The sequence below is a fragment of the Gottfriedia acidiceleris genome (assembly GCF_004138285.1).
GTDB classification, from domain to species: Bacteria; Bacillota; Bacilli; order Bacillales; family Bacillaceae_G; genus Gottfriedia; species Gottfriedia acidiceleris_A.
Map to the genome: position 1 here is coordinate 173,015 of NZ_SCFN01000008.1, position 115,343 is coordinate 288,357.

The window sequence follows — 115,343 nt, forward strand, 5'->3', positions numbered from 1 at the left end:
CGAGTTTTTTGTGTTTTCTTGGATTGTGGTTGTGTTGTTAAATTAGGTTTAGGATTAATAGAGTCGGTTTTAGATTATTGAATAAAAATTACTGCTTTATTAACAAAGTTCACAATTTTATCAACAAAGTGCTTATTTAGTTAATATTTTTTTGATTTTGAAGAGGAGAATGGCTACTTATCCACTGTTTTCTGATGACCCTATTACTGTTTTCAACTGATCCTGCATTAAATATCAACAATTGTTCGCAGGTACTTGTTAATAACCTATCAGTCATTCAATACAGAAAGGAAGGGGGGAGTTACTTATCCACAATTTTACTGTTATTGCTATGCATTCTTTAAAACTAAAAGGGATGAGTTATACACATAAAAAAGAACTGTCCCAAAAGTACATAGACTTATGAGACAGCTACATTTTTATTGCTTATTTATTTTTTTCAGACTCTGCACTTGTTACAGTGATGTCTTGTAAGTGACCTTGGAAGCCTTGACCAGCTGTTAAGTCGTAGCCTTTAACGCGCTTATTAACTCCATCTAAACCGAAGCGGAATAGAGTAGGGATAACTGGCACTTCATCATTTACAAGCTCTTGCCACTTATCGTATACTTCTTGACGGTATTTTTCATCAAATGCTTTTGCTGAAATACCTTCTTTTAACAGTTTATCATTGTCGTCATTTACCCAGCGAACGTAGTTGAATGGTGCATTTTTCGCCCAAATTCCAGATGGATCTGGGTCAGAACCTGTTCCCCAAGCAGCTGCGAAAATATCGATTTTTGGATTATCTTTTTCTACCATATCGTAGAATGAGTTGAACTCATGTAAACGTCCATCTAATAATTGAACATCTAAGCCAACTTCTTTCCAAGATTGTAAGTAGAATTGTGCTAATGGTTCAGCGATATCGCCACCACTCATAGAAGCGAAGTTGATTTTAAATGGTTTTCCGTTTGGATCTTCACGTAATCCATCTCCAGTTACATCTTTGTAACCAGCATCGTCTAGTAATTTTTTAGCTTTTTCAGGATCATGAGTATATCCTTTTAATGCTTTATCAAAGTATTTAGGGAATGATGGTGGAATTACAGAAGTTGCAGGCACTCGTAATCCTTTGTATAATTTTTCCCCAACTGCTTTATTATCAAGGGCAAAAGCCATTGCTTGACGTACACGCTTATCTTGGAATTTTGGATTATCCATTACGTTTACACCATTTTTCGCATCGTAATGACCTAATTTAAATCCGATATAAGAGTAAGCTAACTCTGTTTTACCGATTAATTGAATATTTTTTAACTTTTTAGCTTGATCATACTGGTCAGCTGAAACAGAAGCGATATCGATATCTCCATTTGCTAGAGAAGATGTAGCAATAGTTGGATTAACAACTTTTAAAAGTACACCGTCAAGTTTTGGAGCACCGTTCCAGTAATCTTTATTCGCTTCAAACTCTACAGCTTCACCTGGAGTGATCTTTTTAATTTTAAATGGTCCAAAGCCGATAGGAGCTTTACGAATTTGGTCAGATGATGCTAATTTATCGACTGGAACATTGCCTAAATATTTTTTAGGTAGTGGGTTAGTCCATAATCCAGTAAGTACTGATGGATTTGCTTCTTTAAACGTAATTGAAATGTTGTGATCATCAATTACTTTAACACCTGAAATATTCTTTGCCTTACCGTTATGGTAATCTTCCATACCTTCAATCATAGACATTTGTGAATCATAGCGTACACCAGTGTATTTTGGACTTCCAATTACAAGGTATGAGTATTCTAAGTCTGACGCTGTAACAGGATCACCATTATGCCATTTTACATTATCGCGAATTGTTAAAGTGATTGTCTTTTTATCATCGCTTAATTTGTATGTAGCAGCACCATCTTGGTCATAAATATAGTTTTCATCTGTTGAAAGAAGTGCTTCATCAAAGAATTGTAAAACTTGTGAATCCGGGTCGCCTTCATAAAATACTGTATTTAAGATACCTTCAAATGGCGTATCAGAAACTAGACCATATTTTAAAACGCCACCTGAGATTGATTTTTTGTTATTTGTTACTTTGATCGGAAAAGCAGCTTGATCGATTTGCTTAGTAGTAGTCGTAGTCTTTGTGTCGCCGCCTTTACATGCTGAAAGAATCATCATAGATACTGCCATTGCGCTTAATACTTTAGTAAAGCTTTTTGCATTTTTCATATTTCCACTCTCCTTAAAGGTTAATTATCCTCTTCTTTGTCTAGCATCAGCTGCACGCTTTAGCGCTTCACCGATGAAATTTATACTCAGCATGAGCACTAAAATCATGCACGATGCAGGTAACCATATCCACAGCTTATTTTGTAAAACATCAGGATTTGTTGCATAACTAACTAGTGTTCCTAAACTTGGTGTACTTTCTGGTAAACCAAATCCAAGGAAGGTTAGACCAGATTCAATTCCAATATTTCCTGCTAGGTTTAAAGTGAATGCAACGATAATTAATGAGCTTACATTTGGTAAAACGTGTGAGATAATGATTTTCCAATTCGGCGTGCCAATTGCTTTAGCTGCAGCCACATAATCTAATTCGCTCTCAGATAACACTTTTGAACGAATTAACCTTGCTTTACCTGTCCATAAGAAAAGACTCATAATAAGGACAAAATTTATAATTGAAAATTTAGGTACAACTGTTACGAATACAATAATTAGCATTAATGTTGGTAAAGATAGGAAAAAGTCAATAATACGCATAACGACACTGTCTACCCAACCACCGAAATAGCCAGCTATTAAACCTAGTGCTAGTCCCAGTAGATTTGTAATAATTGTGATAAAAAATCCAATAGTAAAAGAATTTCTAGTCCCAATTATTAATTGCCCAAATATATCGCGTCCCCCGTAGTCAGTACCTAACCAATGAGTAGAGGAAGGTGGCTGATAGATCGATAGAAAGTCGACTTTAACAATTTGATCTTGATCTAGAACAAGCGAAGTACCATACACACTTATTATTATTAGGCCAAGCACGATAAGAGAACCTAAAGCTAACTTATCTCGTCTAAATTCTGCCCAAATGACACTAAATCCAGATGGAGTTTTTCGTTGCTCTGTAATATGAGTTTGATTTTCGATTTTTAATTCCATAAATTTCACCTACCCTATTCAATCCGTATACGTGGATCTACGATGCTTAGAATAATATCTGAGATTAATGTTCCGAAAAGAGTTGCAAGACATGTCATTAAAACAAGCGCATTTACAACGGTAAAATCACGTAACATAACGGATTTGACGAACAGTTGCCCAATTCCTGGATATCCAAAAATTGATTCTAAAAATACTGAACCAGCTATTAAACCAGTAATCTCATAACCTAAAAATGCAGCGATTGGTAAAAATGAATTTCGTAAAATATGTCTAGAATAAACCTTTGATTCAGGAACACCTTTTGATCTAGCTGTTCTTACAAAATCTTTTAATTTTGTATCTATAATTTCACTGCGTAAATATTGAGAAATTCCAACAGTTGAAATAAGTGCACCTGATAAAGTTGGTAAAACCAGATGATCTAATTTGCTTACGTAATAAGCAAAAGTTCCGTCAGCAATCTGAGGGTCTACGCTACCACCCGTAGGAAAAAGATCAAAATAAAATCCAAAAACAAACAACATAACAATTCCAAAAATAAATAAAGGGGTAGCAAAACCTAAATAGTTATAACCGGTTATTAGCTTATCCGCCCACGTGTCGTTATAACGCCCACTTATAATACCAAGTGGAATTGCTAGTAAATAAGTCACAATAAACACGAAAAGGGCAAGTAATACAGTATTTCCAATACGGTCACCAATTACATCAACTACATTGATTTTGTGTGTATAGGAAACACCAAAATCTCCTTTTGCAACATTTTTAATCCAATGATAATACTGAACATAAGCTGGATCATTTAAACCCATTTCTTCACGAATTTTTTCAATTTCTTGTGGATTAGCTTTTGGGTTAATCGATCGTCCAGTTAGTGCATCACCAGGCATTGCTTTAGCTAGTGCAAAGATTAGTATACTCAAGATAAGAAGCTGAGGAATCATGATGAGTATACGGCGAATGACAAATTTTAACATATTCGTTACTCCTTTCTAAGGTAATGCTACTCGATGAGTATCTGAGATTGGTTTTAAATCAAAAGGTCGACCATTTGCATCAAAGTAAGAAGAAGCATTTTGTTGATATTCTTTTCTAACTTCTTGTCTTTCTTTAATTTTTTCTTCTCGAACTTCTGGACGAATATCAGGTATTGCCGCAATTAAGCGTTTAGTGTATATATGTTGTGGGTTGTTTAAGATATCTTCAGTAGTACCTTCTTCAACAAGTCTCCCTCTATACATAACACCAATTCGATCACATAAATGGCGAATAACGCCTAAGTCATGGCCGATAAATAAATAAGTTAGTTTGAATTCTTCTTGTAAATCTTGTAAGAAATTAAGTACTTGTGCTTGTACTGAAACATCCAATGCAGAAACAGGCTCATCTGCAACAATTAACTTAGGTTGTAATGTTAAAGCTCTTGCAATCCCAATTCGTTGACGTTGCCCACCAGAAAATTCATGTGGATATTTATATAGTGATTCTGGAGATAATCCAACTTTATTAAGGTAGTAAAGTACCCTTTCACGTTCTTCTTCAGCAGTTAAAGTTTCAAAGTTTCTTAGAGGTTCTGCAACTAAATCTATAATTCTCTTTTTAGGATTTAAAGAAGAGTATGGGTCTTGAAATATCATTTGAATCTCTTGTCGAAATGCTCGCAATTGCTTTTTATTTAACGTTATTAAGTCATTGTCTAAAAACTTAATACTTCCATTAGTAGCCTTTGTTAATTGAAGAATTGCCTTACCTGCAGTAGATTTTCCACTACCTGATTCTCCGATTAGGCCATATGTTTCGCCTTCGTTTAGTTCAAATGAAATTCCATCAACAGCTCGAACATGATCTACAACTGTTCGAAAAATACCACCACGAATAGGGTAATGTACTTTTAAGTTATCAACCTTTAGTAGAGACATTTACGATCGGTGCTCCTTTCTCGTTCTTGAAATGGAAATGCTTATAACAAGAACAACGTACATAATGTTTTGGTGTAACTTCGTGCAAGATAGGTTGATTTTCATGAGCGTAATTTTGAATCCAAGGAATACGGTGGCTGAATCGGCAGCCTGTTCTAGGTAGTTTGTCTAGTGGTGGTACTGTACCTTCAATAATATGAAGTCTTTGATTTTTTGAATGAGTAGTAGGAATAGAGTTTAATAGTGAGCGCGTATATGGGTGTAATGGATTATTTAGTATTTCTTCTACTGAACCAGTCTCAATAATTTGTCCAGCATACATAACAGCAACACGGTCTGCTACTTCCGCAACAACACTTAAGTCATGCGTAATTAAAATGATACCTAGCTTCGTTTTCTTTTGTATTTCTTTTAGTAAGTCTAATATTTGAGCTTGTATCGTTACATCTAAAGCAGTAGTTGGCTCGTCTGCAATAATGAAAGAAGGGTTACATGCAATGGCAATCGAAATCATAGCACGTTGTCTCATACCACCAGATAATTCATGTGGGTACTGTTTATAAGTAACCTCTGGTTTTGGAATTCCAACTTGATTTAGTAATTCTAATGCACGCTCCTTTTTTTGTGAGCGTGAAAGATCAGTATGGAAATCTAAATTTTCTTCAATTTGTTTACCAATCGTCATCAACGGATTTAGAGCAGTAAGAGGTTCTTGGAAAATCATTCCGATTTCCTTCCCTCGAATTTTATTCAATTTACTATCATTTAGCGTTAGTAAATTTGTACCCTTGTAAGAGATTGATCCATTCATTTTTGTACGATTATTTGAATGTAGTCCTAGGATTGATAGGGCTAGTGCACTTTTACCGCAGCCTGATTCACCCACAATTGCAAGAACTTCATTTTCATGGACAGTCAGTGATACATCATCCACAGCAGGATAGTATTGGTTATTTATACGAAACGATGTCGTTAAATGTTCGATTTCCAAAAGAGGTTTTGACATTTCGTGTCTCCTTTCGAGATTTTATGAGCAGAATTGTTTATATATTTAGAATTTTCATAAGTATAATATTATTACGCGAATGTTTCAATATGAAAACATTTTCTGTAATATATAGTCCTTTTTAACTATAATTCATTCAAAATTCGGCTTAACTAGTAAATTAATAGGGAAAAAATGTCATTATGATTCGAAGGAAAGGTTGATAGATTAAATAAAATAAGGGAGAGTAAGGAAAACACAGAATGAAAACGTTTCCAAAATGGTTATTAGAATAGATAAAAAGATGTGTTTGAAAATAAAGGGGAATAAAAGAGGTTTTTGTCGGAAATTGAAATAATTTAGTGGAAAATATAAGTTGGATGAGCAATTTGTAGTTTGAAATTCCTAGTTCATATTACCTGTTTTTACACAGAAAAATAAGAAATACATTAAAAATATAAGTCTACTAAACCTCATTTTAGATAAATTAGGAAAGAAAAAAGCAGTGTAACGATAAAAGGATGATTAATCCATTTTATTTTACACTGCTTTTCTTAATTTAATCTTAAGTTTTAACTTAATTTAAGTAGGCTGTTAACATCCATACATGCTTTGCAAGCTGTTCTCGAATGGCTAATAGTAAATCATGAGTAACTGAATCATTTTCAGATTCTGCAATTTCCATACCATCTTTTAATTCTTCAATTAAATAAGTATAGTCTTTCGTAATGTCCTGGACCATTTCATCAGCAGTAATATTCTTATTTGCTTCTTTAAGGCTTGAAGTATCAAGATACTCTCTCATTGTAGCTAGTGGTTTTCCACCAATAATTAACACTCGCTCTGCTAGCTCATCAATATGTAAACTTGCCTCATTGTAAAATTCCTCAAATTTAGTGTGTAGAGTGAAAAAATTTGAACCTTTTACATACCAATGATAGTTATGTAACTTTACAAATAGAATATTCCAGTCTGCTATTTGCTTATTTAGCACATCAACAGTCGTTTTTGAGATGGATGATGTATCCATTAAAATCCCTCCTCTAAATGATGTAAAAGATTAAAAACCATATAAACCATCTTAACTGATATTGAGTAAGAATAGTCATGGTAATATTTGATAGCTAAGACAACAATTAGTAAATTTAACGTTAAATTGTAAAATCCATTATATTGAAATAGAAAAGATCTATCATTTAATTTATACCTGGTCTATTATTTCATGACCTTTCAGGAATTAAACTCATAATAATTATTTAGCTACTCTTGAAAGATGTGTAATTGTTTTTGTTAATTTAGTTTTTGCAGAGTCAGAATATTCATAGGATACAGCTTTACCATAGTAATACATAGAATCTTTTGCTTGGTATATCTTTGTTGTGTAATATTTTATAGCTGTACCTTTATATAAAGCATTAAGTGTAGCTGTTGCTGCAGCTATAGACCATGGTGTTTTTAGAAATTTTTCTGGGATGTAAGCCGATGCAAACCTGTATGTCCAATCACTTAAACTACTTATAACTTTTGAAGAGCTAGTAAACGTATCAATTAATTTATAATTATACTAACTCCTTCATTAACCACTACCCGTGATTGAAATGACGGGAGCATTGGCTTACCCTCTTCAATAATTGTTTTGGCTACAAACTGTTGATTTTCGTCATATTCAACAATCTCTGTCACACTAGAAATAATAACTTGTTCTTGAGCTTCTCCAATAACGCTTTCCGAGTTTTCTATTGTTGTATTTTCTTCTGTTTTGGTTATTTCTTCTGCCTCTACCGTAAAAGGTAATGTTCCCGTAAGTAAAAGTGTTGTAGTCATTGCAGTTAATTGTTTCTTCATTTTTTTATCTCCTTCCTTTTAATAAAAAATATAATGTATAATTTATAAAACAATTTTTAAATAAAGGTGGTAAGAATCTTGAAAAAATATAAGGTAATGATTATAGCCTTGTTTTTATTGATTTTATTATTTTTAATAATCAATACATTTAAAGTGCTTAATGATCCAACTCTTATTAGACAAATAGGTTTCGTATTTTTTACAATGCTTTGGATATTTGGAATCTATCAAAATAGGAAATCATTATTGAGAGTAAGTGCTATGGTATTCTTTTATTTTTTAATAATGTATTGGGGCAATATTATGTAATAACTATAGGAATAATATTCCATGTTCAAAAGTGGTACTATATTTTGGCATCGTTTCATTGATTTACTGATTAAAATATACAATAAAATTGTTGGACAAAGAGTCTATTGTTTTACCGGAGATATTGATAAAAAATGAAATCATCTGTGAATATTTTCACAATACTTAGATCAGGGGACGTTTGCAATTACTACAGACCTAGTACAATAACCTCAACAACATTTGACGATCTATTAAAATCTAGGTTCTGTTAAATTTATATGTTGATTTTTGAACTAAAAAAAGGTTGTCTAATTAGACAACCTTTAGGAACTCTTAATCAACCAAAGCATGCATTAGTTACATTAGATATTGACTATAAAAAAGTGAACAATGTTTTTATTTCCTTTTGACCTTTTTTCTTTTTTTCTTGAGTTTTCTTTTTGACTTTCGCTTTGGCTTAATCCAGAAAAAAAAGCGATCATAAGATTTTTTTTGAAGGATGAGTATCCAAATAAAAGCGAATAGTTCCCACAGAATAAAAGCAAAGCCACTGGTAACACAAATGTATGCCAACCAAAGAAAATATTTTTCTTCAATTGGAACATCGCTAAATACAAGCCATCCAAAAATCAAAACAAATAACGGAAGGATTATCTTTTTGTATCTCACAGAGATTTTCTCCTATTTATTTCTTCTCTACTTAAACATTCTATTTTTTACATCTCATAACCTTTTCTTATTCCACTAAACTGCCATTTAGTAGCATAAGAAAATCAACAATCTACTTTAACAGAGCCAAAATTTAAAAAATGTAGACCATTCTATTTATTTTCACAGAAAAAAGCGCCTACTTGTCAAATATCCTGACAGACGAGGCACCTGATTTATGTTTAGATTGATTGAATGCACATTTCAACAGACTTAAATCATTTATTAGGATAAATACCTTAAAGTTGTAAATGTTCGTTTACTTTAGAATGCTGAAGTTTAGGATCAATTCTAATGGCATCATCTTCATTAAATGCATTTTTTAATACTAGGAAAAATGAACCAATCATACCTAAAAGAATGATCAAGTAAAAGAAAAAGATGAGTACATCATATGCCAATATTTTTACCCCCTTCGAAAATTTTCTGTATTCATATATATGATTGAAGAAAGGGACAGATAACTAAAATTCACAAAGTGTTCAAAATTTAAATGCATATTTAAAATGTGGATAAAATATTTTTACTATTTGGTTGGATGGATTTAACTAAAAGCAAGTGACATCACCATTTGTAGTAGTTACACCTAAAATATTAAGAAGAACTACCAAAACAAAAAACAAGTTAAAACTCAAAGATATTACCGTTGACATAGGTAAAAAATGTCGTTGAACTATCGAATATAATCATGTTACATTTTTCACATATTTAACTGTGAGTTCAACAAAGATTCAAAGTTGGAGGTTTTGATGTGATTTTCAAAAAAAGGCAACTAGATTTGTGTATTGCAAATAAATCGAATAAAGAAACTAAATAACAGTAACCTATTCTGCATGAAATTTTTTAGTCAATACAAAAAAAGGAGCTATCTATGAATGTACTAAAAAAATTTATTATTATTTTATTTCTAATTAATATTAATAATTTTCATGCAAGTGCAGCTGAGATGAATTTTGAGGTATCGGCTGTTATCCCGACTAATCAAATTGATCAGAACAAAACTTATTTTGATTTGAGAATGAAACCAGGTCAAAAACAAATCTTAAAAGTTCAAATAAAAAATGATACTGATAAAAATATAGTTGTTGAAACAAAAGCTAATTTAGCGATTACAAATAGTAGTGGAATTGCGGATTACAGTATTTCAAATCCAAAAGTAGACGATACGTTAGAAATTCCTTTCAATAATATAGCTAAGGTAAAAAAAGAGACGAAAATTCCAGCAAAAAGTGAAGCAACAGTAGAGATTACGATTGAGATGCCAAAGCAACAATTCGATGGTGTTATATTGGGTGGACTCCATTTTAGTGAGAAAGAAGACGAAGGACAAGCGAAAGAAGAAGACGAGAGCGTTCAAATAAAAAATAAATATGCGTATGTTATTGGTGTTTTATTAAGAGAAACCGATAAAGTAATCAAGCCAGATTTAAAATTAAATGAAGTTAAACCATCACAAATCAATGCACGAAATGTTGTTACGGCTAACTTGCAAAATATAAAGCCGGCTATGTTAAAGAATTTAAGTATAGATGCAAAAGTTTTTTCGGAAACAGGAAAAAAAGCCCTTCGTGAATCTAAAAAAGAGAATTTAAGAATGGCTCCTAATTCGAACTTTGATTATGCAATTAGTTGGGATCACCAAGCGTTTGAACCAGGTAAGTACCGTTTAGAAATGAAAGCTACAGACGGAGACCAAGCTTGGGAATGGACAAGAACCTTTATCATCAAGGACCATACAGCCAAGAAATTTAACACCTCTGCAGTGGAGGTACAAAAAGATTATACGACGTGGTATATCATTGGCAGTATTCTATTCATTTTATTACTAATTCTAATCGTCTTCTATTTATATAGACGTTCAAAGATAGATAATCAAGTTAAAAAATAGTTTAAAATTGGAGAGGAAGAAATCGATTGGTTAACAAAAGAAAACGACTTTTTAAAGCAACTGTTTTTGCTTCCATTTTTGGAGTGATGGTGAGTGGAATTCTACCGAGATCAATTGAATTGCAAGGACCGTTTAAAAATAATATTGCGGAAGCAGCAACGCTTCCAAATTTGGTCGAAAACCCTACATTTCATTTAGATAATCAAACAACTACTATACCAAATTGGTCGTTTACAGGGTATTTAAATAAGAATCAGCCTGCTGAACCGTATAGCCCTAATTTAATAGAAGAAAACGGTTGGTTTAAAGTAGATGGAAGCCCTAATTCAAAAGCTTATGTTCGACCTGATTCTGGGGGAATTTTATTAAAACTAATAAACACTGAAGTTTCTCAAGAATATATAGCCATGAGACACATAGTTAAAACAATTCCAGGAAAAACCTATACTGTAAAGTTCTCTTTTAATATGATAGAAAATACCAATGATATGCAAAGGTATTCTTGGTTTGTAGCTGACATGGCAACAAAAACTACATTAGCTTTGAGCAGAGAGTTTAGAGACTACACAGGGCCTCAAACAGCAACTACTACTTTCACTGCAATGGGGACTGAATCATATTTTGTAGTTGCCTTTGAAGATGCTGTACAAGGTCCTATAGATGGTTATTCAATTTTTAAAGTTCATGATGTATCTATAACGTTATTAGATACGGAGTCACCAAAAATAACAGTTGCGAATGTGACCACTCCAGAAGGGTATACTGGTGTCACAACATGGACTAATAAAAATACGTCGATTCATTTTACAGCAACTGACGATAATGGAATCGATCCAACGACATACGAAGTTTCAACAGATAATGGTAACACATGGAGCACAAATGGTTTAAGCAATGGTACTACAACCGGAGTAGACTACACGGTTTCAAACGAAGGCACAACTAATATTCAAGTGCGTGTAAAAGATGATTCAGGCAACCAAAGTAATCCAGGAACAGATTCGGGTTCTAAATTTACAGTAAGAATTGATAAAGAGGTTCCAATGAGCAACTATGTCGAGGGGCAATTATATAACAGAAATACTGCAGAAAATATTACGTTTAGTGATGCTTTAAGTGGAATCGATACAGCATTATTAGATGGAATAAGTATTACTTCTGGGGTAGTCAATCCAGCAGATGGCACACATAACTTAGTAATTACTGACCATGCTGGTAATAAAAAGGATATTAAGTTTACAGTCGACAAAACTATTTTACCTCCAGAAGTGAGCCCAATTTCAGATGTTAGCACAAGGATAACTGGAACTGCAGAGGCGAATAGTACTGTAAACATAAAATTACAGGACAATACAATTTTAACTACAACAGCTGGAGCAGATGGTTCATACTCGGTAGACGTAATACCGAAGACATTGTATGCGGGCGATGTTGTGAGTGTAACAGCAACCGATGTGGCAGGGAATACGAGTACAGAAACAAATGTAACGGTTACAGCAGAGTCAAAAAAGCCAGTCGATCCAACGGACCCAACAAATCCGGTAGGGCCAGTCAATCCAACCGATCCTGAAGATCCACATGAGCAAGGAACTAAGACTGCATTAAGTATCGATTATGTATCAAACTTCCGTTTTGGTGAGCAGGAAATTTCGGGTCATAACAAAGTGTATACTGCACAATTAGATACAGTAAAGCAAGCTTCAAATAATTCGATCATTCAAGTACCAAATTTTATTCAAGTAACTGACCAGCGTAGAACGAACACAGGATGGAAATTAACAGTTCAACAAAATGGGCAGTTCAAGAGTGGTAATAATGAGATAACAGGTGCCGAACTAAAATTAAATAATCCGTTTTTAAACTCATCTACTGCCGAGCAGTTTAAACCAGAAGCAAATACTGTTACATTAGATCCAAATGGAGCTCCTCAAGATGTAGCTTTTGCAGACCAGGGGAAAGGGCTCGGTACATGGACAATTGCATATGGACAAAATCGTACAGAAGGTTCAACTAGTGTTACACTTTTCGTACCAGGAGCAGCTAATAAAGTAGCGGGTGCACAATATAAAACGTCACTAACATGGACATTATCAGATACACCACTTTAATATAAGACAACACTTCAGAGAAAAAAGAGAACCCCTTAGAGTATTGAATAAATTCTACTCTAAGGGATTTGTTTTTTGATTAAGCTGCTTGATTTCGGTTCTTTTTAACATGAACAAGAGCTGGCGCAGAAGAAAGTAAAATGATTAATAGAACTGCACTAATAATAAAAGAAGGAACCATATACCAAGCATTATATACTAATGAATAAAGAGAAACTGGTGTACCTTTTGGAGCGTAGGAACCGTAGAAAACGATCCCAGCAATAAAGTGACAGATGAATCGAGCTAGTGAGCCGATAAAAGTTCCTAAAATTATATAGGTTGCTGCACTTTTTTTATTGCCATTTGCTAAACTATTTTTTACTTGTTTATATACAAGACCAGCCAAACCGAGACTTGTAAATGCTGCAATATAGTCTAAGAATACTTGGATTGGATGAACAAAATATAGCTTTGTAACGATTTGTAGTGCTGCTAATAATAGACCAGTAATTAATCCTTGTTTTAATCCCCAACGAAAAGCAATTAGAAAAACTGGAATCATTGATAATGATACAGAGCCACCTTGAGGTGCAGTAAACAATGGTAAGAAATCAAAAACGATTGCTAGTGCTGCACACATTGCTATTTCTGCCATTAATTGAATCTTTGATGTCTTCATATATATATTTCCCCCTTTATCTAGTGGACAACTTATGTAGTGAAACACTTTGTAAGTAATGATGCTTGAGCGAATAGTAGCACACATTTTGTAATGTCTAGTTCCAGCGCCTTGCCCATTGTGGTGTCGGGGCAAAAGCGAGCCACTTCCACATTTCCTAATAGGGAGATTTCAGTAGGAATAAATAAAAAAAGCAATACTGGGTAGCATGATGATCCCGGCGTTGCTTTTTCATCGTGCCACATCCCTACGTTAGTACTAACTAACAGGTTCAGAGGGTAAGAATAGCTAATCTATTCACTCTCAGCCAAATGGCTCCCCTTGTGGTTTTAGCTTACATTTAGTTGTCTTTACTAAATATAGTCAAGGTCATTTAAAAATACAATTAATTTATCCGTAAAAATTAAAAAAATTTGGCCACTGTTAATGGAATCTGTGTAAGAATCGCGAAAAACATTAACAGAGTTAACTTTTTAGATAGTCATTAAAATTATTTTTAAAAAATGAGTGTAATCATAGCTATTATGTAAAAAATAAGCATTATAACTTTTATCTTATTTATACTGGCCATAAATTATTCACAATGGCTTGCTTTTCATTTTAAAATTTACCGTGTAGAATGAATACGAAAGAAACAGCTAAATTTTGGCAGAAAGTGTAAATAATTTGAAGGAGACATTGAGATGATTCAAGTATTATTTGTCTGTTTAGGTAACATTTGTCGATCGCCAATGGCTGAGGCTGTTTTTCGTCATTTAGTGACAGAAAAAGGGTTAGATAAACAATTTATGATAGACTCAGCTGGTACTGGAGATTGGCATTTAGGTCACCCTCCACATAAGGGAACACAAGGTTTATTGAGTGAAAAAGGTATTAATTACGAAGGTATGAAAGCTCGAAAAGTGACAGATAATGACTTTAAATATTTTAGTTATATTGTTGCTATGGATGCACAGAATAAAGAGGATTTAATGAATTTAGCAAGAAATAATTGTATAGGAGAGATTTCACTACTTTCAGATTATGTTCCAGCATCAATGTGGAAGGAAGTGCCTGATCCATATTATACGGGTAATTTTAATGAAGTATATGACATCATTACAGAAGGATGCTCACATTTACTTCAGCATATTTTAAAGCAACACCAATTAACAGTTTAGAGGAGGATGTAGAATGTCAAAACGTAACAAAGCTTTACGCAATATTCTAGTCGGAGTCGCAATTGGTGCAGGGGTTACTCTACTTAACAAGGAAAATCGTGAGAAAATCTCACGTAAAGGAAGAAGCGTAACAAACAAATTAAATCAAATTAAGGAAGATCCAGAAATCGTAAAAGGTGCTGTTAGAAATCAGTTGAGAGTAGTACAAAGCTCAGTGGAGAAATTAGAAGGTAATGTGCAGCTTGTAAAAGATAAATGGATCGAAATTAAAGATTCAACATTAAATAAGTTTGATAAAGGCTCTTCTAAAGTAACAGAAAAAGCAGTTGAAGCTGTAGAAGAGAAAATTGAAGATTCAATCGATCTAGAAGAAGGTAAATCGCAAATTTCAGCGACTTCACTAGAAGTGAATCATGAAACTTCTGAAACTGACGAGCAGTTAGAAGCTACTCTTGAAGGTATTGAAGATTTAACTGATGAAAATGCAGATGAAGTACAAGAGAAAGTAGAATCAATTTTATTGGCAGGTAATACATCTAAAGAATAACAATTGAAGGTGTCAATTTGATTAAGAAAAAGAATTCTATTGTAGCATTTGTTTGGGATTTAGTGAAAAAGTGTATGGAAGACGAAATAGTATCTCGTTCAGCAGAGCTAGCATATTACTTAATGCTATCTCTTTTTCCATTTCTACTTGTTCTAACTCAAGTCGTAACCTATTTACCACTTTCTACTGATCAAATATTGTCATTCTTGAGTCAATATGCTCCGCCAGATGCAATGGCTATTATACGAAGTAACTTGCAGTTAATAATCGGGCAATCACATGGTGGAGTTTTATCAGTAGGGTTAATTGCGACTATTTGGGCTGCGTCCAATGGGATTAATGCAATCATCCGAGCACTAAATGATGCGTATGATGTAGAGGATAAACGAAATTACTTTGTCACAAGAGGAGTTTCAATTCTTTTAACAATTATTATGATTTTTGTGATTGTGTTTGCATTATTAATACCAGTGTTCGGGAAAGTAATTGCTAAATCTGTATTTCAATTTTTCGATATATCTCAGGATTTTTTGTATACTTGGAGCTTAATTCGCTGGTCTCTAAGCTTTGTGATCCTAATGATTGTATTTACTGTTCTATATTCAATTGGACCGAGTAAAGTTGTTCACATTAAAAAGGTATTCTTTGGTTCGCTATTTGCAACATTTGGATGGATTATTTCATCATTTGGATTTGCTTTTTACGTTGATAATTTTGGTAATTATACAAGTCATTATGGTAGTTTAGGTGGAATTATTGTCTTGATGATTTGGTTTTTTATTTCGGCAATGGTTGTGATTATTGGTGGAGAGCTTAATGCATTAATAAAGCAAAGACAATATGGTAAGCACAAAGCTAAACCAAAATTAATTGACCCTAATAATCCAAATCCAAAATAATTTCTTATATCATATAATGGAGTTTTCTTCCATGAGTAGTCTTATTTTAGAGAGGTAAACTAAAAAAGACTTCAAAAAGGGAGGAACTTCAAAATGAGTAATAATAAGAAAAACCATAATGATAAATCAAATAAGAAACAAAAAAGTAGCTCTCACCCAAAGGGCAAAACTAGCGGTTCTGCAAACGGACATAATGATTATCATTAATTTTTAGACTGATTAGAATACTCGCTTTTCCTGCTAAAAGGCTCATTACTAGTTCAGTTTAGAAGAAAAAAGCATCGTACAAATTTGTACGATGCTTTTTTTAATCTCTTAATAATCTTAATGAGTTAAGAATAACTAAAATTGTACTTCCTTCATGACCGATTACTCCATAAGGTAAATCAATGATTTGCAGGAAATTCGAGCAGATTAGGAATGCGATTACGCTTAGTGAAAAGATAATATTTTGTTTTACAATCTTATTCATGCGTTTAGATAGAGTGATTGCTTTTGATATTTTTGTTAAGTCATTTTTCATCAAAACGACATCTGCAGTTTCTAAAGCAACTCCAGTTCCGCCACCCATTGCAATTCCTACGTTTGCAGTCGCTAGGGCAGGGGCATCGTTTATACCATCACCAACCATTGCAACTTGACCATAGTTGTCTTTAAGCTTTTTAACAATCGAAACTTTTTCATCCGGTAAGCATGATGCAAAGTATTCATTGATTTCACTTTCGGCAGCAATTGCTTTCGCCGTTTGTTCTGAGTCACCTGTAATCATGACTGTTCGAACACCTAATTTATTTAAAGTAGATAAAGCTTGCTTAGATTCGTTACGAACTAAATCTTTTAATGAGAAAATCGCAACAACTTTATCTTGAGTACCTACATAAACGATTGTATTACCTTCTTGTTCCCATTGTTGTTCAAAATGAATGAGAGGATTATGTTTCATCGTTACGAATTCTTTTTTACCTACTCTGTACTCAGAACCATTTAAAATCGCTGAGACACCGAAACCAGGGTGGTCATCAATTTGTTCAAATGACGAAGAGACTATGATTCCTTGTTTCGTTGTGTATTCAACAATTGCTGCAGCCAACGGGTGAGTTGAGTATCTTTCAATTGAAGCAACGATTGATAGTAACTCAGTACGATCAAAATCTTCTATTTTCTCAAAACCAGTTACCTCTGGCTTACCAATCGTTAAAGTACCAGTTTTATCGAATGCGATTGCTTTTAATACACCTAATCGCTCTAAATGAATACCACCTTTAACTAGAATTCCCGACTTTGCTCCATTCGAGATTGCAGCTAAAACGGCTGGTGTAATCGATGCTACTAATGCACAAGGTGATGCTACAACTAGTAAAATCATTGCTCGATAAAATGTTGTTGTCCATGACCAATCTAATGCAAAATGCGGTAAAAACATCATGAATAATACGGCAATTAATACTCCTTTAACATAAATACCTTCAAATTTTTCAATGAATTGTTGAGAAGGAGTTTGTTCACTTTGCGCTGTTTGTACAAGATTAATGATTTTTTGGAAAAGAGTCTCATCACTATGTTTTGTAATTTCAACTACAAGCGTTCCTTTAATGTTGATTGTTCCTGCAAATACTTCATCATTTAAGTTTTTAACAACAGGAACTGATTCACCTGTAAGTGCAGCTTCATCTACTAATGTTTCTCCTTTAACGATTTGACCATCAGCAGGAATACGTTCTCCAGCTTTAATTAAAATATAATCACCAATGTTTAAACTTTTAATGCTGACAACTTCTTCAACTTCATCGACTAATCGAATGGCCGTTTGTGGCTGAAGAGATAATAGTGAAGAAATTTCTTTATTTGTTTTATTTAACGTATATGTTTCAAGTGCGCCACTTAAAGCAAATATGAAAATCAGTACTGCACCTTCAGTCCAATATCCAATTGCAGCTGAACCAACCGCCGCAATAATCATTAGCATTTCAACATTTAGTTCCTTTTCAGCAATCGTATCTTCAATACCTTCCTTTGCCTTTGCGTATCCTCCAATACAAAATGCTAAAACATATAAAATAATCGACATGATTGAATTATCGTTTTTAACGAATGAAGCAATTAGAATTAATACACCAGAAACTAAAGCGGCAATTAATTCTCCATGTTTTGAAAGAAATGATGTAGATTCCACATGGTCGGCTTCATATGTAGCATGAATCGTAGTAACTTTTGGACTTGCTTCCATAATAAATACCCCTTTCTTATTTTCAATTGAGAAAAATAATCAAATTCACTATCCTTATAAAACGACGAAAGCTGCCGTCCAAGGACAGCAGCGTACATTTTATAAGACCTTACTATTTATTTAATCTCTTAGTTGTGTAGTTCACAGATTTCTTAATTAAAATAATTCTTATTAAATATATATTACCACATTACTTTATATGTGAAGAAAAAAATTTACTTTTAAATTAAAAATTTTTTAATGAATGTGATGGAGTTGTGAAATTAAAGGTAGGTTTGGGGTAGACAGCACTTCAGTCTGCCTATTTAATTTGAACAGATCTTTCTAATAATAAAATTTTTGAAGTTCATTAAAGAATTTTAAGCATCCAACCGATATTTATACAGTAAGCACATTAAATACATATTTGTTACTACATTAAAAAGCTAGTTCATCTATTTCAAATTCAAAAGGGTATAGCAAATATAAATAAAATAAAAAGTGGTGGAGATTTTGAAGAAAAAATTTATACAATCAATTGCAATCATAGGATCTGTTTCATGTATTAATTCTATAGATCTATTAGAAGGGGATGCAGAAAGTACAAACACAAATCAACCTGAAGTATTGATCTCATACGTGGATCACTATATCTCAACAGGGAACGGAGTACGTATTCGTTCAGGGGCAGGAACGAATTATAGTATTTTAGGAAGTGTAAATAAGAATGCTAAATTAAATGTCATATCTTACTCAAATGGCTGGTATAAGATTAATTATCAGGGGAAAATTGGATACATCATTGGTACTTATGTAAAGAAACAAAATAGTAATGTTGAAAATGAAAAAATAGAAAGCAATACCTTCAATTACATCTCAACAGGTAACGGAATACGTATTCGATCTGGAGCAGGAACGAATTACAGTATTTTAGGAAGTGTAAATAAGAATGCTAAATTAGATGTCAAATCTTCCTTAAATGGTTGGTACAAGATTATTTATCAAGGAAGAATTGGCTATATAAGCGGCAATTATGTTCAGAAACAAAAGAAAATTGAAGATGAAAAACCAGTATACAATACGATTAAATATACTGTAACTGGGGAAAGAGTAAATATTCGCTCAGGTGCGGGAACGAATTACAATATAATAGGTAGTGCAACAAAAAATCAGAAGTTAGACGTTATTTCAACTTCAAATGGTTGGCGCAAGATAAACTATCAAGGAAAAACCGGTTATATAAGCGCAGGATATACTGAAAAAGAAATTGATCATTCAAATGGTTCGACTAGTGAGGAGCAAAATATGATTTCTTTTGCAAAACAATTTTTAGGAGTTCCTTACAAGTGGGCAGGAGTATCTCCTACAGGTTTTGATTGCAGTGGTTTTATTTATTATGTCCTTAAGGAAAATGGTAAGCCGTTTGGAAGAACAAATGTATCAGGATATTGGCACAATAATACTTCATTCCAAAAAGTGACAACTTCACAGCCGGGTGATTTGATATTTTTTCAAAATACATACACGTATGGACCATCACACATGGGGATTATGTTAAATAAAAATGAGTTTATTCAAGCAGGTAGTAGTACTGGCGTTACAATTTCAAATATAAATGATTCATATTGGAAAAAGCACTTTTTAGGGTATAAGCGAATAAAATCATAAAAAATTTTAACTTAACATCCTCATAAATTACTTTTTTAAAGTTTCCCAACAATTGTCTTTACTTTCAGGGCTTTTTGCAAAATCAAACGAATAGAAGGAATGCCCTATAGATGATAGAATAAACTGTATTCTATAGAGAGAAAAAGGCTTATGGAGGGAAACAATGTCTGCAAAGAGATTTTTTACACATCCTTTGGGAGTGGTTGCATCAGCGGTTATTACAACTTTTTTATGGGGAAGCGCATTTCCGTTTATTAAGCTAAGTTATGAGCACTTGCATATTGAGAAGAATGAGATTTGGAAACAAATGATTTTTGCGGGTTATCGTTTCTTTTTGGCCTCATTGTTAATTTTAATCTTTTTTACGATAATTGGTAAAAAGTTAACTTTTAAGCGAGATACTTTTTTTGTAGTAGGAAAAGTAGGTTTGTTTCAAACGTTTTTACAATATGTGTTGTTTTATATTGGATTGAGTTTTTCGACGGGAGTTCAAGGTTCGATTATTGCTGGGACTACTTCGTTTTTTCAACTTTTAGCAGCGCATTTTATGTATAAAAATGATCGTTTAAACATGCGTAAGATTCTTGGTGTAACGGTTGGGTTTGCGGGTGTAATTATCGTGAATATTACAAAGGGCACTCTTTCTTTACATTTAGGAATTGGCGAGATTTTATTATTGTTTGCAATGGCGTTTGGTGGCTATGGTAATGTACTTGCTAAGGAAGCTGCAAAGAAAGTGGATGTTGCCTATTTAACGGCATATCAAATGATGATTGGTTCGATTGGATTATTATTAATTGGTGGTTTAACGGCAGGATTTTTACCGTTCCACTTTGATTTAAAAACTTTTGGCATGCTAGTTTATTTATCGGTACTTTCATCTGTAGGTTTCATACTGTGGAACAATGTCATGAAATATAACCAAGTTGGAAAAGTATCAATGTACTTATTCTTAGTTCCTGTTTTTGGTGTAATTTTATCATCAATAATGCTGAATGAAGTGTTATCTTATCTTGTATTTATTGGTTTAATGATGGTTACATCAGGTATTATTATTGTGAATTATCAAAAGGATCAACGTAGCACTCATATGAAGAGTGCGTCTTAACTCGAATAGAATGTAAACCGAATAAAAGCAACTCTACTTTTTAATACTAAGGTGGAGTTGCTTTTTTTTGTAGACCGATATGAAGGGAGGTACATAGTTGTCAAAGTTTGATAAAGCAATGAATAAAGAAGTTGAAACAATTGTAGATGATGCTACTGACCTTAAGGTCTCGGGTCGAAAGAAACGTAGAAATAGTGGAAGTTTTATCGTATTTGTTGGTCCAGCCTTTCTAGTATTTGCAGCTTTAGTGCTTATTCCATTTTTAATGGGTCTTTATTATTCCTTTACAAATTGGAATGGGGTAGTCGGAAATATCCATTATGTCGGTTTTGATAATTATAAATACATATTTACACAAGATGCAGACTTTAAACAGTCTTTTATAATTACCACAAAGTATACGTTTTTTGCTGTGATTTTAACGAATTTAATTGGTTTTGGCTTAGCTTTATTAGTTACAAAGGGGCTTAAATCAAGAAATATTCTTAGGACAATTTTCTTTTTACCTAACTTAATAGGTGGTTTATTACTCGGTTTTATTTGGCAATTTATTTTTAATAAAGGTCTTACTTCATTAGGAGCTGCGCTAGGGATCGATTCTTTAATGCAATCATTGTTAGGTACTGCAAATGGAGCGTTTTGGGCAATTATTATTGTAGCAATCTGGCAAGGTGCAGGATATATCATGATTATTTATGTAGCAGCACTCCAAGGAGTACCTCAGGAATTGATTGAAGCAGCTCAAGTTGACGGCGCAGATCGTTTTACAACTTTAAGGAAAATCATCATTCCAATGGTAGCACCGGCTGTAACTGTTTGTTTATTTTTAACAATCTCATGGTCCTTTAAAGTATTTGATCAAAATTTATCACTTACTGGTGGTGGACCATTTAAATCGACAGAAATGCTTGCGTTAAACATTTATACAGAAGCATTTGTAAACAATCGATATGGATTAGGGGAAGCAAAAGCAATTGTCTTCTTCGTCGTTGTCGCAGCTATTTCAATTCTCCAAGTTTATTTAACGAAGAAAAGGGAGGTTGAAGCATAGTGGAAAATGAACGCTATACTGGACTGTCGTTTTTGCTTGAGCTATTTGGGATCATTTTAGCAATATTTTTCCTGGTTCCTTTTTACTATGTATTAGGTAACTCGTTTAAATCCTTTGCAGATATTTTACAAAATACATCAGCTCTACCTAAAACTTTCGATTTTACAAACTACTCACAAGCAATTGTCATTATGGATTTCTGGAGAGCACTTTTGAATTCTTTAATTATATCAATTGCGAGTAATGCTGTTATCGTTTTATTTTGCTCAATGGCAGCTTATAAACTAGTACGCACAAAGCATAAAATTTCAACGATTATTTTCTTTATTTTTGTTGCAACAATGGTAATTCCTTTTCAATCAATTATGATTCCACTTGTTAAAGTTGGAAGTACACTTCATTTAATGAATAGTCATTATGGACTTGTAGTTATGTATTTAGCGTTTGGCTCAGCACTTTCAATTTTTCTTTATCACGGTTTTATAAAAGGTATTCCAATTGAGCTTGAAGAAGCAGCGATTATTGATGGATGTTCACCGTTTATGGTTTTTTGGAAAGTAGTGTTTCCTTTATTAAAACCGATTACCGTAACAATTGTTATTTTAAATACTTTATGGATTTGGAATGATTTCTTGTTACCATCTCTAGTTTTACGTGATGAAGAGCTACGCACAATACCACTGGCTACTTTTTATTTTTTTGGTGCGTATACGAAACAATGGAATTTAGCACTTGCCGGATTAGTTTTAGGCATTATGCCGTTATTAATCTTTTTCTTCGCTGCCCAAAAGCAAATTATTCGTGGTATTACAAGTGGCTCAATAAAGTAAGTTAAGGAGGAGCATATGAATAAAAAATTATTTAAATCGATTGCCGTTTTATCAACTAGTATGTTGTTGTTTACTGGATGTAATAATAAAAAAGAAGAAACAAAAAAGCCTGGTGCTGGTGAAAAAATTACATTAAATATTTTTCAGTTTAAAGCTGAAATTGCAAAAGATCTAGAGGCTTTAACAAAGGAATATCAAAAAGAAAATAAAAATGTAACGGTAAAGGTTCAAACAGTAGGTGGAGGAGCAGATTATGGAGCAGCATTGAAAGCTCAATTTGCATCAGGAAATGAACCAGATATATTCAATAACGGTGGATACCAAGAGGCTGTTACTTGGAAGGACAAACTTGAGGATCTGTCAGATCAAGATTGGGTGAAGGATTTATATCCGGAAACCGAAAAACCAATGACTGTTGATGGCAAATTACTAGGAATGCCTATGAACACGGAAGGCTATGGATTCATTTATAATAAAGATTTATTTGATAAAGCTGGTATTACACAATTGCCAAAAACGTTAACTGAATTAGAGGCAACAGCAAAAAAATTAAAAGACGCTGGCATTACGCCGTTTTCAGTTGGATATGGTGAGTGGTGGATTTTAGGAATTCACTTATTAAATATTCCATTCGCGCAACAACCAGACCCAGATAAATTTATCGCCGATTTAAATGCAGGGAAAGTAAAAATCCCTGATAATGATAAATTTAAGGAGTTTATAAAATTATTTGATTTAACGATTAAATATGGAAATAAAAATCCATTAACAACAGATTACAATACACAAGTTACAAATTTTGCATCTGGAAAAACAGCAATGATGCAACAAGGAAACTGGACACAAGGTATGATTGATGGCATTACGCCAAATATGAAACTTGGTCTTTTACCAATTCCGATTAATGACGACAAAAACGCAATGGACAAAATCCCTGTCGGTGTACCAAATAACTGGGTAGTTAATAAAAATTCAAAAAACAAAGAAGAAGCGAAGAAGTTTTTAAATTGGATGGTTTCTTCTGATACAGGTAAAAAATATATAGTTGAAAAGTTTAAATTCATTCCAGCAGTTAAAACAATTGAAGGAAAAGGCTTAGGCCCAATTGCTGATGATATTCAAAAGTACTCAGCTGACGGCAAAGTACTTTCATGGAACTGGTTTAAATATCCAAACGGTGCAACAAACGAATTTGGTGCTTCAATGCAAGCTTATGTTGGAGGCCAAAAAAATCCACAGCAATTACTGCAATCGCTACAGGATACTTGGGATAAGTTAAAGAAACAATAGAGTAGGAAAAACTTAAGACAAACCTTATTTCGAAATAATTTCGAATGAGGTTCGTCTTTTTTTTGCAATTTTTTAAAAGTAGATTTTATTGAAGATTAACCGATTGGAAGATTTTATGTAATGAACTGAATTAATTATCGTGATATAGTAATTATCGTTATGAAAATAAATGAAATTCCTGAGTTTAACATAGATAAATAGATTAATAGTAAGGGAGAGTAATCAAATATGAAAAAATCGATTAAAAATGTTATTTTATCAACTGCGATTGTCTTTTCTTTAGGAACAGTAGTTGGACCAGCAAATGCTGCTACTGTTGTTTATAAAGTTAAAAAAGGGGACACGCTTTATAAAATCTCTAAAACATATAAAACATCTGTTACAGAACTTAAAAAGCAAAATAAATTAAAATCTAATACAATTTTAATTGGACAAAAATTAAATATTCCAGTCAAAAATAAAGTTGCGACAAAGAAGCCAGCAACACAAACGATTAGTCCTGTGAAGCTTCCAGCAAGTGAATCAGTTAAAAAAATGGCACTAGAAATCACATCATGGTATGAAACATCATCATCTGAAGCAGATGCATTTGGTGCAACAAGTGGTAATTTCGACGGTGCCGGTCTATCTTTTGGTGCGCTTCAAGAAAACTTTGGAACAGAAACTTTACAACCAATAATGAAAAATATGTTCGCAAATCATAATGATGTTGTCCTAAAAGCTTTCAATGGAGATACGGATTCTTATAATACATTTAAAGATGTAATTATGAACAAAACGACAAAAGAACAGGTAGCTTGGGGAGATTCAATCAGTGACCCTAATAATAAATACCAAGTTGTAGAGCCTTGGAAGACTTATTTTAAAAATCTAGGTACAAGTAAAGAATGTATTGATGAACAAATTAATGCTTCAAAAGGTTACTTCGATCAAGCAGAAAAGTATTACAAAACATTCGGATTATGGACAAAAAGAGGATATGCACTAATGTTTGATATATTTGTTCAAAGTGGTGCAATATCGGATAAAACGAAAAATTTAATATTAGATGACTTTAAAAAAATTGATACAAAAAACATGACAAAAGAACAAATTGAAACGAAAAAAATGAATATTATCGTAAATCGTCGTGCTGCAGATGTAAATGAACAATGGAGAGAATCATGGAAATCTAGAAAATCAGTAATTGCGAATGGCAGCGGAACAGTTGTTGGTTATGGAGACTTCTTTGATGTAACTCCGTATGGTGCTACGTTAACACATGTTAATAAATAAGTTATTTGATGAGGGAGTCCAGGATTTTGGACTTCCTTTTTTATTTGCACTAATATATTTCATTTCATTTTTTTTTTTTATAAAATATGTGATTTGATTTTCTTATGGGAATAGTAAAAAGGAAGTATAAACTAGCTTTTGGATAAAATAATTTCTTAGGAGAGATCAGTTGTGCAATGGTATTTTAAAGTATTAAAGAATTATGTAGGATTTCATGGTAGAGCGAGTCGAACTGAATATTGGATGTTCTTGTTGATTAATGCAATTATTACTTTTTTACTTAGTTTATTAGATAACTTTGCAAATACAGATAACATGATTTCAGGAATTTATGGTTTGCTTACCTTGCTGCCACTAATTGCAGTCGGTGTTCGCCGATTACATGATATTGGTAAAAGTGGTTGGTGGTATTTAATTAGTTTAATTCCGTTTATTGGATCAATTATTTTATTAATACTTGCTTGTTTTAAAAGTGAAGATCACGAGAATCGTTTTGGACCAGTTCCAAGATAATTTAAAATTACTTCCCGCCTAATAATTAGACGTTTTTTTGTGTTAATTCAAAATAGATGTCCTAAGATTTAAAAATAATAATGTTCATTGGGTATTAGGAAAAGACTTAAATGTACCATATTACTACTTAAACCATTTGATCATTGAAATCCTATACCCAATGTATGTCCCTATAGTATTTAATATAACATCATCAATATCTGAGCATCTAAAAGACATCATTAATTGGACAACTTCTATGCTTACCGATAAAAATAAGCCAATTAGTATAACTATTTTTGATCTCTTAATGGATGTCAAAATAAACCCAAATGGCACAAATAGAATGATATTTCCAAAAGTATTAACTATAAATTGTTTAATGTTGCTATACTCATTAAACATTTTGATTAATGGGATTAAATTTAATCCACCCTCAGAAACACCAATCCCTAAAGAAGCGACTGGAAAAAAAGTAAACCTAATAATAAACACAAGTGAAAAAATTAACAATATAAATTTTATGAAAATAGGTTTCAAAATAAATCTCCCAAAAAAATGTTTAGTTACAATAACTACTGCATCGTCATTTATTACTTAATGTCCGTAATGATATTGTGCAGTGTGCAGTAATCCGAAAACCATCACCATTAATTAATAATAAGGTTATTATACAATAATAATTTTAGTAATTCCTCAACAAACTTTGTATTAAATGATGATCGCTTTGACCAATACAGAGATAATCTAAAATTAAAAACCGCCTAATTTTAGGCGGTTTTTTGTGTTAATTTAAAATAAATTGTCCTAAGATTAAAAATTAATAATGTTAGATGGGTATTAGGAATAGACTTAAATGTACCATATTTACTACTTAGGAGGGATTCCATCGTGGAATGGTATTTAAAAGTATTAAAGAATTACGCAGTATTCAACGGAAGAGCTAGAAGAACAGAGTATTGGATGTTTTTCCTGTTTAATGCCATTATCACTATTATACTTTCATTTTTGGAGAACATAGGAGATATAACAAATGTATTAACTGGAATTTATGGTATTTTAACATTGCTACCATCATTAGCAGTAGGTGCACGCAGATTACATGATTCGGGTAAAAGTGGTTGGTGGTTATTAATTGGATTGATCCCGTTTATTGGTACGATCATTCTTTTGATTTTCTTCTGTTTGGATAGTGAAGAGGGAGATAATCGATTTGGGGCGAACCCTAAGTATTAAAGTGTAAAGATTAGTTTTATAGGATAAGATGTAAACCGCCTTATATGAGGGCGGTTTTTTGCGTTCAACAGATTGTTAAATATTGTACTTAATTTCGTCAAATGTAAAACAAAAATATGTTGGATAAATTTGCTAATCTGAACTTATTAGAAATTTTAACATTCTAATAAGAATTCAGAGGAGGAAATTATATGTATTTCAAAAAAGTTTTAAGGATTTTATTATGCGTTTCTTACCCCAAAACTTTTAATAATTTAAACGTTATATTATGAAAAGAAAATATACATTTTTATTGATGGCACTATTAATCGCAGGAATAATTATCTCAGCACTTTCTTTTTTTAGAAATACTAAGTATCAAAACCGTACTATAATCAATGGAATTGAAAATTTCAAACCAAATAATTCCGATAAAAAAGAGAATTTTTTATTATTTTATCCGGCTGATCCAAGGGTTTCACAAGAATCTACCATTGTAAAAGAAGTGACTAAAAAGGGTGAAATTGTTCGAGAATACGCAATTAAGGATAGTGATTTTGGCAGAATGTTAATTCATCAAAAGCCAAATAATTTAAATAAATTATTTATATCATTTTTTGGGGACGCTTCAATAGATAACTATTTTTTTACTTATGATATGGCAAAAAGAAAGTTCGATAAAGTAAATCTTGAGTATTTTAAATATCCTGTTGGAGTAGACCATATTCAACATTATGGTGAAGACACTTTATTTCAAACAATCGTCTCGCATAAAACAGGTGATCAAAATATTGATCAAAAGACAAATGATTTCAATATGTCTATTTCCAATTATTCATCAGAAAAAAGCTTCGAAACTGAATATGGATATGAGCCTAAATGGACACCCTTATTAGGTTTTAAAAATAAGATATTTTATGGAACGAGTGGAGAAGTTAATGAAAAGGAGACAAAAGTATATCCTGGGATTGGTATTATTGACTTAGAAAATCAATTAATTCATTACGAATCACCAGAATCAAACGATGTTGACTTATTTCCTGTGTATTCTACCAAAGATCATGTCTATATAGTAAGTGATACAGGAAAGTTGTATGCGTATATTAATGAGCTTAAATATGAAGTTTCTGAACCATTTAAAAACCTGCAAAAGCAAGATTTCTATTATTATCAGGAATTTCGGCCATTAATGATTGATGAAAAAACTGCATTATATAATTTATATAGTTATGAATATGGGAACACACTTGGTCTACTTACATTTGAACCTGTACCAACTTTCAAGCCATTAAAAAAGAGCTATGTAAATAATAAGAACAATTACAAGTTTATTTATCAAGATATTGAAAATGAAGAAATATATGTACTATCTAATAATGAAGAGAGTTATAAAATATTAATATTAGATAATAAAACTTTTGATTTGAAAGTAGAATTTCCGGTTGAGTATGGGCATCTGCTTGATTTTATAGTTAGGATTTAATTAATATTAACTAATTTGTGACTGCGAATCTTCAATAGGAGATTCTTTTTTTTTATAAAAAATAGCTTTTGCCGTAAAAATCATAGCAGACCTTTCGAATTATATCTAAAATTTAAAGCCCAAAAAAACAATTATCAAATTAATCTAGTCAATATATTCCACCCTACTGTTCAAATGAATCCGTTTTCACAACTTGTGTGGTATTTTATGATGATAGTGGAGGTGTTACAGGTGATTGAAACGAAAAAAGTGATTGATACAAATTTAACAGATGCCAAGACAAAGAAGTCATCTAAAAAATTAAGAGATTTTTTAAATTATCTTACGTTTGTAGGACCAGCAACTATTGTTTTTGCAGCGATCGTGTTAACGCCATTTTTAATCGGATTTTTCTATTCATTTACTGAGTGGGATGGTGTAGCTGATTCTGCTAAGTGGGTCGGACTTGAAAATTATAAATATATTTTTACGAAAGATACGGATTTTATTCACTCGTTTATATTAACTGGTAAATATACATTATTCGCTGTGATCTTAACCAATGTAATTGGTTTTGGTTTAGCGTTAATCGTAACGCAAGCATTAAAGACTAGAAATATTTTAAGAACAGTCTTTTTCCTTCCAAATTTAATCGGTGGATTATTATTAGGTTTCATTTGGCAGTTCATTTTTAATAAAGGTTTAATTTCAATTGGACAATTATTACATTCAGACTTTTTACAAAGAGCACTTTTAGGAGAAGAAAAAGGTGCGTTCTGGGCAATTGTCATTGTGGCAGTTTGGCAAGGTGCAGGTTATATAATGGTTATTTATGTAGCGGCTCTACAAGGCGTACCACAGGAATTAATTGAAGCAGCTCAAATTGATGGTGCAAATAAATTCCAAGTGTTACGTAAAATTATTATTCCAATGGTAGCACCAGCTGTAACGGTTTGTTTATTCTTAACAATTTCATGGTCATTTAAAGTGTTTGATACAAACCTTTCATTAACAAATGGTGGACCATTTAAGTCTACTGAGATGTTGGCTTTAAACATTTACACTGAAGCTTTTGTTAATAACCGTTATGGATTAGGTGAAGCAAAAGCAATTGTATTCTTCGTAGTCGTTGCATTAATTTCGGTTATTCAAGTGTACATTACGAAGAAGAGGGAGGTTGAGGCATAATGCTAAAAGAACGATATACTGGCCTTACTTTTATATTAGAAATAGCAGCAATTATACTTGCTCTCATCTTCTTAGTTCCTTTTTATTATGTGTTAGGTAACTCATTTAAATCTTTTGCTGATATTTTACAAAATACATCTTCGCTTCCAAAAAGCTTAGATTTTACAAACTATCAACAAGCAATTGAAGTCATGAATTTCTGGAAAGCGTTAATGAACTCGTTAATCGTGACAATTGCTAGTAATGTTGTAATCGTCTTTTTCTGTTCGATGGCAGCTTATAAACTAGTTCGTTCAAAAAGTAAAATTTCAAATATTATTTTCTTTATCTTTGTAGCGACAATGGTTATCCCGTTCCAATCAATTATGATCCCATTAGTGAAAGTTGGAAGTACGCTTCATTTAATGAATAGCCATTGGGGATTAGTCGTAATGTATTTAGGCTTCGGTTCAGCTTTATCAATCTTCCTTTATCATGGGTTTATTAAAACAATTCCGATTGAGTTAGAGGAAGCAGCCATTATTGATGGATGTTCACCGACTATGGTTTTCTGGAAAGTTGTTTTTCCACTATTAAAACCAATTACAGTTACAATTGTTATCCTAAATACGTTATGGATTTGGAATGACTTCTTATTACCATCACTTGTATTAAGGGATATGGAGTTAAGAACGATTCCACTTGCTACTTTCTACTTCTTTGGAGCATATACAAAACAGTGGAACTTAGCGTTATCTGGCCTTGTTTTAGGTATAACGCCACTATTACTTTTCTACTTTGCAGCACAGAGACATATTATTAAAGGTATTACAAGCGGTTCAATTAAATAGTGTGACCTGGGTGGAATCTATCAATATATTCCACCCATCATGTCAATATAGACTATCCAAAGTTAATTGTTTTTAAATGTATAATGAAAGCGTATTCAAAATAAAGAATATTGAGACGGGGGTTTTTGGGATGAAAAAGATGCTAAAGGTAGCAGCAGCATTAACGACTTCAGTGATGTTATTCTCTGCATGTTCTGGAGGATCTTCAGACAAAGGGTCAAATGATTCAAAGGATAAAAAAGTAACATTAAACGTATTCCAGTTTAAAGCTGAGATTGCGAAAGATTTAGAACAAATGGCTAAGGATTACCATAAGGAAAATCCAAACGTAACAGTTAAAATTCAAACTGTTGGTGGCGGTGCTGACTACGGTGCTGCATTAAAAGCTCAATTTGCTTCAGGTAACGAGCCTGATATCTTTAACAACGGTGGATTCCAAGAAGCAGTAACTTGGAAAGATAAGTTAGAAGATCTTTCTGATCAATCATGGGTAAAAGATTTATATCCAGGAACTGAAAAACCAATGACAATTGACGGCAAACTTTATGGTATGCCAATGAATACTGAAGGTTATGGCTTTATTTACAATAAAGATTTATTCGCAAAAGCTGGTATTACTGAAACACCAAAAACATTAAGCGAATTAACTGCAGCAGCTGAAAAGCTTAAAAAAGCAGGCATCACTCCTTTCTCTATCGGATACGGTGAGTGGTGGATTTTAGGAATTCACTTATTAAATATTCCTTTCGCTCAACAACAAGATCCAGATCAGTTCATGAAGGACGTTTCTTCTGGAAAAGTGAAAATTCAAGACAACGAGAAATTCAAACAATTTATGAAACTGTTTGATTTAACTGTTAAATACGGTAACAAAAATCCTTTAACAACTGATTACAACACTCAAGTAACTAACTTTGCTCAAGGCAAAACTGCTATGATCCAACAAGGTAACTGGATTCAAGGTATGGTTGATGGAATTACTCCAAACATGAACTTAGGCGTGTTACCAATTCCAATCAACGATGACAAAGCAGCAATGGACAAATTACCAATGGGTGTACCAAATAACTGGGTAGTTAACAAAAACTCTAAAAACAAAGAAGAAGCTAAAAAATTCTTAGAGTGGATGGTTACTTCTGACACAGGTAAGAACTACATTGTAGAAAAATTCAAGTTTATCCCAGCACTAAAAACAATTGAAGGTAAAAACTTAGGACCAATCGCAGACGATTTATTAAAATATTCTGCTGAAGGTAAAACATTATCTTGGAACTGGTTCAAATACCCAGATGGAGCTACAAATGAGTTTGGCGCATCAATGCAAGCTTACGTTGGAAAGCAAAAATCTGCTGACGAAATGTTAAAATCTCTTGAAGATACTTGGATGAAATTAAAGAAATAAATTCTTAATTTGAGGCTTCCCTAAATTTCCTCTATAGATTAAGGCAACCCACAAGGAACTAAATTCCTTGTGGGTTTTTATTATTCACAGTTTGTTTGCATCGATTGTTTTTTTTGTCTTAGTGCACTCTCAAAAGTAAACTCCCAGATTTCTATATTTAAAATTTAAACTTTCTGATAAACTAATAATAGAAAGTGCAAACGTTTCCGCAAAGGATGTTATCATGAAAAATAGTATTAGAAGTAAGCTGATTGTCTTATTGTTAATCGCAACTATTATTCCATTTGGGTTATCAATTATAGCAAGTTATTTTTATACGAAAAACACTGTTACGAAGGAATTTGTAAATACGAATTATGATTTATTGAAGCGTAGTGGGAATGATTTATTGAATTATTTTAATGAAATATACGGTATTCCATTGTCCATTTATAGTAATAGACCGTTTTTGTCTGTGTTAGAAAATGGTGCTACAGCTTACATCGAACAAAATTCTGCTGAAATTCAACGTAGTTTATTAGGACTTTATTTTTCAAGAAGAGAAATCGAGCAGTTGCATTTATATTTAACGAAGGGTAAGGATGATTACACCGTATACAATGCAAAAGTGAGTAGCCGAGGGAAATTGTATAACTTCAATCAAATACCGACATATAGAAATTTAAGTTTTTCGAGGGACTCATATTATATTCAACCGACTCATCCGATTCAAAATTATAATAATTTATCTGATTTTCGAATTGAGCCAGTTAAGCAGGTCGTATCACTTCATTATTTTTTAAATAATGTTACATCTGACCAATGGCTAGGCTTTTTATCGATTGATATTGAATTAAGTAGAATTAATGAAATTTTTGATCGTATTTATAAAAAAGGAGAGGAACATCTCTTCGTTGTTGGTGATGGGAATGTTGTTCTTTATTCATCTGAAAAAAATTTGATTGGTAAAAAGCTAGAAACAAAATGGTATAAAAAAATTAGCTCAGATCGATCAGGCGAAACTAATTTTGAATGGAAGGGCAAAGATTTTAGTGGGGTCTATGTGTATGACAAAATAAAAAGCAATCATCAACAATGGACAATCATTAAAAGCATTCCTTATAAGAATCTCTATCATAATTCGAATCAATTATTGAAAATTACTGTTACATTAGGAGCGATTTCAGTCTTATTAGTCATTATTTTAACCATTATCGTCTCCTTCAGATTTACACGACCAATACGAATCTTAATTCGAGATATGCAACGAATTGAGAAGGGAGAACTTGCTGTTTCTTTTGATACGTTAGGAAATGATGAGTTCGGTCAGTTAGGTAAACATTTTACTTCAATGGTCGATACGTTAAATGATTTATATATAAAAGAGTACAAGCTTCAAATAGAGAATAAAACGAATCAATTAAAAGTACTACAGTCTCAAATTAATCCGCATTTTTTATACAATGCCTTGCAGTCAATTGGAACTCTTTCGTTAAAAAATGACGGAATTAAAGTGTATCGATTAATTATGTCACTATCTAAAATCATGAGATATAGCATGAAAAATAATGAAGATTTTGTAACGCTTAAGGATGAATTAAACCATATTAAAGATTATTTATCGCTTCAAAATGAACGTTATGATGGCAAATTTGTTTATAACCTAGAAGTGGATGAAGGGTTAAACAAAGTAAAAATGCCAAAAATGATTTTACAGCCAATCGTGGAAAACTTCTTTAAACATGGCTTTGAAAAACAACAAAAGCTTGGTGAATTAAATATTTCGATTCATAGACAACAAGATGATCGTTTAAAAATAGTCATTGCTGATAATGGTGAAGGTGCATCAGAAGAGGAATTAGAAATCATCAATTCATCGCTATCAGAAGGAGGATTAAATACTCACGAGAGTATCGGTTTAAAAAATATTTCTGATCGCATTCATTTCTATTATGGTAAAAAAGCGGAAGTAAAAATAGAAAGTGTGAAGCATGAAAACTTTGTTGTAACGATAATCATACCGATTGAAATGACAAGAGGAGAAGTTAATCATGAAGGTTCTACTAATAGATGACGAAAAGCATGTACGAGAAGGTGTAAAGCTTCTTGCAGATTGGGATGCAATTGGTGTTACTGAAATATTAGAAGCAGAAAATGGAGCGATCGCTCAAGACATCATTATAAAGGAAAGACCGACAATTATATTTACTGATTTAATGATGCCAGAGCTAGACGGTAGAGGATTATTAAAATGGCTTCATTCAGAAAATATTAATTGTAAAGTAATCGTTGTAACGGGGTATGATGACTATCATTACATGAGAGAAGCCATTCAGTTCGGTGCATCAGATTATTTATTGAAACCAATTGATCCGGATATTTTAAATGAAACTTTAGTAAAAGTAGTATCAGATTGGAATGAAAAAGAAAAAGAGAGAATTGATGCATTAAATGATTTTCGTTTGCTGCAGGAAGTTTTACCTGTTTACAGAGATAAACAATTAACGAATGCAATTTACGGTAAAGAATTTAATCAGAATATGTTAAACCAATTAGGATATGAAGAAGGGCAAACTTTGCATGTTTCTTTACTAAAATTACGAAATCTTGAGACATTCAAAGATATTTGGCCCGAGGATTTATGCTTTTTTGCCATATTGAATATTGTAAATGAAGTTCTTCAAAACCAAAATGGAGGAATTGCGTTTCGTAATTTACAAGGTACTAGGGAGATTTGTTTACTCTATTGGGGCGAGCAAGTAACTGACAGTATTCAACATATAGCTAAAATTTTATCAACAGTTGTACCTTTCCCGTTTCATTTTGCAATCAGTAGAAAGTTAACAATTGAATCGATCCAGTCTGGGTATGAGGAAGTTGTAAATGTTCTAAACCATGTAAATATTTTAGAAAATCGAGATGTACCAGTTTATTCTTATGAAGATATAAAAGAGTATAATCCGATTAATCTAGTAGAAATCATCAACTTGTTTGAACAAATGGTTGAGAAGCAGGATATTTATATTTACGATGAAGTCATTCAACTTTTTAGTAAACGAATCGCACAGAAGAATTATCTTCCTTTTGCGCAGTTACTTTCATTGCATCAGGAGTTTCTAATCTTCCTAAATCACTGGATTAATAAGCTATCGCTTCAAACCATTCAAGAAGTAAATCTAGAATTGTTCTGGAATGCGAAAGGGCATTTTGAAATTGGTGATTATGTAGCGACTCAAAGGGAAAGAGTCCAGTCGATAATTCAAGAAAAAAATCAAACGAACCAAGAACTGAATAGTATTGAAGCAATCGCAAATTATATTCAACTTAACTATGCGGAAGAAATTTCACTTCAGGAGTTTTCAGAGAAATTTTATTTAAGCCGTGAGTATATATCTCGTAAGTTTAAACAAATTTATAGTGTGAATATATCGGATTATATTGTTTCAATTCGAATCGAAAAAGCGAAGGAATTATTGAAGTTTCCAAATTTGAAAATCTATGAAATAGCTGGGAAAATCGGTTATCAAGATGATAAATACTTTCGAAAAGTGTTTAAGAAAATCGTTGGGATGACGCCAAATGAATACCGAAATATGAATGATTAGTAATTGTTTAGTAAAAAAGTTGCAGGAAATCTTTGGGAACTGAGGAATAAGTAATTAGATATTTATTCTATGTATATTTATTCTATGTTTCGGGGGATTAAAATATGGAACAAGCAGTTGAAAGAGTTTTTACAAAAGAGATTTTAACGAATGCAGCATCACAATTTGGGATAACAGTAGAAGAAAAACCAGTAGGAGAGTTCGAGAACTATCTTTTTAAAGGTAAGCTAGCAGATGGAACGGATCGCATTTTACGATTAACGCATTCATCTCATCGCTCAAAGGATGAAATTGAGGCAGAGCTTAAGTTTTTAAAATATGCTAGAGAAAACGGAGCGAATGCAGCAGGTTCTTTACCTTCTTTAAACGGTAATTTAGTAGAAGTCCAAAACGCAAGTGATGGCACAAGTTTTTACGCATCAATGTTTGAATGGGCAGATGGTCAATTAGTTGATCGTACAAACCCAGCTGTGTGGAATGATGATCTAATGTACACATGGGGAAAAACAATCGGAAAGCTTCACGCGTTAACAGTTGATTACCCTGTAACAAATCATCGTGAGCATTGGGACGAAGAAGCTTATTTAAATGAAATGTTAGCTGATGAAGAACTTGGCATTTTTACGAAGGAATTAATAGAAGAAATCCAAAGTTATGATAGAAAGAAAGCTTCATATGGATTAATCCATAGTGACTTGCATCTCCACAATTTCTTTGTAAATGATAAAGGTGAAATAACGGCTTTTGATTTCGATGACCTACAATATAATTATTTCATATCAGATATCGCCATTGTCTTATATTACACTGCTTGGGGTAGTAAAGCATCATTCGAAGAAAAATCTAATTTCGCAAAAAGACAGCTAGAAATCTTTCGAAAAGGTTATGAAACCGAATATGCATTAGATGAAGAATGGTATAGCCGAATTCCTTCATTTTTAAAATGTCGTGATATTACGCTTTATCATGTATTGAATATGAAATATGAAGAGAAGACGCAAAGAGTCATTGAACTTTGTGAAGAACTAAAAGAGCGAATCATAAATAAGAAGACGATAATAAATCTTTAAAATTACATTAAACAAAAAGCTACGATTCAAACACGAATTGTAGCTTTTTTCTATTTAAATTGGGGGTGAGTAAGGTTATTTGTGTGATGCTTCTTCTATCTTATTAATATTGCTTTCATATATTTCATCTTGTAATGGAATATAGCCAACTTGTTCAGCTAAAATTGGAGCATTTTCATTGGCAAATTTCAAGTAGTCCAATACGACAGGACGTTTAAGTGAATTTTTATTTACATATGTGTAGAGTTCACGAGAAAGTACGTAAGTCCCGTTTTTAATTGTCTCCTCAGTTGGTAAAACAGCTTTACCTGTTTTCGGATTAACGATTGGTATGATTTTTAATTGATCTTTGTTTTCTTCATAGTAAGCATGACCAAAGTAACCGATTGCGCCTTTTTCACTAGCAACATCAGCTACAAGATTTTTATCATCTTCAGACGTTTGAACATCTTTCCGTTCGCCAGCATGATTTAAAATTGTTTTATTAAAGTATTCGTAAGTTCCTGACTCAGTACCAGGGCTGAAGAATTTAATTTCTTCCTTTGGCCAAGCAGGGTTTAGTTCGTTCCAAGTTTTTATTTTGCTTTTTACAGACCATAACTTTACTAATTGTTCAACTGTTAATTGATTAACAAAATCATTGTCCTTATTTACTACGACTGATAGACCGTCGTAAGCTAATTCTAATTGAATATAATCGATGTTATTTTGTTTAGTGATTGTAGCTTCTTCATTTGTTATTGGACGAGATGCGTCGTTTATATCAGTTACGCCATTTGCGAATTTTTTAAAACCATCAGTTGTTCCACTATTACCTATTGAAATAGTTACCTCGGGTTGTGCAGATCTATATTCTTTCGTTATTGTTTGCATAATCGGGAAAACGGTAGATGAACCGTCGATTAGTATGCTACCAGTTAATTGTTTTTCAGATGTATTTGAATTAGTGGGATCAGCATTTCCACAAGCTGCTAAAGATAACATAGCTGTGATTACAACGACGAATAAAAGTACTTTTCTCAGATGCATCTTCAGTATCCTCCTAGTTATTTCTACTATATTTCTAACAATATCGGACAAAGGTTAACTTGCTTTTAACGCTACGTAAAGAATTTGTAAAGGTATAGTGAAAGTCCCCCTTTTTTGTTAATAACCAATTAAAATGACCGTATAAACAGTAAAAAATGGGAGAGATATACGGTGGAGCAAATTGTCATCATCCAAGATCAAAACGAGATTGAACATGTGCTTCAACAAAGTAAACAATTCGGATTAATTAAAATCAGCACATATCGATATGGAGAGTTTAATGAAGAAACCCATTTAGGTTTCTTAAAAGGTTGCATAGTATTAATGAAAAGCCAAGTATTGGACGAGTTTATTCCATTAATCATGAGAATAAGACGAATAACAGAAATACCGATCATATTATTAGTTGAAACTTATGATTCATACGAAGCAGCGATTTGCATTGAAGCAGGAGCGGATCAATATGTTAAATATCCGATTCATCCTAGAGACTTGTCCGCAAGAATAAAAGCAGTTATGAGGAGGGCAGGCAATGAAAAAATAGAAGAAGACCGAGAAAAAGTTTTATATTTTGGAGACATTTCCTTCTATTTAAATCGAGAAGAGGTTTATAAAAACAAAATGAGGATCGAATTAAATGGTAGGGAATACGCAATTTTACTTTTTTTAATAAAAAAAGCTGGCTTTATTGTAACAAGAGAAGAATTAATGGAAGTCATTTCTGTTTATAAAAATAGAAGATTAATCGATATTTATATTCATAGTTTACGAAATAAGATTGAAGAACTTCCTAATTATCCTAAATATATTAAAACGATTAAGGGGAAAGGGTACCGGTTCGAAACGCTTGCTTATTGATCATGAGTGTAATTAAAAAGCTAGGTGGATTCTTTTAAAGGATGCCAGTTAGCTTTTTTATTTTTATAAGGCAGAGGTTTAGATAGAGAAATGCACTTTTATTGTTTTTAATAAAAAAATAGACAAATTTTTTTAATAAAAATTAAATAAAAAAAATTTTTTTTGTACAAACCCTATTAGACAAAATGACTAGGGAAAAAACGGAGAAATTGTATACAATTTCATAACTAAACAACAAAAATGGATAATCTGTTCTTTTTCCATATATTGGTAAAATTAGAATTTCGATATAACAAAAAGATGCATAGGAAATACTCTTTTAAAATTTTTTTGACTCAAATAGAGGAATATAGTCGGAAAAGTAGGACTTTTGATGTCTTTTGTAAAATCGAAAAAAAGAGGATATGTAAGTAATTAGAAACAGTATTTACCAACGAAACGTTTGTAAATGGAAAAGCTAGATGAATCCGAAAATAGGGTTCACCTAGCTTTTTATTTTATGAGTGCAGTAAACCAAAGTTGTAAGATCTTACTCAGCGTGATGTAACATGTACGTATAAGCTGTGTCGTAAAGGTGCTCTAAATCAGCATCCGTCATGAAAACTAAGTCCTCAGTTGAAAATCCTTTTGTTAATTCCAAAAATTGAACCATGTTTTTACGCTCTTCTCTACTCATCATTAACAACACTCCTTTTAATTTAAATGATTGATAAAATTATTTCTAATCTGTTTTAATACAGTGTATTTAATTAATAATTATTATATAACAGAAAATACAAAATGTGCTAGTGATTTTTACTAAAAAAGGAAATAATTATTTTTATCATTTCATTAATTATTATACAATTTACAACGTATGAATTATTCTGGAATAATATCTAATGTTACAATTTTGATTAATGAATGTAACATAACTAGACCAGTTTGTAAGGGTTTCCATAAATTAGGTTAATTAATTGACAAAAAACCCTATTTTATGGGAAATTTAACCAAAATACCCTATTTGTAGATTAATTTTTACTTAACTTTTCGTTAAGTAATTGTTATACTAGGCACTGTTGAATTTGAGGGTATATTTTAATAGAATAATAAACGGATAGAGTTTAAGGAGGAAGCGATGGAAGAGACGATTAGTTTACAAGAATTATTCGGCGTTATGAAGAAACGTCTGATCATGATAATTAGTATTACAGTTGTAGCCGCAGTGGTTACAGGAGTCATTAGCTATTTATTTTTAACCCCGATTTATCAATCTTCAACTCAATTATTAGTTAACCAAAAAGAGACGAAAGATTCTTCGATTTACCAGAATAATCAAGTGCAAACAAATGTTCAGTTGATCAATACATACAATGTCGTTATTAAGAGTCCAGCTATTTTAGATGAAGTTATTAATCAATTAAATTTAGATTATACAGTTGCAGAATTGACTAAAAATATCACAGTCGTAAGTGAAAAAGATTCACAAGTATTTACGGTTTCTGTACAAGATCCTGACCCTGAGCAAGCACAAGCGATAGTGAATACGATTGCAAGTGTATTTCAGGCGAAAATTAAAACAATTATGAGTGTAAATAATGTAACTGTTTTAGCAAAAGCAGATTTAGGTGAAAATCCAAGCCCGATTAAACCTAATAAGAAATTAAATATTGCAATTGGATTTGTTGTTGGCTTAATGATTTCAGTTGGTATTGCATTCTTACTTGAGTATTTAGATAACACAGTTAAAACTGAAAAACAGCTTGAAGAATTATTGGAGTTACCGATTCTAGGTGTCATCTCTGAAGTAAAAAAGGGAAAAATCACTCCTAAAATAAATTTAAAATTAGGAAAGGGTGCGTAAAATGGTTAAAAAAACAACTAAAGAAAAATTAAAAAGATTTCTTATTACATTAACAAACCCTAAATCACCATTTGCAGAGCAATATCGAACAGTTCGTACGAACATTCAATTTTCTTCGATTGATCGAAAAATTAAATCAATTTTAGTGACATCTTCTGAACCTTCAGAAGGTAAAACAACGACAATTGCAAATCTTGCTGTTACATATGCTCAGCAAGAAAAGAAAGTCCTTTTAGTAGATGCAGATCTACGTAAACCACAATTGCATTCTGATTTTAAGTTAGAGAATTTTAAAGGTTTAACAACTGCTATTGCACAAGAAAAGTCTTTAAAGGACGTTATACAAAAAACTGAGATTAGCAATCTATCAATTCTAACTTCGGGTCCTATTCCACCAAATCCATCTGAACTATTATCTTCAGAGAAAATGAAGAATTTGATTGCTCAAATGTATGAACAATATGATGTGATTCTTTTTGATGCTCCTCCATTGTTAGCAGTTACAGATGCTCAAATCATTTCACAAGCTTGTGATGGAACGATTTTAGTTGTCCGTAGAGGGTACACGGCAAAAGAAAAAATTAAAAAAGCAAAAGAATTATTAACTCTAGTAAACGCAAATATCCTAGGTGTTGTATTAAATCGAGCGGAACAGGATAAAGACGGCTATTACGATTATTATGGTAGCGAAAAATGATTGATCTTCACTGTCATATTTTACCTGGCCTAGATGACGGTCCAATTACAATGGAAGATAGTATTAATATGGCTCGAGCAGCCGTGGACAATGGGATTCATACAATTGTTGCATCACCTCATCATCAGAATGGACGTTACAATACAGACAGAAAAGAAATCGTAGAAAAAGTAGAAGAGCTAAATAAAGTATTAAAACAAAAAGCTATACCTTTAACGATTTTACCAGGGCAAGAGGTAAGGCTTTATGGGGAATTGGTTCAAGATTTTGAGCTTAATAGAATAGTTTCAATTAATGATGGAAGACGCTATTTACTATGCGAGCTTCCATCATCCCATATACCGCATTTTACAAATAAGTTGTTATATGAGATGCAAGCAAACCGGATTATACCGATTCTTGTACATCCTGAACGAAACAAAGTTCTTATAAACGAACCAGACATTCTTTATGGATTTGTCCAAAAAGGTATCTTAACTCAACTAACTGCTTCATCAATAACAGGTAACTTCGGTAAAAAAATTCAAAAGTTTGCTTTTAAATGTATTGAAGCAAATTGGGTACATATTATTGCATCTGATGCACACAACACGAAAAATCGGAATTTTGAGTTAATTGAAGCGTATGACATCATTCGTGAAAAATTTGGGATCGAAACTGAGTTCCAAATGAGAGAAAATGCTCAATCAATTTTGAATGGTGACGTTCTTTATCCAGAAGAACCTCTAAAATTAAAACAAAATATCTTTAGTCGTTTACTAGGAATCTAATAAATGATAGGTGATATCTCCTTACCGTTATCAATGGGGGTACTCGGCTATATTGTGGTAGATGATTAAATTGATTAGTTTTCCATTTATCTTAATGCAAATAGACCTCATGAAATCACTCAAACTAAAGGGCTATGCGTATTCGAGATATGGAGTAAAAAACTTGAAATGATCTGCTTAGACGCTTGTCGTCAGAGGTATAGTGTGAGGAGGGGTTAGATGCCCTAAATTATATTTGATTTAAAAGAAAATAGAGTTTCTTCTTGTGTATTTATTCACATGAATGTAGAAGTGGAAACTTTATTCTTTGGGGAAAGAAAACAATGGAGGGACTTAGAAAATGAAGAAAGTTAGAAAAGCAATTATACCAGCTGCGGGTTTAGGAACACGCTTCTTACCTGCGACAAAAGCAATGCCGAAAGAAATGCTACCAATCGTAGACAAGCCAACAATTCAATACATTGTTGAAGAAGCAATCGAATCAGGAATTGAAGATATCATTATCGTAACAGGTAAAGGAAAACGTGCAATTGAGGATCATTTTGATTTTTCATATGAGCTAGAACAAAATTTATTAGAGAAAGAAAAGTATGCATTATTAGAACAAGTAAAAGCTCCGTCTAATATTGATATTCATTATATTCGACAAAAAGAACCAAAAGGATTAGGTCATGCGGTATGGTGTGCGCGTAATTTTATTGGTAACGAACCATTTGCGGTATTACTTGGTGATGATATTGTAGAAGCTGAAACACCAGGCTTAAAGCAGCTAATGGACCAATATGACAATACATATTCTTCAGTTATTGGTGTTCAAACAGTACCAGAAGAAGAAACGCATCGATATGGCATTGTTGAACCGATTATGCAAGAGGGTAGAAGATACGAAGTAAAAAACTTTGTTGAAAAGCCAGCACCAGGTACAGCACCTTCAAATCTAGCAATCATGGGTCGTTATGTATTTACGCCTGAAATCTTTAGGTTTTTAGAAGAGCAAACAATTGGTGCAGGTGGAGAAATTCAATTAACAGACGCAATTCAAAAATTAAATTCAATTCAACGTGTGTTTGCTTATGACTTTGAAGGAAAACGTCATGATGTTGGGGAGAAGTTAGGGTTTATTAAAACTACGATTGAGTTTGCATTAAAGCACGAAGATTTAAGAGAAGATTTATTGAAGTATTTACATGACATGTTAACAGTAAATATTAAATAAGGATGGATGATCAGATTGAAAGCAATGAGGTTTGAACAATCAGAATATGCTTCTCAACCACTCTTATCGAAAGAAATAGTTGAAAAAAGAAGAATCTATTCGATAACAAAGCGATTAATGGATTTAATCGGAGCAATATTTGGTCTTCTATTATTATTACCAGTCTTTATAGTAGTAGCAATTTTTATTAAATTAGAAGATCCAAAAGGCCCGGTTTTCTTTTATCAAACTAGAGTCGGTAAAAATGGAAAAGAATTTAAAATGTATAAGTTCCGTTCAATGGTAACGGATGCAGAAGAACGGTTAAAGGAACTTCTAAAATACAATGAAGTTTCGGGTGCAATGTTTAAAATGAAAGATGATCCTAGGATTACTAAAATTGGTAAGTTTATTCGAAAGACATCAATTGACGAGTTACCTCAATTTATTAATGTTTTGTTAGGTGACATGTCACTTGTTGGTCCAAGACCACCACTTCCTCGAGAAGTTGATGAATATACAGATTATGATAAACAGAGATTACTAGTTACTCCAGGATGTACAGGACTATGGCAGGTTAGTGCTCGAAATAGTGTAGGGTTTAACGAAATGGTTGAATTAGATTTAAAATACATAAATAATCGATCTATTATTTATGATATTAAACTTATTTTAAAAACGATTGGTTTATTGCTAGGATCAAAAAATGCTTTTTAGTAAATCAATAAAAAAATAACGTTGTTTCTAAAGGATAATTCTTACTTATAAGCAAAAAGGGGTAAAAGTATGACTAATATAAATACGAAGGTCGAGTTTAATAAAGTTTGTGTGGTTGGGCTTGGATATATCGGATTACCAACAGCAAGTATTATTGCGTCTAGTGGAATTGAAGTACACGGAATAGAGGTCAATGAAGAAGCGATTAATAAAATAAATCAAGGTAAAATTCATATATACGAACCTGATCTTGATATTTTAGTACAAGATGTGGTTAAAAATAATAAATTAAAAGCAAGTAAGGTACCAGAACAGGCAGATGTATTTATCATCGCAGTTCCAACGCCTTTTAAAGAAAATCATAAGCCAGACTTATCTTATGTGGAGTCTGCAACAAGAACCATCGCTCCGCATATAAAACCAGGTAACTTAGTAATTTTGGAATCTACTAGTCCGGTTGGAGCGACTGAAAAAGTAGCTGAAATTCTAAGAGAGTTAAGACCTGAACTACTTATTCCAAAAGATGAAGTTGAAAATGAACATCAAGTATATGTTTCTTACTGTCCAGAACGAGTTATTCCTGGACGAATTATTATAGAGTTACGTGAAAATGATAGAATCCTAGGTGGGATTAACCCACAATCTGCTAAGAAAACGGTACGCTTTTATTCAAAGTTTGTTAGTGGAAAATTATTAGAAACAAATGCTAGAACAGCTGAAATGGCCAAGTTAACTGAAAATTCTTTCCGTGATGTAAATATTGCTTTTGCAAATGAGTTATCAATGATTTGTGATGATCTAAACATAAATGTTTGGGAATTAATTAAACTGGCAAACCATCATCCTCGTGTAAATATTCTACAACCGGGTACTGGAGTAGGTGGGCATTGTATCGCTGTCGATCCTTGGTTTATTGTTGATACTGCCCCTGAAAAATCAAAACTAATTAAAACTGCTCGACAAGTAAATGACTATAAACCTGAATATGTAGTAAACAAAATTATAGAAATCTTAAATGGAAATAAGGATTTAACCATAACGTGTTTAGGTTTAGCATATAAACCTGATGTTGATGATTTAAGAGAAAGTCCAGCTATTGAAGCAGTTAATATGCTACGTAATCGAGTAGAAAATAAGCTGTATGTAGTTGAGCCTTTTGTTGAAGAATTACCTAAGACTATTAATAAAAATATTAAAAATATTTCTTATAGTACCGCATTGGAAGTATCAGATGTAATAATCATATTGGTTGGTCATCAGTTATTTATGAATATATCTAATGATATATCTAATAAAATACAACTATTAGATTTTATTGGTTTAAATAACTAAAATTGACGAGGTATTTTGGAAATGAGAATTAAATTACTAGGCAGTTATTTAGATTGTTTAACAATGGATGAAACAATTGAAAAAATTATTAAAGCAATTGATAAAAAAGAAAAGATTCAACATGTGGTAATTAACGCATCAAAAATTAATTTAATGAGATCTAATAAAGAACTTGAAAGTATTGTTAACTCTTGTCCAATAATAAATGCAGATGGCCAGTCTATTGTGTGGGCTGGTCGTTTTCTTGGTCACAATGTACCAGAACGAGTTGCAGGGATAGATTTGTTTGATAATTTAATAAAGGTTTGTGCAGAAAAAGGGTATAAACCTTATTTCTTTGGTGCTAAACAACATGTTGTAAACAATGTAGTTGAATATTACAAATTAAAATTTCCCAATTTAAAAATTGCTGGATATAGAAATGGATATTTTAATGAAGATGAGTCAGAAAAAATTGCAGAAGAAATATACAAGTCAGGTGCTGATTTGCTTTTTGTTGCTTTTTCTAGTCCAATGAAAGAGTTTTGGATTAAGGAGTATATGCCAATTATGAAGGTACCATTTGCTATGGGAGTAGGGGGAAGCTTTGATGTAATTGCAGGGGAAACTTCTCGTGCTCCAAAATGGATGCAAAAGACTGGGTTAGAATGGTTCCACCGTTTTATTCAAGAGCCGAAGAGAATGTTTAAAAGATACATTATTGGTAATTTTATCTTTGTTAAAAGCGTTGTGGTGGAAAAAGGGAGAGGTCCTAGATGAATGCAAGTATTATTAAAAGCATAGAAGAAAAAACACCAGATTTTATAAAAAAAATAATTACACCCATTGTTAGAAAAAAAGTAATTAATAATAAATATTTTCTTGAACAATATAAAGCAATTACTGATTTTGATAAAAAGACAGAAAAACAAAAAGATGAAATTCATTTCAATCTTTTAAAAGAAAAAATAATATATGCTTATGAAAATACTATCTATTATAAAAATCTACTAGATAAGATAGATTTTAATCCTTATAATATGACAAATTTAGAAGAAATTTTAAAAATTCCTTCTATTAGTAAAGATGAAGTAATTAATAATTTTGAAGAATTAACTTCAAATGAAGCAATCAATACTTATACTGCTTATACTGGGGGAAGTACTGGAAAACCGCTGAAAATTTTATTAGATGGTACGGCCCCTTATAAAGAAAGAGCGTTTATTTATAAGTACTGGGAGAAAGCAGTAGGTTATTCTTATAAAAAAGGAAAAACAATAACTTTTAGAGGACTAGAATTTGGTAAGAGGTTATATAAATTTAATCCTATAGATAATCAAATTATTATGTCTCCTTTTAAATTAAGTTTAGACACTATAGACGACTACGTTAAGGTTATTCGTTCCTATAAACCTGAGTTTATTCATGGATATCCTTCAGCAATCTCAAATTTTTGTAGATTAATAAATTTGAAAAAAATAAAATTAGACATCGAAATTAAAGGGGTATTTCTTGTTTCAGAAAATGTTACTGAAATAGAGAAAGAACTCATAGAGAATACTTTAAAATGTAAAACTGCCATCTTTTATGGACATAGTGAAAGATTAGTGTTAGGTGAATATTACGAAAACCTTGGATATAAGTTTCATAAACTTTATGGACATGTGGAGTTAATGCATTACAAGGACAATTTGTATAAAATTTTAGTGACGGGATTCTTAAGTAATTCTATGCCTTTAATAAATTATATTACAGATGATATAGTTGAAATCACTGAAAATAAAGAATGTTTAATACATGGGCATAGAGGAAAAGAATTATTGTATGGTGTGAATAAAGAAGAGATTTCATTAGCAGCAATAAATTTTCATAGTAATGCATTTTCTAAAGTATTAAAATATCAATTTGAGCAACATGAAATTGGTAATGTTAAATTTAGGTTAGAGCCAATTAAAGGAATGCAGTTTGAAAATAAAGATTTAAACCAAATAAAAAAAGTTTTAGATAATAAATTTAATAACGTTATAAATTACTCAATAGAGATCGTAGATTATATACCACTTACACAAAGAGGCAAGTTTAAAAAAATTATTCAACATATTAATTAAAATGGAGTATACAAAAATGAAAGTATTAATAGTTGGACCTTCTTTAAAGTTAAAAGGAGGAATTAGTAGTGTATTAAATAATTACAATGAAAATATTAATCTTTTTACAAATAAAAATTGTGATGTAGAGATACTTGGAACTATTAATTCTAAAAACAAGTATAAACAATTATTAGATTTTATGATTTTCTTATTGAAATTTAGTATAAAAGTGTTGGGTACCGATATTGTTCATATTCACACTGCGTCTTATGGAAGTTTTACAAGGAAGAGTATTTTGGCAATGATTTGTAAGAAAATAAACGTACCGTATATCATTCATTTACATGGAGCGGAATTTGATTTGTTTTATGCAAAATCCTCCAAGAAGAAAAAAATAAATATTAAAAATTATTTTAACAATGCAGCTAAGATTGTTGTTCTTGGAGAGCAATGGAAAAAAGTTGTTTCTGAGTTCACCGATAATGTTGCCAATATAACTATTTTAAATAACGCGGTCCCTTTACCGAAAAATAAAAAATATAAAACTGAATCAAATAGTAAATTGGTATTAGGATTTTTAGGGGAAATTGGTGTAAGAAAAGGAATATATGATTTAGTTAACTGTATTGATCAGATTAGTATTGAAAGAGAATTAATTCTTCAAATTGCAGGTAATGGTGAAATTGATAAATTAAAAGATCATATTAATGAGAAAGTAAATTCTCATAGATTTAATATTATCGGATGGATAAATAGTGAAGAAAAGAAGAAATTCTTGAATAGTATTGATATTCTCGTTTTACCTTCTTATAACGAAGGACTTCCTATGAGCATTTTAGAAGCAATGAGTTATGGAAAACCGATCATTAGTTCATCTGTTGGTAGTATATCAGAGGCCGTACTTGAAGGCGAGAATGGCTTTTTAATCGAACCTGGCGAAATAAATCAATTATACAAGTCAATATTTGAATTTATTGAAAAGCCATATTTAAAAGAAATAATGGGAGAAAAAAGTAGAAATATATTTTATGAGCGATTTTCACTTAATAATCATATAAATCAATTAATTGGAGTATATAAAGGAGTTTTAATTACTAATGAGTAATCAGTTGAAGTGGTATTATGACCGCTTATCAAAAATGTCTATACCTGAGATTAGCTGGAGAATAAAACAAAAATATAAAACGTATAGCTACAAAAATAAATATGGAAAAAAAAAAGTATTTAATAACTGACAGTGAGATATATAAAATATCAAATGACATTTTGGAACGATTTCAAAGTTCTTTTTTTATAAATAAAGGAAAAAACAGTCTTAACAAATTTTCCGAGATCATTCCCCAAAAATTATTTGGAAATTTAGATATTCGTTTTGATGAACATAAATGTCCTGATTGGCATTATGCATATATTTTGGATAATTACTGGTCATTAGATTTTTCTTTCAATATGAATATAAAACAACGTGATGATATAGGAGATCCAAGAGTTGCTTGGGAAATTAATAGATTACAGTATTTACCTAAACTAGCTTTTAATTATATGTTAACAGATGATATTGAGTTCTTAAATTTATTAAAAAAACATTTTTATAGTTGGGTAAATAGTAATCCTTTTTTATGGGGGGTTAATTGGACTAGTCCAATGGAAGCCGCTTTAAGAAATATATCACTAATATTCGTGTTAGCTTATTTAGAAGATAAAAAAGACGATGAAGATTTAAAAGAATTCTTAACAGATATAAAATTAATGATTTTAAATCAAAATCAGTTTGTAAATGAACATTATTCACAACATTCTTCTGGAAACAATCATTTAATTGTGGAAATGGTTTCAATGAATATTGTCGCAAGTTGTTTTGGGATGAATGATATTCAAAAGTCTACTCACAATATTTTAGAAAAAGAAATAATTAGACAAACATTTAATGACGGTGTGAATAAAGAGCAAGCCATACATTATCACTCATTTGTTGTTGAGGCTTTATTATTATGGATTAAAGTATGTAATGATGGAGAAATCAGAATTTCAAAAAATGTAATTGAATTAATCGGAAAAATGGTAGAGTATATTGCTGACATGATGGATGAAAAGGGAAATGTACCTCAACTTGGGGATTCCGATGAAGGGAAAATTATTTCATTTGGTGAAGAAAACCATTATGTTATGGTGCTAGATTTTGCAACACATATTTTTAATAAAATTTATTCTCCTTATAATAAAATCACATCAAAAACAATCCTATCAATACTTGGAGATGAGTTTGTAAAAACACTACCAATTTATAATAGAAAAAGTAATAAGATATATAAAGAAGGTGGAAAAACTATTTTTAGAAAAGAAATAATCAATAAAAGGATTTTGCTTACCTTTGAGTATGGAAATCTAGGTATGAGTTCGATTTTTGCTCATGGCCATGCTGATGCTCTAAGTATAAATCTTAATGTAAATGGTATTCCTATTTTTGTTGATCCGGGAACATACATCTATAATATTGAATACTCTTTAAGAGATAGGCTTCGAATGTCTAATTCGCATAACACAATTTCTAAAAGTGGAGACAACTTCTCAATTTCAAGGGGAGCATTTTTATGGGAAAAAGATTATCAAATTTTTGATATTCATAACGAGAAAGATAGTTCTATAGCTAAATTAAAAACTATAAAAAATAATACGTATTGTAGAAAATTAAAATTATGTTCAGATAGCATAATAATTAATGATAGCGCCTCATCTGATTTTGAAGCTAATTATTTAATTAATCCGTCCATTAATATAAATAAAATTGATAACAACACTATTGAGCTGTTTTCTGGAACAGAGAGGATATGTAAAATAGTTTCAGAAAAAGCTATGGTTTTGGAGGAATCTGTAGTGTCTAGTTCTTTTACAAAATTAGAAAGCTCTTCAAAAATTAATATAAAAAATCCACATATTACTAAGATTATATTTTAAAGAGGGTACCTATGGAAGCTATAAAATTATATCGAATTGCGAATAAATTATATAAACATAAAATACCGGTATTACCTAAAATATTTTACCGAATGATTTATCTTATTAATAATTGTCACATTCATTATACAACTAAAATAGGAAAAGGAACTAAGCTTGGATACGGTGGAATATCCGTAGTAATTCATAAAGATGCAGAAATTGGTGATAATTGTATGATTGGTTCTTGTGTTACTATTGGCGGAAGGTCTGGTATAAAAAAACTGCCAGTTATTGGAAATAACGTCTATATAGGTACAGGAGCCAAAATACTTGGGGATCTTAAAATAGGTGATAATTCTGTTATTGGTGCCAACGCAGTTGTAATTACTGATTTTCCAGCTAATAGTATAATAGCAGGTGTACCAGCCAAGTTATTAAAAAATAATAATTTAATGGGTGATATAGATAAATGAATGTATTACATATTAATTCCTCTTTTTCAACTGGTGGTGCCGAGAAACTTATTAAATTATTTATTACTGAGAATAACGATCAATATAATAATTACCTTTGTATAGTAAATGATATAGTGGATAGTGATATGATTAACGGATTAGCAGATGAGAGAATCTTATTTTGTAAAAGACAAGAAGGTTCTAAAAATATTTTTAATAATTTTAGAATATTTTTTAAGATATTAAGATTTATTAGACTTAATAAAATTAGTATTTTACACTGCCATAATACATTTTCTTTAAAAGTTGCTTTATTAATAAAGAAAATGATAAAAATTAAAGTAATTTATACAATTCATGCAAATGGAATTATTAATGAAAAATATTCCATGTTGCAAGTTGATACTTACGTAGCAATATCTAAAACCGTATATAACAACGCAATTGCTGTTTTAAAAAATAAGAAATTAGTTCTTATAAATAATGCAGTAAATTTAAAACCGTTTTTGGAAATAAATTCATCAAAAATACCTAAAAGCGATAAGAAGTACAAAATTGTATGCTTAGCTAGAATAAATCCAGTGAAAGGTCAGGATATACTGATTAAATCCTTAAGACAATTAATAGATAAATATAATTTTAATAACTTTCATTGTTACTTTGCAGGAGAAACTATGGATAAGGTATATGAGAAAAAACTAGACGATACTGTTTCTGAATTAGGACTAAAGGATTGTGTTACTTTTTTGGGAAATGTATCAGATGTATATTCTCTGTATAAGGAGTGCGATTTATTAGTTTTGCCGTCAAGGAATGAAGGGTTTGGTCTAGTATTATTAGAGGCTTTAGCTGCGGGTTGTAACGTAATTGCAAGTAATATTGAAGCTCCGAGTGAAATAATTTTAAATTATCCAATAAAAAAGCAAGTCTCCACTTTTGAAACTGAAAATTTTATGGATTTGTCGGAAAAAATATACTATTTTACTAGGTTTGATAGATATTCAAATTATACTAATAAAGAAATTATAAGCACATATCTAGAAGAAAATTACTCTTTAGACTCTTTTTTTAAACAGTATAATCTTGAATATGATCATTTAATGAAAAGCTAGTTTTTATTATTCTTTATAGTATATAGAAAGAATATGAAATGCTATTTTTAGAAATAATAATTTAATTTGAAAAGGAGTATCGATGAAAAAAAGTGATAAATTGTTTGTATTTTTAGTTACATGTTTATTATGTTATACTCCTACAATAATAGGGATTGGTGGCGCATTTTTGTCATTGGAATTTGCAAAGACTTTGTCAACAGTATTGGTATTATTAATAATACTTAATAGAATTTATAAAATGAAGCTTAAAGTTTTTAATTTGTGGGTATATTTTTTAGTTCTTTCTATTCAATTAATATCTATTGCTCGTGATCCTTACTACTTTGAACCAATGCAAACAATGATATTATTTATACTACCATTATTATTAGTTTGCATAGATTTTTCAGAATTAGAAGCAATAAGCATAATTAAAATATTTAATAGGTACATGATGTTTATTTTTATTTTAGTATTTCTTGATTTAGTTACTTTCGGCGGGATACAAGCGATTATTGTAAAGTTATTACCGGATAGTATGAGTCTAAAAACAACAATTCAAGTTGAAACATTAAGTGGTAATTTATATAGAGCCCATAGTCTTATAGGACATTCTTTGTATACAGCAACATATTTTATATTTTTCTTTATAATTAATTCTTTAAATATTAAATACAATTTATTTCATAGTATATTTGTAAAATATAAATGGTTAATGTGGATAATTTCAATAATTGGAGTTGTAGCTGCTAATAGTAAAATGGGACTACTAGTATTTATTTTATTAGTTATATGGCATATTAAATTTATTTCTCAGAAAAAAGTAATTACACTGGTGCTTTCAGTGATTTTATTAATATTAATTATTAACACGGATTTTTTCAGAAATAACATTCTTCAAAGGTTTTTAGTAGTTTTGAATTCAGACGATATTACTAACGGCAGATTATCTTCAATAACTGATTTTTTTAAATATAAATACTATCATTTATCTATTTTTGGAAAAGGTACAGGATTTAACGGAATTATATTAAATAATTATGCAGATATTAATCATGACTTTGAAACTCCATTTATGATTTTCCTAGTAGATTATGGATACATAACCTTACTATTATTAGTAATCTTATTTTTACTAATTCCTTTGTATCGTTTAAGAAAAGAATTACCTCTATTTATTAGTTTGTTATTATTTTCAGTTTTTGTATACTCTTTTAATAGTATTGGAATAGTAGGCCAATATTTAGAGTCATATATAATATTTATTTACTTAATTATCAATTTTAGGAAATTTAGAGAGAAGGTAATTAAAACCTGAAAGGTCAAAGAATTCAAATGGATAAAAAAATATTTTTTAATACAATGTTAATGTTTTTAAACCAATTTTCAATGATACTGTTCCCTGTAATAACGACGCCATATATTTCAAGAGTATTGACCCCTAAAGATTTAGGAGTGTATTCTTATACAATGTCTATAGTTCAAATTTTTACATTTGCAGGTTTACTTGGAATAAATACTCTTGCTATCCGGGAGCTAGCGAAAGTAAGAAATGATAAAGCAAAATTTAGTGAACTTTATCACATTCTGAGAATTAATCATATAATAAACATTTTCATTACACTAGTCATTTATGTTTGTTTTAGTTTATTATTTAATACAAAATATTCTTTTTATTTTTTACTTCAATTACCATTTATTTTGGCGCTTTTTTTTGATATTGGTTGGTTATATATAGCAAAAGAGGATATGAATAAAATAGTAATTAGAAACATAATATTAAAATCTTTAGGAGTATTTCTAACTTTTATATTGGTAAAAAACTCAAATGATTTATGGATTTATTTTGCTATATTTCCGATAATTACATTGATCTCTAACTTATACGTATTTAATTTTAGAAAAACTTATATTCTAAAAAGTAATATTGATAAAAAGACAGTATTAAGTCAGTATATGAAATATTGTATTCCCGGGTTGATACTTTTTGTTCCGCAACTTTTATTACAAATATATAATTCACTAGATAAAATACTTGGAGCAAACTTACTAAGTATGGATGAAATTGGACTTTATGATCAAGCCTTTAAAGTAGTTAGACTTTCAATTGCATTTATTCCTGCAATAGGCTTAGCAATGCTTCCAAGGGTAGCATATCTACTATCAAATAAAAAGGAAGATATAAACCAAACAATAAAAAATAGTTCGGTACTTACTTTGTTTATAACTGCTGGTATAGCTGGTGGGCTATTTTGTATAGCTGGTTTATTAGTGCAATGGTTTTTTGGACCTGGTTTTCGGGATGCTTCTTTACTTATTAAATATTCAACTATATTTATTTTATTTTTCGGAATAAACAGTTTTATAAATGATCAGATAGCAATTCCATTTGAAAAAAAATCAGCAACTATTTTTCCATATATTATCTCAATCACAATACTAGTAATAAGTATCTATATATTTATACCAATCTATCAAGTACTTGGATTAATAGCTAGTCTGACACTTGCGGAATTTGGTGCATTAATTAGTAGAGTTTTTTTACTAAATAAAATATTGTTTAGTATTAAGTGGCCAATAAAGGAGTATATTTTTATTTTTATTTCTCTTTATTTTATGATTTTAATTGTTGAATATATTCCAAGATTATATAATCCTTTCATAAATACTATTATAGTAATTATTGTAGGTTCTATTATTTATTTCGTAGCGTTTAGAATTTTGGATAAAATAAGTAGAGCGGTATTCAAATAATACAGCTCTACTTATTTATGTTACTCTTTCGGTATTGTTTGATTATTTAAGACTTTATTTGGAAGTATGTTTTCGCCATTAATTTTTATGTGAAAATTTGCTTTACTAGTATAAAAAGTATTGTTAGTAATTGTGAATGAAGTTGGCCCTGTATTGTTATCTTGATTTACATCATAATATATATCTGATTTTATCGAATGATATATCTTGTTTTTATCAATTTTAATATTCTGAAGTTTATAACCTTGAAATGCTATTGCAAAGTCCGAATCTACGATCTTATTATTTATTATACTTATGCCTTTCATAATTAATTGATCACCGTTAGAGAACGTATTGTTATATATATGAATACCAACAGCACAATTTTTAAATGAATTATTCTGTACTAATAGATCTTTACTTTCATAAGAATTGGCGTTTTCATTTTCATTTTGATGAAAATATACACCTTTCTCGAAGCCATTTAAATCGTTATTAGTGATTGTAATATTAGAATATCCAGCTATTTCAAACCCAATTGAATTATTACCATTAGATGTTAGCTTATTATTAGATATGAAGAGATTAGTACCGTTATTTTTTCTTTGGGCAAATTTTATGGCACCAAATAATTTATTTATCTTATTGTTAGTAAAATGATAATTTTCTGCACCTGATGGAGTGGTTGATGTCTGAACAATATTATTAAAAAAGTTTTCTGTTACATAAATCTCTTTAGGATGCACTGTATTGGAAGGATCATCACTACTATCACTACCTAATTGAAGAGCCCCATCTCCAAAGTTTTTAAAAATGTTTTTAGAAATAATAATGTTCTCTCCACCATGAAATTGAATACCTCTATCACCTGGTACTATAGATTTTATGGTTTTAGTCAAACCAATGAATTTAAAGCCTTTTATCGCAACATTCTTACATCTTTTAATATAAATAATAGAATTAATTTTATTTGCTTTATTCTCAATTGTAGCATTTTCTCCAATTATATTAATTCTATGTAAGTCATGAATATAAAGCCGGCTTGTTACAGTATAAGTACCTTTTGGAAATATTAGAGTGTTTTTTTTACTATTTAAGTCATTCAAAGCTTTTTGAATAGCCATGGTATCGTCAGTAACACCATCACCCTTTGTTCCATAATCTTCAACATTAATTATATGTCTTGAATTATTTAAAACAATTTTTATAATAGAAAATAATATAAAAATAATGCCTAAAACAGTTATCAATAATATTCCAGTTTTTTTATACTTATTATTTAATTTTTTTATTACCATAATGCACCTCTCCTAAAAAATATTAAAATAAAAAATTAGATTTAACAAGCAAACTGTAATATTTCGGGTGATTAATATTAGTTGAATTCAGGAGTAATTGTTTTGTAATATTTTATTTAATTTTATAAAAAATCGTAAGCATTAATTAATACAGTGGTAAAAAATAGAAATCAAGATTAATGAGTATGAAGTTAATCCATAAGAGGAGTTAGGTAAATGAAAACTAAAATAATGACAATATTTGGTACTAGACCTGAGGCAATCAAAATGGCACCTCTTGTTCTAGAACTAGCTAAATATGTAGAACATATTGAATCAATTGTTACTGTAACAGCTCAACATAGACAAATGCTTGACCAAGTTCTTGAAATTTTTGATATTAAACCAGACTATGATTTAAATATAATGAAGGATAGACAAACACTAATTGACGTAACAACACGTGGTTTAGAAGGACTAAATAAAATTATGCAAGATGTAAAACCAGATATAGTTTTAGTTCATGGTGATACAACTACAACATTTATTGCAAGCTTAGCGGCATTTTACAACCAAATTGCAATTGGTCATGTCGAGGCTGGGTTACGTACATGGGAAAAGTACTCTCCTTACCCAGAGGAAATGAACCGTCAATTAACTGGAGTATTGGCTGATCTTCATTTTTCACCAACTACAAAATCTGCACAAAACTTACTAAAAGAAAACAAAAATGAAGATACGATTTTTATTACCGGAAATACAGCGATTGATGCACTGAAAACGACAGTAAAGGAAAATTATTCTCATCCGGTATTAGAATCTATTGGAAATGATCGTTTAATTTTAATGACGGCTCATCGACGTGAAAACCTTGGCGAGCCAATGCGTAATATGTTTAAAGCTATAAAACGTCTTGTTGAAAAACATCAAGATATTCAAGTAGTTTATCCAGTACATATGAATCCAGTTGTGCGTGAAATCGCAAATGAAATCTTAGGAAATGACGATAGAATTCAACTAATTGAACCATTAGATGTTATCGATTTCCATAATTTTGCCGCACGATCGCATTTAATTTTAACTGATTCCGGTGGTGTGCAAGAGGAAGCACCTTCTCTTGGTGTACCAGTACTTGTATTACGTGATACAACTGAACGCCCTGAAGGTATTGAAGCGGGTACATTAAAGCTTGCGGGTACAGATGAGGAAGTTATTTTTACATTAGCAGACGAACTTCTATCAGATGATGAAGCACACTCGAAAATGGCGAAAGCTTCTAACCCTTATGGTGACGGAGAGGCTTCTAGGAGAATAGTAGAAGCAATTATTAACCATTTTAATAAATGATTGAAAATATAATTTTTATGGAAAGCACAGGTAAACCTTTAAAGAGTAGTCTGGGCCTTTTTTGCATTTTTATAAGTAAAATAAAAGCCTAGTGCTTGAAGGTTCATAAAAGAGAAAATAGTTTTCGGGAAAGAAAGATTAACTATCATTATATTATAAAGAAGAAACTAAAAAGGAGAGATTTTCATGATTCTAGTCGTTGGCGGAGCAGGATACATAGGAAGTCACACAGTTAAAGAATTAGTCGAACAAAATTATGAAGTAGTAGTTTTAGATAATCTAACAACCGGTCACCGAGACGCAGTAGATGAGCGAGCGATCTTTGTTGAAGGTGATCTAGGGGATGCAACTGTTTTAGAAACTGTTTTCTCAACATACAAAATTGATGCCGTAATGCATTTTGCTGCTTATAGTTTAGTAGGAGAGTCTGTTATGAATCCATTAAAATATTATCAAAATAATGTTGGTGCGACATTAACATTACTAGATAATATGATAAAGTTTGACGTAAAGAAATTTATCTTCTCTTCTACTGCAGCAACATATGGTATTCCCGAAGTCGATATCATTACAGAAGAAACAGTAACGAATCCAATCAATCCATATGGCCAATCAAAGTTAATGATAGAAAAAATCTTAGCTGACTTCCACAAAGCATATGGTTTAGGCTATGTTGTGCTACGTTACTTCAATGCAGCGGGAGCACATGCTACGGGATTAATTGGAGAGGATCACAATCCTGAAACACATTTAATTCCACTTGTACTACAGCATTTACTTGGTCAACGTGAGTCAATCAGTATATTTGGAAGTGATTACCCAACTCTAGATGGCACATGTATCCGCGATTATATCCATATTACTGACTTGGCATCGGCACATATTTTAGCTCTAGCAAGTTTACTAGAAAATGGTGAACTTAATAAGACATACAATTTAGGGAATGGAAAAGGATTTTCTGTAAATGAGATTATTGAAACATGTGAACGAATTACAGAAAGAAATGCAAATGTCATCTTTACTGAACGTCGTGAAGGCGATCCAGCTCAACTAATTGCTTCATCACAAAAAATATATGAAGAATTAGGCTGGGAGACGAAATATTCTTTAGAGAAAATAATCGAAACAGCCTGGAATTGGCATCAAAAGAATCCAAATGGATATAAGAAACAATTTATTATGAACTGAAGTTAACATGACCTTCTTTTTGGAGGTTATATGTTTTTTACTTTTCAAAAAATTAACAAATAAAAATTAGGCAAATACCTATCTAATCAAGTAAGATGAAAGTAAGTAAATTTGGTTAACTAATTAAGTTCATAATTAAAGGAGAAAAATCTTGTCCAGATCAGAAAAACGCTCATCTAAAAAAATGTCCACAACAAAAAAAGTACTATTAATCGTACTAAGTGTACTAGTTGTAATCGGTCTAGGAATAGGCGGTTATGCGTATTCGATTTACCACAATGTAAATAAAACATCAGACGCAATCTATAAAGACATAAAGAAAACAGATAAACGAAAAGAAGAAGTAAATGTTGAAAAGAAAGAACCTTTCTCTATTTTACTATTAGGGGTTGATCATCGTCCAGGTGATAAGGGTCGTTCGGATTCAATGATTGTGTTGACGGTTAATCCGAATACAAATACAACAAAAATGGTTAGTATTCCACGTGATACAAGAACTGAAATTGTTGGAAAAGGTAAGGAAGATAAAATCAACCATGCCTATGCATTTGGTGGAATTCAAATGTCTGTTGATACAGTTGAAAACTTCTTGAACATTCCTATTGATTATTATCTTGAAGTTAATATGGAAGGGTTTAAGGATATCGTTGAAGCAGTAGGTGGAGTAGATGTGAATAATGACTTAGACTTTACTTATGATGGTGTTCACTTTACGAAGGGACCAATCCATTTAAATGGTGTAGATGCCTTAAAATTCTCTCGTATGCGTAAGTTAGATCCTCGTGGTGACTTTGGTCGAGAGCTTCGACAAAGAGAAATTCTTGAAGCGGTTATTAAAAAGGGAGCTTCAATTTCTTCCTTAACAAACTATCAATCGATTTTACAAGCGGTTCAAAAGAATGTTGTGACGAATATTACTTTAGGTGATATGGTTTCGATTCAAAAGGATTACCGTGCGGCTGCGCAAAATATTAGTAAAACCCAAGTTAAAGGTGAAGGCAAGATGATTAATAAAATTTATTATTTTATTGTATCGAAAGAAGAAAAAGATAATATATCTAATGATCTTCGTCAGCACTTAGAACTACCTTCGGAAACAAAATAACATCTAAATCTTAGATGAAATATTTCTCAAGAACCACCGTTAAAAGTTATCTTTTTAACGGTGGTTCTTTTTTTATGACTTTTTTACCTCTAGGACCCTACTTTCCCTCCATTTAGAATTCCAATCCCCTAAGAATTTAACCTACACAACCCCTTAACCATCATCATAATAATATATATATTCCTAAATGTTTAGGAGGTCTTTGCGATAAAAGGGATTATACTTGCAGGTGGTAGTGGTACTCGACTTTATCCATTAACGATGGTGACTAGTAAGCAGCTATTGCCTGTGTATGATAAACCAATGATTTATTATCCGTTATCTACTTTAATGCTGGCGGGTATTAGGGAGATTTTAATTATATCGACTCCGGAGGATCTGCCTCGTTTTGAGGCGTTATTAGGCGATGGTTCTCAGTTTGGAGTTTCGTTGAAATATAAAGTACAGCCTAGTCCAGATGGGTTGGCACAGGCTTTTATTATTGGTGAAGAGTTTATAGGAAAAGACTCTGTTGCCATGATATTAGGTGACAATATTTATTATGGAAGCGGGTTGCGTAGTATTTTGAAGAAAGCTGCGATGAAGGAAAAAGGGGCAACAGTGTTCGGTTATCATGTACATGATCCTGAGCGATTTGGTGTTGTAGAATTTGATGAGTCTGGGAAAGTTTTGAGCATTGAAGAAAAGCCAGTAGCTCCGAAATCAAATTATGCAGTAACGGGATTGTATTTTTACGATAATCGTGTCATTGAAATTGCTAAAAACGTAAAACCATCCAATCGTGGTGAATTGGAGATTACTTCTGTAAATGAAGCTTATTTAAACTTGGGTGAGTTAGAAGTTGAGTTACTAGGTCGCGGTTATACGTGGTTAGATACTGGAACGCATGATAGTTTGGTTTCGGCAACAAATTTTGTCAAAACAATTGAAGAGCATCAAGGGATTAAAATATCTGCTCCAGAAGAGGTCGCCTATATTAATGGATGGATTAACAAAGAACAATTATTACGTTTAAGTGAATCGCTTAGTAAAACAAGTTATGGTAACTATTTACGAAAAGTAGCAAATGGTGAGATCAAATATTAGCTCGAGGGGTCATTATCAATGAAAATTACAGAAACTTTTATAAAAGGAATTGTAGTGATTGAACCGACCGTTTTTGGTGATCACCGTGGTTGGTTTATGGAGACATATAATGATTCTAAAATGAAGGATTTTGGAATGGATTTAAATTTTGTTCAAGATAATCAATCATTTTCTGCATTGAAGGGAACGTTACGTGGGTTGCATTATCAGTTATCTCCAAAAGCACAAACGAAATTAGTTCGTTGTACAAGGGGTTCCATTTTTGATGTGGCTATCGATATTCGAAAAGGGAGTCCGACATACGGAAAATGGTTCGGAATCGAGTTAAGTGCAGAAAATAAAAAACAATTATTCATACCAAAAGGATTTGCTCACGGTTTTATGACTTTAACAGATGATGTGGAAGTTCAATATAAGGTTGATGAGCTATATTCACCTGAATGTGATCGAGGCATTATTTGGAACGACCCAGTTATTCAGGTGGAATGGCCAATCAATATATCTCCATTATTATCTGCAAAGGACAAAATCGCACCATTATTAAAGGATGCTGAAAATAATTTTATCTATAAGGAGTAAGATAAATGAAGGTTTTAGTAACTGGTTACGGTGGGCAGTTAGGCTATGATGTCGTTCGGGCATGTGAACAACATGGTTTAGTTGTAAAAGGAATCGGACGAAAAGAACTGGATATTACTGAAAGGGAATCTGTTTCTTCTATTATAGATTCATATAAACCAGATGTAATTGTTCACTGTGCTGCCTATACGGCGGTGGATAAAGCTGAAGATGATAAAGAGAATTGCTGGAATGTGAATGTAGAAGGAACGAGATATTTAGTTGAAGCTGCGAAAAAGCACCATTCAAAGTTCCTTTATATTAGTACGGACTATGTATTTAATGGAAATGGTGAAAGTCCTTTTAATGAAGATGACCAACCAGACCCAATCGGTTATTATGGATTAACAAAGTATGAAGGTGAAAGAGTTGTTCAATCATTAATCGAAAACTATTTTATTGTTCGTATTTCGTGGGTATTTGGAGTAAATGGGAATAATTTTATTAAAACAATGTTAAGACTATCAGAAACTAGAAATGAATTAAATATAGTCGAAGATCAAATCGGTTCACCAACCTATACAATTGATTTGGCTATATTAATAGTAGATTTAATTAAATCTGATAAATATGGAATCTATCACGCAACAAATGAAGGCTTTACTAGTTGGGCTGATTTTGCAAAAGAAATATTCAAGCAAACCGATAGTAAAACTTTAGTAAAATCGATTGCATCCGAAGACTACCCTACTCGAGTAGCTAGACCGAAAAATTCGAGATTATCAAAACAAAAGCTAGTAGAAAATGGCTTTCAATCTTTACCTTCATGGCAAGACGCATTAGCAAGGTATTTAGTTCAATTAAATAAAAGAGACGAGGTACAGTAAAAACATGAAAGTAGCTGTTACAGGCGGTGCCGGATTTATCGGTGGAAACTTTGTTCAATACATGATAAATAAATACCCATCCTATTCAATATATAATCTAGATGCTTTAACGTATGCAGGTGACTTAACAAAGCATAAAAATATCGAACAAAATGAAAACTATCATTTTATCAAAATTGATATTTCAAACCGTGAAGAAATCATGACATTATTTAAAAAAGAAAAGTTCGACTATGTCATCCACTTCGCAGCTGAAAGCCATGTTGATCGCTCAATAACAGACCCAAGTATATTCGTAATAACAAATGTTTTAGGAACTCAAGTTTTACTAGATGCTTCAAAAGCGATAAACGTTAAGAAATTTGTACATGTATCTACAGATGAGGTGTATGGTGAACTTGATTTTGACCCTACAACTTTTTTTACAGAAGATACACCTCTACAACCGAATAGCCCGTACTCTGCAAGTAAAGCCTCATCTGACTTATTAGTTCGTGCATATCATGAAACGTTTGGATTTCCTATGAATATCACACGCTGTTCAAATAATTATGGACCGTATCACTTTCCAGAGAAGTTAATTCCATTAACGATTTCTCGTGTATTAAATGACCAAAAAGTTCCTGTTTATGGTACTGGTGAAAATATTCGTGACTGGCTACATGTTCTTGACCATTGCTCAGCTATTGATCTAGTAATGCATAGAGGAGAAAATGGGGAAGTATACAATGTAGGTGGACATAACGAGCGTACAAATTTAGAGGTCGTTAAGCAAATCATTTCAACACTTGGTAAATCTGAAGACTTAATTGAATACGTTAAAGACCGTTTAGGGCATGATAAACGATATGCGATTGACCCTAGTAAATTAGAAAAATTAGGATGGAAGCCTACTTATAATTTCGATACTGGAATAGCTCAAACTGTTCAGTGGTATGTGGAAAATAAAGAATGGTGGAAAAGAATCGTTTCTGGTGAGTATAAGAAGTACGTTGAAGAAGGTAATTAAGAACTTTGACTTAATAATAAAATAAAATAAAATAAAATTCATATAAAGTGTACCACTGCATTAATTTGCAGTGGCATTTTTTTAGTAAAATCCTAGATTAGTACGAAGCCAAAAGAGAGTTGTAAAATGTCACAAATTTAAAATATTTAGAATACATCTTTAGTTGTTTTTTTATGGTATAATCTAAATTATTATTAAAAATATTAAAATTTCATTACAAAAATCATATAAAAACTTAAGTGTTTTGTATTGTTCGAAACAAAAGCGATTTAAATCAAGAATTTAAATGGTTTTTTTTTTATAAAAAATAATTAGATTTTATATGAGGTAGGAATCAAATGTTTTGACCTGATGATTTAATTTTGAATTTAAATCATGAATTACTAAATTTTGTAATAAGAGGAAGTGCAAAGTTTTAAAAAGGGGATAAATACATGGGGAAAAAACAAATAGGTGTTACGGTTATAGTAATCAATTTTAATAAAGAAAACTATATAAAAGAATGTATTAATTCACTTAAAAAACAAACAATGAAACAACTTGAGGTTGTGATTGTTGATGATGGCTCCACAGATAATAGTGTGTCAGTTATAAAAAAGGAAATTAGACGCTATAAGAATTTCCGTTTAATTGAGCAAAAAAATGGGGGACCAGGTGCTGCAAGAAACAGAGGGATTCTTGAGGCAAAAGGTGAATATATTGCATTTTTAGATAGTGACGATACAGTAGATGCAGACGTTTACAAACGTATGTTTGATGAAGCAATAAAACATAATGCTGATACAGTAATCGGGGATATCACATGTTTTAATGAAAAAAGAACTTGGCGACTTATGTATATGGATGATTTGTTTAAAAAACATCTTAGCCCTGTTAGACATATTAGGAATTCAAAAGAATTACATGTCACGCCAAGTGTATGTAACAAATTGTTTAAAAAGCACTTATTATCAGTTTACAATATTATGTTTGATCAGGATTTACGTGTTGGAGAAGATCTATTATTCACACAAAAAGCTTTATTTAAATCGAATAGAACGGTTGTTACAGACAAAAGTGTACTAAATTATCGAGTGGAACAAAATGGAGCAAGTTTAGTACAACAAGCAGATTTAACATTTTTTGAGGGGTTACTAGAGACTCAAAAAAGATTAGTGTCATTTCACGAAGAAAACAATACGATTATACGTCTATTTCCGATTGAAAAAAGGCAATGGGTTTTCTTTTGCCAAAGTATAATAAATAAACGTAAAAAATTTACGAAAAAAGATATTTTCAATTTGTATAAAATAGGAGAAAAATATATTCAATCTATTCATTTTAGAAATATTTTAACGGGTAGTCGTATGTACCAAGGACTGTTTTATTCAATATTTAATGAAGGTACACCCGATGATTTAAACAAATTACTTTTACTAATGGATACATTGGATATTAGTCGAGAAACCGTTGAAATAAAGGGCTTAACTTATAGTTTTTTAGTAAATCATTTTCCTCAGTGGAAACAATTTTTGGAAATTAAAGGGTTTAGTCTTTGTCAAAAGGTTGAAGACATCTCACTTTCAAACGATACATTAACGATAAAAGGCTTTGCTTTTATTAACGGGATCAGTACGAATGGTAGCGTTAAAAAGATTGTATTTAAAGAAGAGAAAACAAAACAAGAAGTTGAATTTCCACTTGAGAATGTTTCTCGTAAAGATGTTAGTTATGTACAAGGTAATAACAAAATCAATTTTGATGAGTCGGGGTATGATTGTATAATTGAAAACTTATCAACTCTGCTTGATAACGGTAGCTGGAGTGTTTGGATGACGGTTTCAGATCGCAATAAAACAGTTACTGAACCTTTAAAAGTTGGTTTATACAAACAAACTAAAAAAACTCGACCTTATTTAATGGATAACCGAAAAATTGCACCTTATTACAAAAAGAAAAATTTATCTTTCCGCATTGTTGAAATGCCTGTGGCCAAACAAATGAAGTTTAATATTGGAAGAGTAAAACGAGTTGTTCGTCCTGTCGTTAAGTATGCTTACAAAAAACAATGGCACACATTCATGGTTTATTGTCTGTATTTACTAGTTTATCAATTTGTGAAGAAAAAAGATCTATGGTTAATTGGTGAACGACAAGATACAGCACAAGATAACTCCTATCATTTATTCAAATATATTCGAAGAAAGTACCCACAAATTAATGCGTACTATGTAATCGATAAGAATAGTCCTGATTATAACCATATAGCACATCTTGGACATATTGTTCAATTTGGTAGTATAATCCACAGTTTGTTCTTGCTACTTTCGACGAAAACAATTAATAGCTATGCGGAAGATCCAAATATGTATACTGACGCTTATCGAAATATTGTTGAGGAGCGACCTGAAATTCAACGAAATGAACGGATCTTTTTACAACACGGGGTCATAGGGGTTAGTCGTGTAAGTCACGTGCTGCATAAGAATAAAGTTGATTACAAAAAGTTTGTCGTTTCTAGTGAATTTGAAAAAGAACATATTATTTCTGAATTTGGTTATGAAAAGGACGAAGTAATCGTCACTGGACTTCCAAGATGGGATGCACTTGTTGATGAAAGTAAAGGAAATGAGATTTTATTAATGCCAACGTGGCGATCATGGAATCGATCAAAGGAAGCCCTTGAAGAATCAGAATACTGGGAACGTTATATGAAATTACTTCATAATAAACACTTACATGAACTCCTTGAAAAGAAAGATTTAACATTAACTTTTTATCCTCATTATCAAACGCAATTATATATGCCGGAATTCAAGTCGCCTCATGAACGTATTAAAGTGATGGTTCAAGGAGAAGAAACTGTACAATCTCTTTTAAAGCGTCATAGTGTGTTAATTACTGATTATTCAACTGTATCATTTGATTTTTCGTATTTAGAGAAACCCGTATTATTCTATCAGTTTGATTACAATGAATTTTACACAAAACACTATAATGAAGGACCAATTACTCAAAATCGTTTATTCGGTCCTGTAACAGATAAAGAGAATGAGGTCATTTCTATATTAGAAAATATGGTAAATAATCGTAGCAAATGGAAAAAGAAAGCTAAGAAGAATCCATATATTATAAAACCAAACAAATCGCACACAGAACTTGTGTTTAAATCGATTGTTAATTAATTTTACAATTTACTTTAATAAACCATTAATATAAAAGACTGCCTTCGCAAAATTTGCAAAGGCAGTTATTTTTTTACATTTTTTTAACATGGATACTCATTAAGATTCACAAAAAATCGTTAATCTCTAATTAATAATAATATTTTCCTTTTTAATAAACACGTCTTACTTGGATACGGTGTTTATCTTATTGTTCTGGAGGTTTGAAATGAAGAATAGTGAATTATTGAATAGTAGTCATGTTGATTCAACAACTGTAAATTTTAAACCAAGTTTAATAGAGGTTTCGACTGAGGATTTCGATGCTAATATTCTACGAAAAAATGAATTATTAATGAAAGAAAATGAGTTCCTCTCTAATAAGGTGATGGAATTAGAAAAAAGAATGGAAGAGCAATTATTTCGCCAGTTGGATTTAATCGTAGAGCACGAGGAATTTATGATGGGACTTGATGATTATGTTCTTGTAAACGAAGTAAAGCAGTCATTTGGTTCGTATGAATATGAAAAATTGCAAGAAGAGTATCAAAAGCTGCAATTAAATTATGAAACGTTTAGGAACTCTAAATTTGGAAAATTAGCAAGGAAGTATTGGAAGCTCTTGAAGTATTTAAAAAGAAAATGAGGGGTCATTTATGTTAAAAGAATTAATCGAAAAACAAATTACTAGATTACGTAATGAAAAATATGACACAAAGATGATGCTGCAAGAATTAATGAATGTGGATGAACCCTTTTATTTTCAAAACCATGAGTTACTTCCATTTTCAGCTGATGATTTTACAGTTAGTAAAGGCATTCAAAAGTTTCAAAAGGAAAAGAAAACACTATTTCATAACAAACTTATAAAGCAGACTGCGGTCATTGATTATAAAGACGAAAAAAAATTAATGGAACTACTTTTTAATGAAGGAAGAAGTCAGTTATTTACTAAATTTGGAATCACAGGCTTTGTCAGCGGTAAATGTGAGGTGGTTTGTGAATTGCGATTTATTGATCATGAGAATAACGTAAGTACAGTCAATTTTCATATGGACGAGTTAGTTGATCTATCTCAATTTAATCAAAATGAGATACAATCGGCTTCTTTTTCGATTTACATGACAGGTGCTGCTACACTCCATTTATTCCATGCTAAATTAATGGGTTCGTATAAAAATAGTACAATAGACAATAGTCACTTGAAGAAACAAAAGAAAGAAATTAAGGACTTTCGAGTTGGTTTTATCGCAGACGAATTTACGACACGATGCTTCGATTATGAGTTTCAACTTGTAAAAATTACGCCTGAGAATTGGCTGACTGAATTTAAAAAGCATCGAATTGATTTATTCTTTTGTGAGTCTGCGTGGCTTGGAAACGATGGTGCTTGGAAGGATAAAATCGGTACGAAAAGTCACAGAAATCATACGAAACTATTAAAACTAGTTTATTGGTGTAAAGAACACAATATCCCGACCGTCTTTTGGAATAAAGAAGATCCGTTTCATTACCAAGCGTTTATTGATACAGCTAAACATTTTGATTATGTATTCACGACTGATTTTGAATCAGTTCAGAACTATGTGGACGAAGGCTGTGAAAATGTTTATTGCTTACCTTTTGCAGCTCAACCGAAAATTCACAATCCAATTGAATATATTCCACGTAAAGAGAAAGTAGTTTTCGCTGGTGCTTATTATGGTAAGAAGTTTCCTGAACGTACGAGTGCGATGGAGAAACTAGTAAATTCTTCGAAAGAATACGGACTAGATATATATGACCGAAACTATCATAATCCAACTAGTCCTAATCAATTTCCAGATGAGTATAAACCATTTATTGTTGGAAACTTAAAACAAAATGAAATCGATCTTGCGTATAAAGGATATAAAGTAGCACTAAATGTAAATAGTATTACGAAATCTCCGACAATGTTTGCCCGGAGAGTATTTGAGTTATTAGCAAGTAATACCCCGATTATTAGTTCCAATTCAGAGGGGATTCATAGAATGTTTGGAGAAATAGTAACGGCTACAGACGATGAAAAACTGATGAAGCAACGACTTTCTAACTATTATACAGATGAGACCTTCTATAAAAAAAATCGTTTACTCACATTGCGAAAAGTATTAGAAGAACATACTTATACGAATCGAGTGGAAGATTTATTCAACATTATTAATCTGCCATACGAGAAATATGAAGAGACTGCTACATTAGTAGGTATTGTTCGAAGTAAAGCCGACTATGAAAAGTTATTCGCGATTTACAATAGACAAGGAATTAAACAAAAAAAGCTAGTGATCTTACTCGATTTGTTTGACGGCTATTTAGACATTTTTAATCAAAACAATCATGGGGAAGTGAAAACATACCTGATTGATTACTGCCATCATTACTTTAGTTTAAATGATCTCGTTGATTCGAATTATATTGCTCCAGTTAATCTAGATCATTATTATGGAGTCAATTATTTGAGGGACTTGATGTTAGCTACTAAGTACACGAGTGATACGATTATTGCAAAGGGCAATGGAAATAGCTATAACTACGTAAATGATTGCCTTATTGACGAAGCATTGATTTGTAAAAAGGCGACAAGATTTCTTCATCCAAATGAATTTATAAAGCTTTTAGATCATAAATCATCAATTGGACATTTCTCAAAAGCTGGCGTTCAATTTTTTGAAATTGATGAGTTTAATTTTTATCGAGATGCCCATGAACAAGCCATTAGCCGAGACAAAATTGAGAGAATTTTAGTATAAGGAGCTGTTTTTATGAAACTGGCGATTATAGGGCATGATTTAAAATTTATAAACGATGCCATTAAGAGATTTGAAGCTAGAAGTGACATTGAAATAAAAATTGATTTATGGGAAGGTCATACAATTCATCAAGTTGGTAAAAGCTTAGAAATTGTTAATTGGGCTGATGTTCTTTTTTGCGAGTGGGGACTTGGAAATGTAATTTGGTATCAGGAGCATAAAAAAGATCATCAAGTATTAATTGTTAGAATGCATCGTTTTGAAATGAATACCCCTTTTCCAGAACGATTTGATTTTACGAAAATTGATAAGATTATTGCGATTTCTTCTTATATATTTGAGGAATTCCATCGGGTTTCAAGCATTCCTAGAGAAAAGATGATTGTCATTCAAAATGGTGTTGACGTAGATAAGTTTCATTTGCCTAAGCAACATGATGCAGATTTTCGAATTGGATTACTTGGCTATGTACCAAAGTTAAAACGGTTAGATCGAGCGCTTGAGATATTTGAAAAGTTATATGAAAAAGACAGCCGATATACTCTTTCGATAAAAGGAAAGCATCCGAAAGAATTTCCGTGGGTATGGAATAATCAACAAGAGCAGGATTATTTTACAAGTTTATTTCGAAAAATTGAGAAATCTCACTATCGTAATCAAGTTCAGTTTGAAGAGTGGGGAGATTCAGCGGAATGGCTCCAGTCGATCGGTTTTGTCTTGTCAGTTAGTGATTATGAAAGTTTTCACTTAGCACCCGTTGAAGGGATGGCATCTTGCGCTGTGCCAATTGTATTAAATCGTGAAGGAGCTCGAATGATTTTCCCTGATGAGTACATTTTTGAATCAATCGATCAAGCAGCGCAGTACATTGCGGATAATAGAGAAGGATTCGGGCAAGAACTAGTTGAATTTGTAAAGGAAAATTACTGTATGGATAAAATGTGTTCAGAGATTTTGAGTCTAATTGATGAGTTACAAGTAAAATTAGTTCATTAATTATATCCTTTGCGCAGTGAATTCTTGAGTAGAAGGATCTGTGTTTTTTTCTTCTATTATTATTTACATCGAGTATGAATGATTTCAAATGTGGGAAACTAAGTATATAGGATTTTATCGTTTAGTGATATAGAATAGGAAAATTACTAGTTAAAGAACTTATTAGGAATTAAGACAATCAATTTTTACAATTAGTCATGTAAATAGAGGAATAAACGGTATTTTTTATGGTAAAAAATGTCTTTATTTCCTCAGTTAAGATACAATAGATAGATACATATTTCAATAAGCCGATTTGTTTTTGAAAGGGGAAAGAATTTTGACTGTTAAAGTAATGACAATTTTTGGAACAAGACCAGAAGCGATTAAGATGGCGCCACTAGTGCTTGAGTTAGCTAAATATCCAGATCAGATCGAATCAATTGTGACGGTTACAGCTCAGCATCGTCAAATGCTGGATCAAGTTCTCGAAATTTTTGAAATCACGCCTGAATATGATTTAAATATAATGAAGGACCGCCAAACTTTAATTGATGTAACAACGCGAGGTTTGGAAGGTTTAAATAAGATTATGCAGGAAGTAAAGCCGGATATTGTATTAGTCCATGGTGATACGACAACGACTTTTATTGCTAGTCTTGCAGCTTTTTATAATCAAATTGCAATTGGGCATGTTGAAGCTGGTTTACGTACTTGGGACAAGTATTCACCATACCCAGAAGAAATGAACCGTCAATTAACTGGTGTAATGAGTGATTTACATTTTGCACCTACTACAAAAGCTGCACAAAATTTATTAGCTGAAAATAAGAAGGAAGAATCGATTTATATTACTGGTAATACGGCAATCGATGCCTTAAAAACAACAGTAAAAGAAGAGTATGCTCATCCTGTTCTTGATCAGATTGGTAATGACAGATTAGTCTTGATGACTGCACATCGTCGTGAAAATTTAGGGGAACCTATGAGAAATATGTTTAAAGCGATTAAGCGCTTAGTCGAAAAACATAATGATATTCAAGTTGTGTATCCTGTACACATGAATCCTGTTGTTCGTGAAATTGCAAATGAAGTGCTAGGAAATGACAATCGAATTCATTTAATTGAACCACTGGATGTTATTGATTTCCATAATTTTGCTGCAAGATCGCATTTAATTTTAACTGATTCTGGTGGTGTACAAGAAGAGGCACCTTCTTTAGGCGTACCAGTTCTTGTTTTACGTGATACGACAGAACGCCCTGAAGGAATTGACGCTGGTACTTTAAAGCTTGCTGGAACTGACGAAGAAGTCATTTACACATTAGCCGATGAACTGTTATCGGATGAAGAAGCACATGCAAAAATGTCTAAGGCATCTAACCCATATGGAGACGGCGAAGCTTCTAGAAGAATTGTTGAAGTGATTATTAGACACTTTAACAATAATAATAAATGATTTTGATCAAGCTATAAACAAGAAAGACTATTTTTGAAAATTTTTCAAGGATAGTCTTTTTTTCGTCTTTTCATCTATTTATTGACTATTTTTAGAAATTCAAAAATTAAAACGCTTTTAATAAAGTACCTATTTTAATTTAAGATAGATACTATTTTAAAAGGGATTTTTTATGTTTATAAATTAGCGTTTTTAGTTTGTATATTGATTACTAATTATAATCTTTGTTTATTTTATTTCATTTTGAATAAATTTAAATTAAATCTCTAAAGTAAAAGTAAGTATATTGTAGAAATTTATCAATTTATATGTGATAATTTTGTCTGTTGGGAAAAATGTAGGTTATTAATGATAAATTCATGAAAAGAAAGGACTAGATTATGCTTTTCAGTTCAACTGTATTTTTGTTTGTATTTCTACCTATAGTATTACTAGTTTATTTTGTATTACCACGTATATTTCGAAACGCATGGTTATTAGTAACTAGTTTAGTTTTTTATGCATGGGGTGAGCCAAGATTTGTATTGGTTATGTTCCTTTCAATAATAATTAATTACGTATTTGCTTTAATTGTAGATGCAAATCGGAATAAGAAAACTACAATAAAGTGGATTATGGCAGCGATGCTTGTAGCCAATTTGGGGTTATTGTGTTTCTTCAAATACTCAAACTTTTTTGTGGATAATATTAATTTATTATTGAACACAAATATTACGATTCCTCAAATTCCATTACCATTAGGAATTTCATTTTTTACTTTCCAAGGAATCAGCTATGTAGTTGATGTTTATCGAAAAGATGGTGCATTACAAAGAAACCCATTGAACATGGCTACTTATAAAACTTTATTTCCACAGTTAATTGCAGGTCCTATTGTTCGTTATCAAACTGTTTCACATCAAATTACAGATCGAAAAGAGACTTTAGAGAAATTTGCTTATGGAACGAAGCGATTTATTATTGGTTTAGGAAAGAAAATGTTTTTAGCGAATAATTGTGGTTGGGTTGCAGATCAAATTTTTGCACAAAATCCACATGACATGTCCATTGGTTTAGCTTGGATTGGTATCATTGCGTATTCTTTACAAATTTACTTTGATTTTTCCGGATATTCTGATATGGCAATTGGCTTAGGAAAAATGTTTGGATTCGATTTTTTAGAAAACTTCAACTATCCGTATATTTCAAAATCAGTAACAGAGTTTTGGAGAAGATGGCACATTTCATTGGGAACATGGTTCAGGGACTATCTATATATCCCATTAGGTGGAAATCGTGTTTCTCCTTTACGTACGTATATCAATCTATTTATTGTGTGGTTTGCTACAGGTTTTTGGCACGGAGCAAGTTGGACATTTATCGCATGGGGTATTTATTACGGAATATTAATCATGCTTGAAAAAGCTTTCTTAGGTGACATATTACGAAAGTTACCTAGTGTAATTCAGCACATTTACGCTACATTCCTTGTCGTAATAGGATGGGTATTTTTCCGTGCAGAAACATTTAGTTATGCATTTGATTATATTAAGACAATGTTCGGATTAAATAATACAGTTCTTTGGGATTCAAGTGCAGGATATTATTTTGCTGAATACGGTGTTCTAATAGGTCTAGCTATTATTGGTGCAACTCCTTTAATGAAAATCTTTGCAGATAAAATTATGGTTCAATCAGAATCCAGCTTTGCTGTAAGAATTTTCGGTCGAAATATTGGGTTAACAGGTTACTATTTATTAGTTTTTGGTATTTCAATTATTTGTGTTGTTTCTAACACGTTTAATCCATTTATCTATTTCCGTTTCTAGTAAGTTGGAGGTTTATTATGCAAAACAACCGATTTAAATTTAATAATTTCATAGTTATAAGTTTCTTATTTATCATTTTTGCAGGGGCTATTTATGTTTGGGTAAAAGGTGATTTGAAGTATTCCACAATTGAAAATCGAACACTTGCTCAAATGCCTAAAATGAGTTTAGATAAGTTAGCCTCTGGAGAATTTTCAAAAGAATTTGAGCTTTATTTTAATGACCAATTTCCTGGTAGATTGAAGTTAATTGAAGCGAATGCATCAATCAATAAAGATTTATTAGGTCAAAATGTTGTAAAAGATGTATATATTGATGATAATGGTTTATTATTATCAACTGTTCCTAAACAAACGAAAGCAAGTGCAAAAGTCATTGCAAACAGAATTAATAAATTGGCGTTACAAGCTTCGAAGCTTGGAGTGAACACTTATTTTAGTCTAGTACCAAATAAATCAGTTACTTTCGAAGACCAATTCCCTTCATACTTTCCTAGTTATGGAAATGAGACATCAGATTATATTTTGAGCGATATTGATCCAATTGCACATCCTTTAGATCTAAGAGTTACAATGAATAAACATAAAAATGAGCCGAATTTATATTATTATACTGATCATCATTGGAAGGCAAAGGCTGCATTTTATTCGTATCAAACAATTATAAATACGATTTATCAAAATTCAAATGAAGTTGGTAAAGCATGGGACGCGGATGATTTCAATTGGAAAGAAGAAGGATTACCTTTTTACGGTTCGGATGCTCGTAAAACGACAAGAGCAAATGTAACGAAAACAGATAAAATAACTGTAGTAGAAAGTAAGGAAAAACAGGATCTAAATGTATGTTACTATGGTACATGTCATAGAGGGTTATATGCAGAAGAACCATTGAAAAATGTAAGTCTTTACACAAATCGATATGTTTCATACATTGGTGGAGATCACCCTGAAACAGTCATTTATAACGATAAAGTTAAGGGTCGAAAACTATTAATTATCAAAGACTCTTATGCAAATGCAAGTGTACAATTCTTTGTTAACCATTATAAAGAAACAAGAGTACTTGACTTAAGATATTACAATAAAATGCCTATCATTGATTATATTAAAAAGTATAAAGTAAATGATGTAATCATTATGCATAATGTTAATTCTATTTATGTAACACCGACATTAACGAATTATGAGCATCCTGGTCAAGGTGAAAATCAATAAAAACGAATGTGTTTCTTAGTGGACACTGAAAAGGGATGTCAAATAAGTCAAATATCTGACTTTTATGGCATCCCTTTTTAAGTAAATTGGGAGAAAAATAAAACAGGAAAAAGGAAATTTATAAAATTTAATAAGGATTTAGTAGTTTTCTTATTCCTTATAGATTACTGAGCATCCATAACCAGGTGGATTATGACTTCAAATTCAAGAAATAACGCAAGAAACCACAAGATAACTAATTTATCTTGTGGTTTCTTTATTGATAAAGTTCCTTTGAGCTAACCTGTTATTTAGAAAAGATCAACATGACCCTAATAAAAATGTGACGGATACATAATAAATTTTACAAATAATAAAAACAATATGAATAACGGATTTAGAATAATGAATTTAAGAGAGGTTATTTAACAGTTTGAAATAGCTGCTAAGTATGATTTCAACTTTCTTTTTTAAATATATGATATAATTAGATTTTAAAAAAATATATTTAAATTTCTCTATTCTACATATTAGGAGGGTTCATGTGAAAATATTGGTAATTGGTGGGGCGGGATATATTGGCTCTCACACTGTATATGAATTAATTCGCGAAAATCACGAAGTAGTAGTAGTAGACAATTTATCAACAGGTAGAGAAGAAGACATACATGAACTAGCGACGTTTTATAAAGCTGACATAAGGGATTTTAAATCTCTTAATGAAATATTTAAAAAAGAGAAAAATATTGATTGTGTCATGCACTTTGCGGCAAAGCTTATTGTTCCCGAAAGTGTTGAGAAACCACTAGAGTATTATGATAACAACGTTATTGGACTGAAAATTCTTTTAGATGCCATGATTGAAAATAAAGTTAATAATATTGTATTTTCTTCTACAGCAGCCGTATATGGTGAGCCAATTAACTCTGTTTGTACGGAAGATGATTATTGTTTACCAATTAATCCATATGGCGAAACAAAATTAGCAGCTGAAAAATTAATCCATTGGACTGCACAAGCAAATGGTATTAATTACTGTATCTTAAGGTACTTTAATGTCGGCGGAGCAGATTATACAGGTGAAATTGGTTTATATAAGGAAAACTTAACACATTTGATTCCAGTTACGATCCAAACTGCTTTAGGTATAAATGATAAATTAGTTGTATTTGGAACAAACTACGAAACAAGAGATGGTACGTGTATCCGTGATTATATCCATGTATCGGATGTAGCAAAAGCCCATATATTAGGAGCGGATTTCACAATTAATTGCCAAAGTGGCGTATTTAACCTTGGTTCAAATTCTGGATTTACGGTTCAAGAAATAATTAATATGGTTGAGAAAGTTAGCTGTCTTGAGGTACCTGTTGAATATAGTAATCGACGACCTGGAGATCCTGCTGCAATTATTGCTTCAAATAATAAGGCAATTGAACAATTGGGATGGAAAGTGGAAAGTAACTTAGAAGATATTATTAGATCTGATTGGAATTTTCGCTTGAAGAAGATGGAAAAGAGTCGAAATAATATTGTGAGTTAATCTAAATTAGTATAAAAAGTATTATTTAAAAGTAGTATTAAAAGGAAAAGTTGATATTTTTCAATAGGAGCGAATTTTTTATGATATTAGTAGTTGGTGGGGCCGGTTATATTGGTAGCCATACAGTAAAAGAATTATTGGATAAAGGTTTTGAAGTACTTGTATTAGATAATTTAACGACGGGACACCGCTTTGCAGTTGATCCTCGGGCAGAATTTATTGAAGGAAATCTTGGTGACGCTGATTTATTATCAGAAATATTCACAGAAAAAACCATTGATGCTGTTATGCACTTTGCTGCAAATAGTCTTGTCGGTGAATCTGTTGTAAATCCTTTAAAATATTATCAAAATAATGTTTCAGCAACGATTACATTATTGGGAAGTATGTTAGAGTTTGGAGTTAAGAAATTTATTTTCTCCTCAACAGCAGCAACTTATGGTATTCCAGATGTTGATTTAATAACAGAAGAAACACCAACAAATCCAATTAATCCTTACGGTCAATCAAAATTGATGATTGAAAACGTATTAAGTGATTTTCGATCTGCTTATGGAATGGACTATGTTGTTTTACGTTATTTTAATGCTGCAGGAGCACATGTTACAGGTGAAATTGGTGAAGATCATACGCCTGAAAGTCATTTAATACCACTTATATTACAGCATTTACTAGGTCAAAGAGAAAGTATTACAGTTTTTGGTGATGATTATCCTACTGCCGATGGATCATGTATAAGAGATTATATTCATATTACGGATCTAGCTGGTGCTCATATTGTATCCCTAAAGAAAATGTTAGAACAAGATAATTTTACTCGTACATATAATTTAGGCAATGGATTAGGCTACTCGGTTAAAGAAGTAATTGAAATGTGCGAAAAGGTAACCGGATTAAAAGCCAATGTTTTAATTGGAGAGCGTCGAGCTGGTGACCCGGCGAATCTAGTTGCATCGTCACATAAAATTTATGATGAACTTGGATGGAAAACAAAATACAAATTAGAAGAAATAATTCAAACTGCTTGGAAGTGGCATCAATCTCATCCAAATGGATTCGAAAAATAAATAAATCTCCTCGGCTTACGATCAATGGAGGAGGCGTAGTTAGATTAAAACTACACTTTGAATTGGTAATTACGTAAAGTCCAATTTATACTTTCTAAACGTGTAAAAATAAAAAGACTGTCCTTAAGTATTATTTCAGGGCAGTCTTTGTTTATGTTACAAATAGGTCACTTTATGGAATATAGTGTCGTATTGTGTTAAAATTACTATTGTTTTTTGATTTAAAAAGTGACAATTAGTAATACGTTTATACATGAATGAGATATGGGATATTAATACTATTAAAGTTTATTTTTATAGTTTAGAAAAACGAGTTAGTAACGAATGACTTGGAATTTCAACCAAAATTTGAACCCTTTCTACAGAATTCGAGTGGAAATTATATAATTTTACATAAACTTAATAAAAATAAATTAGGAATTAATCTTCTATTAAAAGAAGAGGTGTATTTTATGAATAAGAAAACAAAAGTTTTATTGATAACGCAACATTTTTATCCTGAAATAGGTAGCGCGGCAAATCGTCTTAAAAATATTTATCTTGAGTTGAAGGAAAAAGGTTATGAAGTAAAAGTGTTAACATTACATCCAAGATATCCTTCTCGAGAGATTTATAATAATCAAGCATTTTGGAATGAACCATTTATTGATGAAAAAGATGTAAATAGGATTGATCCTTCAATTAAAAATCATTCAGGAAGTATTATTAAAAGACTTTATTTATATTTAGAAGTTATGGTTCGTTTTATTATTGAAATTTTTAAATATAAACGAGAATTCAATATAGTATTTGTAACGTCTCCACCGATTTTTGTTGGTATCGCAGGATTGATTTCAAAGTGGCGTTTACGAGCACCACTTATTTTAGATATACGTGATTTATGGCCTGAATCATTAAGAGGTGTAAATATATTTTCTAATAAGTTAATCTTATCGATTGCTTACAAAGTAGAGTCTTTATTGTACAAAAAAGCAAATAAGATCATCATTAATAGCAGAAGTTTTAAAGAATATATGGTTAATAAAGGTGTAAAGGAAAGTAAAATTTCATTTTTACCAAACTCATTAACTGAAGATGAGTTGAATTTTACACCAGTAAATGACGAGCCAGATAATGAGAAAATCAATATTATTTATACTGGAAATTTAGGACTAGCGCAAGATTTGGATAAGTTTTTAAAAGCTAGTATACAAATGAAAGAATGTAAAGATTTTCATTTTATTATTGTTGGTTACGGTAAGAACGTTAATGAAGTAAAAAATTATATTAAAGAGCATCAACTGACAAATGTAACATTATATTCTGCTAAATCAAGAACTGAGACACTATCACTTGTTTCAAAATCTGATATTACTTATGTAAGTTTAGTTGATCAAGAGGTCTTTAAGACAGTATTGCCAGGTAAAATTATTGATTATATGTGTCTCAAAAAGCCAATTATTGGGAACGTAGCTGGGTATGCTGCACAAATTATTAAAGATGCAAATTGTGGTACAGTATTAGAAGAAGGAACTGAAGAGGAACTTGTTCGTCATATAAAGCATTTGGCTACCGACCAACTCGAACGAAATATGTTGGGGGAAAATGGATACTTATATGCATATAAAAATTTAAGATGGAAAACAAATATATATAATTTAATTAATGTAATGGAGGAAATCCATGAATAAAAAAGTTTGTGCCTTTGTATTTAATCATTTTACAAATGATGCACGTGTTTTAAGAGAATGTTCGGCACTTGCCGAGGTTGGTTATGAGGTAGATTTAATTTGTTTACATGATGATTCAACTACTCTTCCTAAGAGAGAAACGATGGAAGGGTTCCAAGTTATTCGTGTTAATAATTCATTACCATTTGGTATCAATCTTTTATTCAAATACTCTAATAGTATAATGCAAATATGTATGAAGAATTTCTTAACTAAACTAGTCGCTGCTTGTATTGCGATTTTTGCTATTTATTTACTACCTATTTTTTCTTTACTCTTAATAGCATTTATAGCGATATTTGGAAATCGATTTGTTCGAGTGGCTTGTACTAGAGGGTATAATATTCTTCAAATGATCTATCATGGACTAAAAAAGAACTATGATATTTATCATTCTAATGATTTAAATACTTTACCACAAGGAATTATTTGTGCAAAAGTATTTAATAAAAGTAAGCTAATCTATGATTCACACGAAGTTCAATCAAGTCGTTCAGGATATGAAAATCCGATTTTTGGCAAAATTGAAAAGTTTTTAATTAAATATATTGATATTATGATTCATGAAAATGATACACGAGCACAGTATACTCAAGATTTATATGATATTCCGTATCCTGAGGTTATACATAATTATCCTTTTGTATCTTATCCAGAAAAAAGTAAATCAATAAATTTACATGAAAAATTAAACTTGCCACATGATGAGCCTATCTTACTTTACCAAGGTGGAATTCAAAAAGGTAGAGGACTAGAACTGATTGTCAAAGCTACTCCTTTGTTTAAGCGTGGAACTGTCGTATTTATTGGTGACGGGAAAATTAAACCAAGATTATTAGAAATGGTAAATGAATTGAACTTACATGATCGTATTAAGTTTATCGATAAAGTTCCGGTAGCTGAATTACTAAATTACACTCGAAATGCATATTTAGGATTTCAAATTCTAAACAATATAAATTTTAATCATTATTCAGCATCTTCGAATAAGTTATTTGAATACTTAATGAGTGGGGTTCCTGTAGTAGCATGTAGTTTTCCAGAAATTCAAAAAGTGGTAGAAGGAGAACAAACTGGTATTTGTGTTGACTCACATGATATTCAATCAATTGCTGATGGAGTCAATACACTATTAGATGATCCAAAATTAAGAAATGAATTCAGCAAAAATTGTCTAGTTGCTAGACATAAATATAATTGGGAAAATGAAAAACAAATTTTCCTAGGCATCTATGATAAATTATATTCGGCAGAAAAACTTTATGCTAGTTAATCTATACATGAAGTTAGGTCTTGCCTAATTTCCACAATTAAAAAGCCAATAAGATAAGATCGGATAAGTTAATTCGATATTCAGTTTTATCTGTTTGTATGCTTGGGGTGAGCGTAATTGAATGCTTATAAATTAAGTGTAATTGTAATTAATTATAATAAAGAGAAATATATAGAAGCTTGTATAGAATCAATCAAAAAAACTACGCTTAACGATATCCAATTGATCGTAGTAGATGACGGTTCAACTGATCAAAGTAAAGAAATAGCACAAAATATGGTTGGAAAATACAAGGATGGTTTATTCATATCGCAATCAAACAGTGGTCCTAGTGCTGCCCGTAATAAAGGATTGGAATATGCTAAAGGTGAATACGTAGCGTTTTTAGATGGAGATGATTTAGCTACCACTAAAGGATATGAAACACTTTACAATTTGGCGAAAAAAAACAATGCCGATATAGGGATAGGCGATATTCTTTGCTTTAATGATATGAGAACATGGCGACTTTCTTATATGAAGAAAATATTTAAAAAGAATATGCCAAAAGTTCGAAGTTTAAAAAATAATCCAGAGTTGCATTATACTCCTTCTGCAAGCAATAAAATCTTTAAAAGAGAATTATTAATTAGAGAAAATATTAAATTTGATGAAAGTTTAAGAGTTGGGGAAGATTTACTTTTCACTCAAACAAGCCTACTGTGTTCAAATAAAGTAGTCGTAAAAGAAATTGATATTATTAAATATAGAATTATTAACTCTAGTGAGAGCTTAATAAGACAAGGGAATATTAATTTTTTTGAGCAACTAGTAACCTTGCAAAAAGAATTATTGGATCTTTATTGTAAGAAAAACCGTACTGCAGAATTAAAGTTTATTCAAGCAAGACAACTGAATTTTTTCTTAGATTCGATCGAATTAAAAGCTTCTAGGCTAACAAATAAAGAGCAAATTCAATTAGCTTCTATTGGTCAACAATTTCTCTCGTATATATCAATAAAAGAAGAGGTTCTTTCACTTAATCTTTATAAAAGATTTATTGTTTATTTACTAGAAAATAATAGTGGAGATAAGCTTCAAAAAGTAATAGAGAGTCAACATTCAGTCGATTTCTCAAAAGAGTATTTATATGAAAATGGAGTCTACTATCATTATTTAGCAAAGCTATTTAAAGAGGATATGAACTTATTAAAGGTAGAAAAATTTGAGCTTTGTCACAAGGTTGAGCAAATTTCGCTTAGAGAATCGATCTTAACGATAAAGGGGTATGCATTTATTCGCTACCTATCTACAGCAAATATTAATAGGACATTAGTATTTAAAAATAACCAAACAAAAGAAGAAAAGACAATCATTCTTAATCCGATGCTTCGGACAGATATAACTTATACTTTTGATAAGAATCAAGTAAATTATGATCATTCTGGGTTTGAAAAACTGACGATTGATTTAAAGTCTTTCTTATCCTATGGAAATTGGTCCGTATTCTTGAAAGTTGAACAAGAAGGTTTAAGTGTTATAGGCAAATTAAAAGTAGGTTTAGTACATTTGCAAAATAATACAAAATCCACTCAAATTAAGGGAACTCAGTTTATAACAACTTATAAAAATAATGCGTTGTCAATAACAATTAGAAAAGCATCAGTATCGAATAGTTCGAAGTTATTTTTAAATAAAATAAAATTTTATACTCGTACTTTAGGTAGGTTCATATTAAAAAAAGAAAAAGACGCATTGTTAACAATTATATGTAAAATGTTTTTTGAAAACTTTTATCGTAAAAAAAATATTACCTTGATTGGTGAACGAAGAGATACTGCACAAGATAACTCGTATCATTTATTTAAATATGTCAGAGAAAATCACCCCAAAAACAATATATACTATGTGATCGACAAAAAGTCGTCTGATTATCTTCGTATAAAAGACTTAGGAAATGTTATTGAATATGGGAGTTTCAAGCATACGTTTTATTTGTTACTTTGTAAAAAATCTATTAATAGTTATGCTGAACAGGCAAATATGTATACCAAGGCTTATAGAGAAGTAGTAAAATATTATCCTGAGTGGCAAAAAAATGATAAAATTTTTATTCAACACGGGGTAATTGGAGTTAGTAGAGTAAATCAGGCACTGAATAAAAATCAGTATGATTTTGCTGTTTTTGTTGTTTCATCTCAATTCGAAAAAAATCATATTGTTAAAGAATTTGGTTATTCAGAAGATGAAGTAATTGTGACTGGATTAGCAAGATGGGATTCGTTAGTAGATACGAGTAAAGGAAATGAAATACTTTTAATGCCAACATGGAGAAATTGGATAAAGACAGCAGAGGAATTATCTAAATCAAGGTATTTACAAACGTACATTAATTTACTTAATGATAGTAGACTACATCAAATATTAGAAAAAAATGATTTATATTTGAATTTTTATCCACATTATCAGACACAACTACTATTAGAAGATATGCCTAATTTTCATAATAGAATTAGGGTTATTCGACAAGGGACCGAAACGGTACAAAATCTTTTAAAAAGACATGCACTTCTAATCACTGATTACTCGACAGTTTCTTTTGATTTTGTCTATATGAAAAAGCCTGTAATATTTTATCAATTTGATTATGAAGAATTTTATTCAAGGCACTACAATGAAGGGCCGATTAACCATAAAGAGGATTTATTTGGCAAAGTTTGTGAAACAACTGAAGAATTATTATCAGAATTTGATCAAATTATTGATCAGAAAATGCAAATTGCACCAGCGTATTTAGAAAAAAGTAATAAGTTCATGATTCGAACGAATCATCAACATACAGAAGATATCTATAATGCACTATATAAAGATAGTTAAAACTTATAGATAACAAAAAGGAGATACTAGGGTTAATCATGGAAAAAGTTGGAATCAAATTTTACGATATAGCAGTAGTGATTGTTACATATAATGTGGTTGATTATATTGAAGAGGCTATAAATTCGATTATTAATCAGTCAATGAAAAATATTCAAGTTATAGTAGTGGATGATGGGTCAACTGACGGAACAAAAAATGTTGTCGAGCAAATGGCTTCAAATAATGAAAATATTTATTATCAATTTTCAGAGAATAGTGGTAGTCCATCTAGGCCGCGAAATATTGGAATACAAATGGCAAATGCAAAATACATTACCTTCTTAGATGGTGATGATTATCTTGACGAAAACGCATGTGAGATGATGTTCAATATCGCTGAAAAGGAAAATAGTGATATTGTCGCAGCAAATATGATGAGTTTTATTGGTAGTAGGTTTTTTGAAACATTTACTAGAAATCCTAATTATTCGGAGAGAGCAGCATATTTTAAATCAATAAATCATTATGATGTAACGCATATTACAGAGAATCCAGTCTTATATCAAATGCCAAATTGTTGTGCAAAATTATATCTTACTGACTTAATTAAAGATATTAGATTTGATGAATCGATAAAATATGGTGAAGACCACTTATTTTCTATTGAAACATTTTTAAAATCTAAAAAAACTGTTGTTTTAGATAAATTTGTTTATTTTTACCGAGGTCGAACGAACTCGACTACACGTGAAAGAAGCTTAAAAATAGTCCAAGATGCGTATGAGAGTGTATACGCTATAGATAAAGTAATAAAAAAATATGAAGGTAATATAAATGATTTAGATGATTTTTATCAAAAAATCGCAATTTATCGAATGAAAATTGGTAAAACATTTATTGAACAATTACGCTTATTTCCAGATGCTGAGAAAAAAAGAGTAATTGAATTATTAAATGAATCTTATTTTAGAAATTTAAGTATTGAAAACTATTCAAAATTAAATTTATTTAATTTTATTCTTATTGACTTAGCAGTTCAGAAAAAATTTGATGAAGCAATAGCCTTCTCAAACTTAAATGAGGAAATTAAGAGATATAAGTCTACTGTTAGTAAAAAAGATATTAATATATCTAATGATAACGATCAGATTATTTTTTCATTCAAATACAATGAAAAAAATGTCTCAGTCGATATAACGGAATGTTTTGAACATATACCATTAATCACACATTTAACTAATTTCACATTTGAAAATTTTACTCTTAAACTTGATGGTATAGGATTTTTTCAAAATATTAAATTAACCTCAGACAATGATATCTCTCATCAATTGGTACTAGTAAATCGTAATACTAAAAATCGTTTCATTATTGAAGCCGAAAGAAAATATACAAATAGATATAATACTGCGATTTCTGATTACCATAATGGTGGTTTTTCTTTCAGTATTAATTTATTAGAAATAAACGATTTAGGAAGATATGATTTGTTTCTCGAAACAACTTGTTTTGGAAAAGTAAAAACTAGAAAAATTACTGGTCCAACGAGAACGTTTAAGTTAAAATGCAGAAATTATTATTTTGAAATGAATCATAAAAACTATGAACTAATTTTAGCTCCTAAGAATTTATTTGCATTTAGGTTAAATTCAGGTAGTAAGTTGAAATTACGAATTTCAAAAGTCAAACATAATATTCGCAAGAAATTGTCTACATTAAAAGAGATAAGGAATAATCGTGGAATAGATAAAGGTAAAAAATTCAATTTGTCTATTGCTACTGTTTGCCAAGAATTGTCTAGACCTTTCTTTAAAGGAAGAAAAATTATTTTGGTCGGAGAAAAGTTAGGCGATACTTTTAATGATAATGGTGCAGCATACTTCAGATATTGCCGTCAAAATCATCCAAATGATGATGTATTTTATCTAATTAAGAAAAGTTCAAAAGATTATGAGGAAGTAAAGAAACTTGGAAATGTCATTCCATTTTATAGTCTTAAACATTTATTTTATAGTATGAACGCAAAATACATTGTAAGTACTGATAATGTTAATATGTTATTACCTTCGAATATTCGTCCCTTAAGAAATGCAAAACGGATTTTTGTCGGTCATGGGGTTACACTTTTTAAAAAGGTTGAGCATGTTTATCATGCTAGAATAGATGTTGCGGATTCAATAGCTTGTGCTTCTGAATTAGAAAAAGAAATATTTATAAACCATTTTGGGTTTAACGAAGATCAGTTATTTGTTACGGGATTACCTAGAACTCAAATTTTAAACAATAACGTTAAAGAAAAAAACATATTGCTTACATTTACATGGAGACCTTCAATTGGAAGCCGAAATGAATTTTTAGCAAGCGAGTATTATCATCGTTTGAAAAGTCTATTTAATAATCATGAATTATTAACTGCTTTAAGTAAAAATAATGTAACTTTAACTATTTTATTACACCCAAGAATGGTAGAATATGTAGATTTACTTGAAGCTGAACACCCGAATATTATTCTAAAAAAATTCACTGAAATAAATGTAAAAGACTACATTGAAAGCAGTAGTATGTTAATAACAGATTATTCGAGTATATTATTTGATTTCATTTTCCTTAAGAAACCAATTGTAATGTATGGTTTTGATTACTTTATTGGTGATTATGCTGTTAATGAAAAAGATATTAATGAAATGTTACCAGAAGTATTCTATCAAAATGAAAAAGAAGTAGTTAAATCAATCGTTAGTTCAATAAAATCTAACTTTAAAATTGCATCAGACCTTGAGCAAAAATACGGAAAATTAATTAACACTCATCAAGAAAGTTGTAACTATTTGCATAATCATTTACAATAGTGAGTGCTTATCTGACAGTTGATTCTTGATTTTAAAATCAACTAAAATACTGAAAGAGGTAGTTTCTAAATGAAAATTTGTACAATTGGACTAGGATATATTGGTTTACCTACATCAGCGATGTTTGCAAAACATGGTGTAGAAGTAGTAGGTGTAGATATCCATCAAAGTGTTGTTGATAAATTGAATGCTGGGGAAATTCATATAGAAGAGCCTGGTTTAGCTGAAGTTGTAAAGGATGTAGTTTCGAAGGGGTTATTTAAAGCATCATTAACACCAGAAGAAGCAGATGCATTTATTATTGCTGTACCTACACCGAATAATGACGATGAATACAAATCTTGTGATTTATCATACGTATTAAGTGCTGTTAAATCGACTATTCCTTTTTTAAAAAAAGGAAACGTCTTAATTGTAGAATCAACTATTGCGCCTCGCAGCATGGATGATTATGTAAAACCTTTAGTAGAAGAATGCGGCTTTACTGTTGGAGAAGATTTATTTTTAGTTCATTGTCCTGAACGAGTATTACCAGGACAAATTATGTACGAATTAATAAATAATAACCGTATTGTTGGTGGGATAACTCCAATGTGTTCAGAGGCAGGTGCAAAAGTTTATAGGACTTTTGTAAAAGGTGAAATCATTCGTACTGATGCAAAAACAGCTGAAATGTCTAAGTTGATGGAAAATACGTTTCGTGATGTAAACATTGCCTTAGCAAATGAATTGACAAAAATCTGTAATACACTTGATATCAATGTGTTAGATGTAATTGAAATGGCTAATAAGCACCCGCGAGTTAATATTCATTCACCAGGGCCAGGAGTGGGAGGACATTGTCTAGCAGTAGATCCTTATTTTATCGTTGCAAAAACACCTGAGCTTGCAAATATAATAAATCTATCTCGCGAAACAAATTCTTCTATGCCTAGTTATGTCGTTGAGAATGTAAAAAAATTAATAGGGAATGTTGAGAATCCTAAAGTTGCTGCTTTTGGTGTGACTTATAAAGGTAACGTGGATGATATGCGAGAAAGTCCAGCCATGGATATTATTAAATTATTACGCAATGAAGGAATTAATGTTGCAGCTCATGATCCACATGTTGCTAGTTCAGAAAAATTTAAGCTTCATTCTGCAATGAATGCTGTAAAAGATGCTCATTTAATTTTAATATTAACTGATCATAATGAATTTAAAGTGATGGATTTTGAAGAATTTGTACCATCAATGAAAAATCCAATCGTCTTTGATACTAGAAATTGTGTTAATCAAACTAAAGATTCAAAAATAATATATGTAAATTATGGTAATTTAAACCAAGTAATTAAAGAGAATGTGGTAAATTTATGAACAGTATAAAGACAGTTTTACAAGAACATGCTAAGAATCTATCATTAATATTTCGTCTTGCTTCTTATGAAACACGTAAGGAATATGCAGATAGTCAACTTGGCGTAATTTGGGTATTTTTAAATCCGATTTTTCAAATAGCCGTTTACTGGGTAACTTTTGGTACAGGGATTAGAGGTGGAGCTCCAGTTCATGGAATTCCGTTTCTAATCTGGATGCTTTGTGGGATAATTCCGTGGTTTTTTATTAGTGCAGCGATTATGCAAGGTTCAAGTTCTATTTTTAATAGAATAGGGACTGTTTCGAAAATGAATTTTCCATTAAGTATTATTCCATCCTATGTTGTATTATCTAGGTTCAATACTCATATATTTATGATGTTAATCTTAATAGTCGGAGTAATTGTAAACCGAGGTGTAGAGCAGATGAATATTTTTGCTTTAATCTACTTTATGTTAACCGGTTTACTATTTAATATTGCACTTTCTTTACTTACATCTACTTTATCGACAATGGTTAGGGATGTTCATTTATTAATTCAATCTTTCACTAGAATGCTTTTGTATTTGACACCAATCTTGTGGGAACCATCGGGTTCTTCAAATCTGTTAAATACTTTAATGAAACTTAATCCATTTTATTATATTGTAGAGGGATACCGTGGTGCGTTACTTTATGGCCATTCTGATATTATTTTTTCTAAATATACTTTTTACTTTTGGGGAGTATTGCTATTCTTTTTCATAATCGGCTCAGTTTTTCATGTTAAATTCAGGAAGCAGTTTGTTGATTTCCTATAGAAGGTGAAATGTATGACAAAAAAAGTTGTATTTAAAAATGTTACAAAAAAATTTAAAATTTATAATAAACCGACTGACAAACTGAAGGATTTATTCTTTGGTGGCAGAGGTGGGGAGTATTTTCATGCTTTAAAAAATATTTCCTTCGAGATTGAACAAGGGGAAATTGTAGGGATAATTGGTTTAAACGGATCAGGTAAAAGTACCATGTCTAACTTAATCGCGGGTGTGACAATGCCAAACGAAGGTGAAGTCGAAGTAAATGGTGTAGCTTCACTAATTGCCATTCAAGCTGGTTTAGACAATCGACTAACTGGTTTAGAAAATATTAGACTTAAAGGTTTAATGATGGGTCTAACGGTAAAACAAATTGAAAAAATTACACCGGATATTATTGAGTTTGCTGAAATTGGTAAGTTTATTAACCAACCAGTTAAATCATATTCAAGCGGTATGAGATCAAGATTAGGATTCGCAATTTCCGTTAATATTGATCCAGACATTATGGTAATTGACGAAGCATTATCTGTTGGTGACCCAACATTTACAAAACGTTGCTTAGATAAAATGAATGATTTTAAAGAACAAGGAAAAACAATATTCTTTATTAGTCACTCATTAGGTCAAGTAAGAAATTTTTGTACAAAAGGATTATGGATTCATTACGGAAAATTGGTAGAGTATGGAGACATTGATCCTGTATGCGATAACTATCAAGAGTTCCTTACTGAGTACAATAAATTATCTACTGAAGAACGTGCAAAAGATCGTGAAAAAAATATGCAATATAATTAATTAAATAACTAGATGGGATACCTAAGTTTGAAAAAGCTTAGGTTTCCTTGCATTATATACATAAAATGCTTTATTATTCAGTTGAGTGATGATTATAAGCTTAAACTTGATTAATATACTATAAAAAATATTAGGTGATTAATTGTGGAAAATAACAAAATAAAAAAAGTACGTAAAGCCATTATCCCAGCAGCGGGATTAGGTACTCGTTTCTTACCGGCTACAAAAGCAATGCCAAAAGAAATGTTGCCAATCGTAGACAAACCGACAATTCAATATATTGTTGAAGAAGCAATTGAAGCAGGAATTGAAGACATCATTATCGTAACTGGTAAAGGTAAACGAGCAATCGAGGACCATTTTGATATTTCATTTGAATTAGAACAAAATCTACTAGAAAAAGAAAAATATGAGATACTTGAGAAAGTACAAGCGTCGTCTAAAGTAGAGATTCATTATATTAGACAAAAAGAGCCAAGAGGTTTAGGCCATGCAGTTTGGTGTGCCCGTAAATTTATTGGTGATGAACCGTTTGCTGTACTACTTGGTGATGATATTATTCAATCAGACGTTCCTGGTGTTGAACAATTAATAAAACAGTACGAGTTAACACATTCTTCAGTTATAGGTGTACAAGAAGTTCCAGAAAATGAAGCTTATCGTTATGGAATTGTTGATCCGGTTGAGCAAGATGGACGTCGATACCAAGTACGTAACTTTGTTGAAAAACCAGCAAAAGGTACACAACCGTCAAATTTAGCAATAATGGGTCGTTATTTGTTAACACCTGAAATTTTTGAGTTTCTTGAGGAGCAAGAAATTGGAGCAGGTGGAGAAATACAGTTAACTGACGCGATTCAAAAGCTAAATAAAATTCAAAGAGTATATGCTTACGACTTTGAAGGTAAACGCTATGATGTTGGTGAAAAACTAGGATTTATTACAACAACTATCGATTTTGCACTTCAACGTGATGATTTAAAAGATGACTTATTAGACTATTTAAAACAAAAAATTAATGAATTAGACTAATAGAAAAATTAGAATGAAAAATTCTAGTCCTATTAAAACATTTATTAAATATTGGATACCAGTTATCTTAATAGCTGGCATTATCTTTTATTCATCGGCAACACCATATGAAAAACAAGATATAAGACCGGAGATAAGTCATTTTACATTTTTATATGATCTAATGAAGCATTTTACCTTTGTCCACTTTAACTACGCTGGACATGAAGTAAGTATAAAAGAGCTTGGAGTAGCAGGATTTACAGAATTCTTTATTCGTAAACTATCCCATTTTTCAATCTATCTTTTACTTGCCTTTTTTGCTACAAGATTAGCAAAGCTTTATGTGAAGAGAGCCTTTTTAGTAGGCGTAATTTTTTCGATCCTTTATGCAGCTTCGGATGAATTTCACCAATCCTTTACTGCAAATCGAACTCCGTTAGTACAAGACGTAGTAATTGATTCGATAGGAGCTCTAATAGGGGCATGTTTATTTTTATTAATAAGTAAGAAGCTTAATGCGAAAGTTCAAAAATCCATTCGAGTTTAATCGAATGGATTTTTTTGTATGAGACGAAGCATCGTTCTAATTCCTGAACAAAAATCAGTGTTTATCAACAAGGTCTTAAAAAGAAAATTCATTTTTATTAAAAGGCTCTGTTATAAAAGATTGTTGATTTTCTTATTCAACTCTTCTAACCGTTTTTAGCTTAAAATGTATAGGATTCTCCATCATCTGGAACTAGAACATGAGAAGAAATCCCTTTTTCATCAATAAAATTTATTAATTCTTCTCTTGATAATGTCGAATGGTTGACAGCTTCCATATGGACCGAAATGATTTTAGCGGCAGGAGCAGCTTTATACACTTTATAGATGTCTTCTTTCCCCATTATAATTGAACCATATCCGATTAATTCGTTATCCCCACCATTGACTACAATAATGTCCGGTTTATGTGTATTAATCTCGTCTTGGACTCCGTCATACCATACCGTATCTCCAGCTACATATAACGTTTTTTCACTTGAGTGTTTAAATACAACCCCACACACTTTACCAGTACGTTCTAAGGCTTTTTCGTCTCTTCCATGTTCGCCTTTTGTTTTCCCTAACTTAATGTCTTCAAAAATTGTATCTTCTTTTAAAATTTCCACATTTTGAAAACCAATATTTTTCACATTTGTAGAATCTTCTTCATTTTGTACAAACATCTTAATATCTTTTGGTAACACATTTTTAGCTACTTCGTCAAAGTGGTCTAAATGTAGATGAGTAAGAATGACAGCATCTATATCCTTAATAATATTTTCAAGTGTTGTTGGTAAATTAACTGTAGGGTTATGGAGATTTTGTTTTACTGGATGCTTTATTGGACCAGCAAAAGGAGGATACGTACCTCTCTCAGCTAACATTGGATCTATTAGAAACTTTTTATTTGCATATTTAACAATGATTGTTGCATTTCGAATTTGAGTAATCTTCATCTTTACAACTCCTTTTCTTGGATTCAAACATAGTTTATACTGTAACCAATAATTGGTACATAGAAAAAAACGAGTCTTTCGAACGTTTTACTTGATTATTGAAAGGATTTGAAAACATGTTAGATCACACGGATAAACTCATCTTAGAGGAACTATCTAAAAATAGTCGAATCACAATGAAAGAGCTAGGTGAGAAAGTCCATTTGACTGGTCAAGCTACAAAGGGACGCCCTACTCCTATGGGAAATGAATGAAGGTAAAGACCCCGCAGGAACGAGGAGGCTCAAGAATCTCGCCCCATGGATAGCGAGCATCCTGTAGTGGAAATCAACACCACTCTACTCCTTTTACGAAAATCTAATTCTAATTGACATGATTGTTTTTCAACAAAATATAAAAATCTTATCTAAATTCAATTAGATAAGATTTCGTTTTTCACAGCTTTATAAAAGTAGGTTCTGTACCTGCTTTCTCTACATAGCCTATTTTAACTGGATTCATTTGAATCAGTACATAGTTAGGATCTTCGGGACCTTCAAGCCATCTAGACAATTCTTCAGTCCATACTTTCTCTTCAGGACTTGCATTTTCAATTACTTCAGCTCTTGCAAACATCTCTACAAAGTTATCATCTAATCGGTCACCATCGTGTCCAAGTAGTATATGTACATTTGGATTATTTTTTATATCTTCTACTTTTTGTGAATTCTTATTTGTAGCGATATAAGGTGTTAGGCCTTTAAAGAAAAATACCATATAACAACTATGCGGAAAGTCTTCACGAATGGTTGTAAATAGACCTAATTGTTTCGCTTTAAGTACTTTCATAATATTTTGTTGAATCATTTTTATTAACTCCCTCCTAGTTCAGAAGAAGGGAAGGTAGAATCTATTCTACCAACCGAATCCCCAACTTAAGTAATTCTAGTTCTCGAGGTCATAATCCTTTGAGCAATATAGGTAAAAAACGAAACTTTTATTCAAGTGATAGATGATTTAGCCATCAACACTTTAAGTGTTTGTTAATTGTTTTACATTTAAACCTATTTTTTTAAGTCTTTTGCATATGATATTTATAAGCAAATTTATTTAGGAGGTTATTATGGCTCATCGTTTATTTTTTATTATTACATTTATCGGTGTACCATTATCGGTAATTGGGAGCTTGATGCATTGGAGCGAAATTTTATTATTTATCATTTACTGTATAACGATTATTGCATTAGCTGGCATTATGGGAAGAGCTACTGAAAGTTTAGCGATTGCAGCAGGCCCTAGAATTGGGGGGCTTTTAAATGCGACATTCGGAAATGCGGTAGAGTTAATTATCGCGATTTTTGCATTACAAAATGGATTATCGGAAGTAGTTTTAGCATCTTTAACAGGTTCAGTAATAGGAAACTTACTTCTTGTTGGTGGACTATCCTTTTTTATTGGTGGATTAAAATATAAACGTCAAAGCTTCAATGTTTACGATGCGAGACATAATTCAGGATTGTTGATCTTTGCGGTGGTACTAGCCTTTGTCATTCCTGAAATTTTTTCAGTTAAAATGACTGCAAATGATAAGATGACACTTAGTGTAGGCGTTTCGATTGTTTTAATGGTTTTATACTTAGCAGCACTTTACTTCAAGTTAGTTACACATCGTGGGGTTTACGTAGCGAAAAATCAAGAGATCATAGAAGAACATGAAGAAGCCGAGTGGGGAACATGGAAAGCCATGATTATTTTAGCAATAGCTACTGTAGCGGTTGGTTATGTTTCAGAAAAGCTAGTTCACACGTTTACGACAGTGGGAGATAAGTTCGGATGGACTGAATTATTTATCGGTATAATCGTTGTTGCAATCGTTGGTAACGCTGCTGAACATGCCTCTGCAATTGTGATGGCGTATAAAAATAAAGTAGGGGTTACGGTAGAAATTGCTGTTGGTTCATCATTACAAATTGCTATGTTCGTAGCGCCAGTTTTAGTGATTTGTTCATTGTTTATAGGGGAAAGAATGCCATTAATATTTTCCATGCCGGAATTAATTTCAATGATCACTTCCGTATTTTTAACAATTGCCATTATGAATGACGGGGATACAAACTGGTTTGAAGGATTAACTTTATTAGCTGCTTATTTGATTATGGGGATCGGGTTCTACTTATTATGAAAACAAAAATTGAAGGTGGTAATACTTGAAAATAATAGTAAGAATTCTATTTTATTTAATTGGATTACTATTTTTAACTTTAGGAATCAGTTTAGCGATTAAAGCTGGCCTAGGAGCTAGTGCATGGGATGCATTAGCTGTTGGAGAGTCGAAAACCTTTGGATTATCTGTTGGAAATTGGATTATCATTAACTCATCAGTACTGTTGTTTGTAAATGGTTTTTTACAAAAGAAAAGACCGGATTGGCTTGCTTCGATTACGTTTATTTTAATTGGACGATTTCTTGATTTTTGGCTAACTATAGAGTCGGAGCATTTATTTGATTCAAATATGGTCACTAGGTATATCCAATTAGTACTAGCCATTTTAAGTATGACTATTGGGATTGCGATTTATTTGCAAGCAAAGTTTCCATTAAGTCCAATAGATGATTTAATGATCTCGCTAAATAAACGGTTCGGGGTAAGTTTAGGAGTGGCAAAAACGATTGGTGAAGTATTTGCTTTAGTGTTGGCATTTCTACTAAAAGGTCCAATTGGAATCGGAACCGTCTTAATTACATTCAGTATTGGACCTATTTTGCAGAGGCTAAGAGGTCCAATTGAGAAACTATATATTAAGCTGAGTTCATAGCAAAATTTTTCATTTTAAGGAATACATATATTTACATAAAATGTTCATGCTAAGAGTAATAATTTCCTTATTTGTGAAAGGGGCATGAATATGTCTAAATGGTTTAAGCCATTCGTTCTTTTAAATATAGCTATTTTAATTATTTCTTTAAATAATGGACAAACAACTTTTGCAGCTAATTCAGATATTAAAGTCCCACGTTCGGCTGCAAATGTGACAAAAGAGAATACTTACCCTAATCCAACTCAAGACCTGCCAGAACTTCAACCAGGGGGATTAGCTAAGCAGTTATTAAATTCATCAAACGTAAAAATTGAGAATCCAAATCTAATTCGTATGTTTAATGAATCCTCTGTCAGCAAAGCACCATTTGCAGTAGGCTATAATGCGAAAATTTTCTTAGGAGTTTGGCCTTTAAATTACGAATCAAATGAGACAACAATCAATTGGCAATATAAAAAAATTAATACAAACTTTCTAGATAATAGAGGAGAAAAAGCGTACAAACGAATAAAATACTACCAAAATTCGCAACAGATTGTTAAAGGTGGTTTAACTGCTAAAGTAAGAAATTCGGATGACGTGATTAATTTAATGATGCATGATGCATCAGAAAAAACAACTCTACCACTAGCATTCCAAACAGTTGTTGGAGCTGGAACTAAAAATGAAAGAGTGTATAATGTACCACCAAAGCAACTCGGCTATTTATATGCTTATGCTCCTGCAGTAAATGAAAAAGGAAAAGTCACATTTGGAGAAGTGTACCTAATCTTAAAAGGTAATAAAAGAACTCTACAAGTTAAAAATGTAGTATCACAAGGTGTAGGTGCATGGATTCCTGTTCAGGATTATGTTTCGTTTGGTTATTTTACTTCGCCACACCCTAGATAATAGAGAAATCCACAAGGTAGATTATTTTCCTTGTGGTTTTTTGTGTTTGAACCGTTTTAAAAAACACTTAGCGTTCGTTTTATGTACACAAAAAAACATGCCATAAATATGACATGTTTTTTCATGGATTTAATTTCCCTTTAAAATCTTAGTACTTCTATTCGAAAAATCAGTTTCAGGATAATAGCTGTTTTTTACAAGAATATTAGGTCCTAAGCATTTAACTGTTGGACAATGACAGCTTAGTTCATTTGCAGTTTTTGATAATGTCCATGTATCATATGCTTCTTGTAATGTATGGGTTTGAATATTTCCAAGATGAGGTACATCACCAAAGTCAGTAACGATGATGCTACCATCAAATACATTTACATTTAAGCGAGAACGACCATCAGGGTCATTTCGTAATGTTACATTTTTACTATTATATAATCTCTGAATGATGTCTAAATCGTTTTGATCATCGCTACATGGATAAAATGGTAGAGTACCAAATAGCATCCAAATATTTTCATCACGCACATCAAGTAAAGTTGAAATTGCTTCGCGAAGCTCTGATTTTGTTAGGACTTCTAGTGTACTAGCGAAATCACTGGCATACATTGGGTGTACTTCGTGCCTCTGACATTTCATTTCTTCTACGATTTGACGGTGGATTTTCTCTAAGTATGGAAGTGTACGTTTGTTTAACATTGTTTCAGCGGATACCATAACGCCAGCATCAGCAAGGCGTCGACTGTTTTCAATCATGTTTTCGAATAATTTCGCACGCTGCGCATATGTCGGCTTACGATCCATCATCGCAAATCCTGCTTCTACAAATTCATCAACAGTTCCCCAGTTATGAGAGATATGTAGCACGTCTAAATAAGGAATTATTTTTTCGTATCTTTCAAAATCTAATGTTAGATTTGAATTAATTTGAGTACGAACGCCACGTTCATGTGCATATTTCAATAAAGGCACAACATAACCGTTCAACATTTTATTTGAAAGCATCGGTTCTCCACCAGTGATACTAATACAACGAAGCTTTTCAATCTCTTCTAAGCGATTTAAAACTAGCTCAATAGGTAGTGGATTTGGATCCTTTGGTTGTAAAGTATATCCGACAGCACAATGCTCACAGCGCATATTACAAATCGTGGTAGTCGTAAACTCTACATTTGTAAGTATGTTTTTACCATACTCTTCAACATCTAAATATGCTTCCCAAGGATCATATGTAGGTGTTATTTGTTGTAATAATTTTTTCATGTGATAACTCCTTTAGGTACAAAACTGCACCCATAAGTATTAGATTAATTTAATTTTCCTCAACTATTATAAGAAAGAAAGTTAAACCTTGTATAGGAATAACTTCCTAAAATTTAAAAAAATGTCGAAAGTTTACGATATATAGGAGAAGAAGGGTATAATAACTTTATATTTGTATTAGAAAGGACGAGCATTTCATGTCAAACACAGTTGAACAATTATCCTATATTAAAGAACGTTTTAATTCAGTAATGGAAACAATCGAATCATTAGAAGCTGAAGAAGTAAGCTTAGAGGAACTAGATCAATTATTATCAGTTTTAGATGACTTAGAAAGTAAATGTCGTGAAGTTAATCGCCCAGATTGAGTCCATTATAATGGGCTTTTTTTATTGGAAAACGAGCAGAATGTGTACATTGTTTAATGGTTAACAATTGAAGTAGCTAAATATTTGCCCAAATCAGAAACTAAATCTGAAGGGCTTTTTTTATTCCGTTTATTAAAAATTGTATTATAATGAAGAGGGGAACATTCAGTATTTTTATAAAGGGTTTTAAGGGGGAGCATGAATGCAACACATACAGGAAAGTATTTATCAATTAATTGTAGAAACATCAACAAATCTACCAAAAGACGTACGTAAAGCAATCAGACAAGCTAAAGCAAGTGAAACTGCAGGTACAAGAAGTGCCATCGCATTGGAAACGATTACAAACAATATAATGATGGCTGAAGGCGATGTTTCACCAATTTGCCAAGATACTGGTATGCCAACTTTTAAAGTGAAAACGCCAGTTGGGGTAAACCAACTTGTGATAAAAGAAGCAATTTATGCTGCAATTGAACGAGCTACAAAAGATGGTAAGCTTCGTTCTAACTCTGTAGATTCTTTATTTGGTAAAAACAGCGGAAATAACTTAGGACCAGGTACTCCTGTTGTTAAATTTGAGCAACACGAGAGTGACTATATCGATATTCGCCTAATCTTAAAAGGTGGCGGATGTGAAAATAAAAACATCCAATACAGCTTACCATGCGAACTTGAAGGACTTGGAAAAGCAGGTCGTGATTTAGATGGTATCCGTAAATGTATTTTACACAGCGTATACCAAGCACAAGGACAAGGCTGTAGCGCAGGTTTCATCGGAGTTGGTATTGGTGGCGACCGTACTAGCGGTTATGAGCTTGCGAAGGATCAATTATTCCGTTTATCTGATGATGAAAATTCAATTCCAGAGCTTAAAGCAATGGAAGATTACATTATGGAAAACGCTAATAAGCTTGGCGTAGGAACAATGGGCTTTGGTGGAGAAACAACTCTACTTGGCTGTAAAATCGGTGTGATGAACCGTTTACCTGCGAGCTTCTTCGTATCAGTAGCGTATAACTGTTGGGCATTCCGCCGTTTAGGAATGAAAATCAATCCTGAAACTGGTGATATTTCAGAATGGCTATATCGCGAAGGCGAAGAAATTAACTTTACAAATGAAACTGATGAAACAACTGAAGCACCTCGCGAAGTGAAATTAGTAGCTCCAATTACAGAAGAACAAATTCGTGATTTAAAAGTTGGAGATGTAGTTTCAATTAGTGGCATGATGTACACAGGACGCGACGCAATCCACCATCACTTAAAAGACCACGATTGTCCAGTAGATTTAAATGGACAAATTATTTACCACTGTGGACCTGTAGTATTAAAAGATGAAGAAGGCAAATATCATATTAAAGCAGCTGGTCCAACTACAAGTATTCGTGAGGAGCCATACCAAGGTGATATCATGAAAAAATTCGGCATTCGCGCTGTAATCGGTAAAGGCGGAATGGGTGCAAAAACATTAAAAGCTCTAGAAGAGCACGGCGGCGTTTATTTAAATGCAATCGGTGGAGCAGCACAATACTACTCACAATGTATTAAAGAAGTAAAAGACGTAAACTACCTAGAGTTTGGTATTCCTGAAGCTATGTGGCACTTACAAGTTGAAGACTTCAAAGCAGTCGTAACAATGGATTCTCATGGTAATTCATTGCATAAAGATGTAGATAAGAGTTCACTTGAGAAATTAGCTACTATGGCTGAGAAGGTATTTTAATCATTGAGTTTAAGGGCAATGTCATTTTTGTGGCATTGCTTTTTTTTGTTTTGTTTAGAGTACATGTATAGGAATGAGACTTGTAAATAAAGGAATGAGAACTGCAATAAAAATGTGGTTAGTGCAAATAAGAACAGAGCTGCAAATAAAATCACGAAAACTGTAAATATAAAAATAGCATATCTGCAATTAAAAATACGAAAACTGCAATTAAAAAAAGCATATCTGCAATTAAATAAATGAAAACAGCAAATAACCCCCTCCAAGCATGTAAATAAGTAGTTAAATCATGAAGAAAAAGTCTAACTTTAGGGTAAATTAATGGTCCTAAGTTCAAAAAAGTTCAGATCAAATCGAAAAACACATCTAGTTCGACTAGCATCTCCTTTTCATCAAAAATCCTTGTTAGAAAAATTTAGTTTTATATCAAAAATACACCAATTTTTTTCATATTTCTAATTTATTTACAGATACTATTTTTAAGTGAGGTGAATGAATTGAAAAAAATTATTGTATATATTCTTACTTTCTTCTTAGTATTTCCTAGTACAACATTTGCTTATAGTAATACGCCACACGGCTGGGGGATTGTTCGTGCGAAGAATGAGATTCCACCTGATGCTGGTGAGCAACTTGATAAATTGTTATCAAATACGGGGTCAGTTTATTTAGGGGATACTACTAAAAAAGATGTTTATTTAACTTTTGACAATGGGTATGAAAATGGTTTTACACCAAAGTTTTTGGATGTTTTAAAGAAACATGGTGTTCATGGGACTTTTTTTATAACCGGGCATTACATTAAGGAAAATCCTGAATTAGTTAAACGAATGGTTAATGAGGGGCATATAGTCGGAAACCATTCATGGAGTCATCCTGATATGACAACGATTGGTGATCAAAAGATTATTGAGGAATTAGAACAAGTTAAAATGGCATACCAAGAATTGACTGGCCGATCAGATATGAAATATTTCAGACCTGCAAGAGGTGTTTTTAGCGAACGTACTTTGCAACTAGTTAATAAACAAGGATATGAAAATATTTTCTGGTCATTGGCATATGTTGATTGGAAGGTTGATCAACAAAGAGGTTGGAAATATGCTTATGATAATGTGATGAATATGATTCATCCTGGGGCGGTTATTTTAATGCATACGGTATCAAAGGATAATGCAGAGGCGATGGATGCAATTATTACCGGATTACATAAAAGAGGATATCGATTTGGAAGTTTAGATGAATTAATGATGGAGAGAAGCGGATTTGATCCGAACTTTTATCTACCTAAAAAATAAAAAGCTAATGATTAAGTAGTTTTATTAACTGCTTTAATCATTAGCTTTTTTTACCTTTAAGGACTAGTTTTATTTAACGGTTTGCGATTGCTTCGTAGTTTAGTTTTGCATGTTGCTTAGGTGTTTTAATTACAAATGGGTTTTCGACTGTATTTTCTAAGAACTGTTTATCTTTATTAGCGAATTTTTTTATTCCGTTAAGAACTTGCTCTTCTTCAGTTACAACTTCTCCAAAAAGTAAATCTTGTGTAATTGGTCCTTGATTGTAATGCTCATAATAAAATCGCTTATAGTCAAACTGATAGAAAATAACTGGTTTTTCCATATATGAAAAATCAAATGAAACTGTCGAGTAATCAGTGATTAATAAATCTGATCTTTTTAATAGAGATTGGACGGTCTCTTCACCTTGACGGATCACTTTTATTCTTTTATGAAAATCTGGAACATCCTTCATATAAATTTGAGTCTGGTAGTGCGGATAGAAAATGATATTTAAATCATTTTTTTCTAAGATTTGATGTAACTCAGGATTACTAAGTAAAGAAAAATAACGGTTAAAGTATTCAGAGTTCATTAATTGTTGAGTACTTTTATTCCAGTTTCTCCATGTTGGCATGATTAAAATGGTTTTGCCATTCCCTGTATTTTCAAGCGCATCCCATCTAGCCAATCCAGTAACGGCTACTTCATTTTCAGCATAACCGAATTCGTTAACAATATGATCTTTTTCAAAATCAGATGATACGATAAACAATGAATAGCCCATTCGATTTTTATTCAGTACATGATTTACACGACTAACTCCAATAACGCCATGTTGAATAAGGATTTTTTGATTTTGCTGCCATTCAGGATGACATTTTAAAACTTGTAAGTACTCGTGGGTGTACATGTTGGCACGCTCTGAATAGGCATTAATTGTTTTATCACAAGTTAATAAGTAAAGTGTGTGCTTTAAACTTCCATATTGTACAATGTTTCCGAATTCCTTAATATATTCGTAATCCTTTGCCTTTTTATCAATCAAATAATAACAGTTATCTCTAATTTTATTTTTTTGAATGTACTTGAATAAATGGTATGAATTATCTTGTGCCGTATCTTTTCGTTCTCCAATTAACCAAATATGCTTATTTCGATAGTATCTTTGGGTTAAACGATATAGGTAAAAAATAAGGAATGACTTCCATTCTCTTCTTAGTACAAGTAAGCCAAATTCATAAACGATATCACGGAATGATTTTTGGATCTTTGTTTTTAATTTTCCAAGTAAGCCTGTTTTTTTGATTCGAATGTGTAAATTTTTCTTTGGAAAATAAGGTACGATACTATGTGTTTTAGTTGTTGCTGGTTTTGAATTTGCCTTTGTTGAAAAATAGAAAATATGAAGTGGTTTTTTTAACGAAATATCTCCTACTTTTACTGAAATAAACACTTCATAATCGCCATCAGGTAATATTTTACTTAGCTCAATTGTAGTTGTCTTATAGCCACCATCGCTATAATTGATACTATTTTTTGAGAAAAGATAGGACAAATCAGATCGCTCAAGAGTTTCGAGTGTAACTGTAATTAGTTGACCATTTGATTTATTTTTAAACTGTAATTCCTTGATAGAATCTAAATTATTAATTTCCTCGATAAATGCGAAGCCACCAACTTGTAGATGGTCTCCTCGTAACGAAAGGATTTCAATTTTTTGATGCAAATTAAATTCCTTAATTTCTAGGTATTCTTTATATTTCGGAAAATGCTTTGCAAAATAATGATAATATTTTCCCTCTATCCTCACTGCTCCTTTTTGTAAGGTACGATCTGATAATAGAGTCATCAATAAATGAAATTCTTCTGGATTTTGATTAAGGAAAATAGTATAAAATACTTTGCTAATTTTAGAAGTATTATTTTTCATAAGATTTTCAGACAAGTTTTTAGCAAAATCCGATGAAATCCTTAAAAGTTCATTGTACTGTTCAGAAGGGAAATAATATGCCTTTGTCAGTAAAGATGTTAAATAATAATCCCATAATTTTTTCTCAACATGCGAGTAATGAGAAGTGATATCTTTCAGATTATAATAGTTTATTAATTCTGTTTGAGTAACGAGAAGATTATCAAAAAATTCTAACGTACTAGTTTGTTTAATGACATCACTGTTTGTTAAATCTCTCACTTTTATTACGATATCTGAAGTTACGTAAACTTTATTTGAACAAATAAAAGATTGTTGAGTAAATAATAAATCTTGTTGTTCTGTTAAAAGCTCATTGAATTGCAAATGATTGTCGTTTAATAAACTTCTTTTAATAATCATATTTTTAATAGAAGGATTTAACAGAAGTTCTGGATGTTTATGAAACTCACGTAATGTTGGTAAATCTTTTTTTATGATTGATTTTAATTCATGGTGCTCCCATTTTCTTGTACCATTGAATAATTGTATATTTCCTAAAGCAATATCAGTGTGATCCTTTATTGCACTGTTATATAAATTTTCATAGGCTGAAGGATTTACAATATCATCCGCATCGATAAATGCCACAAACTCTCCAGTAGCTTCATGTAAACCTATGTTACGTGCTTTGTTTTTTGCCATTAGCTCTAATGATATGGAGCGAAAATTTTTATGTGAATTCGAATATTTCTCAATTATTTCTTTACTATTATCAGATGAACCGTTGTCAATAATAATCATTTCAATATCAGTTAATGATTGACCTTGTAAACTGTTTAGGCAATCTTTTAAAACATCTTCATGATTATGTGCAACAACGACTACACTAACTTTGGCTTTTTCCATAATAGTCTTACCTCACTAGTCTCTACTTTCAATTAAATAGTTTATCATAAATTATAACCTAATGCGTCTTCGAAAGAACATAATTTACGAATGGTAAGTAGGTATCGTACTTGTATTATCTCCCATTATTAATAGAGATATTTTAGGAAGAAGAGAGTAGATGTGAATAATAGTTTTGAGAGAGTAGCTGCAAAAGTATGGAAAAAAGATTCAAATTATTTTTATGCAACACTTGACTTTGAAAATGATAATCGTTATCATTTAAGTATAGCAAATATCAACACCGCTGTTGTGATATTTGATCAGTTTTGAAACCTGATTGGACTTGAAAGTTTCCCCATTCCCTTAAAATTTAATGTGTCAAAGAAAGCTTGACTAGTCCCCAAGCTTTTTTTGTATTTTCAGTCTGAAAAAGCAACTAACTAGAGATCATTCTCTAGTTTTTTTTTGCGTTTTACACAAATTTTCTTAAGCGGTACTTGTTATGCTATAATACACTTCAGAGTAATTAAGGAGGAACGGGAGAATGTGGAAGGAAGAGGTTGCTTTAGAAACACAATATCAATGGGAAGAAGTGTTAAAGAGATTAGAGCATGAGCCAACATTTACAGTGCATTCTGCAGAAAAGCGGTTAAGCATTCCACTTTATATTGATGGGGATCAAGCAGTTGTAAAGGTTAAGAAAATAAATGATGCTCCGGTTCAGTTTGAAGTCATTAGTGAACATGAAAATAAAGAGAAAATTCTCGAAGAAGTTGCTACTATTTTGCAATGGCAAACAGAATTTGAAGAGTTACATCATCATTTAAGACAAACTACAATTTCTCCTCTAATTGACCTTTTTGGACATACACCAATTACCGTTTCAAATGATCCTTTTGCCTGTTTAATTACATGTATTATTCATCAACAAATACAGCGTACATTTGCTATCCAAGTAACAAAACGATTTGTTCGAATGTATGGTGAAAGAATTGGTAATTCGTGGTTTTTTCCATCTCCTGAAATAATTGCTAATTTAACAATAGATGAATTAAGAGATTTGCAGCTTAGTACTAGAAAAGCTGAATATATGATAGGAATTGCTAAAGCTTGGAGTGAAGGAGTTTTAAGTCATCAAGATTATCGGATATTATCTTCGGATGAAATTTCAAAGGAGTTAATCAAGCTTAAGGGAGTCGGTCCTTGGACAGTTGAAAACTTCTTGTTATTTGGTCTAGGTCGAAAAGATATTTTCCCAGTTGGTGATGTTGGAATTCAAATCGCACTTCAAAAGCTTTTAAATTTAGATGAAAAGCCTTCAAAAGAAATAATGGATTATGTAAAAGAGCAGGTTTCTCCATTTGGAAGCTACGCTGCCCTTTATCTTTGGAAGAGCATAGAATAATGGAGTTGTATATATGAGCAATCAGTTAGAAAATAAATTAGAAGTAGGCCAATCCTTTCCTATTACAATTAAACGTATTGGGATTAATGGTGAGGGTGTCGGTTACTTCAAACGACAAGTAGTCTTTATTAAAGGAGCATTACCTGGTGAGGAAGTAGTTGCAGAGGTAACGAATGTTCGCAACGGTTTTGCAGAAGGTAAAATTCAACGTATTCGAAAAGCATCACCAGATCGTGTAGAGCCGACTTGTAAAATCTACGAAAAATGTGGTGGCTGTCAAATTCAGCATGCATCTTATGAAGGACAACTTCGATATAAACGCGACATTGTCATCCAAGCAATGGAAAAATATGCGAAAGATTTACTAGAAAAAACACCAATTAAAGAAACGATCGGTATGGAAAATCCTTGGAATTATCGCAACAAAAGTCAGCTTCAAGCTGGGCTAGAAAAAAATAAAATTATCGCTGGACTATATACACAAAACTCTCATAATGTAGTCGATATTGGCCATTGCCCAATCCAACATGAGGATTTAAATAAAATTACAGGTAAAGTGAAGAAAATTTTAACTCGTTTAAATATCCCTGTTTATAATGAACGAAAAAATAAAGGGGTAATCCGAACAATCGTAGCGCGAGTTGGTTTACGTACAGGTCAAATCCAATTAGTACTTGTAACAGGAACGAAAGATTTTCCACAGAAAAATGAACTAATCAGTGAAATTAAAAAGCGAATTCCTGAAGTGACAAGCTTAATGCAAAACATTAATAATCAAATGACTTCAGTGATCTTTGGTCGTGAAACTGTCTATTTAGCAGGAGAAGAAGTAATTGAAGAAAAGCTTGGAGACTTATCATTCGAACTTTCGGCAAGAGCATTTTTCCAATTAAATCCTGAACAAACAGTTAAGCTATATGATGAAGTCAAAAAAGCAGCGGCACTTACTGGAACAGAAAAAGTCGTAGATGCTTATTGTGGAGTAGGGACAATCGGACTATGGCTAGCAAAAGACGCAAAAGAAGTTCGAGGCATGGACGTAACGAAAGAAGCAATCATAGATGCTAAAACAAATGCCCTAAGCCATGACTTTACAAATACTCATTACGAAGCAGGTAAAGCTGAACAAGTATTACCGAAATGGTTACAAGAAGGCTGGAAACCAGATGTTATTATAACTGATCCACCGAGAACCGGCTGTGATGAAGAGTTTTTAAATACTGTATTAAAGATTAAACCGAAGAAATTAGTATATGTTTCTTGTAATCCCTCTACTTTAGCTAGGGATTTAAAGGTTTTGAGTAAGAGTTATGATGTGAAGTATTTACAGCCTGTTGATATGTTTCCGCATACTGCACATGTTGAGTGTGTGGCGCAACTCATTTTAAAGGTGTAACACCAAAATAAACATCTGCTAAACAAAATAAACCTTTGCCAAAATCAGAATAAACATCTGAGAAAAGGCATGAACAGGGAAAAGGAATAAGGGACGATCATAGTCACCTCAAGCCTTTTCCCTCTTTTTGTATCAAGACTTTATTCGAAAAATAATAAAGAATTGCGAAAAAAGTTAGAATGAAAAAATCGAAAAATGGGGTTTTGTATCAAAGGTTTATTAACAATGGGAAAAAATGGGAGCATAGGAATGCGGGTTTGCGGGGGAGAAAAAGCAAAAGTTTATTATTGCTGAACAAAAGGAAGGCAACTAACCCATTTTCTGGGCGTTGCCTTTTTTTGTTTCTTGTAACGGATTAACAAGGCTATATTCAATATGGACGGTTCCATCATTTTAACAAGTAATCTTCTCAACCAGTGAATGGAGGATAGCAGGTGTTAATTCATTTAAGTCTAGTACATCTTTTAGCTTTTTGCCGATATTAATTGCGTAATTCTCGTTTTCGCATTCCTTCTATTTTTCATCTAGTTGAGCTTTTTCGATTTGAAGTTCATTAATTTTATTGTCTGTTAATTCTCGATATTCCATGTGGTCATCTTTTGTTAGGACACTTTCAGTATAGGGATATACATACTCTAGCTTTTTATTTCGTAAAGTTTCAATGGTTTTGTTATGGCTTTGAGGTCCTTGCTAATAAGATTATCTATCGATTTGATTCTATAAAATCGTAAGAATTGATAGAATGATTTGAATTTTCAGTCTTTCCCCCAAGGTAAAAATGTTCATAATTTGATAATTTATTACAAAATTTCACCCATCCACCTTGAAAATATGCTATTTTTCACAGGTTTTCGTGCTTTATTGACACGTGTTTAAAATATTTTTAGATGAATGGGTCAATGGAATAACATGGAAATCCCCCAATTGACCCTGTTCTAAGGAGTAGGTACAATGTGAATTGTAATAATTTTGAATTATAATAATTTTCAGATAAAAGTGGAGGGGATGTGATTTAGAAGAAATAATATTTTCGGGCAAGATGGCTCTAATGCCAAATTGAAAAATGTAGGAGGAATTTTGTTGAAGTCAAAATTGTTAAAGCGCACTTTCTCAGTTCTATCGCTTTTTACGCTTATGCTTCAATAATTTCGTTACGATTTTTACAAATTCTTAGCAAGAAAGAGGGAGCCTATGAAAGAGAGAAAATATCGTTTGTACAGCAAAACATCGAAAACTTCAACTGCAATTGCTTTATCATTGGGTTTACTTTTCCCATCCGCCCAGTTTGGGATCGGACATGTTTCGGTTGCAGCTGGTAAATCAGCAGAACAAATCTTAGCATCGCTCACCCCAGAACAACAAGCGGCCTTAAACCAACTTGAGATGACAGAAAACTATGGCTTGCAGGGATTTTCAGATGAAGATCTGAAATCAGACAAAGACATTTCTGTAATCGTACAATTTAAGTCCAAGCCAGGAAAAGTAGCTGTATTAGAGGCCGCTCTGAAAGGCAAAAAAGTAACCAAACAAGAAGCCAATGAACAGGTAGATCAAGAACATTCCACATTCCAAAGTGATCTGAAAAAAATCTTACCTGCTGCCACTTCTTCTTCAGAAGACAAAAGTGCAGAACCTTCTTATAAAATCACCCGTTCCTACAAAACTTCTTATAACGGTGTGGCTCTTACCCTTGCTGCGAACCAAGTAGAGAAGTTGATGAAATCGGAAGTGGTCCAATCCGTACACAAAAATATCACCTTTACGGTAGAGCCCCCTTCCATCGCACAGGAAGAATCGAATAACGCTTCGACGCAAGCGGCTAGTGTTCCCTTTGTAGGAGTTGACAAGCTTCATGCGGAAGGAATCACAGGGAAAGGCGTAAAAGTAGGGGTTATCGATTCAGGGGTCGACTACAATCATCCTGATCTAAAAGATGCCTTCAAAGGTGGCTATGACTTTGTCGATAATGACAACGATCCGATGGAAACCACCTACGCAGATTGGAAAAAGTCAGATGATCCGGAATTCAATAACGGAATACCCTACTACACGGAGCATGGGACTCACGTATCTGGAATCATCGTCGGTCAAGCTAAAAACGATAGTGAAGTCTCTGTCAAAGGAGTCGCTCCAGATGCTGACCTTTATGTGTACCGTGTCCTTGGACCATATGGTAGCGGTACTTCGGAAGCCGTAATGGCGGGGATCGATCGAGCCGTTGCCGATGACATGGATGTAATTAACATGTCCTTGGGAGCAGGAATTAACGATCCATACTCTCCAACGAGTACAGCCGTGAACTATGCGGTATTAAGTGATGTCACTGCCGTGGTGGCTGCGGGTAACTCAGGACTTAACTCTTACACTCTCGGCTCTCCTGGAACTGCTGCACTCGCTCTCACCGTTGGAGCCAGCGATGTATCCATTTCTAATTCGTCCATGAAAGGGGCGATCGGAACACTCAGTGGGCTGGAACTGCGGAACATGGCGATATCCTTCACTGATAACCTATCTACTCTAGAAGGAAAAAGTTTAGATCTTGTAGACGTAGGTCTTGGTGGTGACGCGAATTACACGGGCAAAGATGTGAATGGCAAAATCGCTTTCGTTGCTCGGGGAACATATGCATTTACAGATAAAGTGAAGTTTGCGAAACAACATGGCGCGGCGGCTGTCTTAATGTATAACAACGCACCTGGCCATATTCCTACTTACTTGGGAGAAGATCAAAACTTTATTCCTACTTTCTCTCTTACTCAAGAGGATGGACTCAAGGTGAAGCAGCAGCTAACTGCAGGAAATAAATCCTTCACATTTAGTAATTTATCTGTAACCAAAACACAAGGGGACACCCTAGCTGACTTCAGTTCTCGTGGACCAGCCAAAATTACCTATGACATCAAGCCAGAAGTCACCGCTCCTGGAGTTAGTGTGTTGTCTTCTGTACCCGCTTACATAGGGAACCATGACGCACCAACCGATTACAAATATGCGTATGCTCGTCTCTCAGGTACTTCCATGGCGACGCCAAATGCGGCTGGTGTAGCAGCACTATTATTACAAGTCAATCCAACGTTACAGCCGGAAGATGTAAAAACAATCATGATGAACACGGCTGATCCACTGAATGGTTCCTACAGTGTATTTGAAGTGGGAGCAGGACGCGTGGATCCTTATCAAGCCGTTCATACTGGGATGAAGATTCAAGTACAGGATACAACCCTAGTTCCTAACGGTGATGTAATCACTACTATCAAAGAAAAAACAGGTGGCATTGCGTTTGGCACTCATTTTGCAGGTGAAGATCTTAGCGTTACCAAAAAGTTGAAATTTCAGAACCTAACTGATAAAGTAAAGAATTTCAATTTGAACGTTCAGTTCCAAGCGGTGAAAGGTAGCCTAGATGCCGTAGCCAACCAGGTACAAGTGAAATTCCACCCAACCATAACAGTGGATCCAGCTTCTACCGAAAGTTTACATGTTACCATCGAAGTACCTAAAGCTGCTGCTGAAGGAATTTACGAAGGTTACCTCTTAGTGACCAACCAAGAGGATCAAACCGAGCAATATCGGATTCCATTTAGTGTTCGTACAGCGGAAGACAACTTCAAAACACTGGATATCGGAGATAGTAATATCATTTCCCCAGCCTACTATCGCTATGATCACTATGGCAAATTTAATAATAAACATTCCTCGGTAAATGCGCTAATGAACTTGAAAACACCGATGAAAACCATGGACATGATCTTAGTAGATCGGAAATCGGGGCAAGGGCTTGGTTTCGTTGGACGACTCAATCTGGTTGGAAAAGAGATCGATACAAACTATTCACTAGTTATGTTTAATGGAAACTACTATCCGTTTACAGCCGATGGAATCTCCACAGAAACAGCACAAGCAAAACCGGGGCAATACCAACTGAAAACGATTACGACTACTGAGGCTGACAAAGTTCTTACCAAATCCTTCGATCTAATAGTAGATATTGATCAACCTACTTTTACAAGCTCATTGGATCAAGAGTCTCCGATTCTTGAATACAAACCAGGTCAAACTACTTATCCAATAGAAGTGCAAATCTATGACAAAGAAATTGAAGCGGCAAAACAAGCAGGGATGGCAGTCGACCAATCCAAAAACTTGCTCATGTGGTCCCGGAACAGTCCAATATCCAGCACTGTCCGTATGGACACAGCGGGAAAATGGAAACAAGAAATCCTGATGGATGAAAAAACTCCGGTCCTAAGCGTTAAGATGGATGGATTGGATGCAGGTGGGAACATAGGTGGAAGCAAAGCCTACTACTTTGTTAAAGAAGGTACTCCATTTGCTTATGGAACAAGTAAACAAAAATCGATCGCATTAGGGGAAACGATTACCACTACCCTCACACTGGACAATGTACAAAAATTAAAGTCAGCCACTTGGAATTTGTTAGACTATAGTGGTTATGTTCCTAAATTTGGCACTCAACTAGAAGTGGTTGAAGCAAAAGCTAATACAGCATTAAGTGAGTTTGGTAAAGGAACAGTAACCGTTACCTATACGAATGGAAAACCATCAATCAAACTAGATGTAGCGTCTACGAAAGAAGTTTCTGGCAAAATTCCTGCTGTAGACGTAACTATTAAGGTGAAAGATACTGCTTACACTACAGTAGCAGGATTTAATGCAAATGTTTCTTATGTGAATGAAGCGGGCACATCAACCAATCTCTTCTTTTCACCATTTTCTTGGAACGTCACCCCTACGTTCTCTGAAGCATTTGGCTATCTTACAGCAGAAGGTTTTAGAAAGTATGCATCTGGTCAAGTTATAATGTGGAATAAAAAAGATTGGGTTCAAGCTGGGGCAAAAGTAATCTTAACCGATGCTATGGGTAAAGTATACGATGCAACTATAAAAAGCACATTTAACCCAGAGTTCCTTGCGACTAAGCTTCCGTTAACCGATCAACTATTTACCAAAGAAGTACACCTACCCGGGCACTTTATTACGATACAAAAAAATCAAAAAGTTGGCTTCTTCCGCAACGGTGTATGGTATGGGCAATATATGTACATTGACAACAAAGAAGCAGTAGCAGGTGATGTAAACCAAGACCAAGTAATCGACATTTACGATGCACTGGCGATTCAAAAAGCTTGGGGCACAAATAATCGCGAAGCAGATATTAACTTTGATGGTATTGTTAATGCAACAGACATCGGATTTGTCAAAACCAACTACTTAAAAGTAAATCCAGATGTAGAAAATACGCCAAAACCTGCAGATAATGTGAAGAGTAAAAGATTAGATGATATTTTAAGAGAACTTGGAGTAACACCTTAATTCAATTTGCTTAAGGAGTCCTGATCAGATCAGGACTCTTTTTTTTATATCATTTTAGCTCTTATTTGGACTGATAGCATGGACCACAATAAATTCTGCCATAGGCTTCAAACGTTTCATTAGACTCTACAATTAAGTGGATTTAATACGCTTTATGTTTTTTGTGATATCACTATACTACACAAAGAAGATGATTTCTGTATTCTGTTATGATCCCCTTATAGTAGACAGTCAAAAGAAAGTTAAGGTGCTGTTTATTATCGAGGGGATTTATTTATGGAGAAAAATAAGAACTTTTTCGATTGATTTCAAAATGAAAGCTATTGAAATGTATTTACATAGAGGATCAAGTCGTCATGAACCAAAGAAGATTGTAAATATGGGTGTAACTTGGGTTTTTATATCGTCCAAAGACGCCCTTTGTCTCTTGTAAAAATCCCCTATAGAGCAGAAAATTAAAAAAGTCTACTCTATAGGGTACTTTCATTCTCAAAATAAATCCGTTCTATGATGCCGATTTCACTATTTTTTAACGGTCCTTTAAAAAATCTCTGTATAGTACTTAATAAATACCACACAGGGATATCATTTAAATTCTTAATTTTTTACATCATTTGAAATACACGAGAAAAAAGAATGTTGTTCTCTAGATGAATATGCTCGAATAAGTCTGATTCAAGTGCTTCAAGGCGTTGATAAACTAAACGGTAAGTTCCGCATGCACCTGCTGGTGGAGTAAAATCATTTGTAATTTTACGGATTTCTTTAATAATGTCACCTGCATGTTGATGCTCTTGCTCTAATTCAGATACGATTTTTGCTAATTTATCTTTATTTTCATTTGTAGGTTGATTTTCAAAAGAGATAAGGGTTGGGAAATCTTCTGTTTCTTCTTTAATTATGTGTTGCTCAAGCTCTGTTTTTAAATTGTTAAAAAGCCTATGAATTTGAGCTAAGTGAGGTTGATCGGCACCGTGTACACGAAGCACTTTAGTTACATATGGGCTTAATTGAGGTAGCTCCTCATTTAAATAACGATGATGTTTATCAACTATATATTGTATTAATTCTTTAGATGAAGCCTTTTTCCAATCAATGAATGAATCACTTCTCTCTTTAGCTTCATTATAAAGTGAGTTTAATTGTGTTAAAACTTCATCTGGAGACAAGTTTCTTTCTTGGATTGCTTCTATTAATGGACGATTTCCTCCACAGCAAAAGTCAATTCGGTTTGCTTTAAAAAAATCACTCGCTTTCGGAAAAGTTGTGACGATATTTGCAATTATGGATGATTCCGTAAAAGTTTGTGTCATTGTAATTCCTCCTTGATATGATTTATAACTAACTAAATCATATCAAGAGTTAGATTGAATCATTGTGATTCATATCACAAATTCGAATGGAATTTATCAATAAACATGATAATTTCCTTTCATACTTCATGAAGAAAAAAAGATTGTTTCTTTATCAGGAGTTGGTAAAGAAACCGTGTATAAAGAAGTAGATTGGAGTGTAAGGCAACAGATCATCATCTTCAAATAGCATCAATTTTACTAACATCCTTATATAATAAAGAACCTTAATGAATGATTTCGTCTGCTAATTTAGATGGATTGATAACATAAAAACCTTTGCTATCAACTGAAAAGGCATCTTTTTTTCGTAACTGGTTCAAGGTTCTGCTTACCGTTTCCCTTGAAGTTCCAATCATATTGGCCAATTCTCTATTTGTAAGTTTGGTAGCTTACTAGTGATTCCTATAAAGACGAATGAAAAATAATTTTAAAAGGTAAGAAGGTGTGAGATGCTTCTTTCAAACTATTATAAAGTCGGCAATACCGAAGAACATAGTCGTCTCTGATTCTTGTAGTGTCTGATACATCCAATTCACGATGAAAGGAGCAAAGTAAGAGTTAGTTGACCATTAGGCATGTACTACTTAAAGTTAAGAACTACTTTTATTGCATATTAGAGGGCATTTAATTTATTTGATAACTTCTGAAAGTTGTGTTTTCTTATTAGCAAGTTTATCCCTTACAAAAATCTCCCTAACGAATATATTAAAATTAGATTAAAAAATAATTATTTTAATCTAAAAAATATTAATAGAAGGGAGTTTTTTATCTAGAATGAAATTACGAAATGACTTTCTCTACATTGGTGACGGCTCCGACAACACCGTGAAGACTTTCGATGGAAAAACGGGAAGGTTCCTTGGCAGTTTTGTTGCTTCAGACTGTAACTGTTTGTTCGGTCCTCGAGGACTGATTTTCGATCATAGTGATAATCTCCTAGTTACGAACCAAAACGTCGGACAACCTCAGAATGGTGGCGTGTTGAAGTTCAATGGACAGACTGGACAGTTTCTAGGTCAACTCGTCGATCCCAATGAGCCTAATGCACCGTTCGCACCGCGCGGTATCGTTCTTTCGAAACAAAATATTCTGTTTGTGGCAGACCTTATTGAATCGAACGGACTGAATGGGGAGGTGCGGACCTATGATGGTACCACTGGGGCGTTTATGGCGAATCTTGAACACCCACCTAGCGGACAGTTTTTTCCCCGAAGTGTAGTAATTGGTCCCGACGGCTTGTTATATGTGTCCGTTCGCAACGATCCTAATACTGCAGAAGGTCAGCTTGGTGGACGAGTAGTGCGCTATAATCCAAGAACCGGGAAATTCCTTGGAGTGTTCATTGAGAGCGATCCCATCAACGATCTTAACCGTCCGGAAGGTTTGGTCTTCGGTCCTGATGGCAACCTCTATATCACCAGTTTCAGAAGGGACGCGAATGACACGGACAAAATTCTTATCTTCGACGGACGTAAGGGCAGGTTTCTTGACAAAATTGATCTCGATGCCGTCGGACAGCCCCGCGCCTTTGCGCAGGCAATCTTGTTTGGTCCTGATGGAAAACTGTTTGTGCCAATTAATGGTGACGGTCCCGACACTGGTTCTGTTCGCAAATACAACGTCCATCATCATCATAAGACGTTCGATGTATTCGTGCCTCCAGCTTCATTGGGAGGACCGTTAGGGATACCGTGGTATCTGACGTTTGGCAATACGAATCCTGCTACATTGGCTTATGGATGCGATCAAGATGATGATGATGATTGCGAATCAGAAGACGATTAGAGCAACCATCTTTACCAAATCAGTTACAGCGCTATTGTGTTATAAAAAGGACAACTAGAAATATCTAGTTGTCCTTTTTAGATTTGATTCTATACTTGTATTCACCACCAACACCCCATGTGTTGTCACATGCACTCTACACATGTTGAGTGTGTGGCTGAGCTTGTTTTAAAAGGAGGCAACTAACCCTTTGGGCGTTGCCTTTTTATGTTTCCTGTAAAGGATTAACAAAGCTGTAATGGATGTAGACAAAGTCATTATTTTTACAAATAATCTTATCTAACCGATCAAATAAAGAAGGAACTGCGGTGATAATTCTTTTAAGTTAAGGAAAACTTCCATTTTTTACTCGATACCAATGGAGTATATACATTGGATGCTTATTTGCGTCACGGCGAATAAGATGTGTTACAACTTTCTTAAATGTTTACGTTGCGGCTTCGCTTTGACCTTCCTTAAAAAATACAGTGAATAAAAGTGTTAAAATGGTTAAAGAAACAAATGAATTCTAAATAAATTTATAAAGACATTTTTTTTAATTTTAATTTTTTTTTGATGCAAAGGTATTATAGTTCATATATTCTATTTTTTTGTAATTTTCATTTTTTTCATTTTTTATTACAATTTTCCCTTTGTTATATAGAATTAAAACTATTAATTTCTATTTTTTGCCCAAATTGGATAATAGCAACCAAACCTCTCTGTTAAGGCATTTATTATGTTTATTTAAAAAATGTAGATTAAAAGAAGGTTAAAAATCGGTTAAAAATTCTGTTTTGCATGGTAAATTACCCCAAATTTAAAAACGAATTGATGAAGTATACTTATTTGAGTATATATTCTCAATTGAGAATAGGAGATTCTTAATTTGGGAAACGTTTTTTCAAACAAAGGGAGAGAGAAAAAATGAAAAAAACAGTGAGAGCCATCATCTTATCAATCTTAAGTGTCATCTTATTATCGTTTTCATCGGTTGATGCTGCTACTACAACATCCCCTTCACTTTATAGCGACAAAGCAGTGACGATCATTGCAGATACAGGTGAATTGGTGTATTCAAAAAAAAGCACAGTACCTGACTTTCCAGCAAGCACAACAAAAATTTTAACTGCCCTTCTCATGCTTGAAAAATTAAAACCAACCGACAGAATTACGATGACTAGTAAAAGTGTGAAAGAAGAACGCAACAATGACGAAATCATCTTAAAAAAAGGTGAAAGTATGAAGCGTGATGTAGCACTAAAAATCTTAATAATTAATAGTAACAACAATCTCGCTTATGCGATTGCAGAAAAAATCAGTGGAAGTGTTCCAGAATTTGCAAAACTTATGAACAAACGGGCAAAAGAACTAGGTGCAAAAAACTCAAACTTCGTAAATGCAAGTGGTCTTCCGAACAATAAACATAAAACAACTGCCTACGATTTAGCAATGATCACCCGTGTAGCCCTTAAACAACCATTATTAGTAAAAGCTATGAGTACAACGAAAACAACTGTTAAAACATCTCGTCAAAAAGCAACATTGACGAAAACAAACGCTATTTTTAGTAATCCAAATTTCTTAGCAGCCAAAACAGGTTTTACGAATGCAGCAAAAAATACCTTAATTGAAGCAACTCGTAAAAACAACATCACGTTAATCCATGTTGTACTTCGTTCTTCCAAAAAAAACTATCCAAAAGATATCGAAAAATTAGATGCCTATGCTTATAGTAAGGTTCGAAAACTTACTTTTGTCGATCGTTCAAATTATAAACCTACTATCACGATTTTAGATAAACAAATCGAGACAAGAGCAATGTCTAACCTTACGTTGATAACTGCTTTACCAGAATCAGATTTTACTATAAAAGT

92 protein-coding genes, 2 pseudogenes and 1 riboswitch (1 of these 95 cut by a window edge) are annotated in these 115,343 nt (G+C 32.1%); of the genes and pseudogenes, 73 read left to right on the top strand and 21 right to left on the bottom strand.

The genetic code is table 11. The features are described 5' to 3' along the window. Positions 1-426: 426 nt before the first annotated feature. From opp4A to EP747_RS24275, 9 genes are all read right to left on the bottom strand, one after another. Positions 427-2,205, bottom strand: a complete 1,779-nt coding sequence (gene opp4A / locus EP747_RS14300; protein ID WP_129690805.1) for an oligopeptide ABC transporter substrate-binding protein — start codon at positions 2,203-2,205, stop codon at positions 427-429. A 24-nt stretch (positions 2,206-2,229) separates the two neighbouring features. Continuing rightward, complete coding sequence (locus EP747_RS14305; RefSeq protein ID WP_129690806.1) at positions 2,230-3,135, bottom strand: ABC transporter permease; 906 nt, start codon at positions 3,133-3,135, stop codon at positions 2,230-2,232. 14 nt (positions 3,136-3,149) lie between these two features. After that, positions 3,150-4,115, bottom strand: coding sequence for an oligopeptide ABC transporter permease (gene opp4B, locus EP747_RS14310; protein ID WP_129690807.1), 966 nt, complete (start codon positions 4,113-4,115; stop codon positions 3,150-3,152). A 15-nt stretch (positions 4,116-4,130) separates the two neighbouring features. Then, positions 4,131-5,057 (bottom strand): ABC transporter ATP-binding protein, encoded by a 927-nt coding sequence (locus tag EP747_RS14315; protein ID WP_129690808.1) that lies wholly within the window; start codon positions 5,055-5,057, stop codon positions 4,131-4,133. After that, on the bottom strand, positions 5,038-6,063 hold the full coding sequence (locus EP747_RS14320) for an ABC transporter ATP-binding protein (protein WP_129690809.1): 1,026 nt from the start codon (positions 6,061-6,063) through the stop codon (positions 5,038-5,040). Before EP747_RS14320 ends, EP747_RS14315 begins: the two co-directional genes overlap by 20 nt. 556 nt (positions 6,064-6,619) lie before the next feature. Continuing rightward, positions 6,620-7,072: a Dps family protein gene (locus tag EP747_RS14325; RefSeq protein WP_129690810.1), complete on the bottom strand. Its 453-nt coding sequence runs from the start codon at positions 7,070-7,072 to the stop codon at positions 6,620-6,622. A 518-nt stretch (positions 7,073-7,590) separates the two neighbouring features. Next, the gene (locus tag EP747_RS14330; protein ID WP_129690811.1) at positions 7,591-7,887 is read right to left on the bottom strand and encodes a hypothetical protein; all 297 of its coding nucleotides are present in this window, start codon (positions 7,885-7,887) and stop codon (positions 7,591-7,593) included. Positions 7,888-8,574: 687 nt separating this feature from the next. Further along, positions 8,575-8,847, bottom strand: a complete 273-nt coding sequence (locus tag EP747_RS14335; RefSeq protein WP_129690812.1) for a hypothetical protein — start codon at positions 8,845-8,847, stop codon at positions 8,575-8,577. A 278-nt stretch (positions 8,848-9,125) separates the two neighbouring features. After that, positions 9,126-9,287, bottom strand: coding sequence for a hypothetical protein (locus tag EP747_RS24275; RefSeq protein WP_165347059.1), 162 nt, complete (start codon positions 9,285-9,287; stop codon positions 9,126-9,128). A 470-nt stretch (positions 9,288-9,757) separates the two neighbouring features. On the opposite strand from EP747_RS24275, the gene EP747_RS14340 reads away from it, so the two are divergent. Together EP747_RS14340 and EP747_RS24280 are read left to right on the top strand one after the other, a co-directional pair. Continuing rightward, positions 9,758-10,774: a DUF916 and DUF3324 domain-containing protein gene (locus EP747_RS14340; protein WP_129690813.1), complete on the top strand. Its 1,017-nt coding sequence runs from the start codon at positions 9,758-9,760 to the stop codon at positions 10,772-10,774. Positions 10,775-10,800: 26 nt separating this feature from the next. Beyond that, on the top strand, positions 10,801-12,882 hold the full coding sequence (locus EP747_RS24280; RefSeq protein ID WP_165347061.1) for a WxL domain-containing protein: 2,082 nt from the start codon (positions 10,801-10,803) through the stop codon (positions 12,880-12,882). A 79-nt stretch (positions 12,883-12,961) separates the two neighbouring features. On the opposite strand, the gene thiT is transcribed toward EP747_RS24280, so the two are convergent. Beyond that, positions 12,962-13,543 (bottom strand): energy-coupled thiamine transporter ThiT, encoded by a 582-nt coding sequence (gene thiT, locus EP747_RS14350; RefSeq protein ID WP_129690814.1) that lies wholly within the window; start codon positions 13,541-13,543, stop codon positions 12,962-12,964. A 227-nt stretch (positions 13,544-13,770) separates the two neighbouring features. Beyond that, a riboswitch (TPP riboswitch) is annotated at positions 13,771-13,875 on the bottom strand. Positions 13,876-14,226: 351 nt separating this feature from the next. On the opposite strand from thiT, the gene EP747_RS14355 reads away from it, so the two are divergent. From EP747_RS14355 to EP747_RS14365, 3 genes are read left to right on the top strand one after another with little or no spacing between them, the layout of a single operon-like run. Beyond that, the gene (locus EP747_RS14355; RefSeq protein WP_129690815.1) at positions 14,227-14,703 is read left to right on the top strand and encodes a low molecular weight protein-tyrosine-phosphatase; all 477 of its coding nucleotides are present in this window, start codon (positions 14,227-14,229) and stop codon (positions 14,701-14,703) included. A 13-nt stretch (positions 14,704-14,716) separates the two neighbouring features. Then, a complete protein-coding gene (locus EP747_RS14360; RefSeq protein ID WP_129690816.1) occupies positions 14,717-15,250 on the top strand; it encodes a hypothetical protein in 534 nt (177 codons plus the stop codon). Between the two features lie 17 nt (positions 15,251-15,267). Next, entirely contained in the window at positions 15,268-16,149 is an 882-nt protein-coding gene (locus EP747_RS14365) for a YihY/virulence factor BrkB family protein (RefSeq protein WP_235832885.1), read from the top strand. Between the two features lie 307 nt (positions 16,150-16,456). Here the strand turns inward: EP747_RS14365 and EP747_RS14370 are convergent, their stop codons facing one another. Beyond that, the gene (locus EP747_RS14370) at positions 16,457-18,376 is read right to left on the bottom strand and encodes a heavy metal translocating P-type ATPase (protein ID WP_129690817.1); all 1,920 of its coding nucleotides are present in this window, start codon (positions 18,374-18,376) and stop codon (positions 16,457-16,459) included. Positions 18,377-18,868: 492 nt separating this feature from the next. Here EP747_RS14370 and EP747_RS14375 point away from each other — a divergent pair, with 492 nt between their 5' ends. The 7 genes from EP747_RS14375 (at position 18,869) to EP747_RS14405 (ending at position 26,090) form a co-directional block, all read left to right on the top strand. Further along, positions 18,869-20,023 carry a C40 family peptidase gene (locus EP747_RS14375; protein ID WP_165347063.1) on the top strand — a complete coding sequence of 385 codons (1,155 nt, stop codon included), beginning with the start codon at positions 18,869-18,871 and terminating at the stop codon, positions 20,021-20,023. A 163-nt stretch (positions 20,024-20,186) separates the two neighbouring features. Beyond that, positions 20,187-21,131, top strand: a complete 945-nt coding sequence (locus tag EP747_RS14380) for a DMT family transporter (protein WP_129690819.1) — start codon at positions 20,187-20,189, stop codon at positions 21,129-21,131. 118 nt (positions 21,132-21,249) lie between these two features. After that, positions 21,250-22,182: a carbohydrate ABC transporter permease gene (locus EP747_RS14385; protein WP_129690907.1), complete on the top strand. Its 933-nt coding sequence runs from the start codon at positions 21,250-21,252 to the stop codon at positions 22,180-22,182. After that, positions 22,182-23,012 (top strand): carbohydrate ABC transporter permease, encoded by an 831-nt coding sequence (locus tag EP747_RS14390; RefSeq protein WP_129690820.1) that lies wholly within the window; start codon positions 22,182-22,184, stop codon positions 23,010-23,012. Before EP747_RS14385 ends, EP747_RS14390 begins: the two co-directional genes overlap by 1 nt. Positions 23,013-23,027: 15 nt before the next feature. Beyond that, positions 23,028-24,302, top strand: coding sequence for an ABC transporter substrate-binding protein (locus EP747_RS14395; RefSeq protein WP_129690821.1), 1,275 nt, complete (start codon positions 23,028-23,030; stop codon positions 24,300-24,302). A gap of 228 nt (positions 24,303-24,530) precedes the next feature. Further along, positions 24,531-25,577 carry a LysM peptidoglycan-binding domain-containing protein gene (locus tag EP747_RS14400; protein WP_129690822.1) on the top strand — a complete coding sequence of 349 codons (1,047 nt, stop codon included), beginning with the start codon at positions 24,531-24,533 and terminating at the stop codon, positions 25,575-25,577. A gap of 171 nt (positions 25,578-25,748) precedes the next feature. Beyond that, positions 25,749-26,090, top strand: a complete 342-nt coding sequence (locus EP747_RS14405; RefSeq protein ID WP_129690823.1) for a DUF805 domain-containing protein — start codon at positions 25,749-25,751, stop codon at positions 26,088-26,090. A gap of 123 nt (positions 26,091-26,213) precedes the next feature. Here EP747_RS14405 and EP747_RS25385 read toward each other — a convergent pair whose 3' ends face one another. Continuing rightward, on the bottom strand, positions 26,214-26,564 hold the full coding sequence (locus EP747_RS25385) for a VanZ family protein (protein WP_419179313.1): 351 nt from the start codon (positions 26,562-26,564) through the stop codon (positions 26,214-26,216). Between the two features lie 396 nt (positions 26,565-26,960). On the opposite strand from EP747_RS25385, the gene EP747_RS14415 reads away from it, so the two are divergent. From EP747_RS14415 to EP747_RS14450, 8 genes are all read left to right on the top strand, one after another. Further along, positions 26,961-27,305: a DUF805 domain-containing protein gene (locus tag EP747_RS14415; protein WP_129690824.1), complete on the top strand. Its 345-nt coding sequence runs from the start codon at positions 26,961-26,963 to the stop codon at positions 27,303-27,305. A 268-nt stretch (positions 27,306-27,573) separates the two neighbouring features. Further along, positions 27,574-28,767: a hypothetical protein gene (locus EP747_RS14420; protein WP_129690825.1), complete on the top strand. Its 1,194-nt coding sequence runs from the start codon at positions 27,574-27,576 to the stop codon at positions 28,765-28,767. A 234-nt stretch (positions 28,768-29,001) separates the two neighbouring features. Then, positions 29,002-29,934, top strand: coding sequence for a carbohydrate ABC transporter permease (locus tag EP747_RS14425; RefSeq protein WP_419179314.1), 933 nt, complete (start codon positions 29,002-29,004; stop codon positions 29,932-29,934). Beyond that, positions 29,934-30,764, top strand: coding sequence for a carbohydrate ABC transporter permease (locus EP747_RS14430; protein ID WP_129690827.1), 831 nt, complete (start codon positions 29,934-29,936; stop codon positions 30,762-30,764). The genes EP747_RS14425 and EP747_RS14430 overlap by 1 nt, the downstream gene beginning before the upstream one ends. A 130-nt stretch (positions 30,765-30,894) precedes the next feature. Continuing rightward, entirely contained in the window at positions 30,895-32,166 is a 1,272-nt protein-coding gene (locus tag EP747_RS14435) for an ABC transporter substrate-binding protein (RefSeq protein ID WP_129690828.1), read from the top strand. A gap of 223 nt (positions 32,167-32,389) precedes the next feature. Further along, entirely contained in the window at positions 32,390-34,219 is a 1,830-nt protein-coding gene (locus tag EP747_RS14440) for a sensor histidine kinase (protein ID WP_129690829.1), read from the top strand. Next, entirely contained in the window at positions 34,197-35,750 is a 1,554-nt protein-coding gene (locus EP747_RS14445) for a response regulator transcription factor (protein WP_129690830.1), read from the top strand. The genes EP747_RS14440 and EP747_RS14445 overlap by 23 nt, the downstream gene beginning before the upstream one ends. A gap of 104 nt (positions 35,751-35,854) precedes the next feature. Continuing rightward, on the top strand, positions 35,855-36,820 hold the full coding sequence (locus EP747_RS14450; RefSeq protein WP_129690831.1) for a phosphotransferase enzyme family protein: 966 nt from the start codon (positions 35,855-35,857) through the stop codon (positions 36,818-36,820). Positions 36,821-36,895: 75 nt separating this feature from the next. Here EP747_RS14450 and EP747_RS14455 read toward each other — a convergent pair whose 3' ends face one another. Continuing rightward, positions 36,896-37,849: a PstS family phosphate ABC transporter substrate-binding protein gene (locus EP747_RS14455; protein ID WP_129690832.1), complete on the bottom strand. Its 954-nt coding sequence runs from the start codon at positions 37,847-37,849 to the stop codon at positions 36,896-36,898. Between the two features lie 171 nt (positions 37,850-38,020). Between EP747_RS14455 and EP747_RS14460 the strand changes: the two genes are divergently transcribed. Beyond that, entirely contained in the window at positions 38,021-38,707 is a 687-nt protein-coding gene (locus EP747_RS14460; RefSeq protein WP_129690833.1) for a winged helix-turn-helix domain-containing protein, read from the top strand. A 529-nt stretch (positions 38,708-39,236) separates the two neighbouring features. Here EP747_RS14460 and EP747_RS14465 read toward each other — a convergent pair. Beyond that, the gene (locus tag EP747_RS14465) at positions 39,237-39,386 is read right to left on the bottom strand and encodes a BH0509 family protein (RefSeq protein WP_175403455.1); all 150 of its coding nucleotides are present in this window, start codon (positions 39,384-39,386) and stop codon (positions 39,237-39,239) included. Between the two features lie 438 nt (positions 39,387-39,824). Between EP747_RS14465 and EP747_RS14470 the strand changes: the two genes are divergently transcribed. From EP747_RS14470 to EP747_RS14535, 14 genes are all read left to right on the top strand, one after another. Next, on the top strand, positions 39,825-40,550 hold the full coding sequence (locus EP747_RS14470; RefSeq protein ID WP_129690834.1) for a YveK family protein: 726 nt from the start codon (positions 39,825-39,827) through the stop codon (positions 40,548-40,550). Position 40,551: 1 nt separating this feature from the next. Beyond that, complete coding sequence (locus EP747_RS14475; protein WP_129690835.1) at positions 40,552-41,247, top strand: CpsD/CapB family tyrosine-protein kinase; 696 nt, start codon at positions 40,552-40,554, stop codon at positions 41,245-41,247. Beyond that, positions 41,244-42,017 (top strand): tyrosine-protein phosphatase, encoded by a 774-nt coding sequence (locus EP747_RS14480; protein WP_129690836.1) that lies wholly within the window; start codon positions 41,244-41,246, stop codon positions 42,015-42,017. Before EP747_RS14475 ends, EP747_RS14480 begins: the two co-directional genes overlap by 4 nt. 340 nt (positions 42,018-42,357) lie before the next feature. After that, complete coding sequence (gene galU / locus EP747_RS14485; RefSeq protein WP_129690837.1) at positions 42,358-43,233, top strand: UTP--glucose-1-phosphate uridylyltransferase GalU; 876 nt, start codon at positions 42,358-42,360, stop codon at positions 43,231-43,233. A gap of 24 nt (positions 43,234-43,257) precedes the next feature. Continuing rightward, positions 43,258-43,929 (top strand): sugar transferase, encoded by a 672-nt coding sequence (locus EP747_RS14490; protein ID WP_129690909.1) that lies wholly within the window; start codon positions 43,258-43,260, stop codon positions 43,927-43,929. Between the two features lie 69 nt (positions 43,930-43,998). Next, on the top strand, positions 43,999-45,261 hold the full coding sequence (gene wecC / locus EP747_RS14495) for a UDP-N-acetyl-D-mannosamine dehydrogenase (RefSeq protein WP_129690838.1): 1,263 nt from the start codon (positions 43,999-44,001) through the stop codon (positions 45,259-45,261). A gap of 21 nt (positions 45,262-45,282) precedes the next feature. Continuing rightward, positions 45,283-46,020: a WecB/TagA/CpsF family glycosyltransferase gene (locus tag EP747_RS14500; RefSeq protein WP_205753834.1), complete on the top strand. Its 738-nt coding sequence runs from the start codon at positions 45,283-45,285 to the stop codon at positions 46,018-46,020. Beyond that, positions 46,017-47,348, top strand: coding sequence for a phenylacetate--CoA ligase family protein (locus EP747_RS14505; RefSeq protein ID WP_129690840.1), 1,332 nt, complete (start codon positions 46,017-46,019; stop codon positions 47,346-47,348). The genes EP747_RS14500 and EP747_RS14505 overlap by 4 nt, the downstream gene beginning before the upstream one ends. A 16-nt stretch (positions 47,349-47,364) precedes the next feature. Continuing rightward, a complete protein-coding gene (locus EP747_RS14510; protein WP_165347066.1) occupies positions 47,365-48,435 on the top strand; it encodes a glycosyltransferase family 4 protein in 1,071 nt (356 codons plus the stop codon). Between the two features lie 101 nt (positions 48,436-48,536). Continuing rightward, positions 48,537-50,285, top strand: a complete 1,749-nt coding sequence (locus tag EP747_RS14515; RefSeq protein WP_129690842.1) for a heparinase II/III domain-containing protein — start codon at positions 48,537-48,539, stop codon at positions 50,283-50,285. Positions 50,286-50,296: 11 nt separating this feature from the next. Continuing rightward, positions 50,297-50,740 (top strand): serine O-acetyltransferase, encoded by a 444-nt coding sequence (locus EP747_RS14520; RefSeq protein ID WP_129690843.1) that lies wholly within the window; start codon positions 50,297-50,299, stop codon positions 50,738-50,740. Continuing rightward, positions 50,737-51,834 (top strand): glycosyltransferase, encoded by a 1,098-nt coding sequence (locus EP747_RS14525; RefSeq protein ID WP_129690844.1) that lies wholly within the window; start codon positions 50,737-50,739, stop codon positions 51,832-51,834. The genes EP747_RS14520 and EP747_RS14525 overlap by 4 nt, the downstream gene beginning before the upstream one ends. Before the next feature lie 82 nt (positions 51,835-51,916). Then, on the top strand, positions 51,917-53,134 hold the full coding sequence (locus EP747_RS14530; RefSeq protein ID WP_129690845.1) for a hypothetical protein: 1,218 nt from the start codon (positions 51,917-51,919) through the stop codon (positions 53,132-53,134). Positions 53,135-53,151: 17 nt separating this feature from the next. Then, positions 53,152-54,570 (top strand): oligosaccharide flippase family protein, encoded by a 1,419-nt coding sequence (locus tag EP747_RS14535; RefSeq protein ID WP_129690846.1) that lies wholly within the window; start codon positions 53,152-53,154, stop codon positions 54,568-54,570. Between the two features lie 20 nt (positions 54,571-54,590). Here EP747_RS14535 and EP747_RS14540 read toward each other — a convergent pair whose 3' ends face one another. Further along, a complete protein-coding gene (locus EP747_RS14540) occupies positions 54,591-55,850 on the bottom strand; it encodes a glycosyl hydrolase family 28-related protein (RefSeq protein ID WP_129690847.1) in 1,260 nt (419 codons plus the stop codon). Positions 55,851-56,066: 216 nt separating this feature from the next. On the opposite strand from EP747_RS14540, the gene wecB (EP747_RS14545) reads away from it, so the two are divergent. From wecB (EP747_RS14545) to EP747_RS14665, 25 genes and pseudogenes are all read left to right on the top strand, one after another. Beyond that, a complete protein-coding gene (gene wecB / locus EP747_RS14545) occupies positions 56,067-57,176 on the top strand; it encodes a non-hydrolyzing UDP-N-acetylglucosamine 2-epimerase (protein WP_129690848.1) in 1,110 nt (369 codons plus the stop codon). 186 nt (positions 57,177-57,362) lie between these two features. After that, the gene (gene galE, locus EP747_RS14550) at positions 57,363-58,364 is read left to right on the top strand and encodes a UDP-glucose 4-epimerase GalE (protein WP_129690849.1); all 1,002 of its coding nucleotides are present in this window, start codon (positions 57,363-57,365) and stop codon (positions 58,362-58,364) included. A gap of 151 nt (positions 58,365-58,515) precedes the next feature. After that, positions 58,516-59,469, top strand: coding sequence for a LytR family transcriptional regulator (locus tag EP747_RS14555; RefSeq protein WP_328590733.1), 954 nt, complete (start codon positions 58,516-58,518; stop codon positions 59,467-59,469). Between the two features lie 207 nt (positions 59,470-59,676). Beyond that, entirely contained in the window at positions 59,677-60,555 is an 879-nt protein-coding gene (gene rfbA / locus EP747_RS14560; RefSeq protein ID WP_129690850.1) for a glucose-1-phosphate thymidylyltransferase RfbA, read from the top strand. 18 nt (positions 60,556-60,573) lie between these two features. Beyond that, positions 60,574-61,134, top strand: a complete 561-nt coding sequence (gene rfbC, locus EP747_RS14565) for a dTDP-4-dehydrorhamnose 3,5-epimerase (protein WP_129690851.1) — start codon at positions 60,574-60,576, stop codon at positions 61,132-61,134. Positions 61,135-61,139: 5 nt separating this feature from the next. Beyond that, positions 61,140-62,000 carry a dTDP-4-dehydrorhamnose reductase gene (gene rfbD / locus EP747_RS14570; RefSeq protein ID WP_129690852.1) on the top strand — a complete coding sequence of 287 codons (861 nt, stop codon included), beginning with the start codon at positions 61,140-61,142 and terminating at the stop codon, positions 61,998-62,000. Positions 62,001-62,004: 4 nt separating this feature from the next. Beyond that, positions 62,005-63,009: a dTDP-glucose 4,6-dehydratase gene (gene rfbB, locus EP747_RS14575; RefSeq protein WP_129690853.1), complete on the top strand. Its 1,005-nt coding sequence runs from the start codon at positions 62,005-62,007 to the stop codon at positions 63,007-63,009. A 434-nt stretch (positions 63,010-63,443) separates the two neighbouring features. Continuing rightward, positions 63,444-66,173: a bifunctional glycosyltransferase/CDP-glycerol:glycerophosphate glycerophosphotransferase gene (locus EP747_RS14580; protein ID WP_129690854.1), complete on the top strand. Its 2,730-nt coding sequence runs from the start codon at positions 63,444-63,446 to the stop codon at positions 66,171-66,173. 208 nt (positions 66,174-66,381) lie between these two features. Next, positions 66,382-66,798, top strand: coding sequence for a hypothetical protein (locus tag EP747_RS14585; protein WP_129690855.1), 417 nt, complete (start codon positions 66,382-66,384; stop codon positions 66,796-66,798). A gap of 10 nt (positions 66,799-66,808) precedes the next feature. Further along, a complete protein-coding gene (locus tag EP747_RS14590; protein ID WP_129690856.1) occupies positions 66,809-68,923 on the top strand; it encodes a CgeB family protein in 2,115 nt (704 codons plus the stop codon). 12 nt (positions 68,924-68,935) lie between these two features. Then, the gene (locus tag EP747_RS14595) at positions 68,936-69,919 is read left to right on the top strand and encodes a glycosyltransferase family 4 protein (RefSeq protein ID WP_129690857.1); all 984 of its coding nucleotides are present in this window, start codon (positions 68,936-68,938) and stop codon (positions 69,917-69,919) included. A 334-nt stretch (positions 69,920-70,253) separates the two neighbouring features. Then, positions 70,254-71,357, top strand: coding sequence for a non-hydrolyzing UDP-N-acetylglucosamine 2-epimerase (wecB, locus tag EP747_RS14600; protein ID WP_419179315.1), 1,104 nt, complete (start codon positions 70,254-70,256; stop codon positions 71,355-71,357). A 380-nt stretch (positions 71,358-71,737) separates the two neighbouring features. After that, positions 71,738-73,165, top strand: coding sequence for an MBOAT family O-acyltransferase (locus EP747_RS14605; protein WP_129690859.1), 1,428 nt, complete (start codon positions 71,738-71,740; stop codon positions 73,163-73,165). A 17-nt stretch (positions 73,166-73,182) separates the two neighbouring features. After that, positions 73,183-74,382 carry a DHHW family protein gene (locus EP747_RS14610; RefSeq protein WP_129690860.1) on the top strand — a complete coding sequence of 400 codons (1,200 nt, stop codon included), beginning with the start codon at positions 73,183-73,185 and terminating at the stop codon, positions 74,380-74,382. A gap of 523 nt (positions 74,383-74,905) precedes the next feature. Beyond that, positions 74,906-75,904: a UDP-glucose 4-epimerase GalE gene (gene galE, locus EP747_RS14615; protein ID WP_129690861.1), complete on the top strand. Its 999-nt coding sequence runs from the start codon at positions 74,906-74,908 to the stop codon at positions 75,902-75,904. 80 nt (positions 75,905-75,984) lie between these two features. After that, the gene (galE, locus tag EP747_RS14620) at positions 75,985-76,971 is read left to right on the top strand and encodes a UDP-glucose 4-epimerase GalE (protein ID WP_129690862.1); all 987 of its coding nucleotides are present in this window, start codon (positions 75,985-75,987) and stop codon (positions 76,969-76,971) included. Between the two features lie 452 nt (positions 76,972-77,423). Next, positions 77,424-78,641, top strand: coding sequence for a glycosyltransferase family 4 protein (locus EP747_RS14625; RefSeq protein WP_129690863.1), 1,218 nt, complete (start codon positions 77,424-77,426; stop codon positions 78,639-78,641). Further along, positions 78,634-79,953: a glycosyltransferase gene (locus EP747_RS14630; protein ID WP_129690864.1), complete on the top strand. Its 1,320-nt coding sequence runs from the start codon at positions 78,634-78,636 to the stop codon at positions 79,951-79,953. The genes EP747_RS14625 and EP747_RS14630 overlap by 8 nt, the downstream gene beginning before the upstream one ends. 117 nt (positions 79,954-80,070) lie before the next feature. Then, the gene (locus EP747_RS14635; RefSeq protein ID WP_129690865.1) at positions 80,071-82,809 is read left to right on the top strand and encodes a bifunctional glycosyltransferase/CDP-glycerol:glycerophosphate glycerophosphotransferase; all 2,739 of its coding nucleotides are present in this window, start codon (positions 80,071-80,073) and stop codon (positions 82,807-82,809) included. Between the two features lie 38 nt (positions 82,810-82,847). Next, on the top strand, positions 82,848-85,640 hold the full coding sequence (locus tag EP747_RS14640) for a bifunctional glycosyltransferase/CDP-glycerol:glycerophosphate glycerophosphotransferase (RefSeq protein ID WP_129690866.1): 2,793 nt from the start codon (positions 82,848-82,850) through the stop codon (positions 85,638-85,640). 69 nt (positions 85,641-85,709) lie between these two features. After that, complete coding sequence (locus EP747_RS14645) at positions 85,710-86,996, top strand: nucleotide sugar dehydrogenase (RefSeq protein WP_129690867.1); 1,287 nt, start codon at positions 85,710-85,712, stop codon at positions 86,994-86,996. Then, positions 86,993-87,796, top strand: coding sequence for an ABC transporter permease (locus EP747_RS14650; protein WP_129690868.1), 804 nt, complete (start codon positions 86,993-86,995; stop codon positions 87,794-87,796). The genes EP747_RS14645 and EP747_RS14650 overlap by 4 nt, the downstream gene beginning before the upstream one ends. A gap of 12 nt (positions 87,797-87,808) precedes the next feature. Continuing rightward, positions 87,809-88,573, top strand: a pseudogene (gene tagH, locus EP747_RS14655) (teichoic acids export ABC transporter ATP-binding subunit TagH); the annotation flags it as partial. A 177-nt stretch (positions 88,574-88,750) separates the two neighbouring features. Beyond that, positions 88,751-89,623, top strand: a complete 873-nt coding sequence (gene galU, locus EP747_RS14660; protein ID WP_129690911.1) for a UTP--glucose-1-phosphate uridylyltransferase GalU — start codon at positions 88,751-88,753, stop codon at positions 89,621-89,623. Positions 89,624-89,636: 13 nt separating this feature from the next. Beyond that, positions 89,637-90,152: a VanZ family protein gene (locus EP747_RS14665; RefSeq protein ID WP_129690870.1), complete on the top strand. Its 516-nt coding sequence runs from the start codon at positions 89,637-89,639 to the stop codon at positions 90,150-90,152. Positions 90,153-90,312: 160 nt separating this feature from the next. Here the strand turns inward: EP747_RS14665 and EP747_RS14670 are convergent, their stop codons facing one another. Then, positions 90,313-91,089 (bottom strand): MBL fold metallo-hydrolase, encoded by a 777-nt coding sequence (locus EP747_RS14670; protein WP_129690871.1) that lies wholly within the window; start codon positions 91,087-91,089, stop codon positions 90,313-90,315. 116 nt (positions 91,090-91,205) lie between these two features. On the opposite strand from EP747_RS14670, the pseudogene EP747_RS14675 reads away from it, so the two are divergent. Continuing rightward, positions 91,206-91,319, top strand: a pseudogene (locus EP747_RS14675) (AsnC family transcriptional regulator); the annotation flags it as partial. A gap of 205 nt (positions 91,320-91,524) precedes the next feature. Here the strand turns inward: EP747_RS14675 and EP747_RS14680 are convergent. Continuing rightward, positions 91,525-91,935, bottom strand: a complete 411-nt coding sequence (locus tag EP747_RS14680) for a pyridoxamine 5'-phosphate oxidase family protein (RefSeq protein WP_056465273.1) — start codon at positions 91,933-91,935, stop codon at positions 91,525-91,527. 256 nt (positions 91,936-92,191) lie between these two features. Between EP747_RS14680 and cax the strand changes: the two genes are divergently transcribed. From cax to EP747_RS14695, 3 genes are all read left to right on the top strand, one after another. After that, complete coding sequence (gene cax, locus EP747_RS14685) at positions 92,192-93,250, top strand: calcium/proton exchanger (RefSeq protein ID WP_129690872.1); 1,059 nt, start codon at positions 92,192-92,194, stop codon at positions 93,248-93,250. Positions 93,251-93,275: 25 nt separating this feature from the next. Further along, on the top strand, positions 93,276-93,884 hold the full coding sequence (locus EP747_RS14690; protein WP_235832888.1) for a YczE/YyaS/YitT family protein: 609 nt from the start codon (positions 93,276-93,278) through the stop codon (positions 93,882-93,884). Between the two features lie 90 nt (positions 93,885-93,974). Continuing rightward, positions 93,975-94,778: a YfkD famly protein gene (locus tag EP747_RS14695; RefSeq protein WP_129690873.1), complete on the top strand. Its 804-nt coding sequence runs from the start codon at positions 93,975-93,977 to the stop codon at positions 94,776-94,778. Positions 94,779-94,907: 129 nt separating this feature from the next. On the opposite strand, the gene yfkAB is transcribed toward EP747_RS14695, so the two are convergent. Then, positions 94,908-96,035 carry a radical SAM/CxCxxxxC motif protein YfkAB gene (yfkAB, locus tag EP747_RS14700; RefSeq protein ID WP_129690874.1) on the bottom strand — a complete coding sequence of 376 codons (1,128 nt, stop codon included), beginning with the start codon at positions 96,033-96,035 and terminating at the stop codon, positions 94,908-94,910. Between the two features lie 197 nt (positions 96,036-96,232). On the opposite strand from yfkAB, the gene EP747_RS24285 reads away from it, so the two are divergent. The 3 genes from EP747_RS24285 to pdaA all read left to right on the top strand — a co-directional run bounded on the left by EP747_RS24285 (position 96,233) and on the right by pdaA (position 99,427). Further along, a complete protein-coding gene (locus EP747_RS24285) occupies positions 96,233-96,403 on the top strand; it encodes an SE1561 family protein (RefSeq protein WP_088013361.1) in 171 nt (56 codons plus the stop codon). 202 nt (positions 96,404-96,605) lie between these two features. Further along, complete coding sequence (locus EP747_RS14705; protein ID WP_129690875.1) at positions 96,606-98,129, top strand: fumarate hydratase; 1,524 nt, start codon at positions 96,606-96,608, stop codon at positions 98,127-98,129. Between the two features lie 497 nt (positions 98,130-98,626). Continuing rightward, a complete protein-coding gene (pdaA, locus tag EP747_RS14710) occupies positions 98,627-99,427 on the top strand; it encodes a delta-lactam-biosynthetic de-N-acetylase (protein WP_129690876.1) in 801 nt (266 codons plus the stop codon). Between the two features lie 73 nt (positions 99,428-99,500). Here the strand turns inward: pdaA and EP747_RS14715 are convergent, their stop codons facing one another. Then, complete coding sequence (locus EP747_RS14715) at positions 99,501-102,230, bottom strand: bifunctional glycosyltransferase/CDP-glycerol:glycerophosphate glycerophosphotransferase (RefSeq protein WP_129690877.1); 2,730 nt, start codon at positions 102,228-102,230, stop codon at positions 99,501-99,503. 162 nt (positions 102,231-102,392) lie between these two features. Between EP747_RS14715 and EP747_RS24290 the strand changes: the two genes are divergently transcribed. The 4 genes from EP747_RS24290 to EP747_RS14730 all read left to right on the top strand — a co-directional run bounded on the left by EP747_RS24290 (position 102,393) and on the right by EP747_RS14730 (position 110,347). Then, positions 102,393-102,542: a hypothetical protein gene (locus EP747_RS24290; protein WP_165347067.1), complete on the top strand. Its 150-nt coding sequence runs from the start codon at positions 102,393-102,395 to the stop codon at positions 102,540-102,542. Positions 102,543-102,756: 214 nt separating this feature from the next. Beyond that, positions 102,757-103,617, top strand: coding sequence for a DNA-3-methyladenine glycosylase family protein (locus EP747_RS14720; RefSeq protein ID WP_129690878.1), 861 nt, complete (start codon positions 102,757-102,759; stop codon positions 103,615-103,617). 13 nt (positions 103,618-103,630) lie between these two features. Further along, positions 103,631-105,013 (top strand): 23S rRNA (uracil(1939)-C(5))-methyltransferase RlmD, encoded by a 1,383-nt coding sequence (gene rlmD / locus EP747_RS14725; protein WP_129690879.1) that lies wholly within the window; start codon positions 103,631-103,633, stop codon positions 105,011-105,013. A gap of 1,191 nt (positions 105,014-106,204) precedes the next feature. Further along, positions 106,205-110,347 carry a S8 family serine peptidase gene (locus tag EP747_RS14730; RefSeq protein ID WP_129690880.1) on the top strand — a complete coding sequence of 1,381 codons (4,143 nt, stop codon included), beginning with the start codon at positions 106,205-106,207 and terminating at the stop codon, positions 110,345-110,347. Positions 110,348-110,952: 605 nt separating this feature from the next. Here the strand turns inward: EP747_RS14730 and ric are convergent. Both ric and EP747_RS14745 read right to left on the bottom strand, forming a co-directional pair. Continuing rightward, entirely contained in the window at positions 110,953-111,660 is a 708-nt protein-coding gene (ric, locus tag EP747_RS14740) for an iron-sulfur cluster repair di-iron protein (RefSeq protein WP_129690882.1), read from the bottom strand. Positions 111,661-111,926: 266 nt separating this feature from the next. Next, complete coding sequence (locus tag EP747_RS14745; RefSeq protein ID WP_129690883.1) at positions 111,927-112,058, bottom strand: helix-turn-helix domain-containing protein; 132 nt, start codon at positions 112,056-112,058, stop codon at positions 111,927-111,929. 418 nt (positions 112,059-112,476) lie between these two features. Here EP747_RS14745 and EP747_RS14750 point away from each other — a divergent pair, with 418 nt between their 5' ends. Beyond that, complete coding sequence (locus EP747_RS14750) at positions 112,477-113,487, top strand: hypothetical protein (RefSeq protein WP_129690884.1); 1,011 nt, start codon at positions 112,477-112,479, stop codon at positions 113,485-113,487. A 906-nt stretch (positions 113,488-114,393) separates the two neighbouring features. After that, positions 114,394-115,343, top strand: the 5' portion of a protein-coding gene (locus EP747_RS14755) for a D-alanyl-D-alanine carboxypeptidase family protein (protein WP_129690885.1). It continues 190 nt past the right edge of the window; 950 of the gene's 1,140 nt are visible here — the first part of the coding sequence; it begins with the start codon at positions 114,394-114,396; its stop codon lies off the right edge, out of view.

Coding starts and splice junctions, on each gene's coding strand:
- opp4A (WP_129690805.1), bottom strand. CDS start 2,205: ATGAAAAATGCAAAAAGCTTTACTAAAGTATTAAGCGCAATGGCAGTA.
- EP747_RS14305 (WP_129690806.1), bottom strand. CDS start 3,135: ATGGAATTAAAAATCGAAAATCAAACTCATATTACAGAGCAACGAAAA.
- opp4B (WP_129690807.1), bottom strand. CDS start 4,115: ATGTTAAAATTTGTCATTCGCCGTATACTCATCATGATTCCTCAGCTT.
- EP747_RS14315 (WP_129690808.1), bottom strand. CDS start 5,057: ATGTCTCTACTAAAGGTTGATAACTTAAAAGTACATTACCCTATTCGT.
- EP747_RS14320 (WP_129690809.1), bottom strand. CDS start 6,063: ATGTCAAAACCTCTTTTGGAAATCGAACATTTAACGACATCGTTTCGT.
- EP747_RS14325 (WP_129690810.1), bottom strand. CDS start 7,072: ATGGATACATCATCCATCTCAAAAACGACTGTTGATGTGCTAAATAAG.
- EP747_RS14330 (WP_129690811.1), bottom strand. CDS start 7,887: ATGAAGAAACAATTAACTGCAATGACTACAACACTTTTACTTACGGGA.
- EP747_RS14340 (WP_129690813.1), top strand. CDS start 9,758: ATGAATGTACTAAAAAAATTTATTATTATTTTATTTCTAATTAATATT.
- thiT (WP_129690814.1), bottom strand. CDS start 13,543: ATGAAGACATCAAAGATTCAATTAATGGCAGAAATAGCAATGTGTGCA.
- EP747_RS14355 (WP_129690815.1), top strand. CDS start 14,227: ATGATTCAAGTATTATTTGTCTGTTTAGGTAACATTTGTCGATCGCCA.
- EP747_RS14360 (WP_129690816.1), top strand. CDS start 14,717: ATGTCAAAACGTAACAAAGCTTTACGCAATATTCTAGTCGGAGTCGCA.
- EP747_RS14370 (WP_129690817.1), bottom strand. CDS start 18,376: ATGGAAGCAAGTCCAAAAGTTACTACGATTCATGCTACATATGAAGCC.
- EP747_RS14380 (WP_129690819.1), top strand. CDS start 20,187: ATGTCTGCAAAGAGATTTTTTACACATCCTTTGGGAGTGGTTGCATCA.
- EP747_RS14385 (WP_129690907.1), top strand. CDS start 21,250: ATGAATAAAGAAGTTGAAACAATTGTAGATGATGCTACTGACCTTAAG.
- EP747_RS14395 (WP_129690821.1), top strand. CDS start 23,028: ATGAATAAAAAATTATTTAAATCGATTGCCGTTTTATCAACTAGTATG.
- EP747_RS14400 (WP_129690822.1), top strand. CDS start 24,531: ATGAAAAAATCGATTAAAAATGTTATTTTATCAACTGCGATTGTCTTT.
- EP747_RS14420 (WP_129690825.1), top strand. CDS start 27,574: ATGAAAAGAAAATATACATTTTTATTGATGGCACTATTAATCGCAGGA.
- EP747_RS14430 (WP_129690827.1), top strand. CDS start 29,934: ATGCTAAAAGAACGATATACTGGCCTTACTTTTATATTAGAAATAGCA.
- EP747_RS14435 (WP_129690828.1), top strand. CDS start 30,895: ATGAAAAAGATGCTAAAGGTAGCAGCAGCATTAACGACTTCAGTGATG.
- EP747_RS14440 (WP_129690829.1), top strand. CDS start 32,390: ATGAAAAATAGTATTAGAAGTAAGCTGATTGTCTTATTGTTAATCGCA.
- EP747_RS14445 (WP_129690830.1), top strand. CDS start 34,197: ATGAAGGTTCTACTAATAGATGACGAAAAGCATGTACGAGAAGGTGTA.
- EP747_RS14450 (WP_129690831.1), top strand. CDS start 35,855: ATGGAACAAGCAGTTGAAAGAGTTTTTACAAAAGAGATTTTAACGAAT.
- EP747_RS14455 (WP_129690832.1), bottom strand. CDS start 37,849: ATGCATCTGAGAAAAGTACTTTTATTCGTCGTTGTAATCACAGCTATG.
- EP747_RS14465 (WP_175403455.1), bottom strand. CDS start 39,386: ATGATGAGTAGAGAAGAGCGTAAAAACATGGTTCAATTTTTGGAATTA.
- EP747_RS14470 (WP_129690834.1), top strand. CDS start 39,825: ATGGAAGAGACGATTAGTTTACAAGAATTATTCGGCGTTATGAAGAAA.
- EP747_RS14475 (WP_129690835.1), top strand. CDS start 40,552: ATGGTTAAAAAAACAACTAAAGAAAAATTAAAAAGATTTCTTATTACA.
- EP747_RS14480 (WP_129690836.1), top strand. CDS start 41,244: ATGATTGATCTTCACTGTCATATTTTACCTGGCCTAGATGACGGTCCA.
- galU (WP_129690837.1), top strand. CDS start 42,358: ATGAAGAAAGTTAGAAAAGCAATTATACCAGCTGCGGGTTTAGGAACA.
- EP747_RS14490 (WP_129690909.1), top strand. CDS start 43,258: ATGAGGTTTGAACAATCAGAATATGCTTCTCAACCACTCTTATCGAAA.
- wecC (WP_129690838.1), top strand. CDS start 43,999: ATGACTAATATAAATACGAAGGTCGAGTTTAATAAAGTTTGTGTGGTT.
- EP747_RS14500 (WP_205753834.1), top strand. CDS start 45,283: ATGAGAATTAAATTACTAGGCAGTTATTTAGATTGTTTAACAATGGAT.
- EP747_RS14505 (WP_129690840.1), top strand. CDS start 46,017: ATGAATGCAAGTATTATTAAAAGCATAGAAGAAAAAACACCAGATTTT.
- EP747_RS14510 (WP_165347066.1), top strand. CDS start 47,365: ATGAAAGTATTAATAGTTGGACCTTCTTTAAAGTTAAAAGGAGGAATT.
- EP747_RS14515 (WP_129690842.1), top strand. CDS start 48,537: ATGGAAAAAAAAAAGTATTTAATAACTGACAGTGAGATATATAAAATA.
- EP747_RS14520 (WP_129690843.1), top strand. CDS start 50,297: ATGGAAGCTATAAAATTATATCGAATTGCGAATAAATTATATAAACAT.
- EP747_RS14525 (WP_129690844.1), top strand. CDS start 50,737: ATGAATGTATTACATATTAATTCCTCTTTTTCAACTGGTGGTGCCGAG.
- EP747_RS14530 (WP_129690845.1), top strand. CDS start 51,917: ATGAAAAAAAGTGATAAATTGTTTGTATTTTTAGTTACATGTTTATTA.
- EP747_RS14535 (WP_129690846.1), top strand. CDS start 53,152: ATGGATAAAAAAATATTTTTTAATACAATGTTAATGTTTTTAAACCAA.
- EP747_RS14540 (WP_129690847.1), bottom strand. CDS start 55,850: ATGGTAATAAAAAAATTAAATAATAAGTATAAAAAAACTGGAATATTA.
- wecB (WP_129690848.1), top strand. CDS start 56,067: ATGAAAACTAAAATAATGACAATATTTGGTACTAGACCTGAGGCAATC.
- galE (WP_129690849.1), top strand. CDS start 57,363: ATGATTCTAGTCGTTGGCGGAGCAGGATACATAGGAAGTCACACAGTT.
- rfbC (WP_129690851.1), top strand. CDS start 60,574: ATGAAAATTACAGAAACTTTTATAAAAGGAATTGTAGTGATTGAACCG.
- rfbD (WP_129690852.1), top strand. CDS start 61,140: ATGAAGGTTTTAGTAACTGGTTACGGTGGGCAGTTAGGCTATGATGTC.
- rfbB (WP_129690853.1), top strand. CDS start 62,005: ATGAAAGTAGCTGTTACAGGCGGTGCCGGATTTATCGGTGGAAACTTT.
- EP747_RS14580 (WP_129690854.1), top strand. CDS start 63,444: ATGGGGAAAAAACAAATAGGTGTTACGGTTATAGTAATCAATTTTAAT.
- EP747_RS14585 (WP_129690855.1), top strand. CDS start 66,382: ATGAAGAATAGTGAATTATTGAATAGTAGTCATGTTGATTCAACAACT.
- EP747_RS14590 (WP_129690856.1), top strand. CDS start 66,809: ATGTTAAAAGAATTAATCGAAAAACAAATTACTAGATTACGTAATGAA.
- EP747_RS14595 (WP_129690857.1), top strand. CDS start 68,936: ATGAAACTGGCGATTATAGGGCATGATTTAAAATTTATAAACGATGCC.
- wecB (WP_419179315.1), top strand. CDS start 70,254: ATGACAATTTTTGGAACAAGACCAGAAGCGATTAAGATGGCGCCACTA.
- EP747_RS14605 (WP_129690859.1), top strand. CDS start 71,738: ATGCTTTTCAGTTCAACTGTATTTTTGTTTGTATTTCTACCTATAGTA.
- EP747_RS14610 (WP_129690860.1), top strand. CDS start 73,183: ATGCAAAACAACCGATTTAAATTTAATAATTTCATAGTTATAAGTTTC.
- galE (WP_129690862.1), top strand. CDS start 75,985: ATGATATTAGTAGTTGGTGGGGCCGGTTATATTGGTAGCCATACAGTA.
- EP747_RS14625 (WP_129690863.1), top strand. CDS start 77,424: ATGAATAAGAAAACAAAAGTTTTATTGATAACGCAACATTTTTATCCT.
- EP747_RS14630 (WP_129690864.1), top strand. CDS start 78,634: ATGAATAAAAAAGTTTGTGCCTTTGTATTTAATCATTTTACAAATGAT.
- EP747_RS14640 (WP_129690866.1), top strand. CDS start 82,848: ATGGAAAAAGTTGGAATCAAATTTTACGATATAGCAGTAGTGATTGTT.
- EP747_RS14645 (WP_129690867.1), top strand. CDS start 85,710: ATGAAAATTTGTACAATTGGACTAGGATATATTGGTTTACCTACATCA.
- EP747_RS14650 (WP_129690868.1), top strand. CDS start 86,993: ATGAACAGTATAAAGACAGTTTTACAAGAACATGCTAAGAATCTATCA.
- EP747_RS14665 (WP_129690870.1), top strand. CDS start 89,637: ATGAAAAATTCTAGTCCTATTAAAACATTTATTAAATATTGGATACCA.
- EP747_RS14670 (WP_129690871.1), bottom strand. CDS start 91,089: ATGAAGATTACTCAAATTCGAAATGCAACAATCATTGTTAAATATGCA.
- EP747_RS14680 (WP_056465273.1), bottom strand. CDS start 91,935: ATGATTCAACAAAATATTATGAAAGTACTTAAAGCGAAACAATTAGGT.
- cax (WP_129690872.1), top strand. CDS start 92,192: ATGGCTCATCGTTTATTTTTTATTATTACATTTATCGGTGTACCATTA.
- EP747_RS14695 (WP_129690873.1), top strand. CDS start 93,975: ATGTCTAAATGGTTTAAGCCATTCGTTCTTTTAAATATAGCTATTTTA.
- yfkAB (WP_129690874.1), bottom strand. CDS start 96,035: ATGAAAAAATTATTACAACAAATAACACCTACATATGATCCTTGGGAA.
- EP747_RS24285 (WP_088013361.1), top strand. CDS start 96,233: ATGTCAAACACAGTTGAACAATTATCCTATATTAAAGAACGTTTTAAT.
- EP747_RS14705 (WP_129690875.1), top strand. CDS start 96,606: ATGCAACACATACAGGAAAGTATTTATCAATTAATTGTAGAAACATCA.
- EP747_RS14715 (WP_129690877.1), bottom strand. CDS start 102,230: ATGGAAAAAGCCAAAGTTAGTGTAGTCGTTGTTGCACATAATCATGAA.
- EP747_RS14720 (WP_129690878.1), top strand. CDS start 102,757: ATGTGGAAGGAAGAGGTTGCTTTAGAAACACAATATCAATGGGAAGAA.
- rlmD (WP_129690879.1), top strand. CDS start 103,631: ATGAGCAATCAGTTAGAAAATAAATTAGAAGTAGGCCAATCCTTTCCT.
- EP747_RS14730 (WP_129690880.1), top strand. CDS start 106,205: ATGAAAGAGAGAAAATATCGTTTGTACAGCAAAACATCGAAAACTTCA.
- ric (WP_129690882.1), bottom strand. CDS start 111,660: ATGACACAAACTTTTACGGAATCATCCATAATTGCAAATATCGTCACA.
- EP747_RS14745 (WP_129690883.1), bottom strand. CDS start 112,058: ATGATTGGAACTTCAAGGGAAACGGTAAGCAGAACCTTGAACCAGTTA.
- EP747_RS14750 (WP_129690884.1), top strand. CDS start 112,477: ATGAAATTACGAAATGACTTTCTCTACATTGGTGACGGCTCCGACAAC.